Source organism: Halomonas sp. JB37 (assembly GCF_002332255.1).
GTDB lineage: Bacteria > Pseudomonadota > Gammaproteobacteria > Pseudomonadales > Halomonadaceae > Vreelandella > Vreelandella casei.
Genome location: NZ_NRGW01000001.1, coordinates 1,779,903 through 1,893,683 on the forward strand (window position 1 = coordinate 1,779,903; position 113,781 = coordinate 1,893,683).

Below are 113,781 nucleotides of genomic sequence, written 5' to 3' on the forward strand. Positions count from 1 at the left end.
GGCTGGAGGAGCTAAGGCTGCTGGTGCCAAAGCATCTAACGGCGATCGGCCTGCTGTGCGTCGCGGCCCTCGGCGCACGCGCACTGGCCCGCGCAAGCCATCACCGAATAAGGGTTGAGCATGAAACCGGCATCGTCTCGACGGGGGCCTAAGACTCCCGATGGGTTAGATCAAGTGTATGGCGTGCACGCTCTGCAAAGCCTTCTGGATCGAGGTGAATCACCGCGTGAACTTTGGGTGCAGCAGGGCGCAGGTAGCCGCTTAAAAGAAGTCGTTGCTCAAGCTCAGGCGCGCGGTGCTCGCGTGAAGGAGCAGCCGCGAGATATGCTGGATCAGTTGACTCAAGGCGCGGCTCATCAGGGCGTCGTCGCTTTTTGCCCACCGCTAACGCCTGAGGGCGAAGAGTCGTTATGGTTAAAGCTGCGTGCCTGGCCGTCGTCAACGCCGCCGCTTTTGCTGATTTTAGACGGTGTGACCGACGTGCATAATTTTGGTGCCTGCCTACGCAGTGCCGATGCCGCCGGTGCTCACGGGGTGATTGTCGCGAAAGACAAAGCGGCGCCGCTGAATGCCACCGTGCGTAAAGTGGCCTGCGGCGCCGCCGAAGTTGTTCCGGTTTACCAGGTCACCAATTTGGCGCGTACCCTCGCCAAGCTCAAAGATGCGGGCGTTTGGATAACCGGTACGGCGGGTGAGGCGGAGGCCAGCGTATTTGCAATCGATATGACTGGCCCGACCGCTCTGGTGATGGGCGCTGAAGGCAAGGGCATGCGTCGGTTAACCCGTGAAGCATGTGACAATCTTGCTAAGCTGCCGATGGCGGGTGAGGTGTCTAGCCTGAATGTGTCGGTCGCGGCCGGAATTTGTCTGTTTGAAGCTGTTCGTCAGCGGCAGCTTGCAAGTTAACCCCCGCGCCACTAAGATACACGCGCCCGTTTGTATGCAAGCGGGCGTTAGCTGTGAACAGTAGTAATTGAAATAAACGATCTGTTTGATGCTTCAGTGATTGCTTATGCGGCCACTGGACACTTCAGTTAACTCCTTGCTTCCCAGTCGTCGTTATCTGCTTTAGCAGTGGCACACTAAGGAAGCTGTCAAACCGCAAGGAGATTCCATGCGTCATTACGAAATCGTGTTTATGGTCCACCCGGATCAAAGCGAGCAGGTGCCGGCTATGGTCGAGCGCTACACCAGCATCGTTACTGAAAATAGCGGCACTGTGCACCGTCTAGAAGATTGGGGCCGTCGTCACTTGGCTTACCCGATCAACAAGATCCACAAAGCCCACTACGTGCTGATGAACGTCGAATGTGCTGGCGAGACTCTCGAAGAAATCGAGAATATCTTCCGCTTTAACGACGCCATCATTCGCAGCCTGGTTGTACGCTGCAAGGAAGCTGTTACTGAAGCTTCCCCGATGATGAAACCGGCAGAAGAAAAACGTCCGCGTCGCGAAGAAAAACCGCGCGCTGAAGAAGAAGAAACTGCCTGATTTTTTTCACTGCACGTTTTAAGGAGCTAGTCCATGGCACGTTTTTTCCGTCGCCGTAAGTTTTGCCGTTTTACTGCTGAAGGCATCAAACAGATCGATTATAAAGATCTGGACACGCTGAAGGCTTACGTCACCGAAACCGGCAAGATCGTTCCAAGCCGTATTACCGGTACCAAAGCACGCTATCAGCGTCAGCTGGCGACCGCTATCAAGCGCTCGCGCTATCTGGCACTGCTGCCCTACTCCGATAGCCACCAGTAAGCGTTTAACGTGATGCTGGCACTAGCCCGATGGCTGATGCGGGGCACGCCCTACGCTGCAGGCGTGGCGGCCCTGGCAACGCTAGTGCCTTGGCTGTTCTGGTTAGGAGCAGCCATTGCCGCGCTGATGACCTTACGTAAAGGCTTTGCGCCTGCACTACCGGTGATCATCGCAGCAGCGCTACCGGCTGGCTGGTGGTGGGCCCAGGGAGATGTGATTCCGCTTGCTAGCATATTGTTGGTAACGCTGATGGCCGTCATCCTGCGCGAAAGGATGCGTTGGGGAGAAACATTGATTGTGGGGACATTGGTCGCTGTGGTCATGGTTCAACTTGGCATTTTTTCACCGCCAGGTGGTACAGAGCTAATGCTTGAGCAATTGCGAGAAGGTTCGCAAGAAGTGGATCGCATGCTCACGGAATTTGCCAACCAAGGCTACGATACTCAAACCATTGCCGCGCTGGTAGTGGGGGGAGTTACCGGGCTCGTGGTGCTGTTGGCAGCAATAGTGTGTTTAGCGCTTGCACGAAGCTGGCAAGCTGGGTTGTACAACCCAGGCGGCTTTCGCGAAGAGTTTCACGCACTGCGCTTGAGCCCTAAAGAATTGGCCATTTTGGCCGTGATTGGGGTGGCAGGCTCGCTGTTAGGTGTCCACGCGCTGGCCATGCTTGGCTGGATTCCGCTATTGGTAGCTGGCGTTGCGTTAGTGCACGGGTTTATTGGATTAAAGGGGATGAACGGGCTGTGGCTAGTCGCATTTTATGTGCTGCTAATCACGACCTGGCCCACGATTCTCATTGTGCTGCTGTTGGGGCTGATTGATACATTCGCGAACGTTCGCGCACGCCTTGCCCGCAGCAACTGACAAGAGGTTTACGAGATGGAAGTCATTCTGCTCGACAACATTGGTAAGCTGGGCGGCCTGGGTGACAAGGTCACTGTTAAGCCTGGTTATGGTCGTAACTATTTGGTGCCTTACGGTTTAGCCGTACCGGCCACCAAAGACAATATCGAAGCGTTTGAAGTGCAGCGCGCTGAGCTCGAAGCACAAGCCGCTGAGCGTAAAGCTGAAGCTGAAGCGCGTGCTGAGCAGTTGAACGACATCGAACTGTCTTTGGTTTCCAAAGCAGGCGACGAAGGCAAACTGTTTGGTTCGATTGGTCCACGTGACCTGGCCGACGCGATTTCCTCTGCTGGCATCGATGTTGCCAAGAGCGAAGTACGTATGCCGAATGGCCCGATTCGCCAAACTGGCGAATACGACATCGCGCTACACTTGCACGCTGAAGTGGATGCCGTTGTACGCGTGGTTGTCGTCGCAGAGTAATTCTTTGCGCTGACACGTACGCCTCAAAAGGCGCGGGTTTTCCCGCGCCTTTTGTTATTTCTGGACGTTGCCTAAATTATCCAGTTCATTAGCGCCGGGTACTTTAAGGCAACATCTTGATGATGTGGGTCGTCGCGCGGTATGGGCTCGGCTAAGATAAGCATCTTTACTGGGTACGTTGTCGTATTTAAAGGAGCTTGCCATGCAGGACACGCCTTCTGCTGATAAAGAAACGGCCGCGCTAAAACTGCCGCCGCATTCGCTTGAGGCAGAGCAGTCGGTATTAGGCGGGCTCATGCTGGATAATCAGGCGTGGGATAACGTCTCTGAGCGTCTGGTGGCCGATGATTTTTATCGCTATGAACACCGATTGGTGTTCAATGTGATGATTCATTTAGCCGAATCCGCACAGCCGTTGGACGTGGTGACGATCTCTGAGGCCCTGGAAGCACGCGATCACTTGGATACCGTGGGTGGCCTGGCATTTCTGGCCGAGCTTGCGCGTAACACGCCGTCTGCCAGCAACATTCGTGCCTATGCCGATATTGTGCGTGAACGTGCCACGCTGCGTAAGCTGATCCGCGCGGCTAATCAAATTGCTGACAGCGCCTTTACGCCTCAAGGGCGTCCGGCGGATGAGCTGCTCAATGAAGCTGAGCGGTTAGTGTTCCAGATTGCTGAGGAACGCCCTAAAACGGGCGGCCCTATTGGCATGAGTGAGCTGTTAACCAAAGCCGTCGATCGTATTGATGAGTTGTTTAACCTGAAAGGTGAGATGACCGGTCTTTCGACGGGTTTTCGTGACCTGGATGATATGACCACGGGTCTGCAGCCGTCGGATATGGTGGTTATTGCCGGCCGGCCATCAATGGGTAAAACCACGTTTGCCATGAACCTGGTCGAGCATGCTGTCATCGCCAGCGACAAGCCGGTGATGGTGTTCTCGATGGAGATGCCCGCGGAATCGCTGATGCTGAGGATGCTGTCTTCGCTTGGTCGGATTGACCAAACCCGTGTTCGTACCGGTCAATTAGAAGACGAAGACTGGCCACGCTTAACCTCTGCGGTGAATCTGCTCAAAGATAAGCAGCTGTTTATCGATGATACGGCCGCATTGTCGCCCAATGAAATGCGTTCCAGGATGCGTCGAGTAGTTCGTGAGCATGGCAACATTGCGCTGGTCATGATCGATTATCTTCAGCTCATGCAGATCCCCGGCTTCAGTGAAAACCGCACCGGTGAGATTTCTGAAATTTCGCGCTCTTTGAAAGGCTTAGCGAAAGAATTTAATTGCCCGGTCGTCGCGCTTTCACAGCTGAACCGCTCGTTGGAGCAGCGTCCTAACAAGCGTCCTATTATGTCGGATCTGCGTGAGTCGGGCGCTATCGAGCAGGATGCTGATGTTATCGCTTTTGTTTATCGCGATGAAGTTTATAACCCTGACAATCCCGACAACCAGGGGATTGCCGAGTTAATTATTGGTAAGCAGCGTAACGGACCTATCGGTACGGTGCATATGGCGTTTATCGGTAAATATACGCGCTTTGAAGATTTAGCCCCGGATAGCTACGGCGATTCGTTTGGCGATTAACTTGATGTGCAATGCAAAAATGGGAGTAGCAAATGGCAGGTGGATTTCGGCGCGGTAATCGGCAGCGTCTTCCTAAGCTTGAAGGTCGCGGTGAGCTACAGTCACTAGAGCGGGAAGGGCCTTTCAAAGAGTGGCTGGGTATGCCGGACCTTTATCGTTACCACCTGGTAGTGGAGGGCGAGAAATACAGCTATCAAACCGAAGACGGAGAGGTTCCCGTCACCGTGGGAGATAAAGTAGTTTTCCGCTATAAAGAAACGAAAGGCGGCAATTGGATTGATCGCAATTCACTGGGTAAAGCGATCGATCCCTCTGAATATCAGTAATTAATCGCATTTGTTGACGCTTTGGTCAGGAACTCTCTTGCACTAGCGTCGTCTTAGTTGTTGAATATCATGGAACTGAAAGCTGTCATGACAATGTAATAATAGGGCAACTGAAATGTCATAGGGCACAGCCATGCTGTGCCCTATTTAGTATGTATCAATAACAGGAGTGAACCATGGAGTTGAAAGATCTTAAACAGTTTGTCGCCAGCCACGACAACTTCGAAATACGCGTGATTATCCATTCGGGTAGTCGTTTTTATCAAATTGAGTTAGAGGATGTTGAAGGCGAGCGCCATATGTTAATGCAGCGCAATAAGCCGATGCTGTTCCGTTCGTTAGATGATGTTTATATGGAGCTTAAGCGTGCCGAGATTCATCGTGCTTATTTAGTCCAGCACGTGCCTCACGATGAAGTCATTGGTCGCGACACGCACTACAGTGAGCCACTTACTTCGCGTATGCCGCTCGTCTTTTAACGCGTTTACGCCACCTTGCTAAGCTTTAGATTGACGTTTTTCCCACCACTGCCCGATTCGTATTCGGCGACGGGCAAAAAACCGGTAACCCGCGTTCATTAGGCCGCGTATCCCCGGCAAGCACGATATCCACACTAGCCGCCGGTAGCCCAATACTGCATACAGGGCACGGCTGGCATCCATTCCGATATACCACTTTCCCTGACTATCGTGTAAATGCAGCTGCCCCATCATGGCGGTGAATTCGCATCCGTGCGTTTGCGCGTTAAAATACTCATCCTGAATATCCACTAATGCGATGTGGCCTATGTGGCCTATGTGGCCTATGTGGCTATGTTTGGCTAGCCAGGCAATTTCTTGGCGGCAGAAGGGGCAGTGCCCATCGTGAAATAGAGTGACCGGAGGGCGGGCCTTTAATGGCGTAAAACGGTTCATAATGATTCGCCTATCGGTAGCTATTTTCAAAATAGTTATACAAGCAGTAATTGTAGTATAACTTTATGCCGACAGTATGCCGATAAGTGATAGAATTTGCGTGAGCCGCTTGGCAATTAAGTCGCCATATTTTGTGTCTTTTTATTTTTTTAATGACCTTTTTTCAATTGTTTAGGTATTTTCGGGAGTAAATGTAATGACCGAAAGCGTCGTCAAGGATCAGCCTGGGGCAGGGCGTTTAGCGCACGCGTCCAGTGATCACCCGCCGGTGCCGCGTGCCAAAGTGGGTGTTGTGCTCGCGAATCTAGGTACGCCGGATGCCACTGACTATTGGTCCGTGCGTCGTTACTTAAATGAGTTTCTCTCTGACCAGCGCGTGGTCGACTATGCCCGCTGGAAATGGCAGCCGCTGCTTCAACTGATTGTTTTGACCAAGCGTCCATTCTCGTCGGGCAAAGCGTATCGCAGCATCTGGAATAACGAGAAAAATGAAAGCCCGCTACTGACCATAACTCGGGCGCAGAACGTGAAAATGACGGCGCGCTTAAAGGCGCTTTATGGTGATGATGTTGAAGTTGATTTCTGTATGCGTTATGGAAATCCTTCAACCCAAAGTGTGCTGACGCGCTTAAAAGAGAAGGGCTGCGAAAAAATCGTATTTTTCCCGCTTTATCCTCAATACGGATCACCAACGACAGCATCGGCTAACGACCAAGCGTTTCGTACGCTGATGAAGATGAAGTGGCAGCCTTATATCCGAACGGTGCCCGCGTATTTTGACCATCCTACCTATCTTCAGGCGCTGGCTAACTCTGTGCAAGAAGCGTACGCCGATTTGCCGACGCGGCCAACCAAGCTGGTGGCTAGCTATCACGGGGTTCCTGAACGCTACCTGATGCAAGGGGACCCTTATCACTGCCAGTGTCAGAAAACAACGCGGCTGCTGCGCGAAACACTCGGCTTTAGCAAAGAAGAAGTGGATACCGCTTTTCAATCGAAGTTTGGCCCCGAGAAGTGGCTGGGGCCGGCTACCGTTAAGCACGTGGCAGAGTTGGCTCAACAGGGGCACAAGCACATCGCGATTATCTCACCCGCTTTCTCCTCAGACTGCATTGAGACGCTGGAAGAGATAGAAGAAGAGATTCGCGATAGCTTTATGGCGGCAGGTGGTGAAACGTTTAGCTACATACCGTGCTTGAATGATCGCGACGATCATATAGAGGCACTGCTCGCCGTGATTAATAACGAATTGGCCGGATGGTTGCCCGCCCGCTGATTTTTTTCTAAAGCGCAATAATAGCCGTAGCGGGGTTTACTTCGCTGCGGCTATTTGCATTTAAGCGTTTGACTGGTCAGGCAAAACTGTCTGTTATAAGCTGTCTCACTTTGAAATCACTATTATTCAACGCTGGCGTTCCAGTCCAAAGGCATGGTGCCAATAGCCCTCGCGCCCGATCTAACGGTGGGGCGTTTCGTTATTTAGGAGATAATGCTAGATGCAACTTGCCATATTAATGGGTTTTTTGCTGGCTGCATCGTCGCCGTTGCTGCATCGATGGTTTGGCCAGCGCGCAAGCCTTGTGCTGGCAATATTCCCAGCAGGGCTGGCGGCGTGGTTAGCCCTTCAAGCTCCCTATGTGATTGACAATGGCAGCTTGCTACTCGAGTGGCAGTGGGTGCCGTCATTGGGCATAAGCCTTACGTTTTTGTTAGATGGCTTGTCGCTACTCTTCGGGCTATTGATTACCGTCATTGGTGCTTTCGTTCTGGTCTATGCCGGCGGCTATTTGAAAGATCATCCTGATCTCGCGCGGTTTCATATCGCGCTGATAGCCTTCATGGTTTCCATGTTGGGACTGGTGCTAGCCGATGGTTTATTAACACTGTTCATCTTTTGGGAATTAACCAGTATTACCTCGTATTTGCTGATTGGTTTTAATCATGCCGATATTGAGGCTCGTAAGTCAGCGCGTCAGGGCTTATTTGTGACCGTCGCCGGTGGCTTGGCGTTAATGGCCGGCCTGATACTGCTTGGGATTGCTAGCGATAGCTGGTCGCTGTCAGAGATTCTTAGTAGCGATACAGATTTACGTGAGCATGCGCTTTATACCCCTATGCTGATCTGCTTGCTGCTTGGCGCGTTCACCAAGTCAGCTCAGTTTCCGTTTCATTTTTGGCTGCCTAATGCGATGGCTGCGCCAACGCCGGTTTCGGCTTACTTGCACTCAGCCACTATGGTGAAAGCGGGTATTTATCTGCTCGCGCGGCTCTATCCAGAGCTGGGCGGTACGGCGTTGTGGGTAGGGATTCTTTCCGTCGTCGGCGCGACCACGATGTTGATCGGTTCGTTCTTAGCTATTCAGCATACGAATATTAAAAAGCTATTAGCCTACTCAACGATTATGGCGCTAGGCACACTGACAATGCTGTTAGGTATTGGCGGTGACTATGCGATGACTGCTTTCGTTACTTTCCTTTTGGCGCACTCTTTGTATAAAGGGGCGCTATTTATGGTCGCCGGTATTCTGGATCACGAAACCGGTACCAAGGATGTGACGCACATGGGAGGGCTACGTTCAGTGATGCCGGTAACGGCGACGATTGCGCTGATTGCAGCGCTTTCGCTAGCTGGGGTGCCGCCATTGATTGGCTTTATCGGCAAGGAGCTGAAGTTTGAGTCGGCACTCGGCGCCGACAGCTTCAACATGCTGCTGGTGATATTTGCCTTTATTGCCGCGATATTAACGATCGCGGTAGCCTTTATTATTGCGTTACGTCCTTTTTACGGCAAACGCCATCAAACACCGCTAGATCCTCATGAAGCGCCACTCAGTATGCTAGCGGGGCCGGCGCTTTTAGCAACAGGATCACTGTTGCTTGGTTTATGGCCTGCGGCGTTAGGCGCCGATGCGCTGCTGAGCGCTGCCGCGAGCTCCATTTCTGGGCAACCGAGCAACGTTTCTTTGTCGCTTTGGTATGGCGTGAACGTGGCATTGATAATGTCGATTGTCAGCCTTGGCTTAGGCTTTTTGCTGTTTAAACGCTGGGACAGCGTACGTGCCAGGCTTTCCATACTGGCGCCGGTTATGCGCCATGGCCCTGAGGCCGGGTATGAGGGCGCGATGAACGGCATCGTACATTTCTCCGAGTGGCAAACGCGCATGCTGCAAAACGGCTATATGCGTAATTACATTCTTATTATGCTGATTACGCTGATCGTTTTGATTAGTAACTCCATATTGCTGCGGCATTCGCCTGAGTTTGCCTTTGAGCTAGACGTGCGCTTTCACGAGGCCGTGGTCGCAGGCTGTATGGTAATGGGGGCGTTGTTCGCGACCATTTCTCGATCCCGGCTTGGGGCGGTGGTGTCGGTAGGCGTGATGGGCTTCTCTATTGCGTTAATCTTTATTCTCTTCAGTGCGCCTGATCTTGCCATTACCCAGCTGCTGGTGGAAACCTTAACGGTGATTTTGCTGGTACTGGTATTGTTCCGACTGCCGCGCTTTTCGAGCCTTTCTACCAGCCTTGAGCGTATCCGTGATGGCGCTGTCGCCGCCATGATGGGCATTTTGATCTGCCTGCTGATTATGACCTCGTGGAGTATTAAGCAGTTTGAGCCGATCTCGACATACATGATTGAGAACAGCGCTCCCTTGGCCTTCGGCCGCAATATCGTCAATGTCATTTTGGTCGATTACCGGGCGTTAGATACGCTAGGCGAGATGTTTGTATTGGCGCTCGCAGCCGTTGGCGTTATTGCCATGCTGAAGCTGCGTCATGGCGAAGGTAGTGAGAATAAACCGAGCGAAAGCAGCAAAGTAGCGGCTAAGGAGCCTAACGATGGTTAAGTCAGGCACCATTATTCTCAACACGGCTGCGCGGTTTTTAATGCCACTGCAGCTGATGTTCTCCGTTTTCTTATTGCTTAGAGGACACGATGAGCCGGGCGGCGGTTTTATCGCAGGCCTTGTGGCGGCGGGGGCATTTACGCTTTATCTGTTCGCCTTTGGCGTTAGTGCGACCAAGCAAGTGCTGCGTATGGTTGACCCCAGAGACCTCATTGGCATTGGCCTATTGCTGGGCATGATTTCCGTCGTGCCTGCCTGGTTTATGGGGCAACCGTTTCTAACCGCCCAGTGGTGGACCATTCCAATCATCGACTTTAAAGCCTCCACGCCGCTGATTTTTGATATCGGTGTGTATTTTGCGGTGCTGGGCTCGGTCACCGGCATGGTGATGACGCTGATGGAGGTCGACAAGGATGAACCTTGAGTTAACAGGAGGCTCAGCATGGAACCATTAATGGCGGTAGCCATAGGGCTGCTTTACGCGACGGCTATTTTCATGATGCTGCGTCGCTCTATTGTGAAGCTAGTGATTGGTTTAATGCTGCTTTCAAATGCGGCCAATTTACTGATCTTTACAACGGCGGGATTGACGCGGGGCGCGCCGCCACTGATTCCTGAAGGCATGATGCAGCCGGTAGGCGCCGTCGCTGATCCCTTACCCCAAGCGGTAGTGCTGACAGCTATCGTAATTGCCTTTGGCGTGCTTGCCTTTGCGGTGGTGTTGATTCGACGTGCCTATGAAGTGGTTAAGGCTGATGATCTTGATAAGATGAAGGATACCGATACGTGAGGCCTGAAGTTGCTCTTCCCGTCCTCTTGCCGCTGCTTTCAGGGGCAATCTCTTTGTTGTTTTGGCGTTCCCGCCCCATGCAGCGCTTTTTGGCAGTGGCCGGTAATGCAGCGCTGCTGATTGTTAGCCTCTGGTTGTTCGTATCAACGCTCTCAGACGGCTACGTCACGATGCAGATGGGCAGCTGGCCCGCGCCGTTTGGCATCACGCTCATCGCCGATATGCTGAGCGCCGTCATGGTGTTGATGACCGCCGTCATTGGTTTGGCAATGGGGATCTATTCGCTGGCCACGACCGGCCGGGGTCATGAGAAATTTGGCTACTACCCTTTAATGCACCTGCTCTTGGCAGGCGTTATGGGGGCATTTTTAACTGGCGATATCTTTAACCTTTATGTGTGGTTTGAGGTAATGCTGGTGGCGTCGTTTGCGCTGCTGATTCTAGGCGGTGAGCGTGCGCAGATGGAGGGGGCGATTAAATATGTCACCTTGAATCTACTGGCATCGGTCATTTTCTTGACCGCCGTTGGGCTGCTTTATGGCATGGTGGGGACGCTCAACATGGCCGATATTGCGCTGCGCATGGGGGAGGCTGAGCACACGGGCATGGTTGAAGTGTTGGCCGTCATGTTTATGGTGGCCTTCGGCATTAAGGCTGCCGCCTTTCCATTGTTCTTTTGGCTACCTGCTTCTTATCATACGCCGCCTGTCGCCGTTTCAGCTCTGTTTGCAGGGCTGCTCACCAAGGTCGGCGTTTATGCGCTGTTCCGCGTTTTTACGTTGATGTTTGACCAGACCATGGGCTATTTGCAGGACATTATGCTCTGGGGGGCGGTCTTTACGATGGTAACTGGCGTGCTGGGCGCGGCGGCCCAATATGAGTTTAGGCGTATTCTATCGTTTCATATTGTCAGCCAGATTGGCTATATGATCTTAGGGCTAGCGCTTTATACACCCTTAGCGATAGCCGGTGGGGTGTTTGCCATCGTGCATAATATGGTGGTGAAAACTAACCTCTTCTTGATCAGCGGTATTACCCACCGTTTGCAGGGCACGTATCAACTCAAAAAAATGGGCGGCTTGTATCGGGAGCGCCCCTGGCTAGCCGTCGCCTTCTTTATTTCGGCTTTCTCTCTAGCGGGCATCCCGCCGCTGTCTGGTTTCTTTGCTAAATTTGTCATTGTGCGCGCAGGCCTCGAAGCTGAAGCCTATGTCGTAACCGGTATTGCTCTGGCGGTAGGTTTAATGACGCTCTATTCCATGGTGAAAATTTGGAATGAGGTGTTCTGGAAGTCGCTGCCGGAAGATAATCATGTGCCTGAAACCGTTACGCCGACCGGGGATGATGGTCGATTGTTAAAGCCAAGCCTGTGGATGATGTATTTACCGGTGATGGTGTTGGCGATGTCTTCTCTGTTGATCGGGGTATTTGCTGAGCCGATTATGTGGGTGATGACGAGCATAGGTGATCAGTTGCTTGAACCATCGGGGTATATCGAAGCCGTTCTGGGCGCTTCGGCCAGTGTAGAAGACACGTTGCTGAATTCATCAGCAGCGGACGCTGAAGAAGCGGCAACGGGAGTGGATGCGCCATGACAGGAGCGATTTGGAACTTACTATTAGGTCTGGCATGGGTATTGTTGAGCGGTGATTTCACCGGTTTGAATCTTCTTATCGGCTTGATATTTGGCTATATCACGCTTGTTTTGATTGAGCCTCAGCTTGACTCATTGAAAGGTTACCCGGCGCGGGTGCCGCGGCTTGTGGGCTTTATCGGTTTTTTCCTGAAAGAGCTGATTCAAGCCAACCTGCGTGTGGCTTTCGATATTTTGACGCCGCCTTGGCATATGAAACCTGGCGTTATTGCGCTGCCACTTTCGGCACGTACGGAAATGGAAATCACCATGGTGGCTAACTTGATTTCGCTGACACCCGGCACGCTTAGCTTAGATGTGTCTGATGATCGTAAGGTACTGTATATCCATGCGATGTTTTTAGACGATGAAGAAGAGCTGCGGCGTAATTTAAAAGAGATGGAGCACCGGGCCCTGGAGCTATTTCGCTGATGGATACCGTTATTTTAATTAGTCAGGTGATTATGAGCATAGCGCTGATACTCACCTTCGTGCGTGTTGTACGCGGCCCCAGTTTGCCCGACCGTGTTGTAGCGTTAGAGCTTTTTTCGACCACCTTGGTGGGGTTGGTGGGGGTTTATGCGATCAAAACAGAGGTTGCTAGTTTCCTCGACGCCGCAATTGTGGTCGCGCTCATGGGCTTTTTGGCGGCTATTGGCTTTGCGCGCTTTTTAGAACGAGGAGGCCCGCGCGATGATTGATTTTATAAAAGGCACGCTGATTCTTGGCGGTGCGCTGTTTATGCTGCTTGCCTCTGTGGGTTTGCTGCGTTTACCCGACCTGCTAACACGTATGCATGCGACCACCAAAGCCGCCGCACTAGGCGTGATTTTAATCATGCTGGCGGCGGCAATGCACTTTGCTGAGGTGGGAATCGTCGCGCGCTCTTTTGCCATTATATTATTTATTCTAATGACAGCACCGGTGGCCGCCCATGTGATTGGTCGTGCCGGTTATTTCGTTGGGTCCAAGCTTTGGAGCGGCACAATAAAGGATGAATTACGGCCTAACTATGATCCTTTGACCCATGAATTAAAAAGTGGCCTGGAGACCCAAGAAAATGCCAAGCGTCAGCCAAGAGATACTGATCCAGATTAGAATGCGAGTTCGATAGTTAGAAGGCTGTATCTTGCCGCTGAGCCACCTAAGGGTGGCTTTTTTGCATTTGATGTTTCGCAACGCTTTATTTTTATCAGCACCGATGATTAACAATTAATGTACAACAGTTATACCGTGTAGGATGATATGTTCATAATTAATCATGTGCCTATTAAGAAGTACGCCGACTGTGAGCAAGCAACGCAAACAACACCTGCCCCAAAAAACGTGTGCCCTATGTCAGCGACCCTTTGCTTGGCGAAAGAAATGGGCGCGCTGTTGGGATGAGGTGCGCTATTGCAGCGAGAGATGTCGACGTACTGCAAAACAGCAAAGCGCTTCTGGGAGGCAAGGGCATGAACACCACCGTTGATATTGTCTGGCTGCAAGACGACCTGCGCGTGGCCGACAACCCTCTGTTGCACTTTAATGCTCCCCCCAGTCATTTGCTGTGCCTTTATGTGTTGGACCAGCGCTGGTGTGCTCCTCTCATAAAAGACGATTCCGTGCCGCGCATAGGCCCGGCGCGTTTACGCTTCCTATGGCAATGCTTAATGGCGTTGCGCGGCGAGCTTTTAAAGCGCGGCAGTGATTTGCTTGTCCGCATCGGTAATCCAAGCGATGTGGTGATTGAGCTGGCCAGGTCGCTTAGTGCTCGCCAGGTCCGCGTTTCTGACCACCCCGGGGTTGAAGAAATACAGCAGATTAAAGCGGTGGCCAGCGGGCTTTCCGGCCACACAACGCTGAGCTGTATTGAGAGCGGGCAACTGATTAATCGGCAGGCGCTGCCTTTCGACGCGGATAGGTTACCGCAAAGTTTTTCGGCCTTTAGGCGCTGCGTAGAAAAAAACTGCTCACTTTCCGCGAGCCGACCTGCACCGGTAACACTGCCGCCTTGGCCTGAGGCGCCGCGTGGCTTTCCGCCGTTAAAGGCTGTCTCTGAGCATAGCGCTGTGTGGCAGCCGGATACACGTCAAGGCTATACCTATGAGGGAGGGGAGTCGGCGGCGCATGTGCGCCTTCATGACTATCTGTGGCATCAAAAGGGCGCAGAAGTCTATAAGCAAACCCGAAACGGTCTTTTGGGCGCGAATTTTTCAACACGCATCTCGCCGTGGCTTGCGCGCGGCTGTGTCACTGCGTGCCAAGTTAATGATGCAGTGAAAGCGTGGGAAGCCGAACACGGCAGCAATGAATCGAGTTACTGGATCACGTTTGAACTGCTTTGGCGTGAGTATTTTATACGTGTCGCGCAGGCTGAAGGTGTGCAAATGTTTGGTAAGGTTCTAGCGGCCAAGCCGAGTACGGCGTTTGATGCTTGGCGTAATGCTGTGACTGGCGTGCCGTTTGTGGATGCGGCCATGCTAGAACTTCATCGCACCGGCTGGATATCCAATCGCGCCAGGCAAAATGTCGCCAGCTTCTTGGTCAACGACCTGCAGGTAGACTGGCGTTTAGGCGCTTTATGGTTCGAGCATTGCTTGATTGATTATGACGTTGCCAGCAATTGGGGAAACTGGCGCTATATTGCCGGCGTGGGAAGAGGTGCGCGTCATCGTCGCTACTTTGATGTGCAGCAGCAGGTCAATCATTATGACCCGCATGGGCGCTATGTCGCCCACTGGATGACATCGCTTGAAAGGTAATTGCGCCTTCTAATAAGCCTCAGCGTCTAGTATCTACTACTTTTCTAGGCCATCATTCTAGACATGCCAAGGACTGCCTAAGGATATAAACGATGTCTATTAATTTGCCTGCAGGGCGGCGTTACCGCCCCTTACTGTGTGCCTCGCTGGCGATAGCGTTGAGCACCCCCTTCGTTGGAGGCGCAGCGCTCGCAAATCAGCAGTTGATGACTGAAGTTGATGCGCGGGCTGCTACACAGGTTAGCTACGCTAATTTTCAGCAATGGCTAGATGAGTTTCGTCGCTATGCCGCCGGTGAAGGCATTAGCGAAGCGACATTGAGCGAAGCATTCGATGGCATACGCCACCTTGATCGCGTCATTGAGCTCGATGGCTATCAACCCGAATTTGTCAGGCCTATTTGGGAATACCTTGATACCGCGGTTTCATCTACGCGTGTTAATACCGGGCGAGAAAAGTTAGCGGCTCACCGCGATACCGCGCTGGAAATGCAGCAGCGCTTTGGCGTACCCGCCGAAATTATTGTCGCTATTTGGGGAATCGAGAGTAACTACGGCAGCAATTTCGGTGATTTCTCAACGTTAGAGTCCCTTGCTACGCTCGCTTTCGATGGCCGCCGCCGTGATTTTGCTAGAGGTGAACTGCTCGCTGCGCTGCGTATTATTGACGAAGGTGATATAGCCGCAGATCAAATGAAGGGGTCATGGGCCGGCGCGATGGGCCATACCCAATTTATTCCCAGCAGCTTTGAGGCGTATGCCGTCGATGGCGATGGTGATGGTCGGCGTGATATCTGGGGAAGTATTCCCGATGTAATGGCATCGACGGCAAATTACTTAGCGCGAGCTGGTTGGCAAGCGGGTCAGCCTTGGGGCGTGGAAATACGGCTACCCGAAGGATTTGATTATACTCAGACCGACCGGCGCAGTAGTGCCGAGTGGCGTAATCAAGGCGTTCGAGCGCAGCAGGGCGAATTGCCAGATTTCGATAGCGCGTCTGTAGTGGTGCCCGCCGGTGCTCAAGGCCCTGCTTTTCTGGTGGGGGCTAATTTTCGCGCCATTTTACGTTATAACAATGCCACCAGTTACGCCCTCGCCGTTGCCACACTGGGCGATGCTATTGCCGGGCGAGAGGGCACCCAGCATGAATGGCCGCGAGGGGAAACACCATTGACCCGCGATGATGTGCAAGAACTCCAGCGCGAGTTAAACCGTACCGGCTACTCAGCGGGAGGCGCTGACGGTGTCATGGGGCCCAATACGCGGCAAGGATTACGGAACTTCCAGCGTGATCAAGGGTTAATACCAGACGGCTTTGCAACTCAGACCCTATTAGAGCAATTGCGAAACCGTGCTGAGTAGGCAACGTTTTATTGAAAGTTTTAACTTACCAAGGATGATGCTATGCGAGTGCTAGGAAAAACGTTATTAGGCAGCGCTGTTATGGGTGCCTTGCTATCTACTTCCACCGCGATGGCAGATGACGACCAAGTATTTGGCTGGGTAGAAAATGCGACGCTTCAGCCCTGGGATATTACGGTTAAGGCAAAGCTCGACAGCGGTGCATTAACATCCTCGCTTGACGCTCGTGACATTGAGATGTTCGAGCAAGATGATGAAGAATGGGTGCGTTTTCGTCTCAAGCTGGAAGATCAGGAAAGTGGCGAAGTATTCAGTGATGAAATTGAGCGCCCGCTGTATCGTGAACAAACCGTGCGCGGCGCGGGTGGCAGTGATGACCGCCCCGTTATTCTGATGGAAGTGTGCATGGGCGATACCATCTACGAAGAGCAGTTCAGTTTGCGCGACCGTGAAGAGATGATTTATCCGATGCTGCTGGGCCGCAGCACAATCAGCCACCTTGGCTTGCTTGATGTGCGTAACAGCTTCTTGCAAGAACCCGGGTGCGATGAGAATTCCCAGGTCGTGCCTCACGACCCGGAAGATGATCAGTCTTAACGTATAAACGCTTAAAACAGCCGTGACAGCAGCGCCGTCACGGCTGTTTCTACGCGTAAAATTCGCGGCCCAAGGTGCATTCCCTCACAGCCTGCCGCTAGCAGTTGCTCTACTTCCCAAGCAATAAAACCGCCTTCTGGGCCTACTAGTAAGAGCGTTGGGTGCTTAACATCTCTTGGGCAAGCGTTTGGCATGCCAGGGTGTGCCAGCAGTCCTCGGTATTGCTTGAGTAGGTTGGGAAGCTGTTCTTCTAAGAAAGGCCTAAACCCCTTGCTAAGCGTAACGTTAGGTAGCTGCGTGTCGCGGGCTTGCTCTAAACCTAGTATTAGGTGCTGGTGTATTTTTTCCGCGCGTAACTCGGGAGACTGCCAGTAGCTTTTTTCTACCCGCTTGGTATGCAGCAGGGTGATATCTTTCACTCCTAGCGCAGTCACGTGCTCCAGAGTGCGTGCTAGCATACGTGGCCTTGGCAGTGCTAATACCAAATGCACCGGTAGTGGCGCTGGCGGTGGCTCATCCATCGTTTCCAGCGTGAAATAAGCACGTTCAGCGGTGAGTTCAGTAAGCCGTGCTTTACCCATCGCTCCCCCTTGGATTCCGACAGTAAGCAGGTCTCCTGGCGTGGAACGATGAACGTTATGCAGATGGCCCAATCTACGCGGGTCGCTGATGCAGGCGCGGTTATCGCCGGTAAGGTCGTCGGGGCTGAGTAAAATCAAATTCATAATGAGAGTCTATTGGTCACAGAATAGGCGTGTTGCGTCTATCTAATCGATCAAAGCCGCTTGCATGGGCGCGTGGTGCAGGCACAATACCAGCAACGGGAAAAAGCCCCTATCGCTTTTAAAGTCCCTATCGCTTTTAAGGAGATGCGCCGTGCGCGTGATTCGCAAGTATGCTAACCGCAGGCTGTATGATACACAGCAAAGCCGCTACGTAACGTTAGAAGACCTGCGTCGCTTAATCATCGACGAAGCGCCTTTTCGCGTTGAAGATGCCAAAAGCGGTGAAGACCTGACCCGCACTATTTTGCTATCGATCATCATTGAGCAAGAGCAGGCAGACGGTGAATCTCAAGTGTTCTCCAACGATTTGTTGGCGCAACTGATCCGCGTTTATGACATGACATCACCACTGCCACTGTCGCGTTATCTTGAGCAGGGTACGCAGCTGATGCTGGAACAGCAAAAGCGCCTGCAAAGCCAATGGAAGCAGGCCATGCGTAACACGCCGCTGGACTTTATGCGCGAGTTAGGCGAAGAGAATATGCGCTTTTGGCAAAAGACGCTAAATCAATCTGCGCAAAGCGATGAAGCTGACGCTGACGATCATCAAACGCCAGAGAGCAGCGTTAAGCCTGATGACGATGCCGGCGGAAGCAATAAAAAGAAACAGGACAAAACCACCTGACCCCACTTGGGGCCGCGCTGTGGCATAATGCCGCCAATAACGCTCTCCCGTTTGAGAAGGATGAACATGAAGGTTTTGATGATTGGCGGCGGTGGTCGTGAGCACGCTTTAGCTTGGAAATTGGCTCAGTCGAGCCGCGTTGAACACGTCTTCGTTGCACCGGGCAATGCTGGTACGGCGACGGAAGTGAAGGTCACCAACGTCGCGATTGCAGCAACGGATATCGATAGCCTGGTTGCATTTGCCCGTGATGAGCAGATTGGCTTGACGGTGGTTGGCCCGGAAGCGCCGCTGGTAGAAGGTGTCGTTGATCGCTTTCAAGCGGCCGGCTTGACGATTTTTGGCCCTAATCAAGCCGCTGCACAGCTTGAGGGATCGAAGTCCTTCACCAAAGACTTTTTAGCACGCCATGATATTCCGTCAGCAGACTACCAAACGTTTACTGAAGTCGAGCCTGCACTTGCCTATCTGAGCAAAATGGGTGCACCCATTGTCATCAAAGCGGATGGCCTTGCCGCTGGCAAAGGCGTTATTGTCGCGATGAGCGAAGTAGAAGCAGCCGATGCCATTCGTGACATGTTGGAAGCTAATGCGTTTGGTGATGCTGGCGCACGCGTAGTCATTGAAGAGTTTTTAGAAGGTGAAGAAGCCAGCTTTATTGTCATGGTGGATGGTGAGAACGTTGTTACCATGGCGACTAGCCAAGACCATAAGCGTGCTTATGACGGCGACACTGGCCCTAATACTGGCGGCATGGGGGCTTACTCTCCGGCACCCGTGGTTACTGACGAGATTGACGCGCGTATTATGGAGCAGGTTATTTGGCCTACCGTGCGCGGCATGGCCGCAGAGGGAAATGCTTACACCGGGTTCTTGTACGCAGGCCTGATGATTGACGCCGCAGGCAATCCCAAAGTGATTGAATATAACTGTCGTTTTGGTGATCCTGAAACCCAGCCTATTATGATGCGGCTAGTGTCTGACTTCGCTGAGCTCTGCTTAGCCGGCGCACAGGGAGCATTAGCAGGACATCGCTGCGAATGGGATCCGCGTGCGGCGGTCGGTGTGGTGATTGCGGCGGGTGGTTATCCTGGCGACTATCGGAAGGGCGATGTGATTCATGGCTTGGCAGCGGCGGAGCAAGACGGCTGTAAAGTATTTCATGCCGGCACCGCGCAGAACGCTCAAGGTGAGATTACTACTCAAGGTGGGCGCGTGCTGTGCGTAACGGCATTGGGCACGACGGTTTCAAAGGCACAGCAGTTAGCGTATCAAGGCGTTAAAGCGATTCGCTGGGACGGCGCTGAATACCGTCGTGATATTGCCTTTAGGGCAATCTCTCGCGAGGCCTAAAAAAACATTTGCGCCTATACAGCGTCATTCCTAACCAACACCGTCGAGGATGCAGGCATGGAACGTGTCAAGCTGGACTTTCCCGCTGAAGCGGTTATTCACCGCCACCCCTTGACGGTGCGTGTAACCGATATGAATTACGGCCAACACTTAGGGCATGACGCGATAGTGTCGCTGCTTCACGAGGCTCGTGTGCAGGCTTTTTCGGCACTTAATTTGCCCGAGTGGGATATGTGCGGGCACCCCAGCCTGGTGGCTGATTTGGCGATACAGTATCTCAGTGAAGCGCGCTGGCCTGATGCGTTAATCATTGAAACCGCCGTGCCGGTACCTCAAGGCAAAGCGTTGACGATTTATCAGCGCATTCGCCAGAGTGAATCTCAGAAAATCGTAGCAACGGCGCGCGTAAACCAGCTGCTGATTGATCTAAATACAGGAGCCCCTGTGGATGTGCCCGCTGACGTGAAACATGCGCTTTCTCTTGCGAGGAGTGGCTAATGTCACGAGAGTACCCGGTAATTGCCGTGACCGGCTCCTCTGGGGCAGGCACAACGACCGTAAGGCGCAGCTTCGAGCGTATGTTTTTGCGGGAAGATGTGCATGCAGCGATCGTCGATGGCGATGCTTTTCATCGCTACACCCGCGACGATTTGCACCGTATTTTCCGCGAAGAGCCTGAGCGCAAGAACGAACTCTCCCATTTTGCCGTTGAGGCTAACTTGCTGGATAGGCTAGAAGGGCTGTTCGGTGAGTACGGCGAGCATGGCTCCGGTACGTTTCGACACTATATTCACGCCGAAGATAAGCAGAAAATTGAAGCAGGCTGCCGCGTAGGCACTTTCACCGATTGGCAGTCGCTGCCTTGTGGTACTGACCTGCTTTTCTATGAAGGTTTGCACGGCGGGCTGGTAACTGAAGACTTTGATATTGCGCGTCATGTTGATCTTTTAGTCGGCGTTGCGCCGACCATGAACCTTGAATGGATCCAAAAGATTGATCGTGACACAAAGCTGCGCGGTTATTCACAAGAGGCGGTGATCGATACGATTTTAGGCAGAATGGATGACTATGTGCGCTACATTCAGCCGCAATTCTCACGCACCCACATCAATTTTCAGCGCGTGCCTACGGTTGATACCTCTAACCCCTTTGAGGTCCAGGACATTCCTACTGACGCTGAGTCGTTAGTGGTCATCCGCTTTAGGGACCCCTCCACCGTTGACTTTCCCTGGCTGCTGGCCATGATTAAAGACTCCTTTATGACTCGCCCCCACACGCTGGTAGTGCCCGGGGCACTGATGTCATTGGCGATGGAGTTAATCCTCGCTCCTTTAGTTCGCCATTTGCTGGCACAGCGGCGTTTTCGCTAATCCTTGCTGATAAAAGTAATGGAGTAATCTATGGAATGCCTCTTTTGTAAAATCATCAATCGTGAAATTCCGGCCGATATTGTTTACGAAGATGAGCACGTTCTGGCTTTTAACGACATTGGCCCTCAGGCACCCACCCATCAGCTAATTATCCCTAAAAAGCATATCTCGACGCTGAATGATATTGAAGAAGCCGATCTAGCAACCGTTGGCCGCCTTCAGCTCACCGCCGCTAAGCTCGCCCGTGAGCAGGGTTTTGATGAAGATGGGTACCGTGTGGTGATGAACTGCAACGAAATGGGCGGGCAGACGGTCTATCATATTCACATGCATCTAATGGGCGGGCGTATCTTCACTTGGCCCCCCGGCTAGTAATTATGCTTAAGCAAGATAAGTTCGATTTGGTAATTAAGTACGCTTTAACCGGTAAGCTTAGTTAGGCAACGGAGTGTTCCCATGGATCGTCAACAGAGTCGAGCCGATAGACTGATTCACCAGTTTGATACCGTTTTGCGTACTCTTGCCCCTCATGCGGCATCTCCGCAGCGTGTCAGTCCCGCCAAGGATTTCACCGGAGAAAGAATGGACGATCACGAGCGCCGTCATGCCGCTGGCTTAATGCGTATTCATCACACCGGTAGAGTGTGTTTGCAAGGACTGTATCAAGGGCAGGGCATCACCGCGCAGCTGCCCCATGCACGCAAGCAAATGGAGCAGTCGGCGTTCGAGAAAATCGATCATCTCGCTTGGTGTGACGAGCGCCTTGAGCAGTTACACAGCCGAACCAGCTATTTAAATCCGCTTTATTATATCACCGGGTTTGGAATAGGTGCAGCGACCGGTGCGGTAAGTGACCGCGTAAGCCTGGGCTTTTTGGCCGCGGCTGAAGAGCAGGCGGGTAAGTCTCTTGACCTACATCAGCAATCGTTGCCCGCAGGTGATGTCTGTTCGCGCACTATACTGCGTCAAATGGCGATTGATGAAGCGCATCATTCACATATCGCCATAGAGGCCGGAGGGTTGCGCTTTCCAGCGCCAATTAAGTGGCTAATGCGTTTAGGCGCTAAAATGGTGGCTAAGGGTGTCTATCACTTTTAATATACAGGATTGATCGGCTGCTGATATCTGCGGTTCACATTCGCTGAAAATAAAAAGGCTCCGCAGAGCGGAGCCTTTTTAGGGCCATCATCTTATTTTGCGTCATGCATCAATGCGCTTATATTTCATGCGTTTAGGTGTGTCATTGCCCACACGCTTTCTATGGTCTGCTTCGTATTCTGCATAGTTGCCTTCGAATAAGACGACCTCAGAATCACCCTCAAATGCCATTACGTGGGTGGCGATACGATCAAGGAACCAACGATCGTGTGAAATCACCATGGCACAGCCTGGGAATGCTAACAGTGCTTCTTCCAATGCCCGCAGCGTTTCGATATCCAGGTCGTTAGAGGGCTCATCAAGCAGCAGAACGTTTGCCCCTTGCTGCAACGTTTGCGCGAGCTGCAGGCGGCCACGCTCACCGCCAGACAGTTCTGCTAAGCGCTTCTGCTGGTCGTTGCCTTTAAAGTTAAAGCGACCAACGTACGCGCGTGATGACACTTCATAGCCGTTGATGTTGAGGATGTCCTGTCCACCAGAAACAGCTTCCCATACGGTCTGTTTGTCATCAAGAGCATCGCGTAGCTGCTCAACGTAAGCAATATCGACCGTCTCGCCAATGACTACGTCACCGACATCAGGCTGTTCTTTACCCGTTATCAGTTTAAATAAGGTCGATTTACCCGCACCGTTACCACCAACAATACCTACAATCGCACCATGTGGAATGGTGAAGGAGAGGTCTTGATAAAGTAACTTGTCCTCAAAGCGCTTGGCGACATTGCGAAACTCAATAACGTTATCGCCCAGACGCGGCCCCGGCGGAATATAAATTTCGTTAGTTTCATTACGCTTTTGGAAGTCGCCGGACTGCATTTCTTCGAAGCGGTTAAGGCGCGCTTTACTTTTAGCCTGTCGGCCTTTGGCATTGCTGCGCACCCATTCAAGCTCTTGCTTGATGGCTTTCTGGCGCGAAGCCTCTTGTTTGGCCTCTTGGTTCAGGCGCTGATCTTTCTGCTCTAACCACTGCGAGTAGTTACCCTCAAATGGGATACCTTGCCCACGGTCAAGTTCGAGTATCCAGCCTGCAACGTTATCCAGGAAGTAGCGGTCGTGAGTAATAGCGACCACGGTGCCGTTATAGTCATGCAGGAAGCGTTCAAGCCAAGCCACGGATTCAGCATCAAGGTGGTTGGTGGGCTCGTCAAGCAGAAGCATGTCGGGGCTGGAAAGCAGTAGACGACAGAGCGCTACGCGGCGACGCTCACCGCCCGATAGATTGCCTACTTTGGCATCCCACGGGGGCAGGCGAAGGGCTTCCGCGGCCACTTCAAGCTTACGTTCTAAGTTGTGCGCATCGGCTGCTTCTATAATATTTTCAAGACGCGCCTGTTCGCTTGCGAGTGCATCAAAGTCTGCGTCTGGCTCTGCATAGGCAGAGTAAACCGCATCAAGCTTCTCCTGCGCCTCTTTGATGGCACCGAGCGCTTCCTCTACGGTGTCACGGACGTTCTTCTCGTCATCTAACTGCGGCTCCTGAGGTAAGTAGCCAACATTGATGCCGGGCATCGGACGAGCTTCACCTTCAAACTCTTTATCAACACCGGCCATAATTCGCAGCAGTGTAGATTTACCCGAACCGTTGAGGCCCAGCACGCCGATTTTGGCACCTGGGAAAAACGATAACGAAATATTCTTAAGAATTTGCTTTTTGGGTGGCACTACTTTGCCAACCCTATTCATGGTGAAAACGTATTGCGCCATGGAGATCCGTTAGGTTGATGAAAGAAAAAACGATAGCCGTATGCGGCTAGCTATTCACTGATGATAGAGGTCTGCGCCGTGAAAGGCTAGGTTATGAGAAGTGTTCTGCTAGCTAAGCCTACCCATAGAGCGAGAAGGCTAAGCTGGTGGATGGCAGTACTGGCAAGCGGGGAGAAGCGAATGGCTACTCTTCTTCATCCCAGTCATCTTCAATGACGCGCTGCAATCGGCGTTCTTCTAACCAAGCTTCAACCTGGCGTCGAGAGCGCAAACTGTCGGCTTTGCTGGGTTTGCTTTTGCTGTAATGGTCATCATTAACAGCATCTAAGCTTTCGAACTCGTCTGAGTCGACGCTATCGGTAGTAAAGGTTTCACGACTTAAGGGGTCACGGCTCATGATATGCCCTCCAACCCAGCCGGCGTACCGGCATCACAACGGCTTCATTAGTAAACGCGTTTGGTCTACAAAGTGAAGCGCCTAGCGCAGTTTAAGCGCCTTGCCGCTATATAACGCCAGTTGAGCTGAAGTTCAAGTCTTGTTGGTTTTTTTGCGTTAAAAAGTTAATTTTTAGCTTATTTCTTGCTGTTTTTGTACTTCAGCCAAGGCAAGCTGTGCTTCTATGCGTTCGGTTATATCCTTCTGTACACCAATGTAATACATCAGCTTATCCGCCTCGTCGTAAACTGGCGTAATGGAAAGCTCATTCCAAAACATGGTGCCGTCTTTGCGGTAGTTGCGCAGCACTTCACGAGACGGCCGACCTGCTTTTAACGCTTCTCGAATGGCGCCAAGTGCGTCCTGATCGCGGTCTTCGTTTTGTAAAAAACGACAGTCGCGATATAAAATTTCGTCCGCGCTGTAGCCCGTCAAACGCTCAAAGCCTTTATTGACGTAGATGAGGATATTTTCATCCCCTTCCTGTTCGGCAACCACAATGCCATCTTCAGATGCATCAATAATGCGTTCGAGCAGTTCTGGGCTGATCAAGGGAGATCGTTTCATCAAAGGGTTCCTGTTGCAGCTCCTGTCCTTTCCGGAGACCATGCCTTTCACTCTATGCTTGGTCCGAGCGGGATTTTTACTCACTTTTAGAGGCTAGATAGCCAATGTGTCAGTCCGTAACGGCTATCGAGCTCCATCATGGCGAGCGTTGCGATGCATTGCAATCGTCAACGCACTCTTAGGATCGGACGCGAGGTGTTTTTTACGTCTATCTTGGCCGCTGATAATTAAACGACATGCATCAAACGAAAGGGTAGCGATGTATAGAACGTAACGCCATTAAGACTGGCAGGTGGTTGTTTCCTGTTTCAAGCTAACTCGACATGACAGAATGGCGCTTAAAGAGACCCTATTAATCTGACGGGAAGATTAGAAATGTCACGTGTTCAAATTCGCTATTGCACGCAGTGCCAATGGCTGCTGCGCAGTGCTTGGTATGCTCAGGAGCTGCTTTCGACCTTCGGTGAAGGTTTAGATGAAGTGGCACTGATGCCATCTCATGGCGGCACTTTTGAGATTTGGTATGAGGATGTGCTGCTATGGGAGCGCAAACGCGACGGTGGTTTTCCGGATATCAAGCGCCTCAAACAAAGTGTGCGTGACCAGCTAGAGCCTGGGCGTGATTTAGGCCATATCGACCGATGAATAAGGATCGCCAAGCCATCCTTTATGGACTAGGGGCCGTTGCGCTGTGGTCGACCGTAGCGACGGCGTTCAAAGTGGCTCTTGCTTGGATGAGCCCATTAGAATTGATGTGGCTCGCAGTGCTTGTGTCCTGGGCATTAATGGGGGCGCTCGTTATAAAGCAGGGCAATCTTGCTACGGCGCTGCGCACCGGTTGGAAGACTGCCGCGTGGGCGGGGTTAATGAACCCCGTTGCCTACTATTTGGTGCTCTTTGCTGCGTATGACCGACTTCCAGGGCAGGAGGCGATGGCGCTCAACTACACCTGGGCGTTGGCGATGGCATTCTTAGCCGTGCCCTTGCTGGGACAACGCTTAACGCGCATGGATATCATCGCTGGATTGATTGCGTATGCCGGGGTGTGGGTGATTGCAACGCGTGGCGCGGTGTTCAATGTCTCTTTTGCTGACCCGTTAGGGGTTGTTCTGGCTCTCGCTTCAACATTGCTGTGGGCGCTTTATTGGCTGCTTAATGCGCGCGACTCACGCCCGGCATTAGTGGGCCAATGGCAAAATTTTACGGTGGGTTTGCCGGTGCTAACCATCCTGTTATTACTAGGCCCTGGCTTTCAGTGGCATGGCTGGGGGGCGTTAGGGGCAGGCGTTTACGTCGGGCTGTTTGAAATGGGCATAGCATTCATTTTATGGCAGATGGCTGTCCACAAGGTGTCGCGCACTGCAAAGGTTTCTAATCTTATTTTTCTCTCACCCCCGGTATCACTGATGCTGCTTTTTTTGGTGGTTGGAGAGCCTATTTTGCCATCAACCCTAATGGGACTGGTGTTAATACTTTTAGGGTTAGGGATGCAAACCCAGCAGAAGCAGCCAGAGGGGGGGTAGTCTGGGTAGTAAAATATTTCTTTTTGTCTTTTTTTATTATTTTAATTCTTGAAGTGAAATGTGAACTAGTATAAAAGTCAAACAAAATACTAGTTCTGAAGTATGAGTACATTTTCTTAAATAATGGAATGTGACCATAACGATACATTAATCTTCAGCTGAGCCGATAGCTACGGCTAGAGAGAGGTTATAACAAAGGCATGGAGAAGAGCATAGACATTGGTGTGTTGAGCGAGCAGTTCGGGGCGGATTTTGAGTATCAGCAATTTAGGTCTGACGAGGCTTATTCACACGATCAGCAGCGTTGGAAATTGCTTGATGGGATTGCCAAGCAAGCGCCGGGCGCCTCGCCAAAAAGCGTTGAGAGGTCTAGGCCTATTGCTGTGCCTCCGGTTTATGCCCAGGAGCGTGAACAGCCGCCGGTGCAGCAGGCGGTGCCGTATCGACTAGAAAATAAACAACCGACATCAGGTGTTGATGCTTCTCACCAGCACCCGGTTGACAAGCCAGCAACGCAGCGTTCTTTTGGCCATTTATTTCAGTCTTATACAGATAGTAATGATGATGCTCAAAGTAATCACCGTCAGGGAACATCGCTAAAAGCGTTGATAAGGCAAATCAATAAATGACGCTTATTTGTGTTGCCTCTCCTAAAGGGGGAGTTGGTAAAACAACGTTGACTGCTAATCTTGCTTACACTTTGCAACGCCAAGGTTTAAATGTCACTGTCATTGACTTTGATAGCCAAGATGCATTGAAGCTTCACTTCGGTATTGCTTTTAATGATGCTCAAGGCTATGTCGTTGAAGCCGCGTCTACTCCCTATTGGGGTGAAATGGCCCGAACAACGGCAAGCGGCATTGACGTGCTTGCCTATGGCTGTACAACTAGAGAGCAGCGCCATCGCTTCGAAACGTTTCTTGCCAATGATCCAAGAGCCCTATATCAAGCGCTTAGCGGCTTTTATAACTCCCCAAACGATGTGCTGTTAGTTGACTTGCCGCCAGGGCACTCCGTAGCACTAGAGGCTGTTTGCCAGTTAAAGCCACTGTGCATCACTATGCTGATGGCCGATAGCGCCTCTTTGGCCGTTCTACCCTCTATTGAAAGTGGTGGCTTTTATCCTGATACCATTGGCAGGCATTTGTACTATGTCGCCAATCAGCTAGACCTTCGTAATGACCTAAGTCGCGACGTATACGCGCTTTTAAAAGAGCGTTTGAAGGCATCACTGCTAGGGGCGGTTCACCGTGACGCAGCAGTGTCCGAAGCACACGCACTGCAGGTTTCTGTGCTGCAACATGCGTATACCTCTGCGGTTGTTAATGATATTGAGGCTATCGCCCATAATCTCATTCGTTTAATGCAAGATGCCGAGCTATCTCAAGTACGCAAAGAGGGTGAATAATGAAAACCCTTATGTATAAAGCGTGGATCGCTCTATTACTACTTCTTTGTACCCCTGTCATGTTAATTGTTGTTACAACGCCGATGACGTTGAATAACCAACTGGCCTTTGGGGGCGTTACCGCTGTTTTTTTATTAATCATGGGGCAGGTCGATTCTCCACGCATACGTTTAGCAATGGCATTAGTAACCGTCATGACGGCAACTCGCTATCTCTATTGGCGGGTAACTGAAACGCTCATTACGGATGGTTTTATAGAGCCGATATTGAGCTTTGGGCTATTGGCGGCAGAAGGTTACTGCTGGGTTGTCTTGGTGCTGAGCTTCTTTCAGTCGGCGTGGTTGCTTGATCGTAAAGTTGTCCCACTGCCTAAAGACATCACTAAGTGGCCAACGGTAGACGTATATATTCCGACGTATAACGAAAGCTTAGACGTAGTTCGTGATACTGTTTTGGCAGCGCAAAATATTGACTATCCAGCTGATAAAGTAAATGTTTATCTTTTAGATGATGGTAAGCGAGCTGAGTTTAGCGCTTTCGCATCTCAGGCGGGCGTTGGATATATTACTCGCACAGATAATAAGCATGCGAAAGCGGGTAATTTAAATAATGCGCTCCAGAAAACGTCCGGCGAGCTTATTTGTATTTTTGACTGTGACCATATTGCCACGCGGGCTTTTTTACAGGCGACGGTGGGCTCTTTTCTTGTTGATCAGAAGCAAGCACTTATACAGACGCCCCATCATTTTTATTCGCCTGATCCCTTTGAACGGAATTTAGTCAGTGGCCGGGAAGTGCCACACGAAGGTGAGCTTTTTTATGGTCCTATTCAAAAGGGCAATGACTATTGGAATGCAGCCTTTTTTTGTGGCTCGTGTGCAGTTATTCGGCGCAGTGCACTAGAGGAAATAGGTGGGTTTGCGGTTGAAACAGTCACAGAGGATGCGCATACCGCATTAAAACTACAAAGAAAAGGATGGTCTACCGCTTACTTAGGCATACCCCTTGCCGCTGGGTTAGCGACGGAACGACTAGCGTTGCATATTGTTCAGCGTGCGCGTTGGGCACGGGGTATGACGCAGATATTACGGCGTGATAACCCCCTGTTAGGCCGAGGGTTGAGCATTCCTCAGCGGCTCTGCTATTTAAGCGCGATGTTGCACTTTCAGTTTCCGTTAGTGCGCTTTATTTTTTTAACGGCCCCGTTGGCTTACATGCTGTTTGGACTCAATATTATTCAAGCATCGCCTCAGGCCGTTGCTGTCTATGTACTTCCTCACTTATTTGCAGCCGTTTATACCAATGCGAAGCTGGTAGGGCAGTATCGCTACACGTTCTGGAATGAAATATATGAAACGGTTTTAACCTTTCATTTGCTCAAGCCTTCTCTTGTAACATTGTTTAACCCCAATCGAGGCAAGTTTGATGTCACGGAAAAAGGTGGGCGACTCGAGCAAAGCTTTTTTGATTTTAATGTGACGCGGCCTCATCTGTTTTTACTGGCATTACTGGCTGCGGGCCTAGTATGGGGTGTCGTACGCTTAGTTTGGTGGAATCCTGAAGGTGAGCAAGTAAGCGTATTGCTGTTTAACGTAGCATGGGCCTCATTTAGCGCAATTTTTCTGATGGCGGCGATCGCTGTTGGCAGCGAACAAAAGCAGGTGCGTGAGTACGTACGAATCAAGTTAAGCCGGCCTGTGGTATTACATCTCTCTGGCGGTTACACGCTGTCGTCTACGACGCAAAATTTGTCTATGGGTGGTATGCAGCTTGCTGCAGTGGCTGGCTTTTCAAAGGATGCGCGGATTGACTTTATCGAAATGGAGTTCGATGGTAATCCGATCCTATTTCCTGTGCACATAGTAAGCCGTGATGAACAGCATATACGTCTGCGGTTTGGTACGTTAAATGTGGTTCAGCGCCGCCAGTTAGTGAAGCTTGTCATGGGTCGTGCAGATGCTTGGATACAGAAACGCAAGCTTCCCCACGACCAGCCACTGCGTTCGATGTGGACTGTCATTCGCGCCGTCACGGGGCTTTTTTTCCGCAACTGGAAGGAGCGACGTTTATTTGCCGGTGGTGGCGAAAGTACAAGCAAAGCACGCCAAGCAGATGCACGTTCTGGTAGTTCTGCATCGATGGCAACGGCTGCTACAGCGATATCCACACCTGTCTCCACCTGGGTATGGCGAATGGTTCTCGTCGCGTTGATTATGGTAGGCATCATGTCTACCCAGCGAGCATGGAGCCAATCACTAGATGTTCAGGCCGCTAGGCCGTTAATGCTAGAGATGTTGCCAAGCGAGGCTGCGACGTTGCCTGATGTCGCGGTGAATGCTCGGGGCAGCTTGGCTTTCAATATGCCCGTGGAGACTCGGGAACGAATTTATCCACTGTTGCAGCGTATCGATGAAGGCGAGCCTGAACCACTTCGCATTCAGGGAAACGGCGCTCAGGCGGGTATCGAGTTTTCTTTGCGTAGTGATGAAGTATCTACCGGCGCTGTGCTGCACTTAGATATACGTTATTCAGATGCTCTTTTAGAGGGACTTAGCCGATTTGACGTTACCCTGAATGGCATTGTCATCGAGACACTCGAACTTGATCGGTTTACGGCTGAGCACCTAGTAGCTGAAGTCGCGATTCCGCCTGAGCTAATCATTACCTACAACACACTATTGCTAAGCGTAGCCGGCCAAACACTCGAACAATGTAATAATTTGCTCAGCGAAGATATTTGGGTCGAGGTTTTACCAAGCTCGACGCTCAACGTGAATGTTCAGTCGTTACCTCCACTTAACGGGTTAGCCAATTTACCTGCCCCTTTCGCTGATGCAGCCGACATGGAGCGGCTAGTATTGCCTTTCATTATGCCCTCTATGCCTTCAGAAACGCTACTGAGTACCAGCGCAATATTAGCATCGTATTTTGCGATTAAAGCGGATTTTAGAGGTGCTGACTTCCCCGTTCATCATACTCAGATACCGGATCAACATGCGGTCGTAATAGGAACTCCCGAACAAATGCCTTTAGGAGTAGAGCTGCCGAGCATTGAGGGCCCTACCTTACTTCAACTGGCTAATCCTAATAATGCTATGTATCGGTTATTGATCGTCACGGGAGTAACAGAGCAAGACGTAAAAAGCGCCGCTGCATATCTAGCCCACTATCAAGAGCGTTTAAGCGGCGATAGTGAAACGGTAAGTGCGCCCCAGCTAGCTCTTAGAGAGGCCTATGATGCACCTAACTGGCAGGCGCTTAATGAGCCGATCTATCTTGATAAAATGGCTGGTGAGAATGAAATGCTCGGTGAGGGTATTCGCCCATCGCCGCAAAATTATAGCTTTCGCCTGCCCCCAAACATGCATTTATGGCCGGGTGATAATGTAACGTTAGAAGTGGGCTATGAGTTCCCGCGTGGCGAATGGCTAAACGAAGATGAGTCACGACTGGAGATTGCTCTTAACGGCACTTATCTAGCCTCTTTACCCGTTGAGAAGCGTTCTTTAGCCTGGGAAGCTTGGCGCTTTCTGGGAAATGATATTCGTAAAGAGCGCGCTACGTTACGCATTCCCCAGGAAAAGTTATACGGTAATAACCAGCTCAGCTTTTATTTTAATATGGCAGTGAACATGCCGGAAAATGGATGTGAGCTTGGCCTTCCTGATCGAATTGAAACGCGCCTGTACCCTGATTCTTATTTGGATATGAGCGATGCACAGTATTTTGCAGCACTGCCAGAGCTCTCATACTGGCTAAGTGCGGGCTTTCCCTTTACACAGTGGGCCGATTTGTCCCACACGACGCTGCTGCTTGCCACTGAACCTGATGCCGTTGAGATTAGTACCGCGCTTGGGCTCATTGGGCGCATGGGGGCCTCTACGGGATACCCCAGTCTGGCACTGGATGTGCGCAAGGGGCTAACGCTTAACGACAACTTGTCAGAGCGCGATATATTGGTTGTTGCGCGTGCTGATCAGTTGGAGCGTAGTGAGCTTAATGGTTTTCTTGGGCCTTTCAGTATTGAGCAAGGAGCTTTACGCGTCACGCCTTTGAACTTAGTGACTAGATTAAATCTTTGGGCACAAGCCCAGTGGGGACGAGATACCGAGCGTGCTCGCAATAGGATTGGCAGCCAGTCCCCTAAACAGATATTACTAGGCGTTCGGTCACCGCTGAACCCCACGCGAAGCATTATCGTAGCCACTGCTTTTCATGATGAAGGCATGCGCACGCTACCGGCCGTGATTGATCAGCCCCAAGTTAGTCGTCAAGCCGTGGGGGATTTAGTCATGGTGTCGCCGAGCCAAGAGGTCAGTGCTTATCAGGTTGGGCCGCGGACGCCTCGAGGTGAAATGGTCTGGCATCGTCTTATCCGCTGGTACACCGGCCAATACATTATTCCCATGTTATTAGCTATGGGCATTGTTCTGCTTTTACTGTCCGGACTTCTTTATAGCACTCTCAAACGCCGAGCACTGCGTCGAGCAAATGCTGGTAGCAAAACGCACTCAGGCGGAGAATAACCATGCGTACGCCCGTACCAACGTTAATGAAATTAAAAAATCGGCTTTTGCTGAGTGCCTTAGTTAGCTGTGCGCCGATGACGGCAGCATGGGGACAGGAAAACTCGCAGTCGGCCTTAGATGCTTTATTGCGCCAAGCTGATTTTTGGCAGGAAAATCAGCGTCCTGACTTAGCGCGCCAAGCGCTTGAGCGCTATCTTGCCGGGCGGCCTGATGACCCCGAAGTGCTTTACAGGCTAGCGCGCCAAGCAGTGATAGATGACCAGCCCGATCAAGTAGCGCAGTGGACGCAGCGATTGGAGCAGGCGTCACCTAATAGCCAGTACTTGATTGAGTTAGACCAATTGCAGCAGGGCAATCAATTAGACACAACGCAGTTGAATCGCGCCCGTCAGCTAGCACGCGCGAATCGCTATGAAGAGTCGGCATCGGCATATCGCTCTTTATTTGGTGGCGATACGCCTCCCCGCGGTCTCGCCGTTGAGTACTATCAAACACTGGCTGGTGGCACTGATGCCCAATGGCGAGAAGCGCGTGATGGCCTGCGCCAGTTTAGTGACGACTATCCTACTGATGCTCCTTTAAAGCGTGCATTGAGCGAAGTATTAACCTATCGCGAAGGTACTCGCCGTGAGGGTATTAGCCAACTGGCTCAGTTAGCGCGACAAGGCGGCTCTGAAGCCGTTGCTGCAAGAAGCGGCTGGCGGCAAGCGCTGCTGTGGTTAGAAGCCACGCCGGCTGATGAAACGCTTTATCAGGTTTATGCGCAGGTTAATCCAGACGATAACGACGTGCCCCAGCATTTTGAAGATTCAACTGCTCAGAATACACGCGCCGTAGGTTTCACAGCCTTACAGGCGGGGCAACTGGGAAGTGCCGAAGAGTCATTTCGGCAGGCGTTGGAAGAAAATCCACAAGATGCTGAGGCGAAAGGTGGATTAGGGCTCATATTGCTGCGTAGGCAGCAGTTTGCTGAAGCCAGAGGCCTGCTGTCACAAGCTATGGATCAGGCGCCAGAGCGGCGAGAGCAGTGGGCCGCCGCGTATCAAAGTGCGGCCTTTTATGCTCGCTTAGGTGAGGCGCGTCGTTTAGCGGCAGCCAACAATCTTGACCAAGCACTTGGGCAAGTGCGGCCACTTACTCAGCAGAGCGGCGATGCTGGACGCGCCGCACGCTTGCTGGAAGCCGATATTTTGCGTCGTCAAAAGCGTTTAGATGCCGCAGAACAGGCTTATCGCGCCATGCTGGAAACGCGTCAAAGCGATGTTGACGCGCGAGTAGGACTCGTTCAAGTGCTTTCTGACAAAGGTGACTGGGCGGCTGCACAACAAATAGCTCAGGCGTTGCCGGAAAGCAGGCGCGCTCAGATGAGTGGGTTAGCCACGGCCCAAGTAGAAGCGCTGCGCCTTCAAGCGCGCCAGCAAGATGATTTTGGCGCGGAAACGGCACTTCGAGAAGCACTCGAGCTGGTGCCTAACAACCCTTGGGCGCGCCTTGATCTAGCTCGTTTGCTGGCGGGGCAATCGCGCCCAGATGAAGCGCAGGTGTTGATGAGGCCCTTTCTTGCAAGTGATGCCTCGCTAGATCAGCGTTATGCCGCAGCGCTGTTTGCGTCGGAGCAGGGGCGTTGGTCGGAAACCCAGCGACTGCTGTCGAATATACCGTCAGATTCGCTAACAGTTGAGATGACGTCTCTGCAGCAACGGGCTCAGATCCAGCAGCCTCTGAATCAGGCATTAGCGCAGCTAGAGCAAGGAAATAAGTCTGCAGCGATTGCCTCACTGCAGCAACTTTATCTGCGTTCTGAAGGGGCCGGCCTTACGCCTAGCCAGGTTAGTCAAATTGCGGGGGCTTTGTCAGAAGCGGGTGCTAAAAGTGAGGCTTTACGCTGGGTAGAGCGCGATTTAGCACGTGGTATTGATGAACAAATACCCAATGATTATATCAATCATACGCTGGTGATGGCTCAGGCCGGTCGATCTGACGCTGCCCAGCAATTGCTCAATCGTTTAGCCGCTTCTCCTCAGTGGCGTGAGGATTCCAACGCCTTGGCCGCTGAGCGTGGTTTAGCCATTATTAAAGCCGATCAGTTGCGTCAGAGTGGCCGTTTAGCCAGCGCTTATGACGTGTTGGCAGAGCCGATGCAGCAGTCGCCAGATGACGAGGACTTGTTGTTGGCGATGGGGCGTTTATACGCTGAAGGTGATCGTCAAGCCCAAGCTGAGCAGATATATACCTATGTGCTCACGCGTCACCCTGAAAGTGAGCAGGCGTTGCAGGGAGCGGTGCAGACGGCACTTGCTAACAATCGCTCGCGCCAAGCAAGTCAGCTTCTGAGTCGTTATGGACCCGAGCAACAAACCCCCGATACCTTACTGCTCAGCGCCCAGGTCGCTAGGGCTAATGGCGAAAGCTTAAAAGCGCTCGCCTTACTCAGCCAAGCTCGCCAGCGGTTAAGTGGACAAGAAGACGGTGCGGCGGCCCTTGTACAGAGGCAAAACCCGTTTACCGACAGATCGCAAGGTGCGCGTGCGTCACAACGACCTAACTGGTTGCCGGGCGCTAGTCGTGAGGTCAGTTATGACATCGCAATGACTGAATCGGAAGCGTTGACGCCATCTACCAGCCAGCAGATAGATGAGCTTTCTCGCCAGATCAGGCGTGAGAGAGCGCCAACGGTGGCCACTGAATTCGCCTTTAACCTGCGTGATGGCGAGAGCGGCCTTAGTCGACAGGACCGTGTCGAAGCCCCCGTGCGCTTTTCACTAATGCCGTTTGGAGAAGGGCGTTTTGAGATAGCCGTAACCCCAACTCAGGTAACCGCCGGCATGCCTGAAGGCGATGCTTTGCGTCGCTACGGGCGTAGCGGGCTCGCGGAAAGTGCTGCTTCTCTCAATGAATCGCTTAGCGGTGTGACTCCGATTCTGGACCAAATTCAGACTACCGTTACTAATTTCTTCACGGCCCAAAGTAATCTGGATGCTGCGGTTAATGAGCAAGAGCGGGTACGCTTGGCGGCTGTGTTAGAAGAGGCTAGGCGTTTTTACGATGCCGCCCTTGAGCGTAACCCTTTGTTTGAAGCTGGTTTGACGGTCGCAAGCCTTACCGATCAGCAGCGCGAGCTTTTCAATCAATATCTAGCAGGTAATAGTGTCGATTTTGAGGCATTAAGTTTTGACGGAGAGTCGCTGAGTGCCTTTGTCGAGAGCCGCCAGCAAATAGAAACGGCCCTCGCTGGCATTCAGAGCCGGCTGCAGTCGACGGCACAGTCAGCCAGACCATCCAGTTTACGTGACAGCGGTGCGGGGCTAGCGCTGAGCTATGAAAATGGCAGTGTCAATCTTGATATTGGCAGTACGCCCCTTGGGTTTGAAGAAACTAATCTAGTGGGTGGCATACATTGGCAACCGGAGATCGCTGAGAATACAACGCTGAATTTCACTGCGGAACGAAGGGCTGTAAAAGATAGCGTGCTGTCATATGCGGGCGCTTACGATGCCTATAGTGGTGATACGTGGGGTGGCGTTGTGCGCACCGGTGGTCGCGCAGGCATCAACTATGACACTGAGGCGGGTGGCCTGTATGCAGATATTGGCACCTATCGCTATACCGGCCATAACGTCGCTGATAACCAGTCTTACAATCTCTCTTTAGGTGGCTATGCTCGCCCGGTCAATAATGAACGCCGCCAGCTGCAAGCCGGTGTACATGTTTCCGCCATGGCCTTCGATGATGATCTGAGCCATTTCACTTATGGCCACGGTGGCTATTTCAGCCCCCAAGATTATGTCAGCGTCGCTTTTCCTATTAACTATCGTGAGAATTTCACCGACCAACTGACGCTGGGCGGCTATGTGGCGCCGGGCTTCCAAAGTTATAGCACCGATGACAGCGACTATTTCCCGACAGATCCAGAGGCGCAGGCACTTCTTGATGTATTTTCTGCTCTCGGGGCTACGCCGGCATCACGCTATTCAGGAGAAAGTGAAAGTGGGATAGGGCTTTCTTTTGGCGGTGCTATGGAGTACCAAATGACCCCTGATCTTGCTCTTGGCGGACGGGTGGATTTCAACAGCTTCGGTGATTACAACGATACATCCGCTAGCATGTTTATGAACTATACCTTTGGAGATAGCGGTGAACGAGCCAGATAATCATTCCAAACACATTGAGCATTATGCTCAGCGCCATTGCAGCACCCAGTGGCGGCTTTTCCTAGAACTGGTTTTTGATGAGCTTTTCAATAGCGCAGGCAAAGAAGAGTCTTCGGGTTTCTGGCGTCACATTGGCAGCCGTATGGCGATAGAAATGCCTATGGGCGAGTGCGCTACCTTAGAAAGCCTGGAGAAGGCCATTAATGAGGCATTAAATCTGCTAGATTGGGGATATGTCAGCATCATTGCTGAGCATCAAAAAATGCGGATTTGCCATTCTGCATGCCCTATCCCAGGCGACTCCCAAGAGGGTATCGACATCGGTTTGCTAGCAATGTCTGCCTTGTTAGAAGGATTATATAAAGGTTGGCTAAGCCAGCAGGGGGGGGATATGGAGGTGCCTATTACCTGCATTAGCTGTAATGCTGAGCAACGTGAATGCACCTTTCTTTATGGACGTTAGCCGTTCCTGATAGTGGAACTGCGCATTTAAGGGATAACTCGTTATGCTGCGTCGGCTTATGTTAGGCACTGGGCTTATTGTTTGTATGTTGGTGGGGGCCTGCGCAGCTCAGGCAGATACGCCTTGGAGCACATATAAAGAACGCTTCATCGATGCCAATGGGCGGGTCATTGACACCGGCAATAATAATATCAGCCACTCGGAGGGGCAGGGCTGGGGCATGATGCTTGCTCAGCATCATAATGACCAAGAAGCGTTTGATCAGCTTTGGCAATGGACTCGCCGGCACTTGAGTCGCCCTGATGTCTCTCTCTTCTCGTGGCGCTACGATCCTCGCGATAAGCCTGCGGTGCGTGACCTTAACAATGCGACGGATGGCGACTTATTTATCGCCTGGGCTCTGTACCTGGCCGCAGAGCGCTGGAACAACGCGAATTACGCGAGTGCTTCTCGAAGTATCCGCCGCGCGGTGTTAGAAAACCTGACTTATGAGATTGCGGGTTACCAAGTGCTTCTACCCGCTATAGAAGGATTTCGACGCGATCAAGAGGTCGACATCAATCTTTCTTACTGGTTTTTACCGGCACTAAGAGATTTTGCTGACATTGAGCCTGAACAACCCTGGCAGCGCCTGATTGATGACGGCGTTGTCGTACTGGATGAAGCACGCTTTGGTGCTTATCTATTACCCACTGATTGGGTGGTTGTTAATCAACGAGGCGAGGTTGCACCGGCATCCAACTGGGCGCCTAGGTTTAGCTTTGACGCAGTCCGCATTCCGCTCTATTTTGTCTGGGGTGGGCGCGACGAAGCGCGCGCTATTGGCAGTATAACTGCTTTTTGGAATGACCCTGCGCATCAACCTCCATCAGCATGGGTTGATGTAGTGAGTGACGAGCGTGCGGAATACCCAATTTCGCGCGGCGTGGATGCGATTAGGGCCTATGCGAGCGGCGAAAAACTACCCAGCGCAACGCCCCAATCAGAAGATGATTATTTTTCAGCGACACTTTTGCTGTTGGCGCATATGGCTGAGGATATGCGTTAGGATTTAAGACAGATGGGCATCGACTGAGGATTCTTCAAGAAGCGACTCAAGCTCAGGCCATACATTGTCTAAAATAATCGGCTGTGCTTCAGCAGTAGGATGAATACCGTCGCTTTGCATCAGCTGTGCATCTAAGGCGATGTCTTCAAGTAAGAAGGGCACTAGCGCCACGTCGTACTCCTCCGCCAATGAGTGAAATACGCCCGTAAACGCATCGCGGTACGCTTGGCCATAGTTCGGCGGAATATCAATACCCAGCAGCAGCACCTGCGCCCCGGCTTCTTGACTCTGCTCAATCATGCTAGCTAGGTTTGCCTGCATTTGATTAGGTGCCAAGCCGCGCAAGCCGTCATTACCGCCCAGTTCAAGTAGAACAATATCGGGCTGTCGTTGTCCGATGATGTCAGTGAATCTTTGTAGCCCCCCAGACGTCGTTTCACCGCTAATGCTGGCATTGATAACCTGTGCTTTATCGTCTAGGCGCTCGGCCAGTAAACTCACCCAGCCCTCTTCACGCTCAATGCCGTAAGCGGCGCTTAGGCTGTCGCCCATTACCAGTAGGGTGGGGCGCGTGTCTTCACTGACCGGTTCTGCGTTGACTGAGGTTGAGGTCCAGGTGGCTACCAGTACTAGTACCCATACGGTTACCATACGGTTCAGCCCACACCAAGCTTTAGGGATGTCATGCTTCATGCCTTACTCCTCTGATCAAACTGAAAACTCAGCTGCACACGCCTCGTCAACGACCGAACACTCAAATGGTATCCGCCGCCCTCTTACAGACACCCCCGCGGCGCATAATGTTCCTCATGGCGTTTCCGGGTACCCCGTTCTACATGCCGACAGGCTCTCGAAAAAAGTCACCAGCGGAGAGCGCTCGCTAACTATTTTACATGAGCTGTCGTTAAGCGTAGAAGCGGGTGAAAGCGTTGCGATTTTAGGCAAAAGCGGTGCGGGTAAATCAACATTGTTGGGGCTGTTGGCGGGTCTGGATACACCCAGTGATGGTGAGCTTATGCTCTTCGGTCAAGCGCTCAGCCGATTAGATGAAGATGGCCGTGCGGCACTAAGAGCGGGGAGAGTAGGTTTCGTGTTTCAAAATTTTCAGTTATTACCTACGTTGAGTGCGCTGGAAAACGTCATGCTGCCATTGGAGCTTTCCCCCCGTGCCGGCGAAACACAAACCGCGACTAAGTGGTTAGCGCGCGTGGGGCTTGGCGAGCGCGTCGATCATCTCCCTAAGCAGCTGTCTGGCGGCGAGCAGCAGCGGGTGGCGGTGGCTCGCGCTTTCGTCACTGACCCTGAGCTGGTGTTTGCCGATGAACCAACCGGCAATCTTGACCCGGATACCGGCGCTCAAGTTATTGATCTGCTTTTTACCTTGAACCGTGAAGCGGGCACTACGCTCATTTTGGTTACCCATGATCACGCTCTGGCCCGTCGCTGTGACCGCTGTCTGCGCCTGGATCAAGGCAAGTTAGAACCTTTTGTGCCAGTAGCCGCCTCGGTAGATGAGGGGACGCAATGAGCGATGTGAATTGGCGCTTAGCGATGCGCAGTCTTAAACGAGACCTTCGCGCTGCCGACGTGCGCGCTCTGTTTATCGCTCTGGTACTGGCCGTTGCGGCATCGACGATGATCGCTTTCTTTTTGGACCGTTTAGAACGTGGCTTGGAGCGTCAAGCAAGCCAAATGCTGGGCGGCGACTTAGTGTTAGAGCAGCGCGATCCTTTTTCCGAAGAGCTGCGGGCCACTCTGGAAAATGCCGGCTTTACGTTAAGTGACCAGGTTGATCTCGTTTCCATGATTAGCCGCGGCGAGCGCTTTCAGCCCGCGAGCCTCAAAGCTGTCGATGATGTTTATCCTCATTACGGCGTATCACACGTAGATTTTGGCGATGGCACTGAGGAGGTTGCATCAGGTCCCGCGCCCGGCGAAGCATGGGCTGACCCGCGGCTAATGCAGTTAGTCGAGATACAGCTCGGTGATCAAGTGCAGGTAGGCCAAACCGAGCTTACCGTGACGGGTATTGTAGAGCGTGAGGCAGACCAGTCCGCTGGATTTAGCAACTTTAACCCGCGCTTAATGATGAACACCGCGGATGTTGAAGCGACTGGCCTAATCCAGCCTGGCTCACGCATAGAGTTTGAAATATTAGCGGCAGGCTCGCCAGCGGCACTAGAGCGGGTTCAAGACCTGCTGGCGGAACTCCGCCGCGACGGCGTCGAGGTTCGCGACGTGCGAGTCGATCGGCCTCAGCTGGGGAACGCTTTACAGCGCGCTGAACGCTATCTAGGACTTGCCGGGTTAGCCGCCGTACTGCTGGCAGGCGTGGCTGTCGCAATGTCGACCCGGCGCTACGTCGAGCGTCACTTAGACACCGCTGCGCTGCTGCGCTGCTTTGGCGCCAGTCAGCGCCAGTTAGTATCAATTTTTACTCTTCAACTGCTCGGGCTAGCCCTGGTCGCAGCAGTGCTTGGGGCGCTGCTTGGGCTTGTTGGACAAGCCGTTTTACTCCGGTTGCTGGTGAGCTTTCTGCCCATGACGCTCCCGCCACCGGGGCTGATGCCGCTAGGGCTGGGCGTTTTCACAGCGCTTGCTGTGTTAGTCGGGTTTGCTGGGCCAACCTTGCTGCGTATTAAGCAAGTTAGCGCGTTGAAAGTGCTGCGTCGCGAGCTCGATCCGTTGCCACCTTCTGCATGGCTGGTGGTGGGGGTGGCGGGCATTGTGTTTGGCGGGTTGCTATGGCTTTACTCGGGCAGCCTGGTGCTAGCGATTGCGCTATTAATCGGCGGGGCGATGCTGCTCGGTTTGCTGTGGCTGATTAGCGCCTTTTTACTCAGCGCTTTATTGCGGGGTGTCCAAAGAGTAACGGGAAGCAATGAGTGGTCGCAGGCGCTACGTTTAGGCGGTCGTCAGTTGGCTCGCAGACGCCAGGCAGGACTGGGTCAGCTGCTAGCATTTTCGGTGACTTTCTTTGCGATGGCGATGATTGTATTAGTGCGCGGTGATCTGTTGAGCACCTGGCAAGATCAGCTGCCTGAAAATACCCCTAATTATTTCGCGATCAACATTCAACCCTCCGAGCGGGATCCTTTTGAAACGGTCGTTTCACCGCGTGTAGAAACTCAAAGCACCCTGTACCCAATGGTACGCGGTCGCGTTATTGCTATTAATGATCAGCCCCCAGAGGATGCCGTGCCGCAGGATGCGCGTGGCGATGGCTCGCTACGCCGTGAGTTAAACCTCACCTGGCAAGCAGAGCTGCCCGATGGTAACGAGTTAGTCGCCGGAGAATGGTTTTCAACAGTGCAAGCAAGCGACGCAAGCCAGGGGTGGATGAGTGCAGTTGAGGCAACGCCGCAAGCAACCCCTGTGCCTATTTCGATGGAAGATGGGCTGGCTGAAAGGTTAGGCCTAGGCATTGGCGACGAGATCACCTTCTCAGTCGGTAGCGACGAGATAGCGACACAGATTACCAGCCTGCGTAGCCTTCACTGGGACAGCTTTCAGCCTAATTTTTTCGTTATCTTTCCGCCGGGCGTGCTGGAGCAATTTGGCCACAGCTACATTACGGCCTTTCATTTGCCTGAAGCGGAAAGTGGCCTGATTAGAGAGCTTATTACCGATTTCCCCGGTGTGTCGTTGCTCAATGTGGATGCCATCTTAGGCCAAGTGCGCGACGTGCTTAGCCAAGTGACGCGTGCTGTGGAGTTGGTGCTTGCGCTGGTACTCTTAGCCGGGGTTAGCGTGCTTTATGCGGCGTTAACCGCAAGCCTTCCTGTGCGCGCCCATGAAAGCGGTTTGTTGCGTGTCTTTGGGGCAGGCAGCCGGATGATTTCACGCGTGCAGGGAGCCGAGTATGCGCTGCTAGGCTTTGCCAGTGGTTTGATGGGGGCGGTATTGGCAGAGTTTGCCACGGCAGCACTGTATATTTACTGGCTAGATCTCACGCCAACCTTCCACCTAGGGCTATGGATATTATTGCCACTCGGCGGGGCTGTGCTGATTGGCGTGATCGGCCACGCGCTATCACGTGGCTTGCGTCGCCAAGCCCCAGCGGCCAGCTTAGGGCTTCTCGGGGAGGCGTAGCGGTATCGCTGCGTATTAGCGTGCGAGCCAAAAGCCGACCACGGCGGCGCTGATAACAGCAATGAGAAAGACAAGATTACGGGCGCGAGTATCGCGGCGTGGTTTCATGGCAACACCAAAATAAGCGTGGAGAGAAAAGCAGCAAAAGTATTACGCCGGGCATGGTACCGTTTGTTGCCCGCGTCGTCATCTTGACTGCCTTCACGCAGCGTTATTGGCCCAGGACTTTTAGCTTATGTACCACTCTGATCTAACGGCTTCCCGCGTTTTTGCGCCGCAGCCGCTTTTGCTTGCCGAAGGCCGCCTTGCCGCGCTGAGCTGGGGGCGCTCGGATGCTCCCACGTGGCTGGCGTTGCACGGCTGGTTAGATAACGCAGCCAGTTTTTCACGCTTGGCACCGCTGCTAGTTGAGGCGCTAGGTATCCGCATTGTAGCGGTGGATTTTCGGGGGCATGGGCACTCTTCACATGTGCCTGAAGGCGTCGACTATGCATTGTGGGACTATTGTCACGACGTGCTCGATGTCATGGACACGCTCGGATTAGAGCAAGCCAGCTTGCTGGCCCACTCAATGGGCGCGGCAGTGGCATGTCTAGTGGCCGCGGCGTTGCCTGAGCGGGTAGTGCGCTTAACCTTGATTGACGGATTAGGCGCGCTCAATACACCGCTGGAGGAGACCGCCAGCCAACTGCGCAAAGGATTGGCAGCTTATCGACGGCCGCGTTCTCGGGCCCCACGCTATGCGGATATAGAAAGCGCGATCGCTGCGCGTGTGGCGGGCGGTGTGACGCCGCTAGATAGTATAACGGCCGCGCCGCTTGTGGAGCGCAATACGCAGCCTACCGCCGATGGCCATGTGCAAATGCGTACTGACGGCCGTCTACTGAAGCCATCGCTGGTGCGTTTTACGCCGGAGCAAGTGCTGTCATTGCTGGCAGATATTAATGCTCCGGTTCTCTTGATTGAAGGCGATAGCGGCATTCTGGGTCAACGTGAGTGGGCCGCTCAAGCGCGGCAGGCAGTCAAAGATTTACACCGCCACGTGCTCATTGGCGGCCATCATTTGCACCTGGAGCCTCGTGCAGTGGCGCAAGTCGCGACGATTATTGGCGGTCACTGGGACAAGACCGATAATCGCTAAGGAAGGACGTTAGCATGAATGAATTGGCTCACTTGGCCAGTGGCAACAAAGTTGCCTTGGTGCTGGGTAGCGGCGGTGCGCGTGGCTACGCGCATATTGGTGTTATTGAAGCATTAGAAGCCCGTGGTTTTGAGATTATTGCCGTGTCTGGTTGCTCAATGGGCGCGCTGATCGGCGGCATTTACGCCGCGGGTAAGCTGCCGGAGTACCGCGAGTGGGTATGTAACCTGGATTACTTTGATGTGCTCAAACTGGTTGATGTGACGTGGAGCCCTATGGGCGCGATGCGTGCCAGCAAAGTGATGAGTAAACTAGAAGCGCTGGTAGGCGACATTTTGATGGAAGATTTGTCGATTCCGGTGACAACCGTGGCGACTGACTTAGTGCGCCAACGCGAGGTGTGGTTTCAAAAGGGCTCTCTTTTGCGCGCTATTCGCGCGTCTATCGCAGTGCCCGGTGTTATTACCCCTGTTCATCTTGGTGAGCAAGTCTTGGTCGACGGCGGGCTGCTCAACCCTTTACCCATTATGCCCGTGGTCGCTGCCCATCAGGCGGATTTTGTCGTGGCGGTTAACGTCACCGCGCACAGCCCGCTACCGGTTACATTAGAGGAACTGCTTCCCAAAGAAGAAGAGGCCACCGATAGCCGCAGTGAAAATGAGCGCGAGCGTGACCAAAGTATGGGTAAGTGGATTGGCGATGTTCGTGCGGCGACGCGTAAACTTTGGGGTGGGCTGGGTGCCAACGGGGATGAAGAGCCTGATGAGACCACGGAAGCCCGCGGTAAGCGTGAGTGGAGCAAGCTGGATATGATTTTGGAGTCGTTTGATATTACCCAGGCGGCGCTGGCTAAATATAAAGTGGCGGGTTACCCACCCGATGTGCTGATTGAAATACCCAAGACCGTCTGTAGCACCTATGAATTTCATCGCGGTAGAGATTTGATCCGCTTAGGTCGTCACTTGGCGGATCAGGCGTTAGAGCGGCGAATGCCAAGCATTGCTTCGGATGCCGCTGAGTAGCGGCTAAAGGCCACGTTTACGTAGCAGGATATACACGGCGCCGGTGCCACCATCGACGGGCACCGCCGAACAGAATGCCAGCACCCCTGGCCATTCGCGCAGCCATGTATTGGTGTGGCTTTTGAGTACGGGGAAATCAGACGTGGTGCCCCATGCTTTGCCGTGCACCACGAGTACGCAGCGCAGCTCTTGGCTGGCTGAATCGCGTAGAAAACTCTCAAGCTCCGTACGCGCCTCTTCTAGCGTATAGCCATGTAAATCCAACCCCGACTGCCACGCGGTTTGGCCGCGTTTTAGCTGGCTGAAGGTACGTAGCGGCAGGTCAACAACGCTGAACTCCAGATATTCAGACGGGCGTACGGCCTCCACGCGGCCATCCGACGTGCGCCCGCTGACCTGCTTAGCATCGCTTTGCACCGCCGCGTGGCGGCGCGCCTCATGTGCCTTTCCATCTTGTTTAGGTTTGCCTGGATCGGCCTGATTGGTCGCGATACGGCGTACGCCCGCCGCGGTTAACGCTTCACGGAAGGCACTGATATCATCATCATTGGGAAGGTGGCGGCGTCGCGTCATGGCAGGCTCAGGTATGAAAAATAGGTGTCAAAACGGTAAGTCAGCGTAAAGAGGCACAGTATAGCGGGCTGAGCGTTGCTGTGAACCTGGCGGCGTGAAAGGTACAATCTTTTATTCGTCATGTGGATAAAGCGTTATCAGGCATGGCCTGGCTGCATCCAAGATTATCGTTAACCCAGGAGTCGCTGTGACCACGCATCTCAACGCTGAGCATTCTCACTCAACCCTTTCCCTGCCAGAGTCGGCGCTGGTGAGCGAACTCTTCACACTGCGTGACTATTTACGCTGGGTATCCAGCGAGTTTTATCTGGCCGGTTTGCATTATGGCCATGGTACCGACTCCGCCTGGGACGAGGCCGTTGCGCTTTGTTTGGGCGCTTTGCATCTGCCGTGGAGCGTTGACCCCGGGGTATTAGAGGCGCGGCTGCTGCCCATTGAGCGCCTGCGTATCATTGGCTTAGCGCGCGAACGTATTACCACGCGTCGGCCGCTGCCCTATTTGCTGGGTGAAAGTTTTTTTGCCGGCCATCCGTTTCACGTTGATGAGCGCGTGCTGATTCCACGTTCACCGATTGCCGAACTCATTGAAGATGGCTTTGCGGCTTGGTTTCCAGAAGAGCCTCCCGCTAAGGTGCTAGACCTATGCACGGGCTCTGGGTGTATTGGTATTGCCACGGCGCTGTATTTGCCCACCTGCGAAGTAGCGCTGGCGGATATTAGCCAAGATGCCTTAGCCGTGTCGCGGCAAAATATTACCCGCCACGATGTGGGCAATCGCGTGCGCGCGCTGGAGTCGGATGTCTTTAATAGCCTGGAAGGCCAGCGCTTTGATTTGATTGTCTCTAACCCGCCCTACGTGGATGCGCGTGATCTTGCGTTGATGCCCGCTGAGTTCCGCCATGAGCCGTCATTGGCACTGGGTGCCGGTAGTGACGGTTTGGATATTGTGCGGCGTATACTGCGTGAAGCGCGGCAACATTTGACCGATGAGGGCTGGCTGATCGTTGAGGTTGGTAACTCAGATTGCCATGTGAAAGCAGCATTTCCGGATGTTCCTTTTTTGTGGCTTGAATTCGAGCGTGGCGGCCAGGGCGTGTTTGTCCTGAGCGCCGCTGAACTCGACGCCCATGCGGCGTCTTTCGTGTAAGGAATTAACGGCCATGTCTGGCAATACGTTTGGCAAATTATTCAGTGTCACAACCTTTGGTGAAAGCCACGGCACCGCGCTTGGCGCAATCGTTGATGGCTGCCCGCCAGGGCTTCCGCTTTGCGAGGCGGACCTGCAGCACGACTTGGATCGCCGCAGGCCGGGAAGCTCGCGACATACGACCCAGCGCAAAGAGCCGGATCAGGTGCGGATTCTGTCAGGCGTTTTTGAAGGTAAAACGACCGGTACGTCGATTGGTTTACTGATTGAAAACACCGATCAGCGATCTAACGATTACTCGAAAATTAAAGATCAGTTCCGGCCCGCGCATGCGGACTACACCTATCATCATAAATATGGCCACCGAGACTATCGGGGCGGCGGGCGCTCCAGCGCACGAGAAACTGCTATGCGGGTAGCCGCTGGGGCCATCGCCAAGAAATATTTGGCGGCTCAAGGTGTACAGATTCGTGGCTATATGAGTCAGCTAGGGCCGATCAAAATTGACTTCAAACAGTGGGAATCGGTAGCGCAAAATGCTTTTTTCTGCCCTGACCCGGAGCGCGTAGCCGAGCTTGAAGCCTATATGGATCAACTGCGGCGTGATCAAGACTCAGTGGGCGCTGAAATTACCGTGATTGCTGAAGGTGTTCCCGTGGGGCTGGGTGAGCCGGTATTTGACCGCCTGGACGCTGAGCTTGCGCATGGCCTGATGAGCATCAATGCCGTAAAGGGCATTGAAATCGGTGCAGGCTTTGGGTGTATTGCCCAGCGCGGCAGCGAACATCGCGATGAGATGACGCCCGAAGGGTTTCTGTCTAATCATGCAGGCGGCGTGCTTGGCGGTATTTCCAGCGGCCAACCAATCGTTGCGCGGTTGGCGCTAAAACCGACGTCGAGCATTACCACCCCGGGCCGCTCTATTGATGTGCATGGTCAAGCGGTCGACGTGATCACAAAAGGGCGACACGACCCCTGCGTGGGTATTCGCGCGACGCCTATTGCTGAAGCGATGATGGCCATAACGCTGTTGGACCACTGGTTACGCCAGCGAGGCCAAAATGGTGACGTTAGCGTTGATACCCCGCGTTTAACGCAGCTTTAAAGTCCCGGTGAAGTGGGCTTATCGCTGCTACACTCAGACAAAACCCCGGTGTCGGTGAAATTAGTATCGATAAAGTGAGTGTCGGTAAAACTTGGCAGGAGCCGCCTATGAAGATTAACGTTGAGTTTGATCTTACCCCTGATGAGTTTCGCCAATCACTGGGGCTGCCTGATGTAGAGGAATTCCAAAAGCATCTGCTAGAAAATATTCAGCGGCAAATGGAATCCGGTGTTGAAGGCTATGACCCTATGAGCCTTATGCGGCCTTTCTTACAACAGCCGATGATGCAGCAAGGGCTTTCAGAAGGACTCTCCAAGGGGCTTTCCCAAGGTTTAGCGAACTTCGGCACCTACCAGCAAATGATGCTGGATATGCTGCGTCAAGCGAGTAATGCTGCTGCGTCTGATGATTCTTCTACTGCGGATGAAGAGGCCAGCCCAGGTGCATCGCGTAAAGACACATCGTCGGCAGGAGCGCCGGACTCAGGCAGTTCAAGCGCGAAGGGCGCGAAGGCGAAAACAACCGCTTCTTCGCGATCTCGAGCGAAAGGTTAGAAGGTAAGAAGGTAAGGATACTTTCTAGAGTAGTTTGCAACCCCGTATGTCAGCGGCTACTCGTTTTTGCAGTGCGTTTTTGCAGTGCGTTTTTCAGTGCAGCAATGCTACGTCACCATGAGTCACTCCAGGCGTTTTACATGTGTAGCCTAAGGCTCATGCCAGGGATCCATCGAGAGGAGCAGACACTATGCAAGATAATATGACGGACGCCTTTAACGCCCAAACGCGTCAAATGTTTGAGCCTATGCGCAAAATCAATTCGCTGATGCTCAACAATATGGAAAAAATGACCCAGTATCAGTTGGAAGCAATGCAACGCTATAGCCAAATGGGTACCGAGCGTATGCGCAGCGCTACTGAAATCAAAGATGCCGAAGGCCTGCGCGATTTTAGTACTAAGCAAGCAGAAATGATGAACGAAGTGTCCCAGCAGATGCAGGAAGATGCGCGGGCAATGAGCGAGATGAGCCAGCAGTTCAAATCTGAAGTGGAAAAGATGTTTAGCGAAGCCGGGCAGCAAATGTCCGGGCAAGCCAAGGCTGCGACTAAAGGCGCGCAATCGGCCAAAGCCTCTAGTCAGGCGTCGCGTAAAAGCTGAGTGAGATCACCATCGCGGCGCCTTAGGGCGCCGCGATGCTTTTATCATCCTGATTTATGGCCTCGCCGGTCGACAGCGTTTGGTGCGCCTGAGAGTAGGCGCAGGGAGAGTAAGTATGCAGTCAGCGTGGCAGAATCCGTTTCAGGCTATATCTCAAAAACTCTCTGAAGGGCTTTCTCAAGCGGAAGCCGATGCTTGGGCTATCCAGCTTAGCGATATTAGCGACAAGTATCAGGGACTGATGCAGGACTTACTTTCCCGTATTGCACCCAGCGAAGCTGCCGACTCTATCTATGCCGATATGCGTGAAAGCTTTGAGGCTGGGGCGCAGTCGCTGATGCAAAATCCTACTCTGTTGCTTGAAACCCAAACACGTTTACTACAAGACCAGTGGCTGTTGTGTCAGCAGGCGATGCGAGGCATGGCCGGCGAACAAGTCTCACCACTGATAACCCCTGCAAAAAATGATCGTCGCTTTAAAGACAGTGCGTGGACCCACGAGCCGTATTACATGGCGATCATGCAGCAGTATTTACTGTTTTCGCAGGTCGTTGAAGAGCTGGTTGAAAGCTTGGGCGGCTTGGATGAAACCCATAAGCGCAACTTGATGTTTTACGCGCGCCAGTTGGTGAACGCGATGGCGCCGACGAATTTTATGACCACTAATCCCGAGGTCATGCGTAAAACGCTGGAAACACGTGGCCAGAACTTGGTTGATGGCTTAGCGAGTTTACGTGAAGATTTGGCCAACTCCGCCGAGGGAATCAATGTCCGCATGACGGACCGCGGCGCTTTTGGTGTGGGTCACAACATTGCAGTGACGCCCGGTGCGGTGGTGTATGAAAATGAATTAATCCAATTAATTCAGTACACCCCAACCACAGAGAAAACGTTTAAAACGCCGCTGCTGATGGTGCCACCGTGGATCAATAAGTATTACATTCTTGATCTGCGTGACGATAACTCCATGGTCAAGTGGCTAGTAGGGCAAGGGCATACAGTGTTCTTGATTTCCTGGCGTAATCCTGGCTCTGAGCAGCGTGATATCACGTGGGCCGACTATATGCAGATGGGGCCCATTAGTGCGATGGATGCCATCGAGCAAGCTTGTGGCGAGAAGTCGGTGAACCTACTTAGCTATTGTGTTGGCGGTACGCTAACGGCTTCAACGGTGGCTTACCTTACGAGTACTCGGCGTGGGCGGAAAGTGAAGTCGGTGACCTATATGGCAACGCTGCAGGACTTTCGCGATCCTGGCGATATCGGCGTCTTTCTCAACGAGCGTGTGGTTGAAGGTATTGAGCAAACGCTGCAGCTGAAAGGCTATTTGGACGGCCGTTCAATGGCCTATACCTTTAATTTACTGCGTGAAAATGATTTGTTTTGGTCGTTCTACATCAGTAACTATTTGAAGGGTGAAACGCCTGCCGCTTTTGATCTGCTTTACTGGAATACCGATGGCACCAATTTGGCTGCAGGTACCCATGCATGGTACTTGCGTCATATGTATTTGGAGAACAGCTTGGTTGAACCAAACGGCATTGAATTAGATGGCGTGAAGATTGATCTGCGCAAAATATCAACGCCCAGCTATTTTGTATCGACTAAAGAAGACCATATCGCTAAATGGAACAGCACCTACTACGGGGCATTGCTGCCCAAGGGGCCGGCAACCTTTGTGCTCGGCGGTTCAGGGCATATTGCGGGTATTGTTAATCCGCCCAGTAAGAACAAGTATGGATACTGGACCAACGATGCATTGCCGGAAAACCATGAAGCGTGGCTGGAAAGCGCTAGTGAGCATGAGGGCTCATGGTGGCCTCATTGGCAGGCGTGGATGACTGACAATGGCTATGCCGACAGCGAGAAAATGGTACCTGTGCGCCAACCTGGCGATGGCGCACTTTCCATCATCGAGCCGGCACCAGGGCGCTATGTCAAGATGACCATTCCTGAGGTGCTAGGAGAAATACCGACGACGCCGTAACTGCTGCTGACGATCATAAGAAAGCCCGCTGACGTTGAGCTGACCCTCAACAGTAGTTCAACCCAGCGGGCTTTTTTTGGATTTCTCAATCGTTAATTACGAATGAGATAGTCAAACGCGCCGAGCGATGCTTTAGCGCCTTCGCCCATGGCAATAATGATTTGCTTGTAGGGCACGGTGGTAACATCGCCAGCGGCGAAGACGCCGGGTACCGACGTCATGCCGTGTGCATCGACGATGATCTCCCCGCGTGGCGTCATTTCAATCGGCGAGCCTTTAAGCCATTCAGTATTGGGCACCAGTCCAATTTGTACAAAAATACCTTCCAACGCGATGGATTTGCTTTCATCGTTGGTACGATCTTTGTAGATCAAACCGTTGACCCGGCTGCCGTCGCCAGTGACTTCAGTGCTCTGTGCATTAAGAATAATATCGACGTTGGTCAGGCTCTTAAGCTTTTTCTGCAGCACTGCATCGGCGCGCATCTCGCCCATAAACTCGATCAGTGTCACGTGGCCGACGATTCCCGCTAAGTCGATAGCGGCTTCAACGCCAGAGTTGCCGCCGCCAATAACGGCAACGCGTTTGCCTTTGAACAGCGGGCCATCGCAGTGAGGGCAGTAGGCAACGCCTTTGTTACGGTACTGCTGCTCGCCGGGAACGTTCATTTCGCGCCAACGAGCACCGGTCGCGAGCACGAGCGTTTTACTCTTAAGTGTCGCGCCGGAATCAAACGACACTTCATGCAGGCCGCCTTGAGCCTCAGCTGCTTTAAAGCTAGTGGCGAGCTGCAGATTCATGATATCGACTTCATAATCTTTTACGTGCTCTTCAAGCGCGCTGACAAGCTTAGGGCCTTCGGTATGCGAAACGGAGATGAAGTTTTCAATCCCCATGGTATCGGCCACCTGACCGCCAAAGCGTCCCGCGGCTATGCCGGTGTTAATGCCTTTACGGGCTGAATAGATCGCTGCCGCCGCACCCGCGGGGCCACCGCCAATCACGAGCGTGTCAAAGGCCGCTTTTTCGCTGAGCTTTTTGGCATCGCGCTCAGCCGCGCCGGTGTCGACCTTGGCTAAAATCTGCTCAAGCGTCATGCGGCCCTGATCAAACGGCTTGCCGTTCAAATACACGCTCGGCACCGACATGATTTCACGAGACTCAACTTCATCCTGAAACAGCGCGCCGTCAATCGCAACGTGACGGACGTTGGGATTAAAGATGGCCATGAGATTAAGCGCCTGAACAACGTCTGGGCAGTTCTGGCAGGAAAGTGAGTAGTAGGTCTCAAACAGCATTTCGCCGTCGAGTGCCCTGATTTGATCCAGCAGTTTGTCAGAGGTTTTAGGCGGATGGCCGCCTACTTGCAGCAGCGCGAGAACCAGCGAGGTAAATTCGTGGCCCATCGGGATGCCAGCGAAAACTACGCCGGTGTCTTCGCCGGAGCGGTTAATTGCAAACGACGGCGTGCGGGCATCTTGACCGTCGCTGTGCAGGGTAATCTTATCGCTTAGGCTGCTGATGTCTTCCAAAAGACCCAGCAGTTCTTGTGACTTGGCTCCGTCATCGAGGGACGCAACGATCTCGAACGGCTGAGTCACTTTCTCCAGATACGTTTTCAACTGGGATTTTAAATTGGCGTCCAGCATGACAGTAGCTTCCTCGCAGTACTCTGAGCAGAAACAGAACACCCGGGCAGGACCCGGGTGCTGAGGTATCACTAGCCGCCAAAGCTAAGCTTGGCGGCTGGTTAGATCGATAGGCGGTTTAGATTTTGCCTACCAGATCTAAAGAAGGCGCCAGCGTTTCTTCGCCTTCTTTCCATTTAGCCGGGCAAACTTCGTTCGGATTAGCGCGAACGTATTGAGCGGCTTTCACTTTACGCAGTAGCTCTTCGGCATTACGGCCGATGTTGCCAGCATTGATTTCGACAATCTGGATTTTGCCGTCAGGATCGACAACAAAGGTACCGCGCTCAGCAAGGCCAGCGTCTTCAATCAGGACTTCAAAGTTGCGTGAAATGCGCAGCGTCGGATCAGCGATCATGGGGTACTGCAGCTTGCCGATGGTGTCAGAGCTGTCGTGCCATGCTTTGTGCGTGAAGTGGGTATCAGTAGAAACACTGTAGATTTCAACGCCCAGTTTTTTAAACTCAGCGTAGTGATCGGCTAGGTCACCAAGCTCAGTTGGGCATACAAAGGTGAAATCAGCTGGGTAGAAGAAAAAGATAGACCACTGACCTTGTATGTCGGTTTCAGTAACATCGACAAATTCACCGTTAACATAAGCTGTTGCTTTAAATGGCTTAACTTCAGTGTTGATTAAAGACATTCGGGTAATCTCCGTGATTGATGAACAAAGGGTTAAGAAGTGATGATAATACTAAGGGCTAACGGATAATGAATAAAATTAAGAATAGCCATTAGTTTGATAGTATTTAGCTATTGGTGGACTGGCCGGCGTCGCCGCACTGCTGTTAAGTGGGGCCGATGGTGCGGAATACAAGAATTTTTCACATTGTCTTGCGATAGGGGCTCACGCACCGCAAAATTCGCACGGCTAGTATGATGGCCTACGCTGTTTGAGTGGCAGACAGCTCGCCACGGGGAATACGTGGCACAATAATCGCTTAGAACCGTGTTGAAAAGATCGCGTAGCTAGATATAGATAATAGGAGCAGTAATATGGGGAACATTCACAAACTTTCCGCGGCCGTTGCGGCTATTTCGTTCGCCGCAGCGGCTAGCACTACCTACGCCAATGAGGTGCGGGTGTTTAACTGGTCAGATTACATTGCTCCGGAAACGCTTGAAAAATTTACTGAGCGCACCGGCATTGACGTGACCTATGATGTTTACGATAGCAACGAAACGCTTGATGCCGCCTTGCTTGCCGGCCGTTCTGGCTATGATGTGGTCGTGCCTTCTAGCCAATATTTCACGCGTCAGTTGAGTGCGGGCGTTTATCAGCCCCTTGACCATGAGTTGTTGAGCAACCTTGGCAACCTTGATCCAGATTTGATGGCTAATCTGGAACACATCGACGGAACGAATGAGTATGCAGTCCCTTATATGTGGGGAACCAACGGTATCGGCTATAACACCGATCGTATCGAAGAAATTCTTGGCGAAGACGCCCCTGTCGACAGCTGGGCGCTTCTGTTTGATCCAGAAATTACCGGTGCGCTGAGCGCTGCGGGCTGCGGTATCTCGCTAATGGATTCTGGTATAGAAATGCTGCCAGCAGCGCTGTCCTACCTGGGGCTCGACCCACAAAGTAATGATAGCGACGATCTAGAAGCCGCAGGTGAGGTGATAACCGGCATTCGCGACGACATTACCTACTTTCATTCCTCACGTTACATTGCCGATCTAGCGAATGGCGATATTTGCGTTGCGGCCGGTTATTCGGGCGATATCTTTCAGGCCGCCGAGCGCGCACAAGAGGCGGGGCGTGATTTCACTGTCGCTTATAGCATTCCCAAGGAAGGCTCTGAGCTGTGGTTTGACATGATGGCGATCCCTGCTGACGCACCCAATGCTGAGAACGCGCACGCATTTATCAATTTTATTCTTGACCCCGAGATAGCGGCTGAAATTACTGAATACGTTCGCTACGCCAATCCAAACTTGGCGGCGAATGACTATCTCTCTGACGAGATCATTAATGATCCAGCTATCTACCCGGAAGCCGAGGTGTTACAGAATTCATTTGTACCCTTGGAAAAGCCGCAAAACGTTCAGCGCGTCCTGACACGCACCTGGAATCGCGTTAAATCTGGTCATTAATAATTGTATCGTCTGGCGGCGAGACAAGCATTGTGCTTGTCTCGCTGTTTGTCTTTAAACGCTCGAGTTGTCGGGCTTTTGATGGGAGTGGCGAATGGTCACTACGCCCCTGTCGAACGAGGCTTCATCCACCCCACCTATCAGCACGACTGCACCACGCGCCCAGGGCAAGGCCCCACGGTTTGCTGAAGATGTCGTGCTGGAAGTCAAACGCTTAAGCAAGCGATTTGATGATGCGCTGGCGGTGGATGATGTCAACTTGCAGGTTAAGCGCGGCGAAATTTTCGCGCTACTAGGTGGTTCCGGGTCGGGTAAATCTACTCTGCTGCGAATGCTCGCGGGTTTTGAGACACCTACCGAAGGCCGCATTTTATTAGACGGTGACAATATCACCGCGATGCCGCCGCATAAGCGGCCTATTAACATGATGTTTCAGTCTTATGCGCTGTTTCCGCATATGACGGTAGCGCAAAACATCGCTTTTGGTTTGAAGCAGGACAAGCTTTCTAAAGCGGATATTGATGTCCGCGTAGCGCAAATGCTCAAGCTGGTGCATATGGAGCGCTTTGCCAAGCGCAAGCCACACCATTTGTCGGGCGGTCAGCGTCAGCGAGTGGCGTTGGCGCGCTCGCTGGCTAAGCGGCCCAAAATTTTATTGCTAGATGAGCCCATGGGCGCACTGGATAAAAAGCTGCGCACTGAGATGCAGCTAGAGGTCGTCGAGATCATCGAGCAGGTAGGCGTTACCTGCATTATGGTGACTCACGATCAAGAAGAGGCGATGACCATGGCGGATCGCGTAGCGATTATGGCCGATGGTTGGATTGAGCAGGTGGGCTCTCCGGTGGATATTTATGAAAGTCCGGTTAGCCGCATGGTGGCTGAGTTCGTCGGCACGGTGAATGTCTTTGAAGGCGAGATCATCGAAGATGCCGCTGATCATTGCCGAATTACTGCCCCCGCGCTCGAGCGGCCTATTTATATCGACCATGGTATTACCACCCAGGCGATGGACCGGCGAGTGTGGGTTGCACTGCGCCCTGAAAAAATTTGGTTAACGCGTGAAAAGCCTACGACGGAATATAACTGGGCAGAAGGTAGGGTTGACGATATTGCTTACCTAGGTGGGTTCTCGCTGTATTACGTGCGCACACCTTCCGGCCAGATGATTAAGGTCAGTATGGCTAATACCGAGCGTCGTGGTGATCGGCCTACCTGGGAAGACCGCGTGTATGTCTACTGGGAAGACCACAGTATCATTGTGTTGAACCGTTAGATGGGTGCACTTTTTACTGCGAGGAAATTGCCTTAAATGAAGCCATCTCGTTCTTCAGCGCTGCTCAAACGCTGGCAGCTGGGGCGTCGGGCGGTGATTGCGTTGCCGCTAGTTTGGTTGGCACTGTTTTTCTTGCTGCCTTTTGCGCTGGTGCTCAAAATCAGTCTTTCCGACGCGGCGGTAGCCATTCCACCTTATGGCCCGTTACTGGAATATGCTGATCAAACCCTGCATGTATTTCTGAATGTGGGCAATTATATTTTTCTGCTCTCCGATTCGCTGTATATCGCTGCTTATTGGGGCTCAGTAAAAACCGCTTTTATATCCACTGCCGCCTGCTTGCTGATTGGCTATCCGATGGCCTATGCAATGTCGCGGGCGCCAGCACGCTGGCAACTGCTTTTATTGCTGCTTGTGATGCTACCGTCATGGACCTCATTTTTGATTCGCGTCTATGCCTGGATGGGTATTTTAAGTAACAGCGGTCTCATTAATAATTTGCTGATGGGACTTGGGCTCATAGAATCGCCATTGCGCATGATGAATACCCAGTTTGCGGTCACTATCGGCATTGTGTATGCCTACCTGCCGTTTATGGTGTTGCCACTGTATGCCCATCTCACGCGGATGGATAACTCGCTGCTTGAAGCCGCCGCCGACCTTGGTTCGCGTAAGCTGAATACCTTCATCAAAGTGACCCTGCCGCTTTCGATGGGCGGTATTGTGGCAGGCTCAATGCTGGTGTTTATACCGGCAGTAGGGGAGTTTGTCATTCCTGAGCTGCTTGGCGGCCCCGATACGTTAATGATTGGTAAGGTGCTTTGGGAGGAGTTTTTCCTTAATCGTGATTGGCCTGTCGCTTCGGCGTTAGCCATTGTCATGTTATTGCTGCTGTTGGTGCCAATCGTCTGGTTCCATCGCTATCAGTCGCGCGAACTTGAATAGTGGATGTTTGAATAATGAGTTATCAAGAATGAGGTTTGTGCGGCGAATTAATTTTTCGACGGTCATGTTAGTGCTTGGGCTGCTGTTTCTTTATCTGCCGATGGTGGTGCTGGTTGTCTATTCATTTAATGAATCCAAGCTAGTCACGGTATGGTCTGGCTTTTCAACGAAATGGTATGGCGAGCTGTTCCGGGACCAGCAGATTTTATCGGCCGTGTGGACAAGCCTGAAAATCGCCTTTTTCGCGGCGAGCATGGCGGTTTGCCTGGGCACCGTAGCAGCCTTTGTAATGACGCGCTATGGGCACTTTAGAGGTAAAACGGCGCTTTCCAGTATGGTCACCGCGCCTCTGGTCATGCCGGAAGTGATTACCGGCCTGTCGTTGCTGTTGCTGTTCGTGCAAATGGCGCAGATTACCGGGTGGCCTGCCGATCGGGGTATGGCGACTATCTGGATTGCCCATACGACCTTTTGCAGTGCCTATGTGGCAGTAGTGGTCGCTGCTCGGCTGCGAGAAGTGGATCGTTCAATTGAAGAAGCCGCCATGGATTTAGGCTCACCGCCGTTGAAAACGTTTTTTTTCATCACGCTGCCGATTATTTCGCCAGCGCTGGCTGCAGGCTGGCTATTGGCCTTTACGCTGTCGCTCGATGATTTGGTAATTGCCAGCTTTGTCTCGGGCCCTGGGGCAAACACGCTACCGATGGTGGTGTTTTCATCGGTGCGTCTAGGCGTGTCGCCGAAGATTAACGCGCTGGCGACGCTGATTATTTTGGTAGTGTCGCTTGCGACCTTATTAGCGTGGTTCTTTATGCGGCGCAGTGAAACTAAACGCAAACTGGCCGTTAAGCAGGGCGATACGGCTTAGCTATCATTACATAACGTCGTCATCGCGGCCCGCTACGACGCTTTCAAGTTCGCCATTCATAGGGGAGACGATAATCTGCAACTGGATAGGCGAGCAGCACTGATGACAATCTTCCCAGGTGTCGTGGCTGCCCTGAGAGACATCAATGACGAAGGTCAGCGGTGAATCGCAGTAAGGGCAGTGGAAATCATAATTAATCAGGGCGTCGTCATGCATCGTTAACTACCTTTTAAGCGGGTGTATCAAAATGCTTAAGTGTAGCAGTCTGATGGCTAGGTGAGGCATCGACGAATGGAATCAGGTAGGATATTCGCAGGTTCCTAAAGCAACGCAGTGAGAGTAGCGATGATGTTACGTAACATGGCAGTAGCGGCCCTGGTGGCCTTTCCGATGGTCGCGTTGGCTGAGACCCCCAACGTGAAGCCTGGTGAGTGGGAATTTGTGAGCACCACCAGTATTAGTGGCGAAATGGACATTCCGGATCAAACGGAAACTGAGCGTCAGTGCATTACTCAAGAAGAGCTTGAAGGCTCAGAGTTTGGCTTTATCGAAGAAGAAGAAGGCTGTGAGTTACTTGACGAGAATATGACCGCGGATGGCCTAACGTATAGCATGGTATGCCGTGCAGAAGGCGGTGAAGCGACGATCGACGGCGAAATGCGTTTTATGGGCGAACTCATTGAAGGCAGCGTCGATATCCTTACTCAGTCTCCAATGGGTGAGCTGAGCATGAATACGGTCATTGAAGGCGAGCACGTCGGTGAGTGTGAATAACCGCCAGGCTTGAAGTGCCATCAGATTTGAAGCACCACTAGGCTTGAAGTGCCAGCAGTATTGAAGTGCCTCAGTCTTGAAGTGCTTAGCATTAAGGGCGTTCCGTTAAGGGACGCCCTTTTTTCGGCGCCTGTTAACGCTCCGGCGGCTCGCTGTGTAACTGGCTGGTTGAGTTCAGGGTGTTCGATGCGCCGGCGATCTCATCCTCGAGCTGGCGTTTGACTGCCCCTGGTGAGCCTGTATAGCGTGCCAGCAGGTCATAAGCTACGGGAACGACAAAGAGTGTAAACAGCGTAGCAGAGCCCACGCCGGCCATGATCACGGTGCCAATAACAAGGCGCGATTCTGCGCCCGGCCCGGTTGAAATTATCAGCGGAATAGCGCCGGCCATTGTAGTCACCGCGGTCATCAAAATAGGCCTCAGGCGCGTCACGGAGGCTTCAATTAACGCCGCTCTAAACGCATGGCCTTCATCGCGCAGCTGGTTGGCAAACTCGACAATTAAAATACCGTTCTTAGCTGCCAAACCAATCAGTAGTACTAGCCCCACCTGGCTGTAAATATTCAACGACTGCCCGCTTAGCAGTAGGGCAAGCAAAGCGCCACTCATGGCTAATGGCACCGTGAGCATGATTACAAAGGGGTGAATAAGGCTTTCAAACTGCGCCGCTAGCACTAAAAAGACCACTAGCGCACCAAGTATCAACAGGAAGGCAGTGGCGCCACTGGCCTGTTGGAAGTCGCGTGAGGCGCCTGTCACATTAGTTTGCGCCTCGACTGGCAGCAGCTCAGCAGCGCTTTCTTCCAGGTACGCTAACGCTTCACCCAAGGGATATCCGTCGGCTAGGTTGGCTTCAATGGTGATTGATCTAATGCGGTCAAAGCGATTCAACGTGCTGGCGCCCGCAAAGTCAGAGAGCGTGACAAGGCTGGCCAGCGGGATGAGTGCGCCTGAGCGTGCCGAGCGCACCTGAATGTTGTCCAGCGCGCGTGGGCTGTTTTGGCTGCTGCGATCACCCTCTAAGATCACATCGTACTCTTCACCATTGTCAACGTAGCGTGTGACATTGCGCCCACCCAGCAATACTTCTAGCGTTCGGCCTATTTCAGTGACGGTTACGCCTAGCGCAGCGGCTCGCTGGTAATTAATATCCACGCGCAGCTGAGGCTGTGTTTCGTTGTAATTGCTCTCTAGCGCCATTAAGTTTGGATTGTTTTCACGCACGTGGTTGATCAGCGTATCGCGCCAGCGGGCAAGCTGTTCGTAAGTACCTCCTCCCAGCACAAACTGCACCGGTTTTTGAGTGCGCTGCCCAAAGCCTTGGCGCATGACCGGAAAGGCCTGTACGCCCGGCTGCGTGCTGAGGGTTTGGCGCACTTCGGCCATAATTTCCCACGCACTGCGTCGACTTCCCCAGTCGGCCATGTTGACAATAATAAAGCCGCTATTGAAGTTCTCAATATTGCCGTAGCCGCGTGGGGCACGAACTACCACGCGCTCCAGTTCACCACTGGCTACCAGCGGGGCCAAACGCGCCTCGATTTCGTCCATGTAATCCATCATGTAGCTGAAGGTAGCGCCTTCTGGCCCGTTGACTAAGACGATGAAGTTGCCGCGATCTTCCTGTGGCGTGTATTCATTCGGTAGAGCTGTGGCGAGCCAAGCGGTGGCGGCAATCAGCAGGATAAACATAGCCACGACCAGCCAGCGCATCCTAAGCATCCACTCCAAGGATGTTTGATAGCGGCGCTGCGTGCCGTTAAGCAGCCACTGTACTGACTTACCAATACGGCTATCGTGCATGCCGGGCTTAAGAATCTTTGAAGCCATCATTGGCGTTAGCGTCAGCGCTAATAACGTTGAGATAACGACGGCCGCGGCCATGGTCAGCGCAAATTCGGAAAACAGTCGCCCGATATCACCTTGCAACATGCTGAGTGGAACGAAAACGGCGACGAGCACGAGAGTGGTGGCAATCACCGCAAAGGCAATTTGCCGAGTGCCGCGAAAGGCCGCGACGAGGGGCGTTTCACCGTAGTCGTGCATACGACGATTGATGTTCTCAAGCACCACGATGGCATCATCCACAATCAGGCCAATCGCCAGCACCAGGGCAAGCAGGGTGAGTAGATTGATCGAGAAGTTCATCGCGGCAAGGGCGGTAAACGAACCAATAACCGCAATAGGTACGGTGACGGCGGGCACCAATGTCGTGCGTAGATTACCTAAAAAAAGAAAAATCACGACCACAACTAGGGCCATGGCTATAAAGAGCGTCATGACAACCTGGTCGATGGCACCGGAGACGAACAGCGAAGCGTCGTAATCTAAACTCAGCGACATTCCTTCTGGCAGAGTGCCTTGCAGGCGTTCAAGCTCTATTTTTACCGCATCAGATAGCTCAATGACGTTGGCTGTCGATTGCATGATCATGCCAAGACCTACCATGGGGACTCCGTTGGAGCGGAATACTGTACGGTCTTCAACGGCGCCAACTTCAACGCGGGCAACATCAGCAAGGCGCACAAGATAGCCATTGTCACCTTGATTGAGCGCGAGGCGCTGAAAGTCTTCGGCACTTGCAAAGCTGCGTGGAAGGCGAACAATAAACTGACGATCCTGTGATTCAATCGAGCCCGCCGGCAGTTCGACATTTTCTGCCCGTAGTGAATCTTCAATATCACTGACCGTTAATCCACGCGCGGCCAGCGCATTGCGATTAACCCACACGCGCATGGCGTAGTCGCTGCCGCCACCGACACGAACGCGTGCCACGCCTGGCTGCACAGAAAGGCTATCGACCAAGAAGCGGTTCGCATAGTCGGTCAGCTCGGTAATGGAGTAGTCTTCGCCAGAAAGGCTCATCCACACAACGATTTCTTCGCTGCTGTCGGCTTTGGTGACTTCAGGGTTGTCAGCGTCATCGGGCAGGTTGCGCAGCGCCCCGGAAATGCGGTCGCGGATATCATTGGCGGCGGCATCGATATCCATGTCTAACGAGAATTCTATTTCAATCCGAGAGCGGCCATCCTCGCTTTGTGAGGTAATTAGATCAATGCCTTCCACGCCGGCAATGCGGTCTTCAAGCACCTGGGTAATGCGCGTTTCAACGACGCTTGCGGACGCGCCAGGGTAGCGGGTGTCAATCGTGACCACGGGTGGATCAATGGTCGGATATTCTTGTAGCGGTAGGCGGTTAAGCGCCATTAAGCCAAAGGCAATAATGAGTGCCGCGATCACCATCGCCAGTACCGGGCGCTGAACAGAAATATCCGATAATCGCATTAACGGTCGGCCTCTAGCAGCGCTCGAATGCTGGTTTCGTCGTCAGCGATACCAAGCAGACGTGCCTCCTGGCCATCGCGTGCCAACTGCAGTCCGTGAACCACAACGAGTTCGCCGGCGGCTAACCCTTCCAAAATTTCAACTTCGCCATAGCGTCTCTCGCCAATCGAAACAATCCGCTTGGCGAGGCGCGTGCTATCTTCGCTTTGCTCGATAAGCATGATTGAGTGTCGGTCACCGCTGGGCTCAATGGCGGCTTCAGGAATCACTACCGCGTCGCGAACCCGCTGCTGAACAATGACTTGCATTAACATCCCCGGCCGTAGCCGGCCATCGGTATTGTCGAGTACTGCGCGCACATTAACGCTACGCGTAACCGGGTCCACGCGCGTGCCAATAGTGGCGATTTGACCATTAAAGATGTCGTCAGGGTACGTGGCGGTAGCGGTATGTAGCATTAGGCCTGGTGAGATTCGGCCAAGAAACACTTCTGGGACACTGAAGTCGAGCTTCATTACATCCAGTTTATCGAGCGTCACCAAGTCCATTCCTGGTGTTACCAGCGCGCCGATGCTGATATTGCGAAATCCAACGCGGCCGCTGAAGGGCGCGCGCAGCCGGTAATTTGCCAGCTGGGCTTCTATGGCTTGAATATCGGCTTCTGCTTGGCGCAGCCGCGATTGGCTATCTTCAACGTCGGCTCTGGCTGCTAGGTTACGTTCTTGTAATTGAGAGGCGCGGTTCGAGGCATTACGTCTTTCATCGCGCAACGCCTGAGAGGATCTTAGTTGAGCCTGTTCTTCTGTATCCTCTAAGCGGATGAGTAGCTGCCCCTCTTCAACCTGCTCACCGTCTTCAAAATTGATCTGGGCCACTATCTCAGTCACCGTGGTGGATAGCACGACGCTTTCCTCCGCACTGAGCGTTCCTAGCGCCTCTAAAGGATCAGACCATGTGGTCATAACCGCACGCGTGCCGATGACTGAGGGCGGTAATTGAGCAAACGTTAGACTGGATAGCAACAGAGTGAGAGTAACTAGGATGAGTCGCGAAAATAGCCGTCGGCGAAAGGGAAAATGCATAGTTATCTCAGTGTTAGTCGATAATTTTAAGGCCTGACCCTGTTAGAATGTTTGTTTGTACAGAGTAAGTGGCCCTTTTATGAGCAGTTTCTTATGATTTATGACGTTGTCGTTATCGGTGCTGGAGCGGCTGGATTGATGTGTGCTGCTCAAGCGGGCTATGCCGGCAAACGTACCTTAGTACTAGATCATGCGAATAAAGCGGGCAAAAAGATTTTGATGTCCGGCGGCGGCCGTTGCAACTTTACCAATCTTGGCACTACGCCACAGCACTTTTACTCGTTAAATCCATACTTTTGCATTTCGGCGCTTCAACGTTACCGTCCTGAGCACTTTGTTGAGTTGATAGAACGACACGGAGTGGAGTACGTCGAGAAAACACCAGGCCAATTATTTTGCGCAGTCTCGGCTAAAGAAATAGTGTGCACGCTGATAACCGAGTGCGAATGGGCAGGGGTTGATATCCAGCTGAGTACTCAAATCAGCGCCGTAGAGCGAAAAGGCGACGCTATGCGGCTTAGCACGTCGGCGGGAGCGATTGATGCTGGAGTGGTAGTGGTGGCAACCGGAGGGCTTTCGATTCCAACCATGGGCGCGACAGGCTTTGGCTATGACTTAGCTCGCCAGTTTGGTTTAGAGGTTTTAGCGACGCGGCCTGGGCTAGTGCCTTTTACGCTCAGCGATACATGGAAAGACCGCGCGGCTCAGCTCTCAGGCGTCAGTGCATCGGTGGCAGTAAGTGCCGGTGATCGCTGTTTTGTAGAACCCATGTTATTTACCCACCGCGGCTTATCCGGCCCCGGCATACTACAGATATCCAGTGTTTGGCAGCCGGGGCAAGGCATCAGTATTAATTTACTCCCGAGTGAAAATGCGGCTAGTGCCCTGCGTGATGCTCGTCAGCATATGCCCAAACGTCAGCTTTCCACATGGCTGGGCGAACGCTTTCCTAAGCGCTTGGCCCAAGCACTATTAGAGTGGTATCCCGAGGATGATGCTGCACGGCCCTTGGCTCACTATTCTAATCAGGCCTTGGATACGTGGGCGCAAAGGTTAAATGCCTGGCAACTAAAGCCATCTGGCACCGAAGGGTGGCGCACTGCAGAGGTGACAATGGGGGGGATTAATACCGATCAGCTGTCGTCAAAGACCTTTGAAGTTAAGGACTTGCCTCAACTGCGTTTTATCGGTGAAGTTTTGGATGTAACGGGCGAATTGGGGGGGTACAACTTTCAGTGGGCGTGGGCCAGTGGGGTAGCCTGTGGGCAATCTTGCTAGGACCTGACTAGACTAACTGCGCCAAAGCCATGGCATGATAAAAATCGGTGCCAAGGCCTCGTTTTTCATTCAATTCACGAGGCATTGGCAGCGGTTCACGCCGATCAACTGCTCGCTATCGTTTTAAGTCGCCACTTTGGCTAATAGTTTAAGTTTTTTGAAGAGCATATAGCCCGCAAGCGCTTTCCTGCCTGCTGCCATAGCGCCCCCTGGGTGGCGTACCAGCTTCAGCGCAGCAACGCCACCAATGAAATAAAGCGGAAGTTTGAAGCTTTTCCAGCTTTTATCTAGCGGTGACGTTGCCTGCTGTAAAAATGCACTTTCTATCAAGATGTCCACACGCTGTTGTTCCAGCTCAGCAAGTAGCTGTGCCTTGCGCTGAGAGCGGCTTAAAGGCTGAACTAACGGCTTAGCTGTTTTTGCGGATGGTTTCATCCTCATGCTCCTCAAGCAATGCTCTATCAGCCGTAAGCTGTTTAAGCGTTTCTTTCAAGAGCGAGTGGCGCTTCGATTGGCGAATCGCAATAACAGCAAATAGCACGCTGGCGCCTATCAAAACGGCGGCACTAACGGCAATAGCCGTTAAGCGGTAGGTATCCCAAAATAGCACGACTACCAGTGCGGTCAGGGTGGCAATGCCTAATAACAGCAGAACCAAGCTTGCCCCTGCCAAAAGAAGCAGAACTGCTAGGCGAGCACGCTCTTCTTCTAATTCAAGTACCGCCAAACGCAGGCGGGTTTCGCTATTAGCAATCAGCGAGTTCAGCAAGCGTTTGGCGGCAGAGAAGACGCGTTGGGTAGGACCCAAGGCCATTAGCGACGACCGAGCAGCATACCCACAACTAGGCCTGCCGCTGCGCCAATACCAATGCTTGTCCAAGGATTGTCATGGACGTAACGATCACAAGCATCAGCTTGGTGGTTCAGTGAATCACGCGCTTCATCATAGATACGCTCACCGCGTTCTTCCAAACGAGCGCGAGTATCTTTAAGGCGGCGCTCGGCACGCGAGCGAAGGTCGTTCATCTCACCGCTAGCGTCCTTTGCCGTCGCGTTCATAAGTTCTTCAACCGTTTCACTCAAATGACGCAGGTCGTCTTTAAGTTGATCTGACTGAGAAGAGAAGGGGAGTTGACGTTTAGCCATGGTGTCTTTCCTTTGACGAGTGAATGATTGAGGCTGCTGTAAGCATAGCAGCCACATCGTAAGAGACAAGTAAATGCTGCTATCGGTTCAGCCCTGTCGCACTAAATAATGGATTTAAGCTAAAACCAATACTCAGGCGATGAACGCGATTGTCATAATCTATCAGGCTTTCACCATAGCCGTAGTAATACTGCACATGCGCCCTCAGCGTATTAAACGCTGGCCAGCTATAATCAATTTGGGTGCCATAGTTGCCTGCGCTTGGATTGCCGCGCAGCAGGCCGCTCATTTCATGGTTATTATTAAGACGTTTCGCTAGGCGGATGTCGCCGTAACCCATAAAACGTTCGATGTCTGGGTTGTCGTCATCTTCTTGCGACTCCGGTACCCGCCAGTGCGGCGCCACGGTGAAGGCCCAGTCACCGCGCTGAAAGGTGCTTTCCAGATAGACCCGGTTCCAGCTACGGGACAGCGGGTCTGAGCGGCCATTAGACTGATGGTTAAACGATACGCGGTTGAGGGTATTCACCCAACCAAGTGCACTCCAGGCATTATTAAAGTCGATGAATATTTCAGGCTCATAGTTAGTTTCCCGAAAGGGCGATGAGGCATCTGTGTTGTAGGCCTGCCACCAGCTGCGCTGAGTGTAGCCAAAAAAGACATCACCATAATTACCAAATGCCTGCTCGGCGAGATTAACCTTGGCGCTGAATTGGAATTTCAATTCCACGCTATCCACTGAAGCATCTTCAGTAATATTGCGAAAATTTTCGCGGTTCTGGTTGGCGTTATAGCTGACCGGGAACAGATAATTCGTACGGTGCGTTGTGATCGAAAATGGGTTTTGGCTCGATTCCTGTTCAAGCAGCCGGCGCTCGCTTAAGTCTTCCAGCGCCACTTCCTGCGGCAGCGGCTCCACCGGTAAGCCAAGCGCTGCGTCTTCGGGGCTTGTTACTTGCTGAAGCTGCTGACGAAGCTCATAAAGCTCGGTATTGAGGGCATTAATACGCGCCTCAATTTCTGCCTGTGAGTCAGCAAAGGCATTTGCACTCGCGGCGCTCACAGCAGTGGCGAGGCTGAGCAGCGTAATAAGTTTTCGCAACGACCGTTTTCGGATGACCATCAAGGTGGCTCGCAAAATGATTAAAAGAGGCAAATGCCAAGGTTGTTTCTATCACGCTACATCGTGAAGTCAATACCTCTGATTGCGCTAGCTATCAGAACGTCTGACAATGGGGCAATTATCCGTGTTTGCGGAGCTTTCGATGTCAACGAGGCATAAGTAACGTGGTTAGATACGCCGGTAAATGGTTAGTAACGTGTTTGTTTCTGCTGGCCATCAGCAGCACTGCTATTTCTCAAGCTTATGCCTCGCTTCAGGCCGATGCGCTGGATGGCGTGCCCGAACAAGCTGAATTGGCATCAAGGCTCGCTCAATTAGAATCAAATGAAGGAGCGTTAACGAACCAGCAGGCCAGCGATAAAAAAGCCTTAGAGGCGGCACTAGATGCGTACGAAAGGCTGGTGTCCGTCGATGAGCGATTGAATGCCTTAGACTCCCGTGTTGAGCAGGCCCCAGAGCTGCTGGCAAGTTTACAGCGTGATTTAAGCGATGCTCAAGAAGCTTCGCAGCAGCTTTCAGTGGCTAATTTAAGCGATCGGCCGCTAGATGAGCTAGAAACAATGCAAACGCAGGCAGTGGTCAAGCTTCAGCAACTGCAAAGCCAGTTAGCCGAAGTGAACTCACAGCTACTTGCTGCCCAGACGCTCCCAGAGCGCGCTCAGCAAAATATTGCTGAAACGCTTCAGCGCGCCGAGAGTTTACGCCGACAGCACGATGAGCGCGAGGCTTTGTTAGCAGATCGACAGCTTTCCGCACTGAATGATGCGGCCCTGATTCAGCTGCGCCTTGAGCGAATACTGGCCGATCGTGAAGTGAGTTTTAATCAGCGAGAGCTAAGCGCTAATAGCCGGCTACGTGAGCTAGCTCAACAGCGCCGCGATGTACTGATGCTGCAGATCGATTACCAAGAACAGCAGTTGGGCATGCTGCAAGGTGTGATAGATCAGCAGCGACGCCTGGCCTCTGAGCAGGCCATCGCTGACGCCGCGCGAGATGACCCGTTAATTGCCGCCGGGCATCCAGTGGTGCTGCAAGTACAGCAAACCAATCAAACTTTAAGCCAAGAGTTATTGCGCGCAACGGATCGTGCTAACAGCATTGTGCGCGAAAACATAGAAGCCCAGCGCCAGCTAGAGCATGTGCGACAGCTGCAGCGCAGCCTCAATGAGCAGATTGATGCGATACGCGGTAGTCAGCTGCTGTCGCGTATTCTGCGCGAACAGCGCCAGTCGCTACCGCCGCTATCAGTGCGGAGAGACTTGCAGGATGAAATAGCGGACCTGCGTTTAAAGCAGTTTGATTTGGTACGTCAGCGAGACCAGCTTCGTCAGAGCGCACAGTTTGCCGAGACGCGCTTAGAAGAGGCGGGCATAGAGGCAACCCCGGGGCTGGTAGACTCACTTTCTCGACTGTATCAGTCGCGCCGTGAGCTGGTTGAACAGTTAGAGCAATCCTATGGAAGCCTGTTAAGCGCGGCGATTGAGCTTCAACTGAATCAGCAGCAGTTGCTTATTACCACCAGCGAGCTGCGCGAAACGATTGATGAGCAGCTTTTCTGGGTCGCCAATAGCCGCCCGCTGGACTTTGGCTGGCTGCGGCAATTGCCTCACAATTTGTTGTTAGAGTGGAGTGAAGGAGAGTGGCGCGCTATTTTGCCTACCCGCTGGCAGGGACTTTCTTGGGAAGTATTAAAGGGAGCGCCGATTTTCTTACTTGGCATCGTACTAATGGGCTTGCGGCGCAAAATCAAAACGCGCCTGGCCGACATACATTCGCAAATTGGTCGGCTGAAAAGCGACACTCAGCTACATACTCCCAAAGCAGTGCTGTTTAATGCACTGCTGGCTCTTCCGGGCCCGCTCGCGCTAGCCGGCATTGGCATTGGGCTGCTTGAAGTGGCTGGGCCTTTAGCCACTAGCGTTGCGCCAGGGTTGCTTCAGTTGGCCTTAAGTTGGGGCGTGGTGGCATGGGTGCGCAGGCTGCTGGTCGCGGATGGAGTCGCAGAGCGCCACTTTACCTGGTCGCCGCAATATACCGCACGGTTGCGTCAACTTCTGGGAGGATTCGGCGTTGCCCTGGTGCCGGTCATTGCGATTGCGACGATGTCGGATGAAATGGAAACGCCGTTAGCACTGCGCCCCGTCGCTTTTGCGCTATTGTCGTTTGGCTTATTAGCCATGAGCTGGTGGCTAGCGCAGTTAATACTGGCGCATATCCCTGTATTTGGTGTGCGGCTGTTTCGCTTATTGCTGGGGCTTGCGATGGCAGCGGTTCCGCTGATGCTGCTTGGCCTTGTGGTGTGGGGGTACGAATATACCGCGCTGCGCTTAGTGGGCAGGTTTGCCATTACGCTTTATCTGCTGGGGTTGTGGGTGGTGGTGGAAGCGACGCTGGTGAGAAGCTTGGCCGTAGCTGCTCGACGCCTCGCTTATCGCCGTGCGCTGGCTCGCCGTCGTGCTCAGGTGCAGGAGGGTGCGGAAGGCGGGCTGGAGGTAGTCGAAGAGCCGCCGCTCGATATGGAGCAAATTAACAGCCAATCCTTACGGCTTTCTAAGTTGATTGTACTGATTGGCTTCAGCGCGCTGCTCTATTTAGTGTGGGCAGACTTATTGTCAGTGCTTGGCTATTTAGACCATGTGTCGCTTTGGGAGTCTCAAGAGGGTGATTTAGTCGACAGCGTACTGTCAATCTCCGACGTCTTTACTGCGCTGCTGGTCGTCGCTATTACCTTTATTATGGCGCGTAACCTGCCCGGTCTGCTGGAAGTGATGGTGCTATCCAGGCTGTCGTTGAAACAGGGCAGCGCCTATGCAATTAGCTCGCTGCTCTCTTATACCATTGTGGGCACTGGGGTGGTGATGGGGCTGGCCACGCTCGGCGTGTCTTGGGATAAACTGCAGTGGCTCGTGGCAGCATTGAGTGTGGGGTTAGGCTTTGGCCTGCAGGAGATTTTCGCCAACTTTATCTCTGGGCTTATCATTTTGTTTGAGCGCCCAATACGGATAGGCGACACCATCACGATAGGTAATCTACATGGGACTGTCAGCCGTATTCGTATCCGTGCGACCACGGTTACCGATTTTGATCGTAAAGAGATCATTATTCCCAATAAGACATTTGTAACCGACCAGCTGATTAACTGGTCGTTGTCGGATAACGTGACGCGCGTGGTGCTCACCTATGGCGTGGCTCACGGCTCGGATATGCCCAAGGTGCACCAACTACTGCGCCAGGCTGCCGATGAAAACCACCGAGTGTTAACCGACCCGGAGCCGCAGGTTTTTTGCTTAAACTACGGGCAGCACAGCCTTAATTTTGAGCTGCGTATTTTTGTTAATGACTTGGTCGACCGCCTGTTTGCCGCCGATGAAGTCAACTGCCGGGTAGATGAGCTATTCCGTGAAGAGAATGTTCGCGTAGCGTTTGAGCAGATGGATGTATGGTTACACCGAGATCAGGGCGATGCGGTTAAGGTACAGTCTGCAGCGCGGCCGTCCTCAAACGTGCTACGCCCTGATCCAAGCTAAGCTTCTGTCGCTGCATGTAAAAGAAACTCGCGATTGCCGTCGCTGCCGGTGATAGGGCTCTCCTGCCAGTGGCGTATGGTGAGCCCGCAGTCGTGACAAGCGCTTCGAATGCTAGCCTCTACATCGGCAAAAAGTGTCGCATCGCGCACTACGCCGCGTTTGTCCAACGCGCCGGGGCTTAACTCAAACTGCGGCTTAACCAGTGAGATTAACTGCCCGTCAGGCGGTAATAGCGCGGCAACCTCGGGCAAAATTAGCGTTTGGGATATGAACGAAACATCCATTATGGCAACGTGTATTGGCTGGTCCGCAAGAACGTGAATGAGCGGCGTTGCGCTGCTCATGTGCCGTGCGTTGAGGCCTTCCAGACAGGTAACGCGTGGATCAGTACGCAGCTGTTCTGCAAGCTGGCCATGGCCGACCTCCACGCCAATGACATGGCGAGCACCGAACCGTAGCGCACAGTCAGTAAAGCCACCGGTTGACTGGCCAATATCCAAAACAACGCAGCCGTCAAAGCGAAGGCCAAGCGCTGTAAGCACTCCTTCCAGTTTCAAGCCTGCGCGGGATACGTAGCGCTCCTCGGGGTCATCTTCAACGATAAAGCGAGTAGTGTCGGGCCATTTTTCAGACACTTTAGTGAGTACTCTGCCACTGTTAGCTAGGCTGACCCGGCCATGGCGAATCAGTCGTTGGGCGCGCGTACGTGAGTTGGCCAGCCCTAGGCTGACCAACAGTTGATCAAGTCGTATCATGAGTATATGGGGTGTCGTTAAGCAGCTTGGTTATCCCATGCCTAGGGTGCATTGGGGGCTAAAGATGCATTTGGTCCAGCATCTGCCTGGAGTTCGGTAGGCGGCAAGCGCGCAGCGCCCCAGCTACGGTGTAGGTAGTGTTTGACGCTTTCAAGCTCCTCGCTCGTCACAGAGACTATTTCACCACGCTCTAGAGGATCATAGTGATAAATATACAGCCGCGAGACGAAGCGCTCAAAAGGTAGCGATGCTTCGCCAAAGCGCTCACCGTTGCCAGACGTACTGACGAGAACGCCGTTACCCCAGTCCTGCCCACTGTCATTGTTGGGGTTATAGAAATAAATCCGCATGACGTCTGAAGGATCGAGAGACGCACGCAATATAGTAATCGCATGCCAGCCGATGAAGCGCGCTGCGCTATCGGTAATGGCAATACCCGCAGGCTGCGGATGAATCAGCGGCTGATTGCCATTGTAATAAGGATGATAGCAGGCGTAGAAATGGCGCACGAAATCATCCACATCGATTAGCTGGCCCGTCGCTACATCGACATTAATACGAAAACCACGCCCCGACCACCAGCCGTGGAACTCAGGGTTTACCCAGCGGTGAGGGTCGCCTTCTCGGCCAATGCAACGACGACCCATTTCTGCATAGATACGATCCAGGTGGGGCACCACAATCAGCGACACCGGATCGAGATCCATCGGTAGCTCAGTGGCAACGCCAGACAGGCTTTCCATTGATGAGATGGCCTGCCCCTCAAAATGCATAATGATTTCGTCATCGCGTGCTGCCCACGCCACCATCTGTAGCAAATAGTCGGGGTCGTTATAGGCCCACATCGAAAGTGCGCGGGCAGATTGGCAGGTGGGGTTATTACCCTGGCCAACCCCCAGCGGCAATCCCAGCATGCACAGCACGCCTTCAATGAGACGCGCTCGAGGAGAAACGCTGTCGCCGTAAGCGATGTTAAGCCGAGACTGCGCCCACTCAGATAGCGGCAAGTTCAGCTGGCGCCACATTGCTGGCGCGACCGGCGGCTGGTAAAGAATGCCTCGCTCCAACATTAACGCAAGCCCATAGACCGCCTGCGCCGTAGCAGGATAAACGCCGCCACGAATCAGCGCCTGGACCAGTTCGCGGTAACACAACAGGCAGTCGCGGCCGGTAGATGAAAGGCCCAGTGCTTCAGAAAGCAAGTGGTCGCCTTCTTCCAGCAAATGTCTGAGCAGCACGGTATGGTAAGGCGATACTAGCCCGGTATCATGCATCGCTCGGGCAAAGCCGGTGGATTCAGCCTGTAAAGCGGCTTGATCCATGTGTTCAAGTCGTTCGCGATAAACGTCGACACCGGGATCTTCGCGACAGGTTTGGGTGGTGCCATAGAGAGAACTGACCAGCCGATCGGCGCCTTGGCCGCTAATGCCAAGATCAATCGCAGGATTAGCCTGGCACAGTGCAATCTGGGTAATCATCTGTTTGATCGAATCAACTTGGATCGGACGCTGCTTCAAAATGCGCCAAATCTCTTCAATCAGTTGATCAATGATGTGTTCGTAGCCAATTCTGTCGGCTAAATGCTGGAAAAGCTGGCGGGGAATAGTGGCCAGCCGGCCTTGGGTTTCGCGCTCCGCTTCGCTCGGTGCCAAAAAAAGCAGCCACAGATTAATGGCCATGACTTGCGTCAGATAATGGTGGGCATTCTCTTTGGAAATGAGCGAATGCTCGACATCGCCCTTGGCCACAGCGAGGAGCCTGAGTTCGCTTAATGCCTCAATCACGAGGACATTGGCATCCGCGCTTTTTAGCGCGAAGGTTGTCAGCGTAGGCACTAAATATTGAGGTGTTTCCCAATCCGAGCCTAAGAATATGCCAGCATCCTCATACGCTTTCGCGCGAGATTCTAGCGCATCACAACCGCCATCCTGTAGTAGCACGCGCCGCGCAGTGTCGAGTACGCGCGGCAGCTTAGCGGGCTTTGAGAACGCGGGCGCCTGCGTAAGCAGGCGCACAGCATCATCAAATTTGCTCAATAGTGCACTGAGCTTACTATCTTCCTGAGAAGACGCGAGTTGATCTGTCTTCACGGTGACTCCTTATCCCAGCATTAGCAGGGATTATACATAGAAGTCGAGATCTTCTTGGCGTTTTAGCAGATCGCGAATCGTATGCGCGTCCTCGCCTTTAAAGTAGATCAGACCCCAATGGGTACCAAACGCGGTGCGCTTGGTCACGGTTTCTTCTACCGGTGAGGTTAACTCATGAGACTCAAAGTACGGGTGATCTTCCGTTTCTTCCGGGATTTCCAGGCGGCTGACCACTCGGCGACGTGGGTAAACGCCAAAGCAACCGGCAAAGCCATTGGCATCGACCACTTCTTTTGGGAAGAAGTTTGCCACTTCTTCTTTGCTGCTTTTCGGGTCAAATACCAGCATAGAGGCTTGGTAGGCATTGAAGCCGTAAACCCGCTCAAGCAGTTCAAATACTTTGAAGCCCGGCGGACGGTAGGCAACCTCGCCAAAGTACATTTCACCGTCGCTAGTGACAAAGTATTCCGGATGGATCAAGCCAAACTCAATATCAAAGGCTTTGATAAGCTTTTCGATTTGTTGAGTAATTTGTTCTCGGTATTTTTCAAGCTCTGGAGACGCGGGCACAAACACTGAATAGCCCAATGTTACGTATTCAGAGATGTTCAGGAAGGCGATTTTACCATCATGAATCCACGCTTCGACAGCAAATTCCCAGCCGTCCAGGTGTGATTCCATCAGCACCGGGAACTCTTCGTCGGGGATGGTATCTACTTCATCCGGCGTACGAATAACACGGTGGCCTAGGCACCCCGCTTTATCAAAGGCCTTGAGGTGAATCGGGTCGTTGGGGTCACCATCTAGCTTAAGCAGCGTTTGGTTAACCCGCTTGAGAAAGCGCACAACGTCTTCTTTGTCGTGGGCTTCTTCAAAGATACCTACGCGGATGCCGCCTAGCTGTGCACGGCGCTTCATGAGTGCCTTATCGCGGAGCAGTAGCGACTGACCGTAAATGCGCGGATTATCAAGCAGCAAAGAGTTGATAGCGCCCGCCCACTCAACGGTTTCTTCGTAGAGCGGAATGGCAACATCAACGCCTTTTTCTTTGAGTGTCTCGGCAATCTCAATGGAGCGATCATTGAGGCGTTCAAAGTTCCAGGGCACGTAGGGAATATTGTGTTGTTGGCAATACTCTTCAGCCCAATCAGGTGCAACGACAATGTAGCGACGGTCAAAATTTTCGGCCGCTTCAATCGCATTGAGGCTCCAGCCTAACAGGGCGATATAGCCCTTATTTGGATCCTTTTGCATGTTGATGGCTCCTACTTGGTTAACGAACAGAATTACCAAACTACGTGCATCACCATACACGAAGGCAGCTAGGCTCGGCTAATGGGGCGCGCTAAACCATTAACGCTGGGATAGCTAAAGGCGTAGAGGGGTGTCTATGGTAAGCTAGGCGGTTCAACTTCATGTACAAGTGGCAAGAGGAATAGGCCAAGATGGCGGCCAAGCCGATCTACCGTGTAGTGGTTCACCAGCAGGGTGAAATATGGGATTTATACGTCAGAGAAATCTTTCAAAGCGAACTCTGGGGCTTTATTGAAGTCGAGGAGTTTGTCTTTGACGATGCTAGCCGTGTAGTGGTTGATCCTACGACTGAGAAGCTACAGCGAACTTTCGAGGGCGTTAAGCGAAGTTATCTGCCGTTGAATGCTATTGTTCGCATCGATGAAGTAGAGCGCGAAGGCCCTTTGAAAGCAGTCAAAACCGATGCGCGGGTAGCAGAGTTCCCCCGTCCCTTTCCGTTGCCACCGCGCGGAGAAGGTTAAGCGTATAAGATAAGCGCACCGCTAAGTTAAGCGATAAGCGCTGTTGGCTTCGTCCGCCTCGCAGCGTTTTTAACTAGGACATGATGTCATGCACGTAAATAAAATTCGTATTCATTATTACGCCGCTGCGGCCGGTGTTTTGCTCAGTGTGGCGAGTATTAATGCTACTGCCCAGTCTGATAATCAGGCGTGGGTAACCGATGAGCTTAGCACCTACGTGCGTAGCGGTCCGACCGATGGCTACCGCATTATTGGTACGCTTAATGCCGGTGAGCAGGTCGATGTGCTGGAGACCAGCGGCAATTACACGCGGGTTCGCAACGGTGATGGCAATGCGGTTTGGGTGTTGAGCGATGAGCTTCAGCAAACCCCTAGTGCGGTCGAACAGTTGCCCGCGTTAGAGTCGCAGGTAGAAGAATTAACCGCTGAACTCGATGGCATTAATGACACCTGGGAGCAGCGAGTTTCTTCAATGACTGAAACGCTAGACGTGCGTGAGCGTAGGATTGCGGAGCTTGAAGCCAGCAATCAAGAGCTCGATAGCCAATCAGAAACGTCTCGCCAGCAGGTAAGGGGGCTTCAGGCCCGCTTAGAAACGCAGGAAGAAGACCTTCTGATGCGCTACTTTATGTATGGCGGCGGTGTGGCGGGCGCGGGCTTGCTGGTGGGCCTGATTGTTCCACACTTGCCGCGTCGGCGTAAAAAGCGTGACCGCTGGTTCTAATTCGCTACGGATAAGCGTTTGAGTGATCACAAGCAGCAAGGCGGCTAGATAATGAGCGAGCAATGGCGCAAGCGCTGGCAGGAAGGGCGTATTGGTTTTCATCTGCAGCAAGCGCATCCGGCGTTGCTGCGTCATTGGGCCTCGCTGGATGTTGATGTCGACACTAAAGTGCTGGTGCCGCTGTGTGGTAAGAGTGTCGATATGCGCTGGTTGGCCGATATAGGCCATTCAGTGCTGGGTATTGAGTTTGCGCCCGAGGCTATCGAACAGTTTTTGCTACAGCGCAGCACTGCGGTATCACGCTATAGCCAGGCGGGTTTTACCGTTTCCCGGCAAGGCAGCGTCGAACTATGGTGTGGCGACTTCTTTCATCTGCACATTCAACAGGCTGCTGAGATTGGGGCGTTTTATGATCGCGCTTCGCTGATTGCACTGCCGCCAGCGACGCGTCAGCGCTATGCGTTTCATCTTGCTCAATTGGTGCCGCCAGGTGCCAAAGGCCTGTTGATTAGTTTGTCACACAGCGAAGAGGGGGCTGGGCCACCCTACAGTGTGCCGGCCAGCGAGATTGAAAACCTGTTCAAAGCTAACTTCACGCTAACGTTTTTGGAGGAAGGTAGCCCGGATGAGCGTGGTCGAACAGAAAGTATATGGGCGCTAGAACGACGCGGGCCACGCCTATAGCGGCGTGGCCCGTATCAATAACGCTAGGCAAGACAAGCAGATTAGCGAGCCAGCAGTCGACCTAACTCAGGGTCGCTAAAGGCACGATTCATTCCATCACTGAGTAGATCGCTCAGCATGCGCGCATTGCTGTCGGCGTCAGGCTTAAGCGCGTATCCCTGGGTGCGGCGTGATGTATAGGTACCGGTGTAGGTGGTACCCTTATTTTTCGCGATAGCGCGAAATACGCCTTCCAGACGCGCTTCATCGACTAACGGCTGGCCGCTCTCGCCTCGGGCGTAGTTCAGGTTGGCCAGTTCTAGCGTTAGGCTTGGGCGCCCGTTGGCCGGCTCGGTGGTCGGGCTAAAGCCCATGTCACGCACGGCGCGCTCGGCCTCTTCCTGCAAACGCGGAATCAGCTCGTGGCTACTAACCGTAATCTGCGCCGTCGACATATTGCCGCCGGCGCGATTGCCGATAATGTCGCTGTCGCGTCCATCCTGAGCAATCACCGTGACCTGTTGGCCTGAGCCAGTTTGCGGCACATCGGCGTTGCGCTCAGGGCTGAGCTGCAAATATTGCGGGCTAGCACAGCCAGCTAGCCATGCACTGGCAAGCAGTACACCTGACATGCGTATAAATTGACGCCGAAGCATGGTCTTCCTCCACGGTGGCTAAAATACCAGTATAACGCGCCCTGAGCGTTGGTGGTATGCTCAAGCTAGGTGTGTTTGTGCCGCTGTATTCAACGCCACCTTAGGGAAGCGTCGCCAGTGGCGCGGATGGGCGAATAAGCGCTGCCCGCGGCGCAATGCCAAGTGCTCAAAGTCAGTATGACGCACGGTGGCCAGCCATGGTTGGGCTAGCCAATCTGCCTCTAGCTCTACGCGCACTTCAGCCCCGACGGGCGAAATCGCAGTGATGGTGACCGGCAGGTGGCTTTCTGATGTGGGCTGCTCGGTTAGGCGCACTTCGTGGGGTCGTAGCAGTAGTTCCTCATGTCCATCCGGCAGGTCAACGTGCCAATAGGCGTCGCCGCAGGTTAATACGCCATTGCTGACGTTACCTTCTAGGTGATTGACGTCGCCCAGGAACTCAAACACAAAGCGATTCTTGGGGGCGCGGTAAAGCTCATCAGGCGTATCAATCTGCTCGATACGGCCGTTGCTCATGACCACGACGCGGTCAGACAACTCCAACGCTTCTTCCTGATCGTGGGTCACAAATACGCTGGTGAAGTTGAGTTCATCGTGTAAATGGCGCAGCCAGCGACGAAGCTCTTGGCGTACCTTGGCGTCAAGGGCGCCAAACGGCTCATCCAATAGCAGCACCTCAGGCTCGACCGCCAGGGCGCGAGCCAGCGAAACGCGCTGCTGCTGACCACCTGAAAGCTGCGCAGGGTAGCGATTTGCTAGATGCTCCAATTTGACCATTTCCAGCAATCTAAACGCCCGGGCGCGAATCTCGCCGCTGCTAGGGCGGCGTTTGCGCGGCAGAACAGTAAGCCCAAATGCGACGTTGTCATACACGCTCATATGGCGAAACAGCGCATAGTGCTGAAACACGAAGCCGATGCGCCGATCGCGCACATGTACATTCGTCACGTCGCGGTCGCCAAACAAAATTTTACCCGGCTGTGCAGAATGATCGGCATTTTCCAAGCCCGCAATAATGCGCAGCAAGGTGGTTTTGCCTGACCCTGATGGTCCCAGCAGGCCGACCAGTTCGCCTTCATGAATATCTAAATTGATAGGTTCTAGGGCCTGGGTGCTGCCGAAATGCTTGGCAATATTATGTAAACGGATGCTCATGCAAATGCCTCCCGGCGCGATGCGCGCCATTCCAGCCCAGCCTTGGCCGCGAGCGTGAGTAGGGCAATGAATGCGAGTAACGCTGCGCAGGCAAATGCGCCCACGGCGTTGTAATCCTGATAGAGCTGCTCAAGATGCAGTGGCAGGGTATTCGTTTTGCCACGAATAGCGCCTGAGACCACGGAGACGGCCCCAAATTCGCCGACTGCACGGGCGTTGGTAAGAATGACGCCGTAAAGCAGCGCCCAGCGAATATTGGGTAGTGTGACGCGGCGAAAGGTGGTCCAACCTGAAGCACCAAGCGTGACGGCCGCCTCTTCTTCACGAGAGCCCTGCGCCTGCATGAGTGGAATAAGCTCTCGGGCAACGAACGGGCAGGTGACAAAAATGGTCACCATCAAAATGCCGGGCCACGCGAACATCAATTGAATGTCGTGAGTATCGAGCCAGCTACCGATCCAACCGTTGCGGCCATAAAGCAGCAGATAAATAAGCCCGGCGACCACTGGCGATACTGCAAAGGGAATGTCGATTAACGTTTGCAGAATGCGCCGCCCAGGAAAGCTGAACCGAGTGACCAGCCAGGCCAGCGCAACCCCAAACACTAGGCAGACTGGAATGGTTAACAGCGCAATCATCAGAGTGAGGCCAATCGCATGCAAGGTGAAGGTGTTACCGACATTCGCCCAGAACACCATCACGCCTTGCGAAAACGCCTGGGCAAAAATGGCAATCAGTGGCAATAGCAAAAAAAGCGCTGATAGTAGTAGGGCTGCACCCACTAGCAGGCGCCGGATAAGTGGCGAATCCCCAATTCGACGCATTACCCTTTACCTCCGTGCAGGCGGCGCACAAAACGGCCCTGCCAAATATTAATAGCCAGCAGCAGGGCCAGCGATACAAATAGCACCACTGACGCAATCGCTGATGCGCCTGCGTAATCATATTCTTGCAGTTTGACGAAGATCATCAGCGCGGTGATTTCTGTTTCGTAAGGCATATTGCCAGCGATAAAGATAATGGCACCGAACTCGCCTAGCGAGCGCACAAAAGCGAGCCCCGTGCCGGTGACTAACGCAGGCCAAAGGTGGGGCATGATGACGCGACGAAAGGCGACCGCATCGGTTGCACCCAGCGACATAGCAGCTTCATCGACTTCAATGGGCAGATCTTCCAGCACTGGCTGTACGGTACGAACAACAAACGGAATACTGGTAAATGCCATGGCGAGCGCAATGCCTACCCAGGTGTAGGCGACTTGAAAGCCCAGTGGCTCGAGTAATCGGCCCATCCAACCGCTGCTGGCGTAAAGCGTGGCCAGCGTAATGCCGGCAACGGCCGTCGGTAGCGCAAAGGGCAGATCCATCAGCGCGTCTAGTAAGCGCTTGCCGGGAAACTCATAGCGCACCAGCACCCATGCTAGTAACAGCCCAAACACGGCGTTAATCAGCGCCGCCACTGCAGCTGCGCCAATGGTGACCATGTAGCTTGCCACCACGCGACCTTCCGTAATGATGGCCCAGTACTCGGCAAGGCTAAGCTTCGCTAACTGGCCGAACAGACCGGTAATCGGTAGCATTAGCACCAGCGATATAAACAGCACGCTGATACCCATAGACAGGCCAAAGCCCGGCAGCACGCGTGTGCTACCGGTTCGCCAAGATGCGAGTTGACTCATAGTTGAGGCTTACTCATAGAGAGTTATTAGCGACGCTGTAATTGGTCAAGAATGCCACCACTACCAAAGTGAGTGCCCATAACGTCATCCCAGCTACCAAACACGTCTTCTACTTTTAATAACTCAATTTCTGGGAATTGATCAGCGAATTCTTCTACCACGGTCTCGTTATGCACGCGGTAGTTGAAGCCCGCTAGCAGGCGCTGAGCCTCTTCAGTGTAAAGATAGTCCAAGTAGCTTTGCGCTAAGTCGCTGTTGCCATTACGCTCGGCGTTCTCTTCTACCACGGCGACAGGAAATTCAGCTAAAACGCTGATCGGCGGTACGATCACTTCGTAATCGTCGCTGCCATATTCACGCCGAATATTGTTGACCTCAGACTCGAAGCTAATTAGCACATCGCCAATGTCGCGTTCGATAAAGCTAGTGGTTGCGCCACGACCGCCGGTATCAAATACGGCGACATTGGCTAAGAACGTGCGCATGAAATCTTCAATCTGTTCTTCATCGCCATCAAACTCTTTATCGGCAAACCCCCATGCCGCTAAATAAGTGTAGCGACCATTGCCGGACGTTTTGGGGTTCGGAAAGACCATTGATACATCTTCTTTTACCAAATCGTCCCAGCTTTCAATCCCTTTTGGATTGCCTTTGCGGACCAGGAAAGCCGTCGTTGAGTAATAGGGTGACGCATTGTTTTCGAAGGCCTGCTGCCAATCTTCTGCAACGAGCCCGGCATCCGCGAGCACCTGAACATCGGTTACTTGGTTAAATGTGACCACATCGGCGCGTAAACCTTGCAGAATGGCACGAGCCTGGGCAGAAGAGCCGCCGTGCGACTGGCTAATCTCAATTTCTTCGCCGTGCTCTTCTTGCCACTTCGCTTGAAACTCTGGATTGATGGCGGCAAACAGTTCTCGAGCCACATCGAACGATGAGTTAAGCAGTTCACGCTCTTGCGCTGCCGCAGCACCACTCACGGTAACGCCTAGCGCGATGGCAATCAGGCTGCGGCTGAAAATGGTTGGCATTGACATGGACAAACTCCTTCGAGCGGTAGGCGCTTAGCAGCGCAATATTGGCAAGATTAAATCTATCAATGTGGAATTACAATCATGCTTTATATTCTATTTAAGAATATATGCTTGGCGGCCTATGCTGCTGCTTAGTAAGTGGCTTGGGTTTGGCTCTGGTAAGATAGGTCGCTGGCTATGCTTTCTTGCCTGTGCCCACAGGCATTCGGGAGCTAATCTCGTCTACTGATTAATAAGCAGGATTGGAATATGACCGCTGCGCAGGATTTTTTAATTGCCCCTTCTATTTTATCGGCTAATTTTGCCCGGCTGGGTGAGGAAGTGGATAACGTACTGGCTGCCGGTGCGGATGTGGTTCACTTTGACGTGATGGACAATCACTACGTGCCCAATCTGACCATTGGGCCCATGGTGTGTAAAGCGCTGCGTAAGCACGGCGTGACGGCGCCTATTGATGTGCATTTAATGGTCAAGCCGGTCGATCGTATGATTAATGATTTTATCGAAGCGGGTGCCAGCTACATTACCTTTCATCCGGAAGCTTCTGAGCACGTGGACCGCTCGCTGCAGCTAATCCGCGACGGTGGATGTAAAGCTGGCCTGGTATTTAATCCTGCCACGCCGCTTTCCTACCTCGATTACGTGATGGATAAAGTCGATATGGTGCTGCTAATGAGCGTCAATCCAGGCTTTGGTGGCCAGTCCTTTATCCCTGGAACGCTGGATAAGCTGCGCGAAGCGCGGGCGCGCATCGATGCCTCTCCTTATGCTATGCGTTTGGAGATCGATGGTGGTGTGAAGGTAGGCAACATTGCCGATATTGCCGCCGCCGGCGCCGATACCTTTGTTGCCGGATCAGCTATCTTCAGTGCTCACCAGGCCAGCGATCCGCACGGCTACAATACGGTTATCAAACAGCTGCGCGCAGCGCTGGCAAAGGCGTAATCGACAAAATAGCGGGGTGTTTAGTGCAGCTTCATGCGCGGTTTTAAATAGCGATTGAGTTTGTCTACTAGCCAAGACAGTCCTGTTTTCGGCGCCCCGTGAATAGACAGCTGGTGCATGCGGTACAGCGAGGCGTATGCCTGACGAGCCAGCCAGCCTTCTAAAAACAATCCTTTGGAGGCTGAGCTGCGCATTAAATTGCCCACCGCGTCGTAGCGCGCAAGTGATACCAGCGAGCCATGGTCACGGTAGCGGAAGTCAGCAAGCGGCTTGCCCGCTAAGTGATTGGCCAGATTTTTGGCAAGTAGCGTTGCCTGCTGGTGGGCCGCCTGTGCACGGGGTGGCACGGTACCGCTTTCACCCATCGGGCAGCTTGCGCAGTCGCCCAGAGCAAAGATTCTCTCGTCATCGACGCTTTGTAACGTGGTGGCTACGTTGATTTGGTTTTTAGTGTTGGTCGTTAATCCTAGCTCCGCCAGGAAGGGCGGTGCTTTGATGCCGGCTGCCCACACATTGATATCCGTTTCGATCACTTCGCCGTCATTGGTTACCAGCTGGTGCGCCTGGGCTTCTTTAATGGCGGTGTTGGTGTGAACGGTCACCCCCATGCTTTCAAGCTCAGTTTTAACCGTCTGGCTGATTCGCTCAGCAAGGCCTGGCAGCAAGCGCGGCGCCGCTTCCAATAAGTGAACGCTGATTGTCTGATGATCTAATGACGTGACGCCGTAGGCATTCAACATGCGCGAGGCATCAAACAGCTCCGCTGCGAGTTCAACCCCGGTGGCGCCACCGCCGACGATGCCGATGGTTAGCTGAGTATGCTGGCGCAGCGTCGGGTCGGTGTAGCGCAAAAAGGTGTTGATCATGTCGCGCTGGAAGGCTTTAGCCTGCTGCGGCGAATCGATAAAGTGGCAGTGCTCAGCAACGCCGGGGGTGCCGAAGTCGTTTGAAATGCTGCCCAGCGCCATCACTAAATAGTCATACGAGAGCTCCCTGGCGGGCAATACTTCAAGGCCGTGCTCATCCTGAATCGGCGCTAGCTGCAGCCGTCGTTCCTCTCGGTTTATGCCCGTTAATGAGCCCCGTTGATAGCGATAAAAATGGGCAGACGAATGCCCGCGATAGTCCACCTCGTCCATGCTGGAATTAAGCACGCCGGTAGCCAGCTCATGGAGCAGCGGCTTCCAAACATGTGTGGTATCGCGATCTAGCAACACAATTTCTGCGCGTTTTCGCTTACCTAAGGTACGTCCTAAGCGTGTGGCGAGGGCTAAGCCGCCCGCGCCGCCGCCGACAATCACAATGGTGGGAGTGGTCATTATTACCTCCATGGCTAAATTAGCCATAGCATAGAAGTTTCTTCAGCTTCTGACTAATGCGAAAGTTGGCCTAGAGCGGGTAAGATGGGTGGCTAACGAAAGATTTTTCAGCAGCGAATGAAGTGAGAGGGCAATCAAGGTGCATTCAATACGACACTCGGCATTACATTCAGTGCTACAGGGCAAGCGACTGATTGCGTTCGACCTGGATGGCACGTTGATTGATTCCGTGCCGGATCTTGCTGTCGCTGTCATGCTTACCTTGCGTGAGTTAGGGCTGCGTGAACCGAGTGAAGACCAGGTGCGCAACTGGGTGGGTAACGGGGCGCCTGTATTAGTGCAGCGAGCTTTGGCCTGGGCGCGGGAAGAGGCGGCAGAGCCAGCGCTTGAAACGTGCGCGTATGAGGCTTTTATGAAGCATTATGGCGCCGCGCCCAATGCCCTCACGACGCTTTATCCGGGAGTTGTCCAAACGCTCCAGGCGCTGCATCAGCACGGCATGACACTGGTATTAATCACTAATAAGCCTGAGCGCTTTATTGAACCGCTACTCAACCATTTCAAGCTAATCGATTATTTCACGCTTTGGATTGGCGGTGATTCGCTGGCAGAAAAGAAACCCCACCCGTTGCCGCTGCTGCACGCTGCTGATAGGTGTCAAACATCCCCTTCTGAGTGTGTGATGGTTGGCGACTCGCGCCATGATGTGGCTGCTGGTAAAGCAGCGGGCTTTACGACGCTTGCGCTGCCCTATGGTTATAATCATGGCGAGCCGATTGAACACAGTCACCCCGATCTGATAGTCAGTTCGCTAACCGAATTGCTGATGACTGCACCCCATGCGACAAGGACCGCTTAATGATGACCCCGGAACGTTTTCAAGAGCTTAGCCAGGCAGGCTACAACCGAATCCCTGTTTCGCGTGATGTGCTGGCAGATTTAGATACGCCGCTATCGACCTATTTAAAGCTCGCCAATACGCCCTGGACGTTCTTATTTGAGTCCGTGCAGGGTGGTGAAAAGTGGGGCCGCTACTCCATGATTGGGCTGCCTAGCCATGAGCGTATCGAAGTACGTGGTTTTACGGTGCACCATATTAAAGAGGGTGAAGCCGCTGGGGTCACTGAAGTGGACGATCCCCTCGCGTGGATTGAAACATTCCAGAGTCGTTTCAAAGTCCCCAAATTAGATGATCAGCCGCGTTTCGACGGCGGGCTAGTCGGTTACTTTGGCTACGACACTATTCGCTATATCGAACCGCGCCTGCGCGGCGGCGCAGATAAGCCTGACCCGCTGAACGTGCCAGATATTCTGCTCATGGTGTGCAATGACTTTGTGGTATTCGACAATCTTTCCGGTCGACTAACGATCTGGACCCACGTTGATCCTGCCAAGCCAGATGCCTTAGAGCGCGCTCAAGCGCATTTGAAACATGTTGAGATCCGCCTGCGCGAAGCGCACATCAGCCCCAACAATGCCGGCAGCGACCGACAGCCCGTGCAGGAGAGTGACTTTAACTCAGGCTTTACCGAAGACGGCTTTAAAGCCGCTGTTGATAAAATCAAAGAGTACGTGCTGGCAGGGGACATCATGCAGTGCGTGCCTTCCCAGCGTATGTCGATTCCTTATCAGGCATCACCGCTCGATCTATATCGCGCGCTGCGCAGCCTGAATCCATCGCCCTACATGTTTTTCTTTAACTTGGGCGATCATCACGTAGTGGGCTCGTCACCGGAAATCCTAACCCGGATGGAAGACGGTGAGGTGACCGTACGACCGATTGCCGGTACTCGCAAGCGTGGCAAAAATGAGGAAGAGGACGATGCTTTAGAAGCAGAGCTACTGGCGGACCCTAAAGAACTCGCAGAACACCTCATGCTGATTGATCTAGGGCGCAATGACGTCGGTAGAATTTGCCAAACCGGTAGCGTTGAAGTCACCGACCAGATGGTTGTAGAACGTTATTCTCACGTGATGCATATCGTTTCCAACGTGACCGGACAGCTGAAGCCGGGCCTGACGGCGATGGACGCGCTGCGTGCCACTTTCCCCGCTGGCACGGTTTCCGGGGCGCCTAAAATTCGCGCATTAGAAATTATCGATGAGGTTGAGCCGGTTAAACGGGGTATTTATTCCGGAGCGGTAGGATATTTGTCTTGGCATGGCAATATGGATACTGCGATCGCCATCCGTACCGCGGTGATTAAAGACGGCCAGCTGCATGTTCAGGCCGGGGCGGGCATTGTGGCTGACTCAGTTCCTGAAATGGAGTGGCAGGAGACGCTTAATAAGGGACGCGCGATTTTCAGTGCAGTGGCCATGGCTGAGCGTGGTTTAGACAACCTTTAACCCTGGGCCGATTACTCGGCCGTTGCGCCTCCTAACGCGGTATGCAGCACTTCCGCATTGTGGCGCAGCATGGCTGAGTAGTTAGCTGCCGGGCCATCGGTATTGCTTAGTGCATCGACGTACAAGGGGCCTGCTAGAGGGAGTGATGTTTCGCGTGACAAGGCATCCATGTGTATCTGCGAGGTGGTGCTCTCGTAGAACAGCGCTAAGGGACGTTTTTCGGCAAGATACTCGCTCATCTTAGCCATCGCCAGCGCGCTGCCTTGAGTCTCATGATTCACTCCCCATACCCCAAACGCCTGAAATGCGTAAGCGCGTGCAAAGTAGCCAAAGCCCGCCTCACTAGTAACCAGCGTGCGATTAATCTGCGGAATCCCATCAAGGCGCTCTTTCACCGCCTGATCAATGATCGAGAGCGCTTTCTTTGCTTCTTCGGCGCGCGCATAAAACGCATCGGCCTGGTCGGGCAGATGTTCGGCCAGCACGTCAGCAATGACATCAATGTAGGCGGCAGCGCCTTGAGGGTCCATCCACATATGGGGGTCTGGCTCGCCTTTATGCAGCCCGGTAGAGATCGTTATCGGCGCGTAATCCGCTTGAGCGGCTACCTCTATTAACGTGAGACGGTCACCTGACATCGCCTCAACATGGTGCATCCAGGGCTCTAACCCCAGTCCGTTATAAAACACGATATCGATATCTTCCATATCGAGCACGTTGGGCGGCGTTAGCTCCCAGCGGTGAACATCTTCTTCTGCAGGTACAATCACGTTGACGCTAACCGTATCACCGGCGACTCGTTTAACCAGATCTTGCATGACAGAAAACGAGGCAATAACGCTTATTGTGGGGTTGGCATAGGCTGGCGCAGCGCTTAACACCGCAGCGCATAAGAGCGCACTCATCCAGGTAACCCGCTTTAACATCCCACGCTCCTAACGAACTTGAAGAACGAACTTGAAAAACCAACTTAAAAACTAGCGAAAAAAGATGGCAGATAATAAAGACTGCGGTGGCCCGTTGCCAGTTCCAATGCAGCGGCCTATGTAGAGAGAAAGGAGCCATTAGTCTGAAAAATGGTCCATTCCTAAGCATAGCGTGCATTATACTGAACGGAACGGTTTATTCTTTTCAAGCACTGTTGATGAAGGGCCACACTTAACCCCTGCAAGGAAGTGCTTGGTTGCGGTATCATCGAGTCCAACGTTTTTATTAGCAGTTTCATAAGGCGAGGGAGTAAGCGGGGCAATGGCGAAAGGACAGTCAGTGCAAAAAGTCTTAATGATCGATAATTACGATAGCTTCACGTTTAACATCGTGCAGTATTTGGGAGAGCTGGGTGCTGAAGTGATCACCCATCGTAATGACGAAATCAGCATTGAGCAGATTGAAGCGCTGGCGCCTACGCACCTAGTGGTGTCGCCCGGCCCCTGTACGCCCAATGAAGCAGGTATTTCCATGGCGGCGATTGAACACTTTGCCGGCAAGCTGCCTATTTTAGGCGTTTGCCTTGGTCATCAGGCCATTGGCCAAGTCTATGGCGGTAAAGTGGTTCGTGCCCCGCAGGTTATGCACGGCAAAACGTCAGACGTATGGCACGATAATCACGGCGTTTTTGAAGGGCTGGAGAACCCCGTGCAAGTGACTCGCTATCATTCTTTGGTGGTCGATAAAACGAGCCTACCCGATTGTTTAGAAGTGACTGCCTGGACAGGCGATGATGATGTCACGCCGGATTTAGTCATGGGGCTGCGCCATCGTGAACTGGATATCGAGGGGGTACAGTTTCACCCCGAATCGATTCTTACCCGCCAAGGTCATGAGCTGTTGGCCAATTTTTTAAAACGCGGCTGATTGCCGGTTTCACACGCTTTAGAGGCCCCTCTGCTCATGCAAATGCGCGATGCGATTAATGCGGTAATGCGCCGCGAAAACCTCTCTTTCGACACCATGCATGCTTTGATGCGCCAAATCATGACCGGCGATGCCAGCGATGCGCAAATTGGCGCCTTGCTGATGGGGTTAGCCATGAAAGGCGAAAGCGCGCTAGAGATTAGCGCCGCTGCCCAGGTAATGCGCGAGCTAATGAAACGCGTCGAGCTGAACGTTGATAACGTGGTAGATATAGTGGGGACTGGCGGCGATGGTGCTAATTTGTTTAACGTTTCGACCGCTGCTAGCTTTGTCGCCGCCGCAGCGGGTGCTCATGTGGCCAAACACGGTAACCGCAGCGTCTCATCATCGTCTGGCAGTGCTGATCTGTTCGACGTGGCGGGCATTTATCTTGATCTTAAGTCCCAGCAGGTAGCGCGCTGCATCGAGCAGGTGGGGGTAGGCTTTATGTTCGCGCCTAACCATCATCCGGCTATGCGTTACGCTATTGGGCCTCGCCGCGAGATGGGCGTTCGCACGTTGTTTAATATTTTAGGTCCGTTAACGAACCCCGCCGGTGCGCCTAATCAGGTACTAGGCGTTTACGCTCCGGAGCTTGTGCCGCTAATGGCCGAAGTGCTTAAAACGCTGGGCAGCCGACACGTTATGGTGGTGCATTCAGAAGATGGCTTGGATGAGATTTCGCTGGCGAGCCCCACTCTGATTGCGGAGCTCAAAGGTGGCGAGATTAGCCAATATACGGTGACACCCGAAGAACTGGGCATTGAGCGTCAGAGCCTTGCCACGCTTAAAGCTAACAATGCAGAAGATAGCCTGCGCTTAGTTAAAGCAGCCTTGGCCGGTGAGGGCGCCGCTGCAGATATTGTCGCGCTGAACGCCGGTGCAGCGCTTTATTGTTCTGGGGTGGCGGACACGTTAAAAGAAGGCGTAATGGTGGCCCAGGATGCACAAGCGTCCAAACTGCCGCTTGAGAAGCTTAAAGAGCTTTCGCACTTTACCAGCGTTTTTAAGCCGTAGGCTCTTAAACAAGATAAGCTTTAAACACGAAGAGATCACCATGACTCAACAGGCAACGCCGACTATTTTAACGCGCATTCTGGCCCGTAAAGACCAAGAGGTAGCTGAGCGCCGTCAAGCAGTTTCAGAACAGGATCTGCTAGCGCTAGGTGAGCAGCAAAGCGCACCGCGCGGTTTTATTAACGCTCTCAATGCGCGCATTGCGACAGGCGACCCGGCCATTATCGCTGAGGTGAAAAAAGCCTCGCCCTCAAAAGGCGTGATTCGTGAAGAATTTCATCCTTCGGATATTGCTAAAAGCTATGCGCAGGCGGGTGCAGCATGCCTTTCCGTGCTCACCGATGCTGATTTTTTCCAGGGCCATGAAGACTATCTGATTGCCGCTCGTGATGTCTGCTCACTGCCGGTGATTCGCAAAGACTTTATTACTCACGGCTATCAGGTGTCAGAGGCTCGCTCAATTGGTGCAGACTGCATTTTGCTGATTGTTGCTGCGTTAGATGATAGTCAGCTACGCGATCTGCATCAGCAGGCCAACCAGCTAGAGATGGATGTGCTGGTGGAAGTGCATGATGCCGATGAGCTGGCGCGCGCCCTGGCGCTCGACCTGAAACTGATAGGCATTAATAATCGCAATTTGCATACGTTTGAAACTAGCCTGAACACCACGCTTGATCTGCTATCGCGGATTCCTGAGCATGTCACGGTGATCACCGAATCGGGTATTCATACCCGCGATGACGTTAAGCTAATGCGTGATCATAGCGTTAACGGCTTCTTGGTCGGTGAGGCTTTTATGCGTGCAAGTGACCCAGGCCTGGCGCTGAAGACTCTTTTCTTTTGAGTTTCAGCGCCGAGCCTTGGCTATCGATCCGTTAAGCACTGCGTAACAGCGTAAGCAGCGCTTGAAGCGGGTGACGCAAGGTTTGGTTGGAATAGCGTTTTACCTGGCTACGACAGGAGTAGCCGGTCGCTAACAGCCTGCCTGTATTGTGCTGTTCTTCCACCTGCGGCTGCCAAGACTGTGCATAAATGACCTTTGAGGTCGCCACGTTTCGGGTTTCATGACCATAGGTGCCGGACATACCGCAGCAGCCGGTGGCCATCAATTCAAGCTCTAAACCAAACGCCGCGAACACCTGCTGCCAGGCCTTGGGGCTGGTCGGCGCATTGGTTTTCTCGGTGCAGTGAGATAGCAGCTTAAAGCCCGGGTCGGTGAGCGTTAGCTGGTTAGGCGCCAAGGTGTTAAGGCGGGTCACTAGCCACTCTTGGAGCATCATTACGTCAGGCGCTGCTTGATCTCCAAACGTTTTCACATACTCTTGACGGTACGTCAGGGTCATCGCTGGATCAATGCCAACCATCGGAATGTCAAAGCGTGCCAATGTGCGCAGCCGTTTGGCCTGTCTGGCTGCGGTACGCTCAAAGGCACCCAAAAATCCCTGCACATGAAGGGGTTTTCCGTTCGCAGAGAAGGGCATTACGAATACCCGTAGATCAAGCCGCGAGAGTAGCTCAACGATATCCATGACCAATGTGGCTTCAAAATGGGTGGTAAAGGCATCTTGAACAATGATCACGCTGTTGGCGCGCTGCTGCTCGGTGAGGATGGCAAGCGCTGCGGGCGTTGCTTCGGGCACTCCCCAGGCCCGTAGCTGCTTTTTAACGCTTGACGGTGAAAGCGCTGGCGAATCGCTAATGCCCAGCTGTTGGCCCATCAGCTTTTCGATCCAGCGCTGTCCGATCACGGCGTTATACAGCGGAGCGGCTTTGGCCAGAGAGGGCAGCATGAATTCGGTGCCGCCGATGACATAGTCGCGCAACGGGCGCAGATAGCGGCCGTGATAAACTTCTAAAAACTGCGAGCGGAACTGGGGAACATTGACCTTAATCGGGCACTGTCCTGCGCACGATTTACAGGCCAAGCAGCCTGCCATGGCATCGTAAACTTCATGAGAGTAGTCGTGATGTTGTTTGCGGCTTAGGCTATTGGCCATCCGGCGCGGAAAGCTTTTGATAAATCCCCAGCCGCCTTCGGCCTTTTTCTTGCGTGACTCTTCCACGACGTCAATGCCCGCCTGGGACTGTAAGCGCAGCCATTCGCGAATCAAGCTGGCGCGGCCTTTAGGCGAGTGACGGCGATCCCGAGTGGCCTTCCAGGAAGGGCACATAGGATCGTCAACGTCGTAGTTATAGCAGGCGCCATTGCCGTTGCAGTATACCGCGGCGTCATAGGCCTGCCATGCTCGCTCATCGATGGTGCGGTCAAGCTGGCCACGCGTCGTCACGCCATCAATGGTCAGCAGCTCTGGGTCACGCTCGCGGGCAATTAGCTGGCTAGGCTCACGCGCGGCCGTTGCCTCCACGTCTTCAGACGCCGTGGACTGCGGCGTCGCGATTTTGCCCGGATTGAGCTGGTTGTAAGGATCAAACGCAGTTTTTACACGCTGAAGGCTAGGGTAGAGCTCGCCAAAGAACTTAGGCGAGTACTCTGAGCGCACGCCCTTGCCGTGTTCACCCCATAGCAGGCCGCCATATTTTTGGGTAAGAGCGGCTACTTCGTCGGAGACGGCGCGAATCAGCGTTTCCTGCTCCGGGTCCTTCATGTCGATGGCGGGGCGCACGTGAAGTACGCCTGCATCCACATGGCCGAACATGCCATAGGTGAGATTGCGGGCATCCAGCGCGGCACGAAATTCGGCGATAAAGTCAGCCAAATGTTCTGGCGGCACGGCGGTGTCTTCCACGAACGGAATCGGCCGTTTTTCACCTTGGACGTTGCCCAGCAGTCCCACCGAGCGTTTGCGCATGCCGTAAACTTTCTGAATCTGGGCGCGTCCTTCTGCCAGGGTAAAGCCTAGCCTTTCTACCGTTGGATCTTGGCTTAGATAGTCGGTAAATAACCGTACGCGGTCGGCGAGAGTTTTCTCATCATCGTCGTTGAATTCAATCAGATTAATGCCGCGAATCGGCATGCTGCCGGTGGCAGGGAAAAACTCGGCCACGCTATCCCAAACAAAGTCCTCCATGGCGAGCTGGAGCACTTTATCATCGACCGTTTCAATCGAAGTGGGCTGTGCGGCACTCGCCATCAGTGCTTTAGCATCCCGCAGGGCATCCATAAAGCTTGTATAGCGCACGTTGACCAGGGTGGAGTGCTTGGGAATCGGCAGCACGTTCAGCACCGCTTCGTTTAGAAAGCCCAGCGAACCTTCCGAGCCGCATAGCAGGCTGTTGAGATTGAGTTGGCCTTCGTCATCGCGCAGGTGGGCCAGGTCGTAGCCAGTTAAGCAGCGATTGAGAGGCGGAAATTTTGCCTCTATCAAATCACGCTGCTGGTCGATAATCGCGGCGGCGGTGGTATGCACGCGGCCTAAAACACCTTCTTTTTGGCGTTCGCTGTGCTCTTCGTCCGAGTTCAGCGGGCGGCTATGCAGGTGCTGGCCGCCGAGTAAGACCGTATCCAGTTGCAATACGTGATGGCGGGTTTTACCGTATTCGCAGCTGCCCTGGCCGCTGGCATCCGTTGAAATCATACCGCCGATGGTGGCGCGGTTGGAGGTCGAAAGCTCCGGGGCGAAAAACAGCCCGTAAGATTTTAAAGCGGCATTGAGCTGGTCTTTTACCACCCCGGCCTGTACGCGCACCCGGCGGTTCTCAGTATCTATTTCAAGGATCTTATTCATGTGGCGAGAGACATCGACCACAATGCCGTCGGTCAGTGACTGGCCGTTAGTGCCGGTGCCGCCCCCACGTGGTGTCAATACAACGCCTCGATGAGTTGTTTGTGCGGCGAGTTTGGCTAGGCGCTCTAGATCTTCGGCATGCTTGGGGTAAACCGCTGCCTGGGGCAGGCGCTGGTAAATAGAGTTGTCGGTTGCCAATACCGTGCGGTGAGCGTAATCAGGGGCAATGTCGCCTTCAAAGCCGCGTGTTTTGAGAGCTTCGAGAAAACGTACATAGGCGTTACCTAAACGCTCAAACGGAGCGGAACGCGTGTCCAGGGGTGCAATCATAGGTGATTAAGCCGTCAGTGCCGGGGGTGCAATAAAGGAAGTCGGCTACTTTACCGCAGCGGCTGCCTAGCTGCATCTTAACGTGATGATTTACCCAATTTCTTGCAGGCATCTTATTCGGCACTCAATGCTTCTTTGACCAGTGCTAACGAGGCGTCTGACATAGGCAGCGTTAAGGCCAGTGCGTGGGCACGGGGCGACATTTTTCGCCAAGTCTTTTGCACAATACGCACCATATGCTCGTGCTCAATCTTGCGTGAGAAATCTGCAAAGTAATTCTCTAGAAAAACGAGGCAGGCACAGTCTTCTAATGCCTGCACATCGGCATCGCGTCCCAGGCCTTTTTTGCCAATAATGGTAGCGACTCGCTCGGCGTCTTCGGCTGAAAAGCCTGTATCGTGCATTAGCTGGGCGGTAGTGTCTCCAGCACGAATACCTTGGTCGCGGCGCCAGGTGAGGTAGCCCACACGTCCTTCGGGGTACTGCTCGCGCGGTACTAGCCAGCGTTGCAGGTGCTGAGCACGTATTGCTAGGCGCAGTACTTTATCAGGAGCGTCGTGTACGCGATCTAACCAGCCACTCATACGCTGAGCATAGGCCAGTTCCTGCGGTGTTGACGTGCCATCCGCTAGAATGCTGGTGCGGGGGTCTTGCGCATGCAGTGCATCAATGGCGGCGAGCGTTTGATCAAAAGCAGTCGGCATAGCAGCGGTGCTCGGCTAAGAGAATGGTTAAATTGAATAACGTCTAAATTGGATAGGGATTAGGTTGCCGCGAAACAGCGCCAATCGCAACGGCAGAGTGGGAAAAGCTTGAATCCGCCGCCTGCTGCAAAGCGCAGCAGGCGGACGTTTTGATGAATAACGGCCCGTGTTAGGTCTGGCGGGCGTTATAGACGGTTTCGTTGAGCTCACCTTCGCTCTTACCTACTAGGGTTGTTACCATTAAATCACCGGCGACATTGACACTGGTGCGCGCCATATCAAGAATGCGGTCAATCCCCGCGACGACCGCGATCGCTTCTAGCGGCAGGCCAACCTGTGCCATGACAATCGAGAGCATAATTAAGCCAGCACCCGGTACGCCCGCGGTGCCAATCGAGGCCAGCGTGCCGGTGGCAACAATCATACCGTAGTCCATCATGCTCAAATCAGTACCGGTCATCTGGGCGATAAACAGCACCACCACGCCTTGGTAAAGCGCTGTGCCATCCATATTGATGGTGGCGCCTACCGGTAGCACAAACCCCGAAACACCTTCGGAAACGCCAAGGTTTTTCTGCGCACAGCGGATAGATATGGGCAGGCTGCCGGCAGAAGAGGCGGACGAAAATGCCACCACAATAGCGTCCAGGCTACCCTGCAAGTAACGCATGGGGTTTAAGCGCCCAATCAGATAGATAAAGCCGGAGTAGATCAGCAAAACGTGGAGGATGCTGGCGAGATACGCGACGCCAATCAGCTTGGCCAGCGGCAGCAGTATCTCTAAGCCGTATTGGCCCGAGACGTGCGCGATCAAGCCAAATACGCCAAAGGGTGCAAAGGCCATCACAATACCCGTGAGCTTGTACATGGCTTCGGCGAAGCTGTCGAACACCTTCATCACCGGCTCGCCTTTATCGCCAATGAGCGTCAGTGAAATACCCAGGCCAATGGCAAACACAATGATCTGCATAATGTTGCCGTTGGCCAGGGCGTCCAGCGGATTGCGTGGCAATAAATCAACCAGAATAGAGATCAGCGACGGGGCTTCGTTTGCAGCAATTTCGCTATCGAAGCTTAAGTTGACGCCTACCCCCGGCTGCAGCAAAGTAGACAACAGCATACCGATGCTGATGGCAAAGGCCGTGGTGATCAAATAGAGCGTAATCGTCCGGGCACCAATGCGACCCATTTTCTGCGGGTCGCGCATCGAGGTAATGCCCACCACCAGCGTAGAAAACACCAGCGGCACAATCAGCATCATAATCGCGTTGATAAAAATATCGCCGAGTGGCTTAAATACGCTAGCGGTCTCGCCCAGCATAGCCCCCGCTAGAATGCCTAGCGCTAAGCCGGCCAAGATCTTTTTCCATAAGGCTATTCTTCGCCACCAGGCAAATTTTCCTTGCTGTGTTGTTTCTGGCACTGCCCACCTCCTATCAAAGTGTAAAGGCCTATCCTTAGGTGATTCGCCAGTCGAATCGCCGGGCACTTTATCACTTTTGGGAAATGATGGGGCGCGGACGTGGAGCTAAACACGAGCCTGATGCTACCAGTCATGGCTCCTTGCCGCGCTTTTGCCTACAATAGGCGCCTTTATGCACGCGCGTTGGCGCGATGCTCTTATTATTTTCAGGCCAAGGGACAGGATTCATGCTCGATCCGAAACTGCTGCGCGGTGATCTTGACACGGTTGCTCAACAACTGGCCCGCCGGGGCTTTGTGCTTGATAAAGCGGGACTGCAGGCGTTGGAGTCGCGCCGCCGCGAGCTGCAAACGCAAACCGAGCAGCTGCAAAACGAGCGCAATATGCGCTCCAAAACGATTGGTAAAGCGAAGGCTAACGGCGAAGATATTCAGCCGCTTCTGGATGAGGTCAGCGATTTAGGTGATCGCCTCGATAATGCCAAGAAAGAATTGGCCGAGGTGCAGGCAGAGTGGGAAGATGCTATTAGCGGTATTCCCAACCTTCCCCACGAAAGCGTGCCGGAAGGCAAAAACGAAGACGATAACGTTGAGCTACACCGCTGGGGTACGCCCCGCGAATTTGATTTTACCGTTTTAGACCACGTTGATTTGGGCAGGCAGTCGGGTTATCTCGATTTTGAACTGGCGGCTAAAATTACCGGTGCTCGCTTTGCCGTGATGCGTGGGCCTATCGCGCGGCTGCACCGTGCGTTAGCGCAGTTTATGCTGGATACCCAAACGGAGCAGCACGGTTACGAAGAGTGCTATGTGCCGTATATGGTGAACCGCGATTCGCTAATGGGGACCGGCCAGCTGCCTAAGTTTGGCGAAGACCTGTTTAAGCTGGATGATGAGCGCGGGTATCATTTGATTCCTACCTCAGAAGTACCGCTGACGAACTTTGTTCGCGATGAGATCGTCGAGCAGGCGGCACTACCGATGAAGCTTACGGCGCATACGCCGTGTTTTCGTGCCGAAGCAGGCTCGCACGGTCGCGATACTCGCGGCATGATCCGTCAGCATCAATTCGATAAAGTTGAAATGGTTCAGATTGTAGAACCTGAGAACAGCTATACGGCACTTGAAGAGATGCGTGGCCACGCTGAGGCTATCTTACAGGCGCTAGCATTGCCGTATCGTGTGGTAACGCTGTGCACCGGGGACATGGGGTTTGGTGCGACGAAAACCTACGATTTAGAGGTGTGGCTGCCGAGTCAGGAAACGTATCGGGAGATTTCTTCGATCTCAAACTGCGAGGATTTTCAGGCGCGTCGCATGCAGGCACGTTATCGCCACCCAGACTCGAAGAAGCCGCAGTTACTACATACGTTGAACGGTTCAGGGTTGGCAGTAGGGCGCTGCCTGCTGGCGGTGCTTGAAAACCACCAGCAGGCGGATGGCTCGGTAATTATTCCTGAGCCGCTACGTCGCTACCTTGGCGGTTTGGAACGTCTGGCCCTTTAAGCGCCCACTCAACGCTAACGCCGGCATCAATACGGATGGTGCCGGGGCTGTAGTCACTGGCGCCGCCGGATTGGCTAGCATCGGCAGAAGCACTTTCAGCACGCATCATCATGCGCGGTTGGAAAATCGGTGACTGGGTTTCTTCAATGCGCTGCACGTGGTCAAGTTCGGCATCTAAGCTACCTGCCATTAGGTTCGCTTTATGCTGAGCTTTTTCAAGGGCTTTAACCAACGCTTCGTCAGTGGCTGAGTCGCGGTCCTGTAAATCGAACTGAACGCCATCTAGCGCGTTGACGCCAGCAGCGATCAGTGCGTCTAACACTTCGCTTAACTGATCTAGGTCCGTTAGCTCAACGGTGACCGGGCGTTCAAGGCGAGTGCGCTGCAAGGTTTCATGCTCGCCGTCTTCGTTACGCTGCCCTTGAACGTGCTCGGGATAGACATTTAATGAGCCTGCATTGATAGCGCTGCGTTCGAGGCCGGTCGCTTCCATCTGCTCAATTAATTCGCGGGCGCGGGTCTCTAAGCGCTCACGTGCATCGGTTAGTGCGCTACTATCACTTTCTTCTAGAGTGGAAAGCGCGGGAGTATTTTCCCATAGTCGAGCATTAAGCGTCGCTTTGTCAGGTTCTACCTCAACCCATGACTGTGCCTGCACATGCAGGCTGGGTGGGGCTTGGTGAGGGGGCGATGCTTGAGCAAGAGGTACGCTAAGCAGTGCCACTAGAGCACCGCCTAGCAGGCTGTAACGCAGCCGATTAGAAGCAAATCGTTGAGTTCGTAGTGATGTCGCTATCATATGAAATGTCCTTGCTGTCGGTAGGCTAATGTTAATTATCGTCAAGGCTTGGAAACGCATTGGAAAGGAAAGTTCAGTGCTGAAGAATGGATGCAAAACAGTTGCTTATTGCTTGCACGGTTAGTGCATTATCGTGCTGGCAACCACTATGAATCTGACAACAGTCTAGGGATGGGTTTATGTCGAAATTATCGGACGAGGATTACCGTACGGTTCCTCTTCATGCCACCTTGGCACTCGCCTCGCTGGTAGTGATCGTTGCGGGAATGAAGGTTGGGTCTGATTTGCTGGTACCACTGTTGCTGGCAATATTTATTGCCGTGGTATGTACCTCTCCGGTGCAATGGCTACACCGCTGTGGCTTGAGTTTGCGATTATCGGCTTTTCTCACTTTAATGGTGCTGCTGGGATTTCTTTCGCTACTCGCCTTGTTGGTAGTTAATAGTTTTAGCACGTTTTTGGCCGCATTACCGGATATTGAATCTCGACTCTACGAGCAGTATTGGAATTTGCTCAATGCACTGTCTGCGCATGGTCTGGCCGTTAATCCAGACCAGGTGAACTCAATGTTTGCCATGGATGATGAAGATTCTTGGATGCCAACCTTGCTAGGAGAGATAGGCAATCTCTTCATGCAAAGCTGTATCGTCGGGTTGCTGGTCATCTTTATGCTTTTTGAGACACTCAATTTTCGCGATAAAATCTCGCGAGCGCTTGAAAATCCTGCCCCAAGTTTAAAGCGATTCAGCGAATTTAGCTTAACGTTAAAGCGTTACTTAGCGGTCAAAACTGTGATTAGCCTGACCACAGGGGTGCTGGTTTGGCTTTCATGCGTCATCATTGGCGTCGAGTTTGCATTGCTGTGGGGGGTATTGGCCTTTGCCCTAAACTTCATTCCGAATATCGGTTCTGCGCTAGCGGCTATCCCGCCGGTACTCTTGCTGCTGGTTGCTCAAGATGGCGGTGCTTTTCAGGCAATGCTTTTAGCCTCGGCTTACTTGGTCATCAACTTTGTACTTGGCAACTTGATTGAGCCGCGGGTGATGGGGCAGGCGTTGGGGCTTTCTACCTTTGTCGCGTTTTTATCACTGGTGGTATGGGGGTGGGTCTTTGGTGCTGCGGGAATGCTGCTCTCAGTGGTGCTTACGATGACATTGAAGATCGCGCTGGATAGCCATCCGCAAACCCGATGGATGGCGCGTTTATTAGGGCCTGGAAAACGTCGTTTAAAAGATACTAGGGCTAGCGATGCACGGCTGCCGCCATGGAGGCGTGAAAAATAGCGTAAAGCGCGAGAGGAAGAGAGTGGCTACCGCCGACTAGGTCGGCGGCTGTTTCAAGTGCTAGGCGCATTCATTAAGCGTTTTGTTCAATGAACTGCGTCAGTTGTGATTTGGATTGCGCGCCAACTAATGAAGCAACTTTGGTGCCGGATTTGAACAGCATGACGGTAGGAACGCCGCGTACACCTTGCTCAGCGGCAATTTCAGGCGCGTCGTCCACATTGACACTGACCACTTTCAGGCTGTCTTGACGTTCAGCAGCCACTTCATCAACGACCGGGGCCATCACTTTACATGGGCCACACCACGGCGCCCAAAATTTCATCAGCACAGGCTGTTCAGCGTTGAGGACTTCTTGCTCAAAATTGGCGTTGGTGACATCAACATTATTAGCCATTTGATTCTCCCGTTTGCGTTGCTCTTACTGTTTCGTTGCCTCAAATGGAGCAACGGTCATTACGCGATCAATTGGCGCTCTTTCACAGCGCTTCCTGTTTATCACGATAATCGTGGGCAGATGTTAGCGTTCGCGAAGGTTGCTGGCAAATTTCCTGTGCGGTAAATGATCACAAAAGTAGAAATTAATGAGTGCCTGTCAGGCGATTTTTTTATACTATAAAAGTATTATCAATGTGTTTTTTATTCTATCTGGTATTATGTAGGGCGCTGTCGCCAAGGCGATGACTGAACGCATCGCCGCTGCAGGGTCAGAATGAACGCCCAGGCATGGTCTGTATAGACAACAAATAAGGTGAGGATATGAAGCTACAACAGCTCCGCTATATCTGGGAAGTCAGTCGGCATAACTTGAACGTCTCAGCCACAGCACAAAGCCTATTTACCTCACAGCCAGGTATCTCTAAACAAATTCGTTTATTAGAAGACGAGTTAGGTGTGGAGATTTTTGCCCGTAGCGGTAAGCACCTGACACGAGTGACATCGGGCGGGCAGTCGATTATTGATCTGGCTGGCCAAGTTCTGCGCCTCACGGATAATATCAAGCAGGTGGCCCAAGAGCATAGCGATGAGCGTCGGGGAAGCTTGGCAATCGCGACGACGCATACCCAGGCGCGCTATGCATTGCCGCCGATTATCAGCGAATTCACGTTAAAGTATCCTGATGTGGCACTGCATATGCAGCAGGGTAATCCGAAACAGATCGCGCAAATGGTCAGTGAAGGGCAGGCAGATTTTGCTATTGCCACTGAGTCATTAGAGCTGTTTACCGACTTAGTGCTGCTGCCGTGTTATCGCTGGAATCGCTGTGTACTGGTACCTAAAGGCCATTCGTTAGCAACCCACCAGGGGGCTTTAACGCTTGAAGCGTTGGCTGAGCATCCGCTGGTCACTTACGTTTTTGGCTTTACCGGACGCTCGCAGCTAGACGATGCCTTTAAAGCTAAAGGGCTCTCGCCCAATGTTGTGCTGACGGCGGCAGATGCCGACGTGATTAAAACCTATGTGCGGTTGGGAATGGGGGTCGGAATAGTGGCCCATATGGCGGTCGATGAGGCGATTGATACTGATCTTGTCGCCCTGGATGCCAGCCACTTATTCGCCAGCTCTACAACCAAAATCGGCATTCGTCGCGGTACGTTTATGCGTGGCTACATGTATGACTTTTTACAGCGCTTTGCGCCGCATTTAACCCGTGATCTCGTCGATGAAGCGTTAACGGCAGGTCCACGTCATGAACAATCTTTGTTTGATGACATAGACCTGCCTGAGTATTAATGCTGTAAGTATTTATTCTGTGAATACTAATGCTGTAAGTGCAGTCCGCATTCGCGCTTCTCTTCAACCTTGGTCGGGTCGAAGTAATCGAAGTTGTTGGGTAGGCCATGCGCCTCTAGATACTGGTACATGTCCTTTGCACTCCACTGCAGCAGCGGGGCCACTTTCAATAGGCCATCGCTGTTACGGCTGACCGGCTGCATTTTAGCGCGCTCAGGGGTATCTTCAGCGCGTAGCGCGGTGAACCATACGTCGGGCTGCATTTCACTCAGTGCGCGCTCGAAGGGCTCAAGTTTTACTTCTTGCGTAAAGACCGCGTGGCGCGAGTCATCTATGCCCGGCATGGGGCCATCCAACGCTTCGCGATGGGCGCGGGTACGGCGAGGTAAAAAGCTAATAACCTTTAAATCGAGCTGTTGGATAACCGTATCGGCAAATTGGTACGTGGCCTCGGTGTTATAGCCGCTGTCCATCCATACGATAGGAATGTCGGGGCGCACCTGGCTTACCATATGCAGAATCACCGCCTCAAAGGGGCGAAAGTTAGTGGTGCAGATAGGTCGCGCGCCCTGGGACAGCGCCCATTCAATTAGCCCTTGGGGGTTATTGGCGAAGTCGCGGTTAATCGCTTCAAGCTCTGAGGACATATGGCCTCCTATTCAGGTGTAGAGTCATCGCTGCTAAGCTCATCAGCCGCTAGGCTATCAAATTCAAGTCAGGTTCCCCCAATACCGTTTGGTTAGGCTTTTATATTCCTTTTTGATATTTTATTTGCGTTGCTTATTCCAAAGCCTCGATGAGGTGACGGATTTTATCCAAGGTCTCGGTATACTCCTCGTCGGCTTGAGAGTCGGCCACTAATCCTCCACCACCCCATACGTGTAGTTTCCCAGCCTCTGCCACCATTGTGCGGATAGCGATAGACGTATCCATGCTGCCGCGCACATCCACGTAGCCCAAGCTGCCACAGTAGACGCTTCTCTTGCAGGGCTCTAACTCGTCGATGATCTGCATGGCGCGAATTTTCGGTGCGCCGGTAATTGAGCCACCGGGAAAGGCGGCTTTGAGCAGCGTCAGAGGGTTACAGTCCTCGGCTAACGTTCCCTGCACCACGCTGACCAAATGGTGAACGTTAGGATAGCTCTCTAAATGACATAGTTGCGGCACGCGAATAGAGCCTGGTAGACACACGCGGCCTAGGTCGTTGCGGAGTAGATCGACAATCATGACATTTTCAGCGCGATCTTTGCGGCTGCTCAGAAGTTGCTCAGCTAGCGCCTTATCCTCGTCGGGCGTTTGACCACGAGGACGAGTGCCCTTAATCGGGCGTGTTTCCACTTGACCATCGCGGCTTTGAATAAAGCGTTCAGGCGAAAGTGACAGCACGGCTTTGTCATTCCAGGTCATAAAGCCTGAAAAAGGCGTTGGTGTTGCTTTTCGCAACAAAAGGTACGCCTGCCATTCATCCCCTTGATAGTCAGCATAAAAGCGCTGAGCCAGATTGATTTGATAGCAGTCGCCTGCGCGAATATAGCGCTGAACGGCATCAAAGCGCGTGACGTACTCGGCATGGCTCTGCTCAGCCTTAAATGTGCTGCTCAATGTAAAAACGCTGTCTTGCATTGGCTCTTGAGCAAGCCAGCTTTCTACTTCCTTACGGCGCTCTGGTGTGGCGATTAACCATGCCTGTTGGGCTGCGTGGTCAAACGTGATGCACCAGTCGTAAAGCCCTAGGCGCGCCTGGGGTAGTGATACAGCGCTGGTTTTCAGGCCCGAGATAGACAGCGTATTACGGCCTAAGTCATAGCTCCAGTAGCCAATCAGGCCACCTAGGAAAGGTAGCTCACTAGGCTGATTAGGGATTGCAAGCTGATCTAATAGCCACTGCTGATGTGCGAACGCATCGTTGGCCAGCTGAGCCGGAGGGCTAAGCTGGTTGGATTCCACGCTCACTATGCCATCGCCACTCACTTCAAGAGTGGCGAGCGGGTCACTGCTAAGAATGTCGAAGCGGCCGCTGGCGATAGGTCGGCCGCTATCGAGCAGAACGGCGCCAGGGCGTTTGCGCAGGCAGGCGAATGCACCTAAAGGGTCGGTCGAATAGGGCAGGGCAGTAATCGTTAATGCCTTGATCATGAAGCAAACGCCTAACCAGTTAAGAGGGGCGTGACATTTTAGAGGGGCTTGCCAAATGACGCCAGCGCTAGGCTTCGACGCCTTTTTCACGCACTGGCGAGTTCAAGCAAAAAAGGCGGTGTCACGGCAGTGTGTTTAAAATGGCGCGATTGTTGACAAGTCTGTTTCGGATAAGTCTATTTATACGACGAAAGACGCATAAAATCGGCTGGCTCGCCTGGTTGACGGTGCAGTTTGCACGCGCTAGAGTTTGTTTACTTTTCAATTGTCGACAATTATCTATGGCAACACTTACTTCTCATTCCTCTACCGCCGCTGCTGCGCTATCTGAAACGGCGGGCGAACAGGGCGCTCCTTTCGCAATCGCCGCTTCAACTGCAACGTTGCCGGAAGTTCGTACCCTTGCAGAGCGGGTATTTCACCAGCTTCAGGATGCCATTGTGCGTGGTGAACTGGCGCCAGGCAGTAAAATTACCGAGCCCGGGCTTTCGAAAACTTACGGTATCTCACGGGGGCCGCTACGCGAGGCGATGCGGCGCTTAGAGGCACACCGTTTAATTGAACGCGTTCCTCACGTGGGCGCGCGCGTGGTTCAGCTTTCCATGAAAGAGCTTTTAGAGCTTTTTGATCTGCGCGAAGCGTTGGAAAGTATGGCCGCTAGGCTAGCCGCTGAGCATATGTCAGCAGCAGAGGTTCAAGGCTTGCGTGATGTGTTGGCGCTACATGAAGGTCAAGCCGATCTGCAACGAGGCGAGGCCTATTATCAACGTGAAGGTGACCTTGATTTTCACTACTGCATCGTTCAGGGCAGCCACAATAAAATGCTGATGAACCTTCTGTGCGATGACCTCTACTATTTAGTGCGCCTGTATCGCACCCAGTTTAGTGCCAGCGGCACCCGCCCGCAGCGCGCTTTTGTGGAACACCACCGTATTGTAGATGCTATCGAAGCAGGCGATGCGGAGCTAGCAGAGCTGCTGATGCGCCGCCATGTAAGCGCTTCTCGAGCCAATGTGGCTGACCGCTATGCAGCAGCCCTAGCACAGTCCACATCTACATTGCAGCGTTAAAAATAGCTAACAATAACGACACATTAAATAGGAGAAATGTTCCATGTTACAGATGACTCCCGGCGCTCGTTTCCGCGCCGCGCTTGAAGCCAATCGCCCGCTGCCCATTTTAGGCACCATCAATGCATACACCGCGCTGATGGCGGATAAAGTGGGCCACCAGGCGATTTATCTTTCCGGTGGTGGCGTTGCTAATGCTTCTTTCGGCCTTCCAGACCTGGGTATGACCACCATGAACGACGTGGTCGAAGATGCTCACCGGATCTGCGGCGCTACTGAACTGCCGCTGCTGGTAGACATCGATACAGGCTGGGGAGGCGCTTTTAATATTGCGCGCACGGTTAAAGAGATGCAGCGTGCAGGCGTTGCTGCCATTCACATGGAAGATCAGGTCGCTCAGAAGCGCTGTGGTCACCGCCCGAATAAGGCAATTGTGTCTCAGCAGGAAATGGTGGACCGTATCAAGGCTGCTGCCGATGCCAAAATCGATCCCGATTTTTATTTGATTGCACGCACCGATGCATTTCAAAAAGAGGGCCTGGATGCGGCCATTGAGCGCGCAAATGCCTGTATTGAAGCCGGCGCTGACGCGATCTTCGCTGAGGCGGTACACACGCTGGATGATTACAATGCTTTCTGTGAACGCGTCAACGCGCCCATTTTAGCCAATATCACCGAGTTCGGCGCCACGCCGCTATTCACGCAAACGGAGCTGGGCGATGTCGGCTGCCGCATGGTGCTTTATCCACTTTCTGCGTTTCGCGCCATGAATGCGGCGGCGCTGCAGGTGTATCAAAGTATTCTGGATAACGGCCACCAAAAAGAGGTGGTGCCACTGATGCAGACTCGCGACGAGCTTTACGATTTTCTGAATTACCACGATTTTGAGCAGAAGCTGGATGCGTTATTCGTTGAGCAAGGCGATGGCCAATAAGCGTTACACCAGGGTCGTGAGCCCAAGGTAATCGCTTACTGCGCGCTCACAAGATACCTCCATAAAATTCTCAAAATAAAAGTAGCGATAGGAGACACACCATGGCTGATAAACCCGTGACAGGTGCAGGACTACGTGGTCAGAGCGCTGGCAGTACTGCGCTATGCACGGTAGGTAAAACAGGCTCGGGCCTGACCTACCGTGGATTTGATATCAAAGAGCTGGCTGAAAAAGCCAAATTTGAAGAAGTGGCTTACCTGCTGCTAAAGGGAAAACTGCCCAATCAAGCCGAGCTGAGTGAGTACATTAGCAAGCTGAAAAGCCTGCGTGGGCTACCCGATGCGCTTAAGGCCGTGCTCGAGCAGATTCCCAAAGATGCGCATCCTATGGATGTGATGCGCACAGGTACCTCAATGCTGGGCAATCTGGAAACCGAGGAGAGCTTCGATCAGCAGCAGGATGTCTCAGACCGCCTGTTAGCGGTGCTGCCCTCTATCATTTGCTACTGGTATCGTTTCTCCCACGACGGCGTGCGCATCGATACTGAAACCGACGATAACTCCGTAGGCGGTCATTTTCTCAATATGCTGCGCGGTAAACCGGCCTCTGAGCTGCATGCGCGAGTAATGAACGTATCGCTGATTCTATATGCCGAGCATGAATTTAATGCCTCTACCTTTACGGCTCGTGTGTGTGCCTCAACGCTTTCTGATATGCATTCCTGCGTAACCGGGGCGATTGGTTCGCTGCGTGGCCCGCTGCATGGCGGTGCGAATGAAGCCGCCATGGCGATGATTGAGGATTGGCAGTCGCCGGAAGAGGCGGAAACCAAGATCCTGGGCATGCTTGAGCGCAAAGACAAGATCATGGGCTTTGGGCATGCGATTTATCGTGAGTCTGACCCTCGCAACGCGATTATCAAGCACTGGTCGAAAAAGCTCTCTGACGATGTGGGCGATGATGTCCTGTACGCCGTTTCCGAGCGTGTTGAAGCGGTGATGTGGCGCGAGAAGAAGCTGTTCTGTAATGCTGATTTTTTCCACGCTAGCGCTTATCACTTTATGGATATTCCCACCAAACTGTTCACGCCGATTTTTGTCATGTCGCGCGTCACCGGCTGGGCGGCCCATGTGTTTGAACAGCGCGCTAACAATCGCATAATCCGTCCGAGCGCTGATTATACGGGCCCTGAGAAGAGTGAGTGGGTGCCGATTGAAGCACGTCGCTAGTCGACTAAGCTCAGCTTACTGTTCATTCACCTAGCGACATTAACTAGCTATATCAGGCTAGCTGTCCGGCAGCTTTGGCTGCCGGCGTTGTTTTTTTCTCCCCTCGCTTGCTATGAGTGCGTCTGCTATGAATACCGATTACCGAAAACCGCTGCCTGGCACCGAGCTTGAGTTCTTTGATGCTCGCGAGGCGGTTGAAGATATCCAGCCCGGTGCCTATGCACAGCTGCCTTATACCTCCCGCGTGCTGGCTGAGCAGCTGGTACGCCGCTGCAATCCTGAACTACTGACCGATGCACTCAAGCAGTTGATTGAGCGCAAGAGTGACCTGGATTTTCCTTGGTACCCAGCCCGCGTGGTTTGCCATGACATCCTCGGCCAGACTGCCTTGGTCGATTTAGCCGGGCTGCGCGATGCCATTGCCGAGAGGGGCGGTGATCCCGCCAAGGTGAACCCCGTTGTACCGACACAGCTAATTGTTGACCACTCGTTGGCAGTGGAGCACGCAGGATCAGAAGAAGGCGCCTTTGAAAAAAATAGAGCGATTGAAGATCGTCGTAACGACGATCGCTTCCACTTTATTAACTGGACTAAGACAGCCTTTGAAAATGTCGATGTCATCCCGCCGGGTAATGGCATCATGCATCAGATTAATTTGGAAAAAATGTCGCCGGTGGTGCAGAACCGCGATGGCATTGCCTATCCAGATACCTGTGTGGGCACCGACAGCCACACGCCGATGGTCGATGCGCTGGGCGTGATCTCAGTGGGTGTAGGTGGGTTGGAGGCCGAAAGCGTCATGCTGGGTCGAGCATCCATGATGCGCCTACCGGATATTGTGGGCGTAGAGTTAACCGGTAAGCTGCAGCCGGGTATAACCGGCACGGATATGGTGCTGGCGATTACCGAATTTCTGCGCAAACAGCGGGTAGTGGGGGCCTACTTAGAATTTTATGGCGAAGGGGCTGATGCGCTGACCGTGGGCGATCGCGCCACAATTTCGAATATGACGCCTGAGTACGGTGCCACGGCGGCGATGTTCTATATCGACGGCCAAACCATCGATTATTTGAAGCTTACCGGGCGTGAAGATGATCAGGTGGCGCTGGTAGAAACCTATGCCAAACACACCGGCTTATGGGCAGACAGTCTAGCTGACGTTACCTACGAGCGAGTGCTGACCTTTGATCTTTCTTCTGTACATCGCACCCTAGCGGGGCCGTCTAATCCTCACGCTCACCTACCCACCTCAGAGCTTGTTGAACGTGGTATTGCCGTAGGGCTTGATGCCGCACGTGAAGAAGAGAAAGCCGGCAAGATGCCTGATGGCGCGGTTATTATCGCCGCTATCACCAGCTGCACCAATACGTCTAACCCGCGTAACATGGTGGCGGCAGGGCTGATTGCTCGCAACGCCAATCGACTGGGCTTATTGCGCAAGCCGTGGGTAAAGTCATCGCTGGCGCCTGGCTCGAAAACCGTCAAGATGTACCTGGAAGAAGCTGGCTTAATGAGTGAGCTGGAAACTCTCGGCTTCGGCGTGGTTGCCTACGCTTGTACCACCTGCAACGGGATGTCCGGGGCGCTTGATCCGACTATTCAGCAGGAAATTATTGATCGCGACCTCTATGCGACGGCCGTGCTTTCCGGCAACCGCAATTTCGATGGTCGCATTCATCCTCATGCCCAGCAGGCTTTTTTAGCATCGCCGCCGCTGGTCGTCGCCTACGCTATTGCGGGCACAATACGCTTTGATATCGAAAAGGATGTGCTGGGTATCGACCAAGCAGGTAATCCCGTTACCTTGAAAGATATATGGCCGGCCGATGAAGAGATCGACGCCATTGTTAAAGCCGCGGTGAAGCCCGAGCAGTTCCGGCAGACCTATATTCCTATGTTTGACCTGGACAAAAGCGCCCGTACCCTGGTGAGCCCGCTTTACGACTGGCGCCCTGAGAGTACCTATATCCGCCGCCCGCCGTATTGGGAGGGCAACATGGCCAAAGAGCGCACGCTTAAGGGAATGCGCCCATTGGCAATCTTGCCTGACAATATCACCACCGATCACCTGTCGCCCTCTAACGCTATTCAGTTGAACAGCGCTGCGGGCGAGTATCTGGCCAAAATGGGCCTGCCTGAGGAAGACTTCAATTCCTACGCCACTCACCGCGGTGATCATCTAACCGCCCAGCGCGCCACTTTCGCTAACCCTAAGCTGTTTAATGAGATGGTGCGAGAGGCTGATGGCAGCGTAAAGCAGGGCTCGCTGGCGCGAGTTGAGCCCGAAGGTGAGGTGACCCGCATGTGGGAAGCCATCGAAACCTATATGGCGCGCAAACAGCCATTAATTATTATTGCCGGCGCGGATTACGGGCAAGGGTCTTCGCGGGATTGGGCGGCCAAAGGCGTGGCGCTGGCGGGCGTCGAAGCGATTGCCGCCGAAGGCTTTGAGCGTATTCACCGCACTAATTTGATTGGTATGGGCGTAATGCCCATGGAGTTTGAAGCGGGCACCACGCGTATGACGCTGAGTTTAGATGGCACTGAAATATTTGATGTCGAAGGGGCGGCAGCGCCAGGTGCGATGCTCACGCTGGTTATTCATCGAAAAAATGGTGAAAGCGAGCGTGTGGCGATGAAGTGTCGCCTAGATACCGCGGAAGAAGTATCGATTTACACCGCCGGCGGCGTCTTACAGCGCTTTGCCCAGGACTTTCTTGAATCAACTGCCGCTTAGCTTTTAGGAGATAGCATTATGGCCAGTACGCCACAAATAAAAATACCGGCGACCTACATGCGTGGAGGCACCAGTAAAGGCGTGTTTTTTAAGCTCAGCGATTTACCTAGCGTGGCGCAAAAAGCCGGGCCCGAGCGGGACCGGCTATTGCTGCGAGTGATTGGCAGTCCCGACCCTTATGAAAAGCAAATTGATGGGATGGGAGGCGCAACGTCGAGTACCAGCAAAACGGTGATTCTATCTAAAAGTGAGTCTTCCGAGCACGATGTGGACTACCTCTTTGGGCAAGTTTCAATCGATAAACCGGTGGTTGACTGGAGCGGCAACTGCGGCAATCTTTCGGCGGCAGTAGGTCCCTTCGCGATTGCCAATGGCCTGGTGGAGGCTGCCCGCATTCCAGAAAACGGTTTAGCTGAGGTGCGAATTTGGCAGGTCAATATTCAGAAAACTATCGTGTCTCAGGTGCCTATTGTGAATGGGCAGGTGCAGGAAACCGGTGACTTTGAACTCGATGGCGTGACTTTCCCTGCTGCTGAAATTGCGGTGGCCTTTATGGACCCCGCTGATGGTGAAGGGGCGATTTTTCCTACGGGCAATCTTATTGATGATCTGGATGTGCCAGGCGTGGGCAAGTTAAAAGCCACGCTGATCAATGCAGGCATTCCTACGGTGTTTATCAATGCGGCAGACGTTGGATATACCGGGGCAGAGCTGCAGGATGTGATTAATAGCGATAGCCGCGCGCTTAAAATGTTTGAAGCCATTCGTGCTTACAGCGCCGTACGTATGGGGCTGATCAACGATGTGAGTGAAGCTGCCCATCGACAGCACACGCCGAAAGTGGCGTTTGTTGGGCCCCCTGTAGATTACGTCTCCTCTAGTGGGAAGCCTGTGCAGGCCGCCGATATTGACTTGCTGGTGAGGGCGCTCTCGATGGGTAAGCTGCACCATGCCATGATGGGTACCGCTGCGGTGGCCATTGCGGCGGCTGCCGCCATTGAGGGCACGCTGGTTAATCTGGCCGCTGGAGGTGATAAGCGTCAGGCGGTTACCTTTGGCCATCCTTCGGGCAGTTTGCGTGTTGGCGCTGAAGCCAATCTGGTTGACGGACGCTGGCAGATTGATCAGGCCATCATGAGCCGTAGCGCGCGGGTACTGATGGAGGGCGTCGTGAGAATTCCCGGTGACAGCTTTTAGGCCATACTGAATAGGCGGTTATCCATTAGGAGAGCACTATGTCCACTAGAGCACCCGCAACATCCGAAGCCAATGAGCGCCCGGACTATGATCCTGAGCTACAGGCTATTGCCGACTACGTATTGAATTATCAGGTAGCCTCTTCTGAGGCCCTGGAAACAGCGCGTTACTGCCTGATGGACACGCTGGGTTGTGGGCTGCTAGCGCTACGCTTTCCTGAATGCACGAAGCATCTGGGGCCCATTGTTGAAGGCACTGTGGTGCCATTTGGATCTCGAGTGCCGGGCACCTCGCTACGCTTAGACCCGGTTAAGGCAGCGTGGGATATCGGCTGTATTATCCGCTGGTTGGACTACAACGACACTTGGCTAGCCGCCGAGTGGGGTCACCCTTCCGATAATCTCGGCGCGATACTCGCCGTTGCCGATCACCTTTCCCAGCGGCGGGTTGCTCAAGGCGAAGCGGCCCTGGTGATGCGCGATGTGCTCAATGCCATGGTCATGGCCCATGAGATACAGGGCGTGTTGGCGTTGGATAATAGCTTTAATCGCGTGGGGTTAGATCACGTGGTGTTAGTGAAGGTGGCGTCTACCGCGGTGGCCGCCAAGCTTTCCGGAGCCAATCGAGAGCAGATGCTTTCAGCGCTTTCTCACGTTTGGGCCGATGGCCAAAGTCTGCGAACGTATCGTCATGCGCCGAACGCGGGTTCACGTAAAAGCTGGGCGGCCGGCGATGCTACCTCGCGAGGCGTACGCTTGGCTGATATCGCCTTGCGGGGTGAAATGGGCATTCCCAGTGTGCTTTCGGCACCGCAATGGGGCTTCTACGATGTGCTGTTTAGCCATACCAATAAAGATCTAAGCCTAAAGCCAGCGGCTGAGCGACGTTTTCGATTTCAGCGCGAACTCGGCAGCTATGTGATGGAAAATATCTTATTCAAGATCTCTTTTCCCGCCGAGTTCCACGCCCAAACGGCTTGCGAGGCCGCCGTGGCGTTACACCCGCAGGTTAAAAATCGCTTGGCCGATATTGATAAAATTGTGCTTACCACGCACGACTCGGCGATTAGAATTATCTCCAAAACCGGCGCGCTAGCTAATCCCGCGGATCGTGATCACTGCTTGCAATACATGACCGCAGTCCCGCTTATCTTCGGCGCACTTAGTGCTGAACACTATGAAGATAGTTTCCATGTGGCGAACCCGTTGATTGATGAATTGCGCAGTAAAATGCAGGTAAAAGAGAACCCTGAGTATTCGGCCGATTATTATGATCCGGAAAAACGTTCGATCGCTAACGCCGTGCAGGTTTTTTTCACCGATGGAAGCGCAACTGATAACGTTGCCGTGGAATACCCGGTTGGCCATCGGCGTCGGCGGGAAGAGGGGATGCCGCTACTGATCGATAAGTTTAAACATCACCTGGCGACGCGGTTTGCAAAAGATCGCTGCCATAAAATTGCGCAGTTATGCAGCGATCAGATAGCGCTGGAGCAGCTGCCGGTTCATAAGTTTATGGATGCGTGGATGATATAAGTGCCGCTATCAATAATGCCCGGCGCGTCTCGGCGCTACCGGGCAGCTATTTATCAGGGCTAGTTTATTAGAGCTGATTCATTAGAGTTAGCTCATCAGAACTAGGTTCATCAGGACTAAGTTCATCAGGACTATTGTTTCAATCTTCAAAGGTTACCTGGTCGCGCATGCGATCAACGGTGGCTGATCCAATGCCGCTTACGCGAGTAAGGTCGTCCGCGCTATCAAACGCACCGCTGGCTTGACGTTCTTCAATGATGGCCTCTGCTCTGCTTGGGCCAACGCCCGGCAGCTCTGCCAGCAGCTCAGCGTCGGCAGTGTTAACATTGATGGGGGCCAGTTGCTGCGCTAGAACGTTGCTTGAAAGTCCTAAACTGACGCTTAGCAGTAGTGCTACTAACATTCCTTTAAGTGTCATGTTCATCTTGTGATCCTTTTAATAACGGTTGTTAATGAAATTTTTTAATAAATAGTGCCGGCGCCATGTAATAAAGAGCTTTACCGTTGTAAACAATAAATATCATCTCAATAAACGTCGCGCCATAGTTAACTTAGCGCTATATGTTGAGTGATTATGTCAGCGATGTGTGACAGCAGTTGTAAGTTTTTCGCTACGGGAATATGGCAAATGGCTTACAAACTCAGGGCGCGAGAAGAGGGGGGAGGCTGATATAATGGCTGAAAACGTATTTGGAGCAACGTTGTGGCCACTGATTCCCCGATTATTATTGCGCTAGACTATCCCTCGTTAGATGCTGCTTTGTGCATGGCTGACCAGTTAGATCCTGCCCGCTGCCGGGTGAAAGTCGGTAAAGAGCTGTTTACGCGCAGTGGGCCTGCGGTGCTTGATGCTCTACACGGGCGCGGCTTTGAAGTGTTTCTGGATCTTAAGTTTCACGATATCCCTAACACCGTGGCGAGTGCCGTACAGGCGGCTGCGGAGCAGGGCGTGTGGATGGTCAATGTGCACGCCAGCGGTGGCCGGCGGATGATGGAAGCGGCCGTCCAGCGTTTAGAGCAACAGCATTTAACGACTCACCTGATTGCCGTTACTGTATTAACCAGTATGCAGGCCGATGATTTGGCCGATATCGGTATCAATATCTCGGTCAAGGAGCACGTAGAGCGCTTAGCACTGCTGGCGCAACACAGCGGCCTTCAAGGTGTTGTGTGTTCGGCACAGGAGTCTGCTGACATTCAAACGCTGTGCGGCGATGCCTTCTTGAAAGTGACGCCTGGCATTCGACCTACGTTTGCATCGGTTGATGACCAGCAGCGGATCATGACGCCTAGCGCAGCTATTGAAGCAGGCAGCACGCACTTGGTTATCGGCCGTCCTATCACGCAAGCTGATGATCCTATGGCCGCGCTACATATGGTTGAAGAGGAGTTGGGTCAGCGCTAAGTCAAAGCAAGTGCACAGGTGGGTTAGGAGGTGGAAGTGGCTAATGGCGAGATGCTATTCACCTTCTACGCCAATAATGGGCTTTATCGTTCCCCAGTAACGACAGCTGGGGCACTGCCATTGAAGCGCATCACTAGCAAGGCCGCAGCGTTGACAGCGGTGGCGCGTGCGGTTTAGAAGCAGCGCATCAGTATGATGTTTAAGCAATAGCAGGCGCGTATCAGGGGCTTCTTTGCCACTTTGTCGCTGGCTTTCAATGTAAAGATCGATTAAGTAGTCCAGCCCGCCTAGGCTAGGCACGGCGCGCAAGCGCTCGCCGACCAACGTAATGGCTTTGTCGACCCCGTCACGTTGATGAACGAGCTCCCCCAGCGCAATGATAATACTGGTATAAGGTGCTTGCTCAAGCAGTCGAAACAAGTGTGCTTCATAGCCCGCTTCGTCATCTTGGCGTAAGTAGGCGCGTTTAAGCGCCGGCAACATAGTCGGTATGTGTGTGGTTTCTTGATGCACTATGCAATCCAGCCGCTCAATGGCGCGGCCATAATGGCCGTTATCCATCTCTAGGTCAGCCAGTAGCAGGGTAGCGCGAACGCAGTTTTCGTCCAGTTGAAGCGCTTTTTTGAGGTGCCTTTTCGCCAGTGCCCGGCTGGCTTCACTGATTTCTTCGAGCGCTAACTCGCATAGCCAATGGGCTGCGGGGCGTCGCATTGCCGGGCGCTGTTTGAGTATGGGCTGAATTACTTCTAACGCATCTCGCCATGCTTTTTCACGCTCTAATAAATCGATGAGCAGCTGTTTGGCAGCATAGCGGTGATTATCGTCGGTGCTATTTTCCAGCAGAGTATTAAGCAGGCGTTGAGCTCGGTCATGGACGCCGAGTGCCATGAAGTCGCGAGCAAGCTCTAGCTGGATCTGTTCGTTGGTATGCTGAGGGAGCTCTGGGCGGGCTAACAAGTTTTGGTGAATGCTTACCGCTTTATCAGCTTCGCCTCGGGCGCGAAATAATTTGCCCAGGGCAATGTGCGTATCTACGGTGTCGCTGTTCACCGCCAGCACGTTAATGAAGGTATTAATGGCTTCGTCAGGCTGCTCGTTAAGCAGGTAATTGAGCCCGACGAAGTAATCTCGCGATAAGACCTGCGAAGTCGGCGCGGACGATGGATGCTGCTGCCGGCGGCGCGTAGCCTGCCGGTAACCTAGCCCGTAGCCGATAGCAATAGCGGTGAGTAATACGCCTAGCAGCGCAGTATCCAGCATTTATGCCAGTTCCTTGAACTCCTGGGTACGCAGACTATCGAGTTCCTTACGCTGCTGCTTATTATGCCGCTGGCTGCGTGCTAGCGTTGCTTTCAGTCGCACGTAAACACCTAACATCGCGAGCATGCCCAGCAGAACGCCAAAGACTAATGTTGCTAGCAGCCAGACCGAAAGCGATACTGCCGGTAGCTCTAGCCAAATTAGATTCAAGGCAATCGTTTGCTGATTATTGACGGCAAACAGGATGCCTACCAGTACGACTGCCAGCAAAATAACGGCTAAAATCAGCCCTTTTATCCAACGCATGAGAGTTCCCTAGTCTGTGACATTCACGGTAGCTCTATTGTGTACGACTCAAGGCCCGACGTCATCCCAGATTCGGTCGGGTAGTGTAATAACTGATCGCTAGTAGCCAAGAGCGCGGCTAGCGTCGACCTGCTCACGCAGCTCTTTTCCCGGCTTAAAGTGCGGCACATACTTGCCTTCTAAATCAACGGCATCGCCCGTTTTGGGGTTGCGCCCAACCCGCGGCTCTCGGTAGTGCAGCGAAAAGCTGCCGAAGCCGCGGATCTCAACGCGACCGCCACTCGATAGTGCGTCGGTCATATCGTCTAGGATAATGCGCACCGCCGTTTCAACATCTTTGGCGGATAACTCCGGTTGACGCATCGCGATTTGTTCGATTAATTCAGATTTAGTCATCGGTTAGCTCCCTGCGAACATTGAAGGCCGTGACGCGCTCCCGACCTCACTAACATCAAATTCAGCATACTGCGCTATTGAATATAAAACAATTCAGATAAAACAAGGTTCTAGACCCATTAGCAGCATAGGCGAAGTGTGGCGCTGGCGCGACCCTGTAGCTTAGGTATACTGGCTTTTCATTTTTGTGATCTTGAGAGGCTGACGTTGAGCGACGACACATCCCCTGCAGCTGTACGGCGCAAGCGGCTTTATTGGCACTCCCGCCGAGGTATGTGGGAGCTTGATTTGCTGCTAATTCCGTTTCTTGAGCAACGCTTTGATCAGCTTAGTGATGCGGATAAGCTGGCCTATGAGCAATTAATTGAAGGTGAGGACCAGGATCTTTTTGTCTGGCTCATGCATCGGGAGTGGCCTGAAGAAGCCAGCCAGCGTCGCATTGTACAAATGATTGTTGAACATGCTGAAACCACCGATAATTCTGCCTATCGCACCCTCTAACTATTGGCTGTCAGCACAATGCTGCCTTTTTACTGGATTGGCGGCGCTGGGCTATTGGGTCGGCGGTGCGTTAGCGCTGATGCTGGTGAGTACGCTAGGGGCTATCGCCCTCTGGCGTGCTTACACTCAAGCACCTAAAGGCGTGCTTAGCCTTAGTTCAACGGCATCGTCATGCTATGGCCGCTGGCTGCTACCGTTTGATCCAGAGCAGTCGGCGGGTAGCCGCCCATCACTTGGCGA

The 113,781-nt window shown here is 53.0% G+C and carries 109 protein-coding genes (2 of these 109 running past the window's edge); 72 read left to right on the forward strand and 37 right to left on the reverse strand.

Annotation, left to right across the window (positions count from 1 at the left end; translation table 11 throughout):
- From rnr to CIK78_RS08250, 9 genes are all read left to right on the forward strand, one after another.
- Window positions 1-118, forward strand: the 3' end of a protein-coding gene (rnr, locus tag CIK78_RS08210) for a ribonuclease R (protein ID WP_096278956.1). The gene continues 2,300 nt to the left of window position 1, outside the view; the window shows 118 of its 2,418 coding nt (coding positions 2,301-2,418); its start codon lies beyond the left edge, outside the window; the stop codon is at window positions 116-118.
- A 2-nt stretch (window positions 119-120) separates the two neighbouring features.
- Window positions 121-906: a 23S rRNA (guanosine(2251)-2'-O)-methyltransferase RlmB gene (gene rlmB / locus CIK78_RS08215; protein WP_096278958.1), complete on the forward strand. Its 786-nt coding sequence runs from the start codon at window positions 121-123 to the stop codon at window positions 904-906.
- 208 nt (window positions 907-1,114) lie between these two features.
- On the forward strand, window positions 1,115-1,492 hold the full coding sequence (gene rpsF / locus CIK78_RS08220; RefSeq protein WP_096278960.1) for a 30S ribosomal protein S6: 378 nt from the start codon (window positions 1,115-1,117) through the stop codon (window positions 1,490-1,492).
- 33 nt (window positions 1,493-1,525) lie between these two features.
- Window positions 1,526-1,753, forward strand: a complete 228-nt coding sequence (gene rpsR, locus CIK78_RS08225; protein WP_007113337.1) for a 30S ribosomal protein S18 — start codon at window positions 1,526-1,528, stop codon at window positions 1,751-1,753.
- Window positions 1,754-1,765: 12 nt separating this feature from the next.
- Window positions 1,766-2,617, forward strand: a complete 852-nt coding sequence (locus CIK78_RS08230; protein ID WP_096278962.1) for a hypothetical protein — start codon at window positions 1,766-1,768, stop codon at window positions 2,615-2,617.
- A 15-nt stretch (window positions 2,618-2,632) separates the two neighbouring features.
- Complete coding sequence (rplI, locus tag CIK78_RS08235; RefSeq protein ID WP_096278964.1) at window positions 2,633-3,079, forward strand: 50S ribosomal protein L9; 447 nt, start codon at window positions 2,633-2,635, stop codon at window positions 3,077-3,079.
- Window positions 3,080-3,281: 202 nt separating this feature from the next.
- A complete protein-coding gene (dnaB, locus tag CIK78_RS08240) occupies window positions 3,282-4,670 on the forward strand; it encodes a replicative DNA helicase (RefSeq protein ID WP_096278966.1) in 1,389 nt (462 codons plus the stop codon).
- A gap of 32 nt (window positions 4,671-4,702) precedes the next feature.
- Window positions 4,703-4,996 carry a hypothetical protein gene (locus tag CIK78_RS08245; RefSeq protein ID WP_096278968.1) on the forward strand — a complete coding sequence of 98 codons (294 nt, stop codon included), beginning with the start codon at window positions 4,703-4,705 and terminating at the stop codon, window positions 4,994-4,996.
- 176 nt (window positions 4,997-5,172) lie between these two features.
- Window positions 5,173-5,475: a DUF6482 family protein gene (locus CIK78_RS08250; RefSeq protein ID WP_096278970.1), complete on the forward strand. Its 303-nt coding sequence runs from the start codon at window positions 5,173-5,175 to the stop codon at window positions 5,473-5,475.
- A gap of 18 nt (window positions 5,476-5,493) precedes the next feature.
- Here CIK78_RS08250 and CIK78_RS08255 read toward each other — a convergent pair whose 3' ends face one another.
- Window positions 5,494-5,910 (reverse strand): DCC1-like thiol-disulfide oxidoreductase family protein, encoded by a 417-nt coding sequence (locus CIK78_RS08255; protein WP_096278972.1) that lies wholly within the window; start codon window positions 5,908-5,910, stop codon window positions 5,494-5,496.
- A 196-nt stretch (window positions 5,911-6,106) separates the two neighbouring features.
- Between CIK78_RS08255 and hemH the strand changes: the two genes are divergently transcribed.
- The 12 genes from hemH to CIK78_RS08315 all read left to right on the forward strand — a co-directional run bounded on the left by hemH (window position 6,107) and on the right by CIK78_RS08315 (window position 16,883).
- The gene (gene hemH / locus CIK78_RS08260) at window positions 6,107-7,186 is read left to right on the forward strand and encodes a ferrochelatase (protein ID WP_096278974.1); all 1,080 of its coding nucleotides are present in this window, start codon (window positions 6,107-6,109) and stop codon (window positions 7,184-7,186) included.
- 220 nt (window positions 7,187-7,406) lie between these two features.
- Window positions 7,407-9,758, forward strand: a complete 2,352-nt coding sequence (locus CIK78_RS08265; protein ID WP_096278976.1) for a putative monovalent cation/H+ antiporter subunit A — start codon at window positions 7,407-7,409, stop codon at window positions 9,756-9,758.
- Entirely contained in the window at window positions 9,751-10,182 is a 432-nt protein-coding gene (locus tag CIK78_RS08270) for a Na+/H+ antiporter subunit B (RefSeq protein WP_096278978.1), read from the forward strand. The genes CIK78_RS08265 and CIK78_RS08270 overlap by 8 nt, the downstream gene beginning before the upstream one ends.
- 18 nt (window positions 10,183-10,200) lie before the next feature.
- Window positions 10,201-10,548, forward strand: a complete 348-nt coding sequence (locus CIK78_RS08275) for a Na+/H+ antiporter subunit C (RefSeq protein ID WP_096278980.1) — start codon at window positions 10,201-10,203, stop codon at window positions 10,546-10,548.
- Window positions 10,545-12,143, forward strand: coding sequence for a Na+/H+ antiporter subunit D (locus tag CIK78_RS08280; protein ID WP_096278982.1), 1,599 nt, complete (start codon window positions 10,545-10,547; stop codon window positions 12,141-12,143). Before CIK78_RS08275 ends, CIK78_RS08280 begins: the two co-directional genes overlap by 4 nt.
- On the forward strand, window positions 12,140-12,613 hold the full coding sequence (locus CIK78_RS08285; RefSeq protein ID WP_096278984.1) for a Na+/H+ antiporter subunit E: 474 nt from the start codon (window positions 12,140-12,142) through the stop codon (window positions 12,611-12,613). Before CIK78_RS08280 ends, CIK78_RS08285 begins: the two co-directional genes overlap by 4 nt.
- The gene (locus tag CIK78_RS08290) at window positions 12,613-12,882 is read left to right on the forward strand and encodes a cation:proton antiporter (RefSeq protein WP_096278986.1); all 270 of its coding nucleotides are present in this window, start codon (window positions 12,613-12,615) and stop codon (window positions 12,880-12,882) included. Before CIK78_RS08285 ends, CIK78_RS08290 begins: the two co-directional genes overlap by 1 nt.
- Window positions 12,875-13,279 carry a monovalent cation/H(+) antiporter subunit G gene (mnhG, locus tag CIK78_RS08295; RefSeq protein WP_096278988.1) on the forward strand — a complete coding sequence of 135 codons (405 nt, stop codon included), beginning with the start codon at window positions 12,875-12,877 and terminating at the stop codon, window positions 13,277-13,279. Before CIK78_RS08290 ends, mnhG begins: the two co-directional genes overlap by 8 nt.
- Window positions 13,280-13,442: 163 nt before the next feature.
- A complete protein-coding gene (locus tag CIK78_RS08300; protein ID WP_096278990.1) occupies window positions 13,443-13,652 on the forward strand; it encodes a DUF2256 domain-containing protein in 210 nt (69 codons plus the stop codon).
- Window positions 13,636-14,925, forward strand: coding sequence for a DASH family cryptochrome (locus CIK78_RS08305; protein ID WP_096278992.1), 1,290 nt, complete (start codon window positions 13,636-13,638; stop codon window positions 14,923-14,925). Before CIK78_RS08300 ends, CIK78_RS08305 begins: the two co-directional genes overlap by 17 nt.
- Before the next feature lie 92 nt (window positions 14,926-15,017).
- Window positions 15,018-16,286 carry a lytic murein transglycosylase gene (locus CIK78_RS08310; protein WP_096278994.1) on the forward strand — a complete coding sequence of 423 codons (1,269 nt, stop codon included), beginning with the start codon at window positions 15,018-15,020 and terminating at the stop codon, window positions 16,284-16,286.
- 42 nt (window positions 16,287-16,328) lie between these two features.
- Window positions 16,329-16,883: an ATP-dependent zinc protease gene (locus tag CIK78_RS08315; protein ID WP_096278996.1), complete on the forward strand. Its 555-nt coding sequence runs from the start codon at window positions 16,329-16,331 to the stop codon at window positions 16,881-16,883.
- Between the two features lie 11 nt (window positions 16,884-16,894).
- Here CIK78_RS08315 and CIK78_RS08320 read toward each other — a convergent pair whose 3' ends face one another.
- Complete coding sequence (locus tag CIK78_RS08320) at window positions 16,895-17,608, reverse strand: 16S rRNA (uracil(1498)-N(3))-methyltransferase (RefSeq protein WP_096278998.1); 714 nt, start codon at window positions 17,606-17,608, stop codon at window positions 16,895-16,897.
- A gap of 151 nt (window positions 17,609-17,759) precedes the next feature.
- On the opposite strand from CIK78_RS08320, the gene phaR reads away from it, so the two are divergent.
- The 6 genes from phaR (at window position 17,760) to coq7 (ending at window position 22,114) form a co-directional block, all read left to right on the forward strand.
- Complete coding sequence (gene phaR, locus CIK78_RS08325) at window positions 17,760-18,293, forward strand: polyhydroxyalkanoate synthesis repressor PhaR (RefSeq protein ID WP_255249098.1); 534 nt, start codon at window positions 17,760-17,762, stop codon at window positions 18,291-18,293.
- A 66-nt stretch (window positions 18,294-18,359) separates the two neighbouring features.
- The gene (gene purD, locus CIK78_RS08330; protein ID WP_096279000.1) at window positions 18,360-19,646 is read left to right on the forward strand and encodes a phosphoribosylamine--glycine ligase; all 1,287 of its coding nucleotides are present in this window, start codon (window positions 18,360-18,362) and stop codon (window positions 19,644-19,646) included.
- Between the two features lie 57 nt (window positions 19,647-19,703).
- On the forward strand, window positions 19,704-20,144 hold the full coding sequence (locus tag CIK78_RS08335) for a thioesterase family protein (RefSeq protein WP_096279002.1): 441 nt from the start codon (window positions 19,704-19,706) through the stop codon (window positions 20,142-20,144).
- Window positions 20,144-21,016, forward strand: a complete 873-nt coding sequence (locus CIK78_RS08340; protein ID WP_096279004.1) for a phosphoribulokinase — start codon at window positions 20,144-20,146, stop codon at window positions 21,014-21,016. Before CIK78_RS08335 ends, CIK78_RS08340 begins: the two co-directional genes overlap by 1 nt.
- Window positions 21,017-21,046: 30 nt before the next feature.
- The gene (locus CIK78_RS08345) at window positions 21,047-21,388 is read left to right on the forward strand and encodes a histidine triad nucleotide-binding protein (protein ID WP_096279006.1); all 342 of its coding nucleotides are present in this window, start codon (window positions 21,047-21,049) and stop codon (window positions 21,386-21,388) included.
- A gap of 84 nt (window positions 21,389-21,472) precedes the next feature.
- Window positions 21,473-22,114: a 2-polyprenyl-3-methyl-6-methoxy-1,4-benzoquinone monooxygenase gene (gene coq7, locus CIK78_RS08350; protein ID WP_096279008.1), complete on the forward strand. Its 642-nt coding sequence runs from the start codon at window positions 21,473-21,475 to the stop codon at window positions 22,112-22,114.
- Window positions 22,115-22,216: 102 nt separating this feature from the next.
- On the opposite strand, the gene ettA is transcribed toward coq7, so the two are convergent.
- From ettA to CIK78_RS08365, 3 genes are all read right to left on the reverse strand, one after another.
- Window positions 22,217-23,878: an energy-dependent translational throttle protein EttA gene (gene ettA, locus CIK78_RS08355; protein ID WP_096279010.1), complete on the reverse strand. Its 1,662-nt coding sequence runs from the start codon at window positions 23,876-23,878 to the stop codon at window positions 22,217-22,219.
- A gap of 184 nt (window positions 23,879-24,062) precedes the next feature.
- On the reverse strand, window positions 24,063-24,275 hold the full coding sequence (locus tag CIK78_RS08360) for a hypothetical protein (protein WP_096279012.1): 213 nt from the start codon (window positions 24,273-24,275) through the stop codon (window positions 24,063-24,065).
- A 171-nt stretch (window positions 24,276-24,446) separates the two neighbouring features.
- On the reverse strand, window positions 24,447-24,881 hold the full coding sequence (locus CIK78_RS08365) for a PAS domain S-box protein (RefSeq protein ID WP_096279014.1): 435 nt from the start codon (window positions 24,879-24,881) through the stop codon (window positions 24,447-24,449).
- A gap of 375 nt (window positions 24,882-25,256) precedes the next feature.
- Between CIK78_RS08365 and CIK78_RS08370 the strand changes: the two genes are divergently transcribed.
- The 8 genes from CIK78_RS08370 to CIK78_RS08405 all read left to right on the forward strand — a co-directional run bounded on the left by CIK78_RS08370 (window position 25,257) and on the right by CIK78_RS08405 (window position 38,003).
- Window positions 25,257-25,526 carry a SelT/SelW/SelH family protein gene (locus CIK78_RS08370; protein WP_096279016.1) on the forward strand — a complete coding sequence of 90 codons (270 nt, stop codon included), beginning with the start codon at window positions 25,257-25,259 and terminating at the stop codon, window positions 25,524-25,526.
- Window positions 25,523-26,404, forward strand: coding sequence for a DMT family transporter (locus CIK78_RS08375; protein ID WP_096279018.1), 882 nt, complete (start codon window positions 25,523-25,525; stop codon window positions 26,402-26,404). The genes CIK78_RS08370 and CIK78_RS08375 overlap by 4 nt, the downstream gene beginning before the upstream one ends.
- Window positions 26,405-26,628: 224 nt before the next feature.
- Entirely contained in the window at window positions 26,629-27,033 is a 405-nt protein-coding gene (locus CIK78_RS08380; RefSeq protein ID WP_141393032.1) for a hypothetical protein, read from the forward strand.
- Window positions 27,030-27,812 carry a cellulose biosynthesis protein BcsQ gene (gene bcsQ, locus CIK78_RS08385; RefSeq protein WP_096279023.1) on the forward strand — a complete coding sequence of 261 codons (783 nt, stop codon included), beginning with the start codon at window positions 27,030-27,032 and terminating at the stop codon, window positions 27,810-27,812. Before CIK78_RS08380 ends, bcsQ begins: the two co-directional genes overlap by 4 nt.
- Window positions 27,812-32,338, forward strand: coding sequence for a UDP-forming cellulose synthase catalytic subunit (bcsA, locus tag CIK78_RS08390; protein ID WP_096279025.1), 4,527 nt, complete (start codon window positions 27,812-27,814; stop codon window positions 32,336-32,338). The genes bcsQ and bcsA overlap by 1 nt, the downstream gene beginning before the upstream one ends.
- Before the next feature lie 2 nt (window positions 32,339-32,340).
- On the forward strand, window positions 32,341-36,492 hold the full coding sequence (locus CIK78_RS08395) for a cellulose biosynthesis protein BcsC (RefSeq protein ID WP_096279027.1): 4,152 nt from the start codon (window positions 32,341-32,343) through the stop codon (window positions 36,490-36,492).
- Entirely contained in the window at window positions 36,476-36,955 is a 480-nt protein-coding gene (bcsD, locus tag CIK78_RS08400; RefSeq protein ID WP_176483381.1) for a cellulose biosynthesis protein BcsD, read from the forward strand. Before CIK78_RS08395 ends, bcsD begins: the two co-directional genes overlap by 17 nt.
- 43 nt (window positions 36,956-36,998) lie before the next feature.
- Window positions 36,999-38,003 (forward strand): glycosyl hydrolase family 8, encoded by a 1,005-nt coding sequence (locus tag CIK78_RS08405; RefSeq protein WP_217990280.1) that lies wholly within the window; start codon window positions 36,999-37,001, stop codon window positions 38,001-38,003.
- Window positions 38,004-38,006: 3 nt separating this feature from the next.
- Here CIK78_RS08405 and CIK78_RS08410 read toward each other — a convergent pair whose 3' ends face one another.
- Window positions 38,007-38,696, reverse strand: a complete 690-nt coding sequence (locus CIK78_RS08410) for an arylesterase (RefSeq protein ID WP_096279031.1) — start codon at window positions 38,694-38,696, stop codon at window positions 38,007-38,009.
- On the opposite strand from CIK78_RS08410, the gene CIK78_RS08415 reads away from it, so the two are divergent.
- The 4 genes from CIK78_RS08415 (at window position 38,695) to CIK78_RS08430 (ending at window position 44,258) form a co-directional block, all read left to right on the forward strand.
- On the forward strand, window positions 38,695-39,531 hold the full coding sequence (locus CIK78_RS08415) for an ABC transporter ATP-binding protein (protein WP_096279034.1): 837 nt from the start codon (window positions 38,695-38,697) through the stop codon (window positions 39,529-39,531). The genes CIK78_RS08410 and CIK78_RS08415 overlap by 2 nt on opposite strands.
- Window positions 39,528-42,095 (forward strand): FtsX-like permease family protein, encoded by a 2,568-nt coding sequence (locus tag CIK78_RS08420; protein WP_096279036.1) that lies wholly within the window; start codon window positions 39,528-39,530, stop codon window positions 42,093-42,095. The genes CIK78_RS08415 and CIK78_RS08420 overlap by 4 nt, the downstream gene beginning before the upstream one ends.
- A 235-nt stretch (window positions 42,096-42,330) precedes the next feature.
- Complete coding sequence (locus CIK78_RS08425; RefSeq protein WP_096279038.1) at window positions 42,331-43,236, forward strand: alpha/beta fold hydrolase; 906 nt, start codon at window positions 42,331-42,333, stop codon at window positions 43,234-43,236.
- A 14-nt stretch (window positions 43,237-43,250) separates the two neighbouring features.
- A complete protein-coding gene (locus CIK78_RS08430) occupies window positions 43,251-44,258 on the forward strand; it encodes a patatin-like phospholipase family protein (protein WP_096279040.1) in 1,008 nt (335 codons plus the stop codon).
- Between the two features lie 3 nt (window positions 44,259-44,261).
- On the opposite strand, the gene CIK78_RS08435 is transcribed toward CIK78_RS08430, so the two are convergent.
- Window positions 44,262-44,831: a Smr/MutS family protein gene (locus tag CIK78_RS08435; protein ID WP_096279042.1), complete on the reverse strand. Its 570-nt coding sequence runs from the start codon at window positions 44,829-44,831 to the stop codon at window positions 44,262-44,264.
- Between the two features lie 187 nt (window positions 44,832-45,018).
- Here CIK78_RS08435 and prmB point away from each other — a divergent pair, with 187 nt between their 5' ends.
- The 5 genes from prmB to phaC all read left to right on the forward strand — a co-directional run bounded on the left by prmB (window position 45,019) and on the right by phaC (window position 50,225).
- Window positions 45,019-45,978: a 50S ribosomal protein L3 N(5)-glutamine methyltransferase gene (prmB, locus tag CIK78_RS08440; protein WP_096279044.1), complete on the forward strand. Its 960-nt coding sequence runs from the start codon at window positions 45,019-45,021 to the stop codon at window positions 45,976-45,978.
- Window positions 45,979-45,991: 13 nt separating this feature from the next.
- Window positions 45,992-47,083, forward strand: coding sequence for a chorismate synthase (gene aroC / locus CIK78_RS08445; protein ID WP_096279047.1), 1,092 nt, complete (start codon window positions 45,992-45,994; stop codon window positions 47,081-47,083).
- A gap of 107 nt (window positions 47,084-47,190) precedes the next feature.
- Window positions 47,191-47,637, forward strand: a complete 447-nt coding sequence (locus tag CIK78_RS08450; protein WP_096279049.1) for a hypothetical protein — start codon at window positions 47,191-47,193, stop codon at window positions 47,635-47,637.
- Window positions 47,638-47,827: 190 nt separating this feature from the next.
- On the forward strand, window positions 47,828-48,238 hold the full coding sequence (locus CIK78_RS08455) for a phasin family protein (RefSeq protein WP_096279051.1): 411 nt from the start codon (window positions 47,828-47,830) through the stop codon (window positions 48,236-48,238).
- A 115-nt stretch (window positions 48,239-48,353) separates the two neighbouring features.
- Window positions 48,354-50,225, forward strand: a complete 1,872-nt coding sequence (gene phaC, locus CIK78_RS08460) for a class I poly(R)-hydroxyalkanoic acid synthase (RefSeq protein ID WP_096279053.1) — start codon at window positions 48,354-48,356, stop codon at window positions 50,223-50,225.
- Between the two features lie 92 nt (window positions 50,226-50,317).
- Here phaC and ahpF read toward each other — a convergent pair whose 3' ends face one another.
- Window positions 50,318-51,874 carry an alkyl hydroperoxide reductase subunit F gene (ahpF, locus tag CIK78_RS08465; protein ID WP_096279055.1) on the reverse strand — a complete coding sequence of 519 codons (1,557 nt, stop codon included), beginning with the start codon at window positions 51,872-51,874 and terminating at the stop codon, window positions 50,318-50,320.
- Window positions 51,875-51,992: 118 nt separating this feature from the next.
- The gene (ahpC, locus tag CIK78_RS08470) at window positions 51,993-52,556 is read right to left on the reverse strand and encodes an alkyl hydroperoxide reductase subunit C (RefSeq protein ID WP_096279057.1); all 564 of its coding nucleotides are present in this window, start codon (window positions 52,554-52,556) and stop codon (window positions 51,993-51,995) included.
- Window positions 52,557-52,909: 353 nt separating this feature from the next.
- Between ahpC and CIK78_RS08475 the strand changes: the two genes are divergently transcribed.
- From CIK78_RS08475 to CIK78_RS08490, 4 genes are all read left to right on the forward strand, one after another.
- Window positions 52,910-54,013, forward strand: a complete 1,104-nt coding sequence (locus CIK78_RS08475; RefSeq protein WP_096279059.1) for a polyamine ABC transporter substrate-binding protein — start codon at window positions 52,910-52,912, stop codon at window positions 54,011-54,013.
- 94 nt (window positions 54,014-54,107) lie between these two features.
- Entirely contained in the window at window positions 54,108-55,289 is a 1,182-nt protein-coding gene (gene potA, locus CIK78_RS08480) for a polyamine ABC transporter ATP-binding protein (RefSeq protein WP_096279061.1), read from the forward strand.
- A gap of 36 nt (window positions 55,290-55,325) precedes the next feature.
- The gene (locus CIK78_RS08485; RefSeq protein ID WP_096279063.1) at window positions 55,326-56,234 is read left to right on the forward strand and encodes an ABC transporter permease subunit; all 909 of its coding nucleotides are present in this window, start codon (window positions 55,326-55,328) and stop codon (window positions 56,232-56,234) included.
- 28 nt (window positions 56,235-56,262) lie between these two features.
- Window positions 56,263-57,102 carry an ABC transporter permease subunit gene (locus CIK78_RS08490; protein WP_096279065.1) on the forward strand — a complete coding sequence of 280 codons (840 nt, stop codon included), beginning with the start codon at window positions 56,263-56,265 and terminating at the stop codon, window positions 57,100-57,102.
- A gap of 6 nt (window positions 57,103-57,108) precedes the next feature.
- Here the strand turns inward: CIK78_RS08490 and CIK78_RS08495 are convergent, their stop codons facing one another.
- Window positions 57,109-57,318, reverse strand: a complete 210-nt coding sequence (locus tag CIK78_RS08495) for a CPXCG motif-containing cysteine-rich protein (RefSeq protein ID WP_096279067.1) — start codon at window positions 57,316-57,318, stop codon at window positions 57,109-57,111.
- A 129-nt stretch (window positions 57,319-57,447) separates the two neighbouring features.
- Between CIK78_RS08495 and CIK78_RS08500 the strand changes: the two genes are divergently transcribed.
- A complete protein-coding gene (locus CIK78_RS08500; protein WP_096279069.1) occupies window positions 57,448-57,876 on the forward strand; it encodes a DUF3617 family protein in 429 nt (142 codons plus the stop codon).
- Between the two features lie 133 nt (window positions 57,877-58,009).
- Here the strand turns inward: CIK78_RS08500 and CIK78_RS08505 are convergent, their stop codons facing one another.
- Both CIK78_RS08505 and CIK78_RS08510 read right to left on the reverse strand, forming a co-directional pair.
- Window positions 58,010-61,162, reverse strand: coding sequence for an efflux RND transporter permease subunit (locus CIK78_RS08505; RefSeq protein WP_096279071.1), 3,153 nt, complete (start codon window positions 61,160-61,162; stop codon window positions 58,010-58,012).
- Window positions 61,162-62,124, reverse strand: coding sequence for an efflux RND transporter periplasmic adaptor subunit (locus CIK78_RS08510; protein ID WP_255249099.1), 963 nt, complete (start codon window positions 62,122-62,124; stop codon window positions 61,162-61,164). The genes CIK78_RS08505 and CIK78_RS08510 overlap by 1 nt, the downstream gene beginning before the upstream one ends.
- Before the next feature lie 213 nt (window positions 62,125-62,337).
- Between CIK78_RS08510 and CIK78_RS08515 the strand changes: the two genes are divergently transcribed.
- The gene (locus tag CIK78_RS08515; protein WP_096279075.1) at window positions 62,338-63,522 is read left to right on the forward strand and encodes an NAD(P)/FAD-dependent oxidoreductase; all 1,185 of its coding nucleotides are present in this window, start codon (window positions 62,338-62,340) and stop codon (window positions 63,520-63,522) included.
- A gap of 123 nt (window positions 63,523-63,645) precedes the next feature.
- On the opposite strand, the gene CIK78_RS08520 is transcribed toward CIK78_RS08515, so the two are convergent.
- From CIK78_RS08520 to CIK78_RS08535, 4 genes are all read right to left on the reverse strand, one after another.
- Window positions 63,646-63,957: a YqjK family protein gene (locus CIK78_RS08520; RefSeq protein WP_096279077.1), complete on the reverse strand. Its 312-nt coding sequence runs from the start codon at window positions 63,955-63,957 to the stop codon at window positions 63,646-63,648.
- The gene (locus CIK78_RS08525) at window positions 63,932-64,336 is read right to left on the reverse strand and encodes a phage holin family protein (protein WP_096279079.1); all 405 of its coding nucleotides are present in this window, start codon (window positions 64,334-64,336) and stop codon (window positions 63,932-63,934) included. Before CIK78_RS08525 ends, CIK78_RS08520 begins: the two co-directional genes overlap by 26 nt.
- Window positions 64,336-64,668 (reverse strand): DUF883 family protein, encoded by a 333-nt coding sequence (locus tag CIK78_RS08530; protein WP_096279081.1) that lies wholly within the window; start codon window positions 64,666-64,668, stop codon window positions 64,336-64,338. The genes CIK78_RS08525 and CIK78_RS08530 overlap by 1 nt, the downstream gene beginning before the upstream one ends.
- A gap of 79 nt (window positions 64,669-64,747) precedes the next feature.
- Complete coding sequence (locus tag CIK78_RS08535; RefSeq protein WP_096279083.1) at window positions 64,748-65,791, reverse strand: phospholipase A; 1,044 nt, start codon at window positions 65,789-65,791, stop codon at window positions 64,748-64,750.
- A gap of 164 nt (window positions 65,792-65,955) precedes the next feature.
- Here CIK78_RS08535 and mscK point away from each other — a divergent pair, with 164 nt between their 5' ends.
- On the forward strand, window positions 65,956-69,318 hold the full coding sequence (mscK, locus tag CIK78_RS08540; protein ID WP_096279086.1) for a mechanosensitive channel MscK: 3,363 nt from the start codon (window positions 65,956-65,958) through the stop codon (window positions 69,316-69,318).
- Here the strand turns inward: mscK and CIK78_RS08545 are convergent.
- From CIK78_RS08545 to CIK78_RS08555, 3 genes are read right to left on the reverse strand one after another with little or no spacing between them, the layout of a single operon-like run.
- Window positions 69,315-70,073: a TlyA family RNA methyltransferase gene (locus CIK78_RS08545; RefSeq protein WP_096279088.1), complete on the reverse strand. Its 759-nt coding sequence runs from the start codon at window positions 70,071-70,073 to the stop codon at window positions 69,315-69,317. The two genes, mscK and CIK78_RS08545, sit on opposite strands and share 4 nt — an antisense overlap.
- A 41-nt stretch (window positions 70,074-70,114) precedes the next feature.
- Entirely contained in the window at window positions 70,115-72,163 is a 2,049-nt protein-coding gene (locus tag CIK78_RS08550; protein ID WP_096279090.1) for a hypothetical protein, read from the reverse strand.
- A 30-nt stretch (window positions 72,164-72,193) separates the two neighbouring features.
- Window positions 72,194-73,417, reverse strand: coding sequence for a carboxylate--amine ligase (locus tag CIK78_RS08555; RefSeq protein WP_096279092.1), 1,224 nt, complete (start codon window positions 73,415-73,417; stop codon window positions 72,194-72,196).
- A gap of 191 nt (window positions 73,418-73,608) precedes the next feature.
- Between CIK78_RS08555 and CIK78_RS08560 the strand changes: the two genes are divergently transcribed.
- The 3 genes from CIK78_RS08560 (at window position 73,609) to CIK78_RS08570 (ending at window position 75,346) form a co-directional block, all read left to right on the forward strand.
- The gene (locus CIK78_RS08560) at window positions 73,609-73,938 is read left to right on the forward strand and encodes a DUF1820 family protein (RefSeq protein ID WP_096279094.1); all 330 of its coding nucleotides are present in this window, start codon (window positions 73,609-73,611) and stop codon (window positions 73,936-73,938) included.
- Between the two features lie 88 nt (window positions 73,939-74,026).
- Window positions 74,027-74,662, forward strand: a complete 636-nt coding sequence (locus tag CIK78_RS08565) for a TIGR04211 family SH3 domain-containing protein (RefSeq protein WP_096279096.1) — start codon at window positions 74,027-74,029, stop codon at window positions 74,660-74,662.
- Window positions 74,663-74,713: 51 nt separating this feature from the next.
- On the forward strand, window positions 74,714-75,346 hold the full coding sequence (locus tag CIK78_RS08570) for a thiopurine S-methyltransferase (RefSeq protein ID WP_096279098.1): 633 nt from the start codon (window positions 74,714-74,716) through the stop codon (window positions 75,344-75,346).
- A 41-nt stretch (window positions 75,347-75,387) separates the two neighbouring features.
- Here CIK78_RS08570 and CIK78_RS08575 read toward each other — a convergent pair whose 3' ends face one another.
- The 5 genes from CIK78_RS08575 to cysP are packed head-to-tail and all read right to left on the reverse strand — an operon-like array spanning window position 75,388 to window position 79,851.
- A complete protein-coding gene (locus CIK78_RS08575; RefSeq protein ID WP_096279100.1) occupies window positions 75,388-75,981 on the reverse strand; it encodes a YajG family lipoprotein in 594 nt (197 codons plus the stop codon).
- 60 nt (window positions 75,982-76,041) lie between these two features.
- Window positions 76,042-77,136, reverse strand: coding sequence for a TOBE-like domain-containing protein (locus tag CIK78_RS08580; RefSeq protein WP_096279102.1), 1,095 nt, complete (start codon window positions 77,134-77,136; stop codon window positions 76,042-76,044).
- The gene (cysW, locus tag CIK78_RS08585) at window positions 77,133-77,960 is read right to left on the reverse strand and encodes a sulfate ABC transporter permease subunit CysW (RefSeq protein ID WP_096279104.1); all 828 of its coding nucleotides are present in this window, start codon (window positions 77,958-77,960) and stop codon (window positions 77,133-77,135) included. The genes CIK78_RS08580 and cysW overlap by 4 nt, the downstream gene beginning before the upstream one ends.
- Window positions 77,960-78,814: a sulfate ABC transporter permease subunit CysT gene (gene cysT / locus CIK78_RS08590; RefSeq protein ID WP_096279106.1), complete on the reverse strand. Its 855-nt coding sequence runs from the start codon at window positions 78,812-78,814 to the stop codon at window positions 77,960-77,962. The genes cysW and cysT overlap by 1 nt, the downstream gene beginning before the upstream one ends.
- A 26-nt stretch (window positions 78,815-78,840) precedes the next feature.
- On the reverse strand, window positions 78,841-79,851 hold the full coding sequence (cysP, locus tag CIK78_RS08595; protein ID WP_096279108.1) for a thiosulfate ABC transporter substrate-binding protein CysP: 1,011 nt from the start codon (window positions 79,849-79,851) through the stop codon (window positions 78,841-78,843).
- A gap of 246 nt (window positions 79,852-80,097) precedes the next feature.
- Between cysP and rpe the strand changes: the two genes are divergently transcribed.
- Entirely contained in the window at window positions 80,098-80,793 is a 696-nt protein-coding gene (rpe, locus tag CIK78_RS08600; RefSeq protein ID WP_096279110.1) for a ribulose-phosphate 3-epimerase, read from the forward strand.
- A gap of 20 nt (window positions 80,794-80,813) precedes the next feature.
- On the opposite strand, the gene CIK78_RS08605 is transcribed toward rpe, so the two are convergent.
- Window positions 80,814-82,112, reverse strand: coding sequence for an NAD(P)/FAD-dependent oxidoreductase (locus CIK78_RS08605; RefSeq protein ID WP_096279112.1), 1,299 nt, complete (start codon window positions 82,110-82,112; stop codon window positions 80,814-80,816).
- A 133-nt stretch (window positions 82,113-82,245) separates the two neighbouring features.
- Here CIK78_RS08605 and CIK78_RS08610 point away from each other — a divergent pair, with 133 nt between their 5' ends.
- Both CIK78_RS08610 and trpE read left to right on the forward strand, forming a co-directional pair.
- Window positions 82,246-82,971, forward strand: a complete 726-nt coding sequence (locus CIK78_RS08610) for a phosphoglycolate phosphatase (protein ID WP_096279114.1) — start codon at window positions 82,246-82,248, stop codon at window positions 82,969-82,971.
- Window positions 82,972-82,973: 2 nt separating this feature from the next.
- A complete protein-coding gene (trpE, locus tag CIK78_RS08615) occupies window positions 82,974-84,461 on the forward strand; it encodes an anthranilate synthase component I (RefSeq protein ID WP_096282324.1) in 1,488 nt (495 codons plus the stop codon).
- Between the two features lie 11 nt (window positions 84,462-84,472).
- On the opposite strand, the gene CIK78_RS08620 is transcribed toward trpE, so the two are convergent.
- A complete protein-coding gene (locus tag CIK78_RS08620) occupies window positions 84,473-85,387 on the reverse strand; it encodes a zinc ABC transporter substrate-binding protein (RefSeq protein WP_096279116.1) in 915 nt (304 codons plus the stop codon).
- A 322-nt stretch (window positions 85,388-85,709) separates the two neighbouring features.
- Here CIK78_RS08620 and CIK78_RS08625 point away from each other — a divergent pair, with 322 nt between their 5' ends.
- Genes CIK78_RS08625 through trpC form a run of 3 tightly spaced genes read left to right on the forward strand, consistent with a single transcriptional unit; the run spans window position 85,710 to window position 88,215 of the window.
- Window positions 85,710-86,315, forward strand: a complete 606-nt coding sequence (locus tag CIK78_RS08625) for an aminodeoxychorismate/anthranilate synthase component II (protein ID WP_096279118.1) — start codon at window positions 85,710-85,712, stop codon at window positions 86,313-86,315.
- Window positions 86,316-86,351: 36 nt separating this feature from the next.
- The gene (trpD, locus tag CIK78_RS08630) at window positions 86,352-87,371 is read left to right on the forward strand and encodes an anthranilate phosphoribosyltransferase (RefSeq protein ID WP_096282325.1); all 1,020 of its coding nucleotides are present in this window, start codon (window positions 86,352-86,354) and stop codon (window positions 87,369-87,371) included.
- A gap of 40 nt (window positions 87,372-87,411) precedes the next feature.
- Window positions 87,412-88,215 (forward strand): indole-3-glycerol phosphate synthase TrpC, encoded by an 804-nt coding sequence (gene trpC / locus CIK78_RS08635; RefSeq protein ID WP_096279120.1) that lies wholly within the window; start codon window positions 87,412-87,414, stop codon window positions 88,213-88,215.
- 31 nt (window positions 88,216-88,246) lie between these two features.
- On the opposite strand, the gene CIK78_RS08640 is transcribed toward trpC, so the two are convergent.
- From CIK78_RS08640 to CIK78_RS08650, 3 genes are all read right to left on the reverse strand, one after another.
- Window positions 88,247-91,387, reverse strand: a complete 3,141-nt coding sequence (locus CIK78_RS08640; RefSeq protein WP_096279123.1) for an FAD-binding and (Fe-S)-binding domain-containing protein — start codon at window positions 91,385-91,387, stop codon at window positions 88,247-88,249.
- A 113-nt stretch (window positions 91,388-91,500) separates the two neighbouring features.
- Window positions 91,501-92,091 carry a DUF4202 domain-containing protein gene (locus CIK78_RS08645; protein WP_096279125.1) on the reverse strand — a complete coding sequence of 197 codons (591 nt, stop codon included), beginning with the start codon at window positions 92,089-92,091 and terminating at the stop codon, window positions 91,501-91,503.
- A 169-nt stretch (window positions 92,092-92,260) separates the two neighbouring features.
- Window positions 92,261-93,514 (reverse strand): dicarboxylate/amino acid:cation symporter, encoded by a 1,254-nt coding sequence (locus CIK78_RS08650; RefSeq protein ID WP_096279127.1) that lies wholly within the window; start codon window positions 93,512-93,514, stop codon window positions 92,261-92,263.
- A 227-nt stretch (window positions 93,515-93,741) separates the two neighbouring features.
- Here CIK78_RS08650 and serS point away from each other — a divergent pair, with 227 nt between their 5' ends.
- Window positions 93,742-95,019, forward strand: coding sequence for a serine--tRNA ligase (gene serS / locus CIK78_RS08655; protein ID WP_096279129.1), 1,278 nt, complete (start codon window positions 93,742-93,744; stop codon window positions 95,017-95,019).
- Here the strand turns inward: serS and CIK78_RS08660 are convergent.
- Entirely contained in the window at window positions 94,964-95,818 is an 855-nt protein-coding gene (locus CIK78_RS08660; protein WP_096279131.1) for an SIMPL domain-containing protein, read from the reverse strand. The two genes, serS and CIK78_RS08660, sit on opposite strands and share 56 nt — an antisense overlap.
- 179 nt (window positions 95,819-95,997) lie before the next feature.
- On the opposite strand from CIK78_RS08660, the gene CIK78_RS08665 reads away from it, so the two are divergent.
- Window positions 95,998-97,101, forward strand: coding sequence for an AI-2E family transporter (locus tag CIK78_RS08665; RefSeq protein ID WP_096279133.1), 1,104 nt, complete (start codon window positions 95,998-96,000; stop codon window positions 97,099-97,101).
- A gap of 73 nt (window positions 97,102-97,174) precedes the next feature.
- Here CIK78_RS08665 and trxA read toward each other — a convergent pair whose 3' ends face one another.
- Window positions 97,175-97,498, reverse strand: a complete 324-nt coding sequence (gene trxA, locus CIK78_RS08670) for a thioredoxin (protein WP_096279135.1) — start codon at window positions 97,496-97,498, stop codon at window positions 97,175-97,177.
- A 362-nt stretch (window positions 97,499-97,860) separates the two neighbouring features.
- On the opposite strand from trxA, the gene cysB reads away from it, so the two are divergent.
- A complete protein-coding gene (gene cysB, locus CIK78_RS08675) occupies window positions 97,861-98,835 on the forward strand; it encodes an HTH-type transcriptional regulator CysB (protein WP_096279137.1) in 975 nt (324 codons plus the stop codon).
- A gap of 26 nt (window positions 98,836-98,861) precedes the next feature.
- Here the strand turns inward: cysB and CIK78_RS08680 are convergent, their stop codons facing one another.
- Entirely contained in the window at window positions 98,862-99,482 is a 621-nt protein-coding gene (locus CIK78_RS08680) for a phosphoadenosine phosphosulfate reductase family protein (protein WP_096279139.1), read from the reverse strand.
- Window positions 99,483-99,615: 133 nt separating this feature from the next.
- The gene (pabB, locus tag CIK78_RS08685) at window positions 99,616-100,971 is read right to left on the reverse strand and encodes an aminodeoxychorismate synthase component I (RefSeq protein ID WP_096279141.1); all 1,356 of its coding nucleotides are present in this window, start codon (window positions 100,969-100,971) and stop codon (window positions 99,616-99,618) included.
- A 281-nt stretch (window positions 100,972-101,252) separates the two neighbouring features.
- Here pabB and CIK78_RS08690 point away from each other — a divergent pair, with 281 nt between their 5' ends.
- From CIK78_RS08690 to CIK78_RS08715, 6 genes are all read left to right on the forward strand, one after another.
- Window positions 101,253-102,041, forward strand: coding sequence for a GntR family transcriptional regulator (locus tag CIK78_RS08690; protein ID WP_225734453.1), 789 nt, complete (start codon window positions 101,253-101,255; stop codon window positions 102,039-102,041).
- Between the two features lie 43 nt (window positions 102,042-102,084).
- Entirely contained in the window at window positions 102,085-102,975 is an 891-nt protein-coding gene (prpB, locus tag CIK78_RS08695; RefSeq protein ID WP_096279143.1) for a methylisocitrate lyase, read from the forward strand.
- Between the two features lie 101 nt (window positions 102,976-103,076).
- The gene (gene prpC / locus CIK78_RS08700; RefSeq protein ID WP_096279145.1) at window positions 103,077-104,204 is read left to right on the forward strand and encodes a 2-methylcitrate synthase; all 1,128 of its coding nucleotides are present in this window, start codon (window positions 103,077-103,079) and stop codon (window positions 104,202-104,204) included.
- A 127-nt stretch (window positions 104,205-104,331) separates the two neighbouring features.
- Window positions 104,332-106,941, forward strand: a complete 2,610-nt coding sequence (gene acnD / locus CIK78_RS08705; RefSeq protein ID WP_096279147.1) for a Fe/S-dependent 2-methylisocitrate dehydratase AcnD — start codon at window positions 104,332-104,334, stop codon at window positions 106,939-106,941.
- An 18-nt stretch (window positions 106,942-106,959) separates the two neighbouring features.
- Entirely contained in the window at window positions 106,960-108,138 is a 1,179-nt protein-coding gene (gene prpF, locus CIK78_RS08710) for a 2-methylaconitate cis-trans isomerase PrpF (RefSeq protein WP_096279150.1), read from the forward strand.
- Between the two features lie 38 nt (window positions 108,139-108,176).
- A complete protein-coding gene (locus tag CIK78_RS08715) occupies window positions 108,177-109,673 on the forward strand; it encodes a bifunctional 2-methylcitrate dehydratase/aconitate hydratase (protein ID WP_096279152.1) in 1,497 nt (498 codons plus the stop codon).
- A 139-nt stretch (window positions 109,674-109,812) separates the two neighbouring features.
- Here CIK78_RS08715 and CIK78_RS08720 read toward each other — a convergent pair whose 3' ends face one another.
- Window positions 109,813-110,097 (reverse strand): ComEA family DNA-binding protein, encoded by a 285-nt coding sequence (locus CIK78_RS08720; protein ID WP_096279154.1) that lies wholly within the window; start codon window positions 110,095-110,097, stop codon window positions 109,813-109,815.
- 279 nt (window positions 110,098-110,376) lie between these two features.
- On the opposite strand from CIK78_RS08720, the gene pyrF reads away from it, so the two are divergent.
- The gene (gene pyrF / locus CIK78_RS08725) at window positions 110,377-111,078 is read left to right on the forward strand and encodes an orotidine-5'-phosphate decarboxylase (protein WP_096279156.1); all 702 of its coding nucleotides are present in this window, start codon (window positions 110,377-110,379) and stop codon (window positions 111,076-111,078) included.
- Window positions 111,079-111,132: 54 nt separating this feature from the next.
- On the opposite strand, the gene lapB is transcribed toward pyrF, so the two are convergent.
- The 3 genes from lapB to CIK78_RS08740 form a co-directional block, all read right to left on the reverse strand.
- Window positions 111,133-112,338, reverse strand: a complete 1,206-nt coding sequence (lapB, locus tag CIK78_RS08730) for a lipopolysaccharide assembly protein LapB (protein WP_096279158.1) — start codon at window positions 112,336-112,338, stop codon at window positions 111,133-111,135.
- Window positions 112,339-112,644, reverse strand: a complete 306-nt coding sequence (locus CIK78_RS08735) for a LapA family protein (RefSeq protein ID WP_096279160.1) — start codon at window positions 112,642-112,644, stop codon at window positions 112,339-112,341.
- Between the two features lie 99 nt (window positions 112,645-112,743).
- Window positions 112,744-113,040 (reverse strand): integration host factor subunit beta, encoded by a 297-nt coding sequence (locus tag CIK78_RS08740; RefSeq protein WP_096279162.1) that lies wholly within the window; start codon window positions 113,038-113,040, stop codon window positions 112,744-112,746.
- Window positions 113,041-113,247: 207 nt separating this feature from the next.
- Between CIK78_RS08740 and CIK78_RS08745 the strand changes: the two genes are divergently transcribed.
- On the forward strand, window positions 113,248-113,541 hold the full coding sequence (locus CIK78_RS08745; RefSeq protein WP_096282327.1) for a succinate dehydrogenase assembly factor 2: 294 nt from the start codon (window positions 113,248-113,250) through the stop codon (window positions 113,539-113,541).
- Window positions 113,501-113,781, forward strand: partial view of a hypothetical protein gene (locus tag CIK78_RS18075; RefSeq protein ID WP_225734454.1) — the 5' portion only. Its footprint extends 145 nt past the window's final position; the window shows 281 of its 426 coding nt (coding positions 1-281); it begins with the start codon at window positions 113,501-113,503; the stop codon falls past the right edge of the window. Before CIK78_RS08745 ends, CIK78_RS18075 begins: the two co-directional genes overlap by 41 nt.

Excerpts from the sequence above, each read along its gene's own strand:
- cysW (WP_096279104.1), bottom strand. The coding sequence starts at position 77,960 with ATGCGTCGAATTGGGGATTCGCCACTTATCCGGCGCCTGCTAGTGGGT.
- CIK78_RS08645 (WP_096279125.1), bottom strand. The coding sequence starts at position 92,091 with ATGCCGACTGCTTTTGATCAAACGCTCGCCGCCATTGATGCACTGCAT.
- CIK78_RS08310 (WP_096278994.1), top strand. The coding sequence starts at position 15,018 with ATGTCTATTAATTTGCCTGCAGGGCGGCGTTACCGCCCCTTACTGTGT.
- CIK78_RS08570 (WP_096279098.1), top strand. The coding sequence starts at position 74,714 with ATGAGCGAGCAATGGCGCAAGCGCTGGCAGGAAGGGCGTATTGGTTTT.
- CIK78_RS08420 (WP_096279036.1), top strand. The coding sequence starts at position 39,528 with ATGAGCGATGTGAATTGGCGCTTAGCGATGCGCAGTCTTAAACGAGAC.
- CIK78_RS08340 (WP_096279004.1), top strand. The coding sequence starts at position 20,144 with ATGTCACGAGAGTACCCGGTAATTGCCGTGACCGGCTCCTCTGGGGCA.
- CIK78_RS08285 (WP_096278984.1), top strand. The coding sequence starts at position 12,140 with ATGACAGGAGCGATTTGGAACTTACTATTAGGTCTGGCATGGGTATTG.
- CIK78_RS08560 (WP_096279094.1), top strand. The coding sequence starts at position 73,609 with ATGGCGGCCAAGCCGATCTACCGTGTAGTGGTTCACCAGCAGGGTGAA.
- CIK78_RS08430 (WP_096279040.1), top strand. The coding sequence starts at position 43,251 with ATGAATGAATTGGCTCACTTGGCCAGTGGCAACAAAGTTGCCTTGGTG.
- CIK78_RS08580 (WP_096279102.1), bottom strand. The coding sequence starts at position 77,136 with ATGAGCATCCGTTTACATAATATTGCCAAGCATTTCGGCAGCACCCAG.
- lapB (WP_096279158.1), bottom strand. The coding sequence starts at position 112,338 with ATGCTGGATACTGCGCTGCTAGGCGTATTACTCACCGCTATTGCTATC.
- CIK78_RS08520 (WP_096279077.1), bottom strand. The coding sequence starts at position 63,957 with ATGAAACCATCCGCAAAAACAGCTAAGCCGTTAGTTCAGCCTTTAAGC.
- rpe (WP_096279110.1), top strand. The coding sequence starts at position 80,098 with ATGACCGCTGCGCAGGATTTTTTAATTGCCCCTTCTATTTTATCGGCT.
- ahpC (WP_096279057.1), bottom strand. The coding sequence starts at position 52,556 with ATGTCTTTAATCAACACTGAAGTTAAGCCATTTAAAGCAACAGCTTAT.
- CIK78_RS08735 (WP_096279160.1), bottom strand. The coding sequence starts at position 112,644 with ATGCGTTGGATAAAAGGGCTGATTTTAGCCGTTATTTTGCTGGCAGTC.
- CIK78_RS08690 (WP_225734453.1), top strand. The coding sequence starts at position 101,253 with ATGGCAACACTTACTTCTCATTCCTCTACCGCCGCTGCTGCGCTATCT.
- CIK78_RS08490 (WP_096279065.1), top strand. The coding sequence starts at position 56,263 with ATGAGGTTTGTGCGGCGAATTAATTTTTCGACGGTCATGTTAGTGCTT.
- CIK78_RS08290 (WP_096278986.1), top strand. The coding sequence starts at position 12,613 with ATGGATACCGTTATTTTAATTAGTCAGGTGATTATGAGCATAGCGCTG.
- coq7 (WP_096279008.1), top strand. The coding sequence starts at position 21,473 with ATGGATCGTCAACAGAGTCGAGCCGATAGACTGATTCACCAGTTTGAT.
- CIK78_RS08525 (WP_096279079.1), bottom strand. The coding sequence starts at position 64,336 with ATGGCCTTGGGTCCTACCCAACGCGTCTTCTCTGCCGCCAAACGCTTG.
- prpF (WP_096279150.1), top strand. The coding sequence starts at position 106,960 with ATGGCCAGTACGCCACAAATAAAAATACCGGCGACCTACATGCGTGGA.
- CIK78_RS08300 (WP_096278990.1), top strand. The coding sequence starts at position 13,443 with ATGTGCCTATTAAGAAGTACGCCGACTGTGAGCAAGCAACGCAAACAA.
- potA (WP_096279061.1), top strand. The coding sequence starts at position 54,108 with ATGGTCACTACGCCCCTGTCGAACGAGGCTTCATCCACCCCACCTATC.
- CIK78_RS08620 (WP_096279116.1), bottom strand. The coding sequence starts at position 85,387 with ATGTTAAAGCGGGTTACCTGGATGAGTGCGCTCTTATGCGCTGCGGTG.
- trpD (WP_096282325.1), top strand. The coding sequence starts at position 86,352 with ATGCAAATGCGCGATGCGATTAATGCGGTAATGCGCCGCGAAAACCTC.
- CIK78_RS08640 (WP_096279123.1), bottom strand. The coding sequence starts at position 91,387 with ATGATTGCACCCCTGGACACGCGTTCCGCTCCGTTTGAGCGTTTAGGT.
- CIK78_RS08720 (WP_096279154.1), bottom strand. The coding sequence starts at position 110,097 with ATGAACATGACACTTAAAGGAATGTTAGTAGCACTACTGCTAAGCGTC.
- CIK78_RS08250 (WP_096278970.1), top strand. The coding sequence starts at position 5,173 with ATGGAGTTGAAAGATCTTAAACAGTTTGTCGCCAGCCACGACAACTTC.
- CIK78_RS08660 (WP_096279131.1), bottom strand. The coding sequence starts at position 95,818 with ATGATAGCGACATCACTACGAACTCAACGATTTGCTTCTAATCGGCTG.
- cysB (WP_096279137.1), top strand. The coding sequence starts at position 97,861 with ATGAAGCTACAACAGCTCCGCTATATCTGGGAAGTCAGTCGGCATAAC.
- hemH (WP_096278974.1), top strand. The coding sequence starts at position 6,107 with ATGACCGAAAGCGTCGTCAAGGATCAGCCTGGGGCAGGGCGTTTAGCG.
- CIK78_RS08365 (WP_096279014.1), bottom strand. The coding sequence starts at position 24,881 with ATGAAACGATCTCCCTTGATCAGCCCAGAACTGCTCGAACGCATTATT.
- pabB (WP_096279141.1), bottom strand. The coding sequence starts at position 100,971 with ATGATCAAGGCATTAACGATTACTGCCCTGCCCTATTCGACCGACCCT.
- CIK78_RS08545 (WP_096279088.1), bottom strand. The coding sequence starts at position 70,073 with ATGATACGACTTGATCAACTGTTGGTCAGCCTAGGGCTGGCCAACTCA.
- rlmB (WP_096278958.1), top strand. The coding sequence starts at position 121 with ATGAAACCGGCATCGTCTCGACGGGGGCCTAAGACTCCCGATGGGTTA.
- purD (WP_096279000.1), top strand. The coding sequence starts at position 18,360 with ATGAAGGTTTTGATGATTGGCGGCGGTGGTCGTGAGCACGCTTTAGCT.
- CIK78_RS08510 (WP_255249099.1), bottom strand. The coding sequence starts at position 62,124 with ATGACCACATGGTCTGATCCTTTAGAGGCGCTAGGAACGCTCAGTGCG.
- CIK78_RS08555 (WP_096279092.1), bottom strand. The coding sequence starts at position 73,417 with ATGCAAAAGGATCCAAATAAGGGCTATATCGCCCTGTTAGGCTGGAGC.
- CIK78_RS08370 (WP_096279016.1), top strand. The coding sequence starts at position 25,257 with ATGTCACGTGTTCAAATTCGCTATTGCACGCAGTGCCAATGGCTGCTG.
- rpsR (WP_007113337.1), top strand. The coding sequence starts at position 1,526 with ATGGCACGTTTTTTCCGTCGCCGTAAGTTTTGCCGTTTTACTGCTGAA.
- cysT (WP_096279106.1), bottom strand. The coding sequence starts at position 78,814 with ATGAGTCAACTCGCATCTTGGCGAACCGGTAGCACACGCGTGCTGCCG.
- dnaB (WP_096278966.1), top strand. The coding sequence starts at position 3,282 with ATGCAGGACACGCCTTCTGCTGATAAAGAAACGGCCGCGCTAAAACTG.
- CIK78_RS08405 (WP_217990280.1), top strand. The coding sequence starts at position 36,999 with ATGCTGCGTCGGCTTATGTTAGGCACTGGGCTTATTGTTTGTATGTTG.
- CIK78_RS08245 (WP_096278968.1), top strand. The coding sequence starts at position 4,703 with ATGGCAGGTGGATTTCGGCGCGGTAATCGGCAGCGTCTTCCTAAGCTT.
- CIK78_RS08270 (WP_096278978.1), top strand. The coding sequence starts at position 9,751 with ATGGTTAAGTCAGGCACCATTATTCTCAACACGGCTGCGCGGTTTTTA.
- CIK78_RS08500 (WP_096279069.1), top strand. The coding sequence starts at position 57,448 with ATGATGTTACGTAACATGGCAGTAGCGGCCCTGGTGGCCTTTCCGATG.
- CIK78_RS08435 (WP_096279042.1), bottom strand. The coding sequence starts at position 44,831 with ATGACGCGACGCCGCCACCTTCCCAATGATGATGATATCAGTGCCTTC.
- aroC (WP_096279047.1), top strand. The coding sequence starts at position 45,992 with ATGTCTGGCAATACGTTTGGCAAATTATTCAGTGTCACAACCTTTGGT.
- rplI (WP_096278964.1), top strand. The coding sequence starts at position 2,633 with ATGGAAGTCATTCTGCTCGACAACATTGGTAAGCTGGGCGGCCTGGGT.
- CIK78_RS08535 (WP_096279083.1), bottom strand. The coding sequence starts at position 65,791 with ATGGTCATCCGAAAACGGTCGTTGCGAAAACTTATTACGCTGCTCAGC.
- bcsQ (WP_096279023.1), top strand. The coding sequence starts at position 27,030 with ATGACGCTTATTTGTGTTGCCTCTCCTAAAGGGGGAGTTGGTAAAACA.
- CIK78_RS08530 (WP_096279081.1), bottom strand. The coding sequence starts at position 64,668 with ATGGCTAAACGTCAACTCCCCTTCTCTTCTCAGTCAGATCAACTTAAA.
- CIK78_RS08275 (WP_096278980.1), top strand. The coding sequence starts at position 10,201 with ATGGAACCATTAATGGCGGTAGCCATAGGGCTGCTTTACGCGACGGCT.
- CIK78_RS08415 (WP_096279034.1), top strand. The coding sequence starts at position 38,695 with ATGCCTTACTCCTCTGATCAAACTGAAAACTCAGCTGCACACGCCTCG.
- CIK78_RS08450 (WP_096279049.1), top strand. The coding sequence starts at position 47,191 with ATGAAGATTAACGTTGAGTTTGATCTTACCCCTGATGAGTTTCGCCAA.
- CIK78_RS08255 (WP_096278972.1), bottom strand. The coding sequence starts at position 5,910 with ATGAACCGTTTTACGCCATTAAAGGCCCGCCCTCCGGTCACTCTATTT.
- acnD (WP_096279147.1), top strand. The coding sequence starts at position 104,332 with ATGAATACCGATTACCGAAAACCGCTGCCTGGCACCGAGCTTGAGTTC.
- CIK78_RS08575 (WP_096279100.1), bottom strand. The coding sequence starts at position 75,981 with ATGCTTCGGCGTCAATTTATACGCATGTCAGGTGTACTGCTTGCCAGT.
- CIK78_RS08410 (WP_096279031.1), bottom strand. The coding sequence starts at position 38,696 with ATGAAGCATGACATCCCTAAAGCTTGGTGTGGGCTGAACCGTATGGTA.
- CIK78_RS08485 (WP_096279063.1), top strand. The coding sequence starts at position 55,326 with ATGAAGCCATCTCGTTCTTCAGCGCTGCTCAAACGCTGGCAGCTGGGG.
- CIK78_RS08230 (WP_096278962.1), top strand. The coding sequence starts at position 1,766 with ATGCTGGCACTAGCCCGATGGCTGATGCGGGGCACGCCCTACGCTGCA.
- CIK78_RS08505 (WP_096279071.1), bottom strand. The coding sequence starts at position 61,162 with ATGCGATTATCGGATATTTCTGTTCAGCGCCCGGTACTGGCGATGGTG.
- CIK78_RS08360 (WP_096279012.1), bottom strand. The coding sequence starts at position 24,275 with ATGAGCCGTGACCCCTTAAGTCGTGAAACCTTTACTACCGATAGCGTC.
- CIK78_RS08305 (WP_096278992.1), top strand. The coding sequence starts at position 13,636 with ATGAACACCACCGTTGATATTGTCTGGCTGCAAGACGACCTGCGCGTG.
- CIK78_RS08265 (WP_096278976.1), top strand. The coding sequence starts at position 7,407 with ATGCAACTTGCCATATTAATGGGTTTTTTGCTGGCTGCATCGTCGCCG.
- trpE (WP_096282324.1), top strand. The coding sequence starts at position 82,974 with ATGACCCCGGAACGTTTTCAAGAGCTTAGCCAGGCAGGCTACAACCGA.
- serS (WP_096279129.1), top strand. The coding sequence starts at position 93,742 with ATGCTCGATCCGAAACTGCTGCGCGGTGATCTTGACACGGTTGCTCAA.
- CIK78_RS08740 (WP_096279162.1), bottom strand. The coding sequence starts at position 113,040 with ATGACTAAATCTGAATTAATCGAACAAATCGCGATGCGTCAACCGGAG.
- CIK78_RS08455 (WP_096279051.1), top strand. The coding sequence starts at position 47,828 with ATGCAAGATAATATGACGGACGCCTTTAACGCCCAAACGCGTCAAATG.
- CIK78_RS08395 (WP_096279027.1), top strand. The coding sequence starts at position 32,341 with ATGCGTACGCCCGTACCAACGTTAATGAAATTAAAAAATCGGCTTTTG.
- CIK78_RS08515 (WP_096279075.1), top strand. The coding sequence starts at position 62,338 with ATGATTTATGACGTTGTCGTTATCGGTGCTGGAGCGGCTGGATTGATG.
- trpC (WP_096279120.1), top strand. The coding sequence starts at position 87,412 with ATGACTCAACAGGCAACGCCGACTATTTTAACGCGCATTCTGGCCCGT.
- CIK78_RS08715 (WP_096279152.1), top strand. The coding sequence starts at position 108,177 with ATGTCCACTAGAGCACCCGCAACATCCGAAGCCAATGAGCGCCCGGAC.
- CIK78_RS08605 (WP_096279112.1), bottom strand. The coding sequence starts at position 82,112 with ATGACCACTCCCACCATTGTGATTGTCGGCGGCGGCGCGGGCGGCTTA.
- ettA (WP_096279010.1), bottom strand. The coding sequence starts at position 23,878 with ATGGCGCAATACGTTTTCACCATGAATAGGGTTGGCAAAGTAGTGCCA.
- prpB (WP_096279143.1), top strand. The coding sequence starts at position 102,085 with ATGTTACAGATGACTCCCGGCGCTCGTTTCCGCGCCGCGCTTGAAGCC.
- bcsA (WP_096279025.1), top strand. The coding sequence starts at position 27,812 with ATGAAAACCCTTATGTATAAAGCGTGGATCGCTCTATTACTACTTCTT.
- CIK78_RS08475 (WP_096279059.1), top strand. The coding sequence starts at position 52,910 with ATGGGGAACATTCACAAACTTTCCGCGGCCGTTGCGGCTATTTCGTTC.
- phaC (WP_096279053.1), top strand. The coding sequence starts at position 48,354 with ATGCAGTCAGCGTGGCAGAATCCGTTTCAGGCTATATCTCAAAAACTC.
- CIK78_RS08320 (WP_096278998.1), bottom strand. The coding sequence starts at position 17,608 with ATGAATTTGATTTTACTCAGCCCCGACGACCTTACCGGCGATAACCGC.
- CIK78_RS08565 (WP_096279096.1), top strand. The coding sequence starts at position 74,027 with ATGCACGTAAATAAAATTCGTATTCATTATTACGCCGCTGCGGCCGGT.
- rpsF (WP_096278960.1), top strand. The coding sequence starts at position 1,115 with ATGCGTCATTACGAAATCGTGTTTATGGTCCACCCGGATCAAAGCGAG.
- CIK78_RS08315 (WP_096278996.1), top strand. The coding sequence starts at position 16,329 with ATGCGAGTGCTAGGAAAAACGTTATTAGGCAGCGCTGTTATGGGTGCC.
- CIK78_RS08495 (WP_096279067.1), bottom strand. The coding sequence starts at position 57,318 with ATGCATGACGACGCCCTGATTAATTATGATTTCCACTGCCCTTACTGC.
- CIK78_RS08345 (WP_096279006.1), top strand. The coding sequence starts at position 21,047 with ATGGAATGCCTCTTTTGTAAAATCATCAATCGTGAAATTCCGGCCGAT.
- CIK78_RS08335 (WP_096279002.1), top strand. The coding sequence starts at position 19,704 with ATGGAACGTGTCAAGCTGGACTTTCCCGCTGAAGCGGTTATTCACCGC.
- CIK78_RS08625 (WP_096279118.1), top strand. The coding sequence starts at position 85,710 with ATGGCGAAAGGACAGTCAGTGCAAAAAGTCTTAATGATCGATAATTAC.
- cysP (WP_096279108.1), bottom strand. The coding sequence starts at position 79,851 with ATGTCAATGCCAACCATTTTCAGCCGCAGCCTGATTGCCATCGCGCTA.
- CIK78_RS08665 (WP_096279133.1), top strand. The coding sequence starts at position 95,998 with ATGTCGAAATTATCGGACGAGGATTACCGTACGGTTCCTCTTCATGCC.
- prpC (WP_096279145.1), top strand. The coding sequence starts at position 103,077 with ATGGCTGATAAACCCGTGACAGGTGCAGGACTACGTGGTCAGAGCGCT.
- mnhG (WP_096278988.1), top strand. The coding sequence starts at position 12,875 with ATGATTGATTTTATAAAAGGCACGCTGATTCTTGGCGGTGCGCTGTTT.
- CIK78_RS08680 (WP_096279139.1), bottom strand. The coding sequence starts at position 99,482 with ATGTCCTCAGAGCTTGAAGCGATTAACCGCGACTTCGCCAATAACCCC.
- trxA (WP_096279135.1), bottom strand. The coding sequence starts at position 97,498 with ATGGCTAATAATGTTGATGTCACCAACGCCAATTTTGAGCAAGAAGTC.
- ahpF (WP_096279055.1), bottom strand. The coding sequence starts at position 51,874 with ATGCTGGACGCCAATTTAAAATCCCAGTTGAAAACGTATCTGGAGAAA.
- CIK78_RS08425 (WP_096279038.1), top strand. The coding sequence starts at position 42,331 with ATGTACCACTCTGATCTAACGGCTTCCCGCGTTTTTGCGCCGCAGCCG.
- CIK78_RS08375 (WP_096279018.1), top strand. The coding sequence starts at position 25,523 with ATGAATAAGGATCGCCAAGCCATCCTTTATGGACTAGGGGCCGTTGCG.